Origin of the sequence: Donghicola mangrovi (assembly GCF_013377535.1) — a bacterium.
Taxonomy (GTDB): domain Bacteria; phylum Pseudomonadota; class Alphaproteobacteria; order Rhodobacterales; family Rhodobacteraceae; genus Donghicola; species Donghicola mangrovi.
In genome coordinates this window covers 625,440-725,489 of sequence record NZ_JABCJE010000002.1, presented here as the reverse complement: position 1 = coordinate 725,489, position 100,050 = coordinate 625,440, and the positions used below count along the sequence as shown (strand labels likewise).

90 protein-coding genes and 1 riboswitch (1 of these 91 cut by a window edge) are annotated in these 100,050 nt (G+C 62.1%); of the genes, 52 read left to right on the top strand and 38 right to left on the bottom strand.

Translation table 11 applies throughout. The annotated features are described in order from the left end of the window. The first annotated feature begins 56 nt into the window (after positions 1-56). From iolB to HJ536_RS07970, 4 genes are all read left to right on the top strand, one after another. Positions 57-851, top strand: a complete 795-nt coding sequence (gene iolB, locus HJ536_RS07985) for a 5-deoxy-glucuronate isomerase (RefSeq protein ID WP_177157307.1) — start codon at positions 57-59, stop codon at positions 849-851. After that, the gene (locus tag HJ536_RS07980; RefSeq protein WP_228028663.1) at positions 848-1,639 is read left to right on the top strand and encodes a TIM barrel protein; all 792 of its coding nucleotides are present in this window, start codon (positions 848-850) and stop codon (positions 1,637-1,639) included. The genes iolB and HJ536_RS07980 overlap by 4 nt, the downstream gene beginning before the upstream one ends. A 458-nt stretch (positions 1,640-2,097) precedes the next feature. Further along, complete coding sequence (locus tag HJ536_RS07975; RefSeq protein ID WP_177157306.1) at positions 2,098-2,664, top strand: hypothetical protein; 567 nt, start codon at positions 2,098-2,100, stop codon at positions 2,662-2,664. A gap of 120 nt (positions 2,665-2,784) precedes the next feature. After that, a complete protein-coding gene (locus HJ536_RS07970) occupies positions 2,785-3,144 on the top strand; it encodes an SH3 domain-containing protein (RefSeq protein ID WP_177157305.1) in 360 nt (119 codons plus the stop codon). A gap of 30 nt (positions 3,145-3,174) precedes the next feature. On the opposite strand, the gene HJ536_RS07965 is transcribed toward HJ536_RS07970, so the two are convergent. Beyond that, the gene (locus tag HJ536_RS07965) at positions 3,175-4,938 is read right to left on the bottom strand and encodes a PHA/PHB synthase family protein (protein WP_177157304.1); all 1,764 of its coding nucleotides are present in this window, start codon (positions 4,936-4,938) and stop codon (positions 3,175-3,177) included. 294 nt (positions 4,939-5,232) lie between these two features. On the opposite strand from HJ536_RS07965, the gene HJ536_RS07960 reads away from it, so the two are divergent. The 3 genes from HJ536_RS07960 to HJ536_RS07950 all read left to right on the top strand — a co-directional run bounded on the left by HJ536_RS07960 (position 5,233) and on the right by HJ536_RS07950 (position 8,230). Next, positions 5,233-5,598 carry a hypothetical protein gene (locus HJ536_RS07960; RefSeq protein ID WP_177157303.1) on the top strand — a complete coding sequence of 122 codons (366 nt, stop codon included), beginning with the start codon at positions 5,233-5,235 and terminating at the stop codon, positions 5,596-5,598. Positions 5,599-5,791: 193 nt separating this feature from the next. Then, on the top strand, positions 5,792-6,592 hold the full coding sequence (locus tag HJ536_RS07955) for an enoyl-CoA hydratase (RefSeq protein WP_177157302.1): 801 nt from the start codon (positions 5,792-5,794) through the stop codon (positions 6,590-6,592). Between the two features lie 3 nt (positions 6,593-6,595). Next, complete coding sequence (locus HJ536_RS07950; protein WP_176855347.1) at positions 6,596-8,230, top strand: acyl-CoA synthetase; 1,635 nt, start codon at positions 6,596-6,598, stop codon at positions 8,228-8,230. 87 nt (positions 8,231-8,317) lie between these two features. Here the strand turns inward: HJ536_RS07950 and HJ536_RS07945 are convergent, their stop codons facing one another. Both HJ536_RS07945 and HJ536_RS07940 read right to left on the bottom strand, forming a co-directional pair. Then, positions 8,318-12,991, bottom strand: coding sequence for a glycoside hydrolase family 9 protein (locus HJ536_RS07945; RefSeq protein ID WP_177157301.1), 4,674 nt, complete (start codon positions 12,989-12,991; stop codon positions 8,318-8,320). A 295-nt stretch (positions 12,992-13,286) separates the two neighbouring features. Next, positions 13,287-13,787 carry a MarR family winged helix-turn-helix transcriptional regulator gene (locus tag HJ536_RS07940; RefSeq protein WP_177157300.1) on the bottom strand — a complete coding sequence of 167 codons (501 nt, stop codon included), beginning with the start codon at positions 13,785-13,787 and terminating at the stop codon, positions 13,287-13,289. Between the two features lie 215 nt (positions 13,788-14,002). On the opposite strand from HJ536_RS07940, the gene ectA reads away from it, so the two are divergent. From ectA to HJ536_RS07925, 3 genes are read left to right on the top strand one after another with little or no spacing between them, the layout of a single operon-like run. Beyond that, entirely contained in the window at positions 14,003-14,554 is a 552-nt protein-coding gene (ectA, locus tag HJ536_RS07935; protein WP_177157299.1) for a diaminobutyrate acetyltransferase, read from the top strand. Positions 14,555-14,596: 42 nt separating this feature from the next. Beyond that, positions 14,597-15,883 (top strand): diaminobutyrate--2-oxoglutarate transaminase, encoded by a 1,287-nt coding sequence (ectB, locus tag HJ536_RS07930; RefSeq protein WP_177157298.1) that lies wholly within the window; start codon positions 14,597-14,599, stop codon positions 15,881-15,883. A gap of 5 nt (positions 15,884-15,888) precedes the next feature. Next, positions 15,889-16,281, top strand: coding sequence for an ectoine synthase (locus tag HJ536_RS07925; protein WP_177157297.1), 393 nt, complete (start codon positions 15,889-15,891; stop codon positions 16,279-16,281). A gap of 39 nt (positions 16,282-16,320) precedes the next feature. Here the strand turns inward: HJ536_RS07925 and HJ536_RS07920 are convergent, their stop codons facing one another. Next, positions 16,321-16,680: a hypothetical protein gene (locus tag HJ536_RS07920; protein WP_177157296.1), complete on the bottom strand. Its 360-nt coding sequence runs from the start codon at positions 16,678-16,680 to the stop codon at positions 16,321-16,323. A gap of 86 nt (positions 16,681-16,766) precedes the next feature. Continuing rightward, positions 16,767-17,537 carry a class I SAM-dependent methyltransferase gene (locus HJ536_RS07915; protein WP_177157295.1) on the bottom strand — a complete coding sequence of 257 codons (771 nt, stop codon included), beginning with the start codon at positions 17,535-17,537 and terminating at the stop codon, positions 16,767-16,769. Positions 17,538-17,664: 127 nt separating this feature from the next. Here HJ536_RS07915 and HJ536_RS07910 point away from each other — a divergent pair, with 127 nt between their 5' ends. The 3 genes from HJ536_RS07910 to HJ536_RS07900 are packed head-to-tail and all read left to right on the top strand — an operon-like array spanning position 17,665 to position 20,651. Continuing rightward, the gene (locus HJ536_RS07910) at positions 17,665-18,789 is read left to right on the top strand and encodes an ABC transporter substrate-binding protein (RefSeq protein ID WP_177157294.1); all 1,125 of its coding nucleotides are present in this window, start codon (positions 17,665-17,667) and stop codon (positions 18,787-18,789) included. 51 nt (positions 18,790-18,840) lie between these two features. Further along, positions 18,841-19,905, top strand: a complete 1,065-nt coding sequence (locus HJ536_RS07905) for a FecCD family ABC transporter permease (protein ID WP_177157293.1) — start codon at positions 18,841-18,843, stop codon at positions 19,903-19,905. After that, entirely contained in the window at positions 19,899-20,651 is a 753-nt protein-coding gene (locus HJ536_RS07900) for an ABC transporter ATP-binding protein (RefSeq protein WP_177157292.1), read from the top strand. Before HJ536_RS07905 ends, HJ536_RS07900 begins: the two co-directional genes overlap by 7 nt. Here HJ536_RS07900 and HJ536_RS07895 read toward each other — a convergent pair. Together HJ536_RS07895 and HJ536_RS07890 are read right to left on the bottom strand one after the other, a co-directional pair. Further along, a complete protein-coding gene (locus HJ536_RS07895; RefSeq protein ID WP_177157291.1) occupies positions 20,648-21,394 on the bottom strand; it encodes a FadR/GntR family transcriptional regulator in 747 nt (248 codons plus the stop codon). The two genes, HJ536_RS07900 and HJ536_RS07895, sit on opposite strands and share 4 nt — an antisense overlap. A 152-nt stretch (positions 21,395-21,546) precedes the next feature. After that, positions 21,547-22,560: a TRAP transporter substrate-binding protein gene (locus HJ536_RS07890; RefSeq protein WP_177157290.1), complete on the bottom strand. Its 1,014-nt coding sequence runs from the start codon at positions 22,558-22,560 to the stop codon at positions 21,547-21,549. Positions 22,561-22,790: 230 nt separating this feature from the next. Here HJ536_RS07890 and HJ536_RS07885 point away from each other — a divergent pair, with 230 nt between their 5' ends. Then, positions 22,791-23,237: a PACE efflux transporter gene (locus HJ536_RS07885; RefSeq protein ID WP_177157289.1), complete on the top strand. Its 447-nt coding sequence runs from the start codon at positions 22,791-22,793 to the stop codon at positions 23,235-23,237. Here HJ536_RS07885 and HJ536_RS07880 read toward each other — a convergent pair. The 4 genes from HJ536_RS07880 to HJ536_RS07865 form a co-directional block, all read right to left on the bottom strand. Then, entirely contained in the window at positions 23,223-23,951 is a 729-nt protein-coding gene (locus HJ536_RS07880; RefSeq protein ID WP_177157288.1) for a maleate cis-trans isomerase family protein, read from the bottom strand. The genes HJ536_RS07885 and HJ536_RS07880 overlap by 15 nt on opposite strands. Further along, positions 23,948-25,114: a M24 family metallopeptidase gene (locus HJ536_RS07875; protein WP_177157287.1), complete on the bottom strand. Its 1,167-nt coding sequence runs from the start codon at positions 25,112-25,114 to the stop codon at positions 23,948-23,950. Before HJ536_RS07875 ends, HJ536_RS07880 begins: the two co-directional genes overlap by 4 nt. After that, the gene (locus tag HJ536_RS07870) at positions 25,107-26,150 is read right to left on the bottom strand and encodes a pyridoxal-phosphate dependent enzyme (RefSeq protein WP_177157286.1); all 1,044 of its coding nucleotides are present in this window, start codon (positions 26,148-26,150) and stop codon (positions 25,107-25,109) included. Before HJ536_RS07870 ends, HJ536_RS07875 begins: the two co-directional genes overlap by 8 nt. A 163-nt stretch (positions 26,151-26,313) precedes the next feature. After that, positions 26,314-27,594 (bottom strand): DEAD/DEAH box helicase, encoded by a 1,281-nt coding sequence (locus HJ536_RS07865; RefSeq protein WP_177157285.1) that lies wholly within the window; start codon positions 27,592-27,594, stop codon positions 26,314-26,316. 920 nt (positions 27,595-28,514) lie between these two features. Between HJ536_RS07865 and HJ536_RS07860 the strand changes: the two genes are divergently transcribed. Beyond that, on the top strand, positions 28,515-30,368 hold the full coding sequence (locus tag HJ536_RS07860; RefSeq protein WP_177157284.1) for an EAL domain-containing protein: 1,854 nt from the start codon (positions 28,515-28,517) through the stop codon (positions 30,366-30,368). On the opposite strand, the gene HJ536_RS07855 is transcribed toward HJ536_RS07860, so the two are convergent. After that, positions 30,369-33,731 carry a chemotaxis protein CheB gene (locus HJ536_RS07855; protein ID WP_177157283.1) on the bottom strand — a complete coding sequence of 1,121 codons (3,363 nt, stop codon included), beginning with the start codon at positions 33,729-33,731 and terminating at the stop codon, positions 30,369-30,371. Between the two features lie 513 nt (positions 33,732-34,244). Here HJ536_RS07855 and nirB point away from each other — a divergent pair. The 3 genes from nirB (at position 34,245) to HJ536_RS07840 (ending at position 38,878) form a co-directional block, all read left to right on the top strand. Next, positions 34,245-36,707 (top strand): nitrite reductase large subunit NirB, encoded by a 2,463-nt coding sequence (gene nirB, locus HJ536_RS07850; RefSeq protein WP_177157282.1) that lies wholly within the window; start codon positions 34,245-34,247, stop codon positions 36,705-36,707. Then, a complete protein-coding gene (nirD, locus tag HJ536_RS07845; protein WP_176855326.1) occupies positions 36,704-37,048 on the top strand; it encodes a nitrite reductase small subunit NirD in 345 nt (114 codons plus the stop codon). Before nirB ends, nirD begins: the two co-directional genes overlap by 4 nt. 111 nt (positions 37,049-37,159) lie before the next feature. Next, positions 37,160-38,878: a bifunctional protein-serine/threonine kinase/phosphatase gene (locus HJ536_RS07840; protein ID WP_177157281.1), complete on the top strand. Its 1,719-nt coding sequence runs from the start codon at positions 37,160-37,162 to the stop codon at positions 38,876-38,878. 3 nt (positions 38,879-38,881) lie between these two features. Here HJ536_RS07840 and HJ536_RS07835 read toward each other — a convergent pair whose 3' ends face one another. Beyond that, complete coding sequence (locus tag HJ536_RS07835; protein WP_177157280.1) at positions 38,882-39,478, bottom strand: PAS domain-containing protein; 597 nt, start codon at positions 39,476-39,478, stop codon at positions 38,882-38,884. Between the two features lie 308 nt (positions 39,479-39,786). On the opposite strand from HJ536_RS07835, the gene HJ536_RS07830 reads away from it, so the two are divergent. From HJ536_RS07830 to modC, 4 genes are all read left to right on the top strand, one after another. Next, complete coding sequence (locus tag HJ536_RS07830) at positions 39,787-40,158, top strand: winged helix-turn-helix domain-containing protein (protein WP_177157279.1); 372 nt, start codon at positions 39,787-39,789, stop codon at positions 40,156-40,158. Between the two features lie 63 nt (positions 40,159-40,221). Beyond that, on the top strand, positions 40,222-41,007 hold the full coding sequence (gene modA / locus HJ536_RS07825) for a molybdate ABC transporter substrate-binding protein (RefSeq protein ID WP_177157278.1): 786 nt from the start codon (positions 40,222-40,224) through the stop codon (positions 41,005-41,007). A 3-nt stretch (positions 41,008-41,010) separates the two neighbouring features. Beyond that, complete coding sequence (gene modB, locus HJ536_RS07820; RefSeq protein WP_177157277.1) at positions 41,011-41,679, top strand: molybdate ABC transporter permease subunit; 669 nt, start codon at positions 41,011-41,013, stop codon at positions 41,677-41,679. Next, on the top strand, positions 41,676-42,761 hold the full coding sequence (modC, locus tag HJ536_RS07815) for a molybdenum ABC transporter ATP-binding protein (RefSeq protein ID WP_177157276.1): 1,086 nt from the start codon (positions 41,676-41,678) through the stop codon (positions 42,759-42,761). The genes modB and modC overlap by 4 nt, the downstream gene beginning before the upstream one ends. Here the strand turns inward: modC and HJ536_RS07810 are convergent. From HJ536_RS07810 to HJ536_RS07800, 3 genes are read right to left on the bottom strand one after another with little or no spacing between them, the layout of a single operon-like run. After that, a complete protein-coding gene (locus tag HJ536_RS07810) occupies positions 42,758-43,966 on the bottom strand; it encodes an efflux RND transporter periplasmic adaptor subunit (protein ID WP_177157275.1) in 1,209 nt (402 codons plus the stop codon). The genes modC and HJ536_RS07810 overlap by 4 nt on opposite strands. A gap of 6 nt (positions 43,967-43,972) precedes the next feature. Beyond that, positions 43,973-46,336 (bottom strand): ABC transporter permease, encoded by a 2,364-nt coding sequence (locus tag HJ536_RS07805; protein WP_338082416.1) that lies wholly within the window; start codon positions 46,334-46,336, stop codon positions 43,973-43,975. After that, positions 46,333-47,058, bottom strand: coding sequence for an ABC transporter ATP-binding protein (locus tag HJ536_RS07800; protein ID WP_177157274.1), 726 nt, complete (start codon positions 47,056-47,058; stop codon positions 46,333-46,335). Before HJ536_RS07800 ends, HJ536_RS07805 begins: the two co-directional genes overlap by 4 nt. A 464-nt stretch (positions 47,059-47,522) precedes the next feature. Between HJ536_RS07800 and HJ536_RS07795 the strand changes: the two genes are divergently transcribed. Next, the gene (locus tag HJ536_RS07795) at positions 47,523-48,374 is read left to right on the top strand and encodes a formate/nitrite transporter family protein (RefSeq protein ID WP_177157273.1); all 852 of its coding nucleotides are present in this window, start codon (positions 47,523-47,525) and stop codon (positions 48,372-48,374) included. A gap of 60 nt (positions 48,375-48,434) precedes the next feature. On the opposite strand, the gene HJ536_RS07790 is transcribed toward HJ536_RS07795, so the two are convergent. Then, on the bottom strand, positions 48,435-50,213 hold the full coding sequence (locus tag HJ536_RS07790) for an SLC13 family permease (RefSeq protein WP_177157272.1): 1,779 nt from the start codon (positions 50,211-50,213) through the stop codon (positions 48,435-48,437). A 375-nt stretch (positions 50,214-50,588) separates the two neighbouring features. Between HJ536_RS07790 and HJ536_RS07785 the strand changes: the two genes are divergently transcribed. Further along, on the top strand, positions 50,589-51,851 hold the full coding sequence (locus tag HJ536_RS07785) for a SulP family inorganic anion transporter (protein ID WP_177157271.1): 1,263 nt from the start codon (positions 50,589-50,591) through the stop codon (positions 51,849-51,851). Here HJ536_RS07785 and HJ536_RS07780 read toward each other — a convergent pair. After that, positions 51,848-52,609, bottom strand: a complete 762-nt coding sequence (locus HJ536_RS07780) for a potassium channel family protein (protein WP_176855314.1) — start codon at positions 52,607-52,609, stop codon at positions 51,848-51,850. The genes HJ536_RS07785 and HJ536_RS07780 overlap by 4 nt on opposite strands. Before the next feature lie 204 nt (positions 52,610-52,813). Beyond that, positions 52,814-53,932: an alanine dehydrogenase gene (ald, locus tag HJ536_RS07775; protein WP_177157270.1), complete on the bottom strand. Its 1,119-nt coding sequence runs from the start codon at positions 53,930-53,932 to the stop codon at positions 52,814-52,816. A 216-nt stretch (positions 53,933-54,148) separates the two neighbouring features. Here ald and HJ536_RS07770 point away from each other — a divergent pair, with 216 nt between their 5' ends. From HJ536_RS07770 to HJ536_RS07695, 16 genes are all read left to right on the top strand, one after another. Next, the gene (locus tag HJ536_RS07770) at positions 54,149-54,997 is read left to right on the top strand and encodes a helix-turn-helix domain-containing protein (protein WP_177157269.1); all 849 of its coding nucleotides are present in this window, start codon (positions 54,149-54,151) and stop codon (positions 54,995-54,997) included. A 363-nt stretch (positions 54,998-55,360) separates the two neighbouring features. Continuing rightward, positions 55,361-56,128 (top strand): SDR family NAD(P)-dependent oxidoreductase, encoded by a 768-nt coding sequence (locus HJ536_RS07765; RefSeq protein WP_177157268.1) that lies wholly within the window; start codon positions 55,361-55,363, stop codon positions 56,126-56,128. Between the two features lie 15 nt (positions 56,129-56,143). Further along, complete coding sequence (locus tag HJ536_RS07760) at positions 56,144-56,917, top strand: crotonase/enoyl-CoA hydratase family protein (RefSeq protein WP_176855311.1); 774 nt, start codon at positions 56,144-56,146, stop codon at positions 56,915-56,917. Between the two features lie 85 nt (positions 56,918-57,002). Further along, positions 57,003-58,040, top strand: coding sequence for a TRAP transporter substrate-binding protein (locus tag HJ536_RS07755; RefSeq protein WP_177157267.1), 1,038 nt, complete (start codon positions 57,003-57,005; stop codon positions 58,038-58,040). 1 nt (position 58,041) lies between these two features. Then, positions 58,042-58,587 (top strand): TRAP transporter small permease, encoded by a 546-nt coding sequence (locus tag HJ536_RS07750; RefSeq protein WP_176855309.1) that lies wholly within the window; start codon positions 58,042-58,044, stop codon positions 58,585-58,587. Then, positions 58,587-59,909 carry a TRAP transporter large permease gene (locus HJ536_RS07745; RefSeq protein WP_177157266.1) on the top strand — a complete coding sequence of 441 codons (1,323 nt, stop codon included), beginning with the start codon at positions 58,587-58,589 and terminating at the stop codon, positions 59,907-59,909. Before HJ536_RS07750 ends, HJ536_RS07745 begins: the two co-directional genes overlap by 1 nt. 16 nt (positions 59,910-59,925) lie before the next feature. After that, positions 59,926-60,402: a MarR family winged helix-turn-helix transcriptional regulator gene (locus tag HJ536_RS07740; protein ID WP_177157265.1), complete on the top strand. Its 477-nt coding sequence runs from the start codon at positions 59,926-59,928 to the stop codon at positions 60,400-60,402. A gap of 26 nt (positions 60,403-60,428) precedes the next feature. After that, the gene (locus HJ536_RS07735; protein WP_177157264.1) at positions 60,429-62,243 is read left to right on the top strand and encodes a feruloyl-CoA synthase; all 1,815 of its coding nucleotides are present in this window, start codon (positions 60,429-60,431) and stop codon (positions 62,241-62,243) included. A gap of 9 nt (positions 62,244-62,252) precedes the next feature. Continuing rightward, positions 62,253-63,125 (top strand): amidohydrolase family protein, encoded by an 873-nt coding sequence (locus tag HJ536_RS07730; RefSeq protein ID WP_176855305.1) that lies wholly within the window; start codon positions 62,253-62,255, stop codon positions 63,123-63,125. 88 nt (positions 63,126-63,213) lie between these two features. Beyond that, positions 63,214-64,863 carry a tannase/feruloyl esterase family alpha/beta hydrolase gene (locus HJ536_RS07725; protein ID WP_177157263.1) on the top strand — a complete coding sequence of 550 codons (1,650 nt, stop codon included), beginning with the start codon at positions 63,214-63,216 and terminating at the stop codon, positions 64,861-64,863. A 15-nt stretch (positions 64,864-64,878) separates the two neighbouring features. Continuing rightward, positions 64,879-66,426, top strand: coding sequence for an acyl-CoA dehydrogenase family protein (locus HJ536_RS07720; protein ID WP_177157262.1), 1,548 nt, complete (start codon positions 64,879-64,881; stop codon positions 66,424-66,426). A gap of 75 nt (positions 66,427-66,501) precedes the next feature. Continuing rightward, positions 66,502-66,720: riboswitch (cobalamin riboswitch) on the top strand. Between the two features lie 129 nt (positions 66,721-66,849). Next, positions 66,850-67,635, top strand: coding sequence for a DUF4198 domain-containing protein (locus tag HJ536_RS07715; protein ID WP_177157261.1), 786 nt, complete (start codon positions 66,850-66,852; stop codon positions 67,633-67,635). A gap of 12 nt (positions 67,636-67,647) precedes the next feature. Then, a complete protein-coding gene (cbiM, locus tag HJ536_RS07710) occupies positions 67,648-68,265 on the top strand; it encodes a cobalt transporter CbiM (RefSeq protein WP_177157260.1) in 618 nt (205 codons plus the stop codon). Then, positions 68,262-68,861 (top strand): cobalt ABC transporter permease, encoded by a 600-nt coding sequence (locus HJ536_RS07705; protein ID WP_177157259.1) that lies wholly within the window; start codon positions 68,262-68,264, stop codon positions 68,859-68,861. The genes cbiM and HJ536_RS07705 overlap by 4 nt, the downstream gene beginning before the upstream one ends. Next, a complete protein-coding gene (gene cbiQ / locus HJ536_RS07700) occupies positions 68,858-69,640 on the top strand; it encodes a cobalt ECF transporter T component CbiQ (protein ID WP_177157258.1) in 783 nt (260 codons plus the stop codon). The genes HJ536_RS07705 and cbiQ overlap by 4 nt, the downstream gene beginning before the upstream one ends. Continuing rightward, positions 69,627-70,277, top strand: coding sequence for an energy-coupling factor ABC transporter ATP-binding protein (locus HJ536_RS07695; protein WP_177157257.1), 651 nt, complete (start codon positions 69,627-69,629; stop codon positions 70,275-70,277). Before cbiQ ends, HJ536_RS07695 begins: the two co-directional genes overlap by 14 nt. A 9-nt stretch (positions 70,278-70,286) precedes the next feature. On the opposite strand, the gene HJ536_RS07690 is transcribed toward HJ536_RS07695, so the two are convergent. The 3 genes from HJ536_RS07690 to HJ536_RS07680 all read right to left on the bottom strand — a co-directional run bounded on the left by HJ536_RS07690 (position 70,287) and on the right by HJ536_RS07680 (position 72,861). Continuing rightward, the gene (locus tag HJ536_RS07690; protein ID WP_176855297.1) at positions 70,287-70,646 is read right to left on the bottom strand and encodes a response regulator; all 360 of its coding nucleotides are present in this window, start codon (positions 70,644-70,646) and stop codon (positions 70,287-70,289) included. After that, positions 70,639-71,748 (bottom strand): HWE histidine kinase domain-containing protein, encoded by a 1,110-nt coding sequence (locus tag HJ536_RS07685; protein WP_177157256.1) that lies wholly within the window; start codon positions 71,746-71,748, stop codon positions 70,639-70,641. Before HJ536_RS07685 ends, HJ536_RS07690 begins: the two co-directional genes overlap by 8 nt. 90 nt (positions 71,749-71,838) lie before the next feature. Next, a complete protein-coding gene (locus HJ536_RS07680; RefSeq protein WP_177157255.1) occupies positions 71,839-72,861 on the bottom strand; it encodes a LacI family DNA-binding transcriptional regulator in 1,023 nt (340 codons plus the stop codon). A gap of 159 nt (positions 72,862-73,020) precedes the next feature. Between HJ536_RS07680 and ltnD the strand changes: the two genes are divergently transcribed. The 7 genes from ltnD (at position 73,021) to HJ536_RS07645 (ending at position 79,626) form a co-directional block, all read left to right on the top strand. Further along, positions 73,021-73,923 carry an L-threonate dehydrogenase gene (gene ltnD, locus HJ536_RS07675; protein WP_177157254.1) on the top strand — a complete coding sequence of 301 codons (903 nt, stop codon included), beginning with the start codon at positions 73,021-73,023 and terminating at the stop codon, positions 73,921-73,923. A 2-nt stretch (positions 73,924-73,925) separates the two neighbouring features. After that, positions 73,926-75,191, top strand: coding sequence for a 3-oxo-tetronate kinase (otnK, locus tag HJ536_RS07670; protein ID WP_177157253.1), 1,266 nt, complete (start codon positions 73,926-73,928; stop codon positions 75,189-75,191). Continuing rightward, entirely contained in the window at positions 75,188-75,835 is a 648-nt protein-coding gene (gene otnC / locus HJ536_RS07665; RefSeq protein ID WP_177157252.1) for a 3-oxo-tetronate 4-phosphate decarboxylase, read from the top strand. Before otnK ends, otnC begins: the two co-directional genes overlap by 4 nt. Continuing rightward, positions 75,835-76,596, top strand: a complete 762-nt coding sequence (locus tag HJ536_RS07660; RefSeq protein WP_177157251.1) for a hydroxypyruvate isomerase family protein — start codon at positions 75,835-75,837, stop codon at positions 76,594-76,596. Before otnC ends, HJ536_RS07660 begins: the two co-directional genes overlap by 1 nt. A 121-nt stretch (positions 76,597-76,717) precedes the next feature. Next, positions 76,718-77,887, top strand: a complete 1,170-nt coding sequence (locus tag HJ536_RS07655) for a pyridoxal phosphate-dependent aminotransferase (RefSeq protein ID WP_228028662.1) — start codon at positions 76,718-76,720, stop codon at positions 77,885-77,887. Between the two features lie 21 nt (positions 77,888-77,908). Further along, positions 77,909-78,853 (top strand): 2-hydroxyacid dehydrogenase, encoded by a 945-nt coding sequence (locus HJ536_RS07650; protein WP_177157250.1) that lies wholly within the window; start codon positions 77,909-77,911, stop codon positions 78,851-78,853. Next, complete coding sequence (locus HJ536_RS07645) at positions 78,853-79,626, top strand: HpcH/HpaI aldolase family protein (protein ID WP_177157249.1); 774 nt, start codon at positions 78,853-78,855, stop codon at positions 79,624-79,626. The genes HJ536_RS07650 and HJ536_RS07645 overlap by 1 nt, the downstream gene beginning before the upstream one ends. Before the next feature lie 53 nt (positions 79,627-79,679). On the opposite strand, the gene denD is transcribed toward HJ536_RS07645, so the two are convergent. Genes denD through HJ536_RS07620 form a run of 5 tightly spaced genes read right to left on the bottom strand, consistent with a single transcriptional unit; the run spans position 79,680 to position 85,161 of the window. Continuing rightward, a complete protein-coding gene (gene denD, locus HJ536_RS07640) occupies positions 79,680-80,645 on the bottom strand; it encodes a D-erythronate dehydrogenase (RefSeq protein WP_177157248.1) in 966 nt (321 codons plus the stop codon). 22 nt (positions 80,646-80,667) lie between these two features. Next, the gene (locus HJ536_RS07635) at positions 80,668-81,819 is read right to left on the bottom strand and encodes a fumarylacetoacetate hydrolase family protein (RefSeq protein WP_177157247.1); all 1,152 of its coding nucleotides are present in this window, start codon (positions 81,817-81,819) and stop codon (positions 80,668-80,670) included. A gap of 9 nt (positions 81,820-81,828) precedes the next feature. Continuing rightward, complete coding sequence (locus HJ536_RS07630; RefSeq protein WP_177157246.1) at positions 81,829-83,202, bottom strand: FAD-binding oxidoreductase; 1,374 nt, start codon at positions 83,200-83,202, stop codon at positions 81,829-81,831. Further along, a complete protein-coding gene (locus tag HJ536_RS07625) occupies positions 83,202-84,116 on the bottom strand; it encodes a dihydrodipicolinate synthase family protein (RefSeq protein ID WP_177157245.1) in 915 nt (304 codons plus the stop codon). Before HJ536_RS07625 ends, HJ536_RS07630 begins: the two co-directional genes overlap by 1 nt. Positions 84,117-84,126: 10 nt before the next feature. Beyond that, positions 84,127-85,161 carry an alcohol dehydrogenase catalytic domain-containing protein gene (locus HJ536_RS07620; RefSeq protein ID WP_177157244.1) on the bottom strand — a complete coding sequence of 345 codons (1,035 nt, stop codon included), beginning with the start codon at positions 85,159-85,161 and terminating at the stop codon, positions 84,127-84,129. A gap of 118 nt (positions 85,162-85,279) precedes the next feature. On the opposite strand from HJ536_RS07620, the gene HJ536_RS07615 reads away from it, so the two are divergent. The 3 genes from HJ536_RS07615 (at position 85,280) to HJ536_RS07605 (ending at position 87,587) form a co-directional block, all read left to right on the top strand. Continuing rightward, complete coding sequence (locus tag HJ536_RS07615) at positions 85,280-86,038, top strand: SDR family oxidoreductase (RefSeq protein WP_177157243.1); 759 nt, start codon at positions 85,280-85,282, stop codon at positions 86,036-86,038. Then, positions 86,038-86,991, top strand: a complete 954-nt coding sequence (locus HJ536_RS07610; protein WP_338082420.1) for an NAD(P)-dependent oxidoreductase — start codon at positions 86,038-86,040, stop codon at positions 86,989-86,991. The genes HJ536_RS07615 and HJ536_RS07610 overlap by 1 nt, the downstream gene beginning before the upstream one ends. A 77-nt stretch (positions 86,992-87,068) precedes the next feature. Continuing rightward, positions 87,069-87,587 carry a hypothetical protein gene (locus HJ536_RS07605; RefSeq protein WP_177157241.1) on the top strand — a complete coding sequence of 173 codons (519 nt, stop codon included), beginning with the start codon at positions 87,069-87,071 and terminating at the stop codon, positions 87,585-87,587. A 37-nt stretch (positions 87,588-87,624) separates the two neighbouring features. Here the strand turns inward: HJ536_RS07605 and HJ536_RS07600 are convergent, their stop codons facing one another. The 4 genes from HJ536_RS07600 to HJ536_RS07585 are packed head-to-tail and all read right to left on the bottom strand — an operon-like array spanning position 87,625 to position 89,850. After that, entirely contained in the window at positions 87,625-88,320 is a 696-nt protein-coding gene (locus tag HJ536_RS07600) for an RraA family protein (RefSeq protein ID WP_177157240.1), read from the bottom strand. A gap of 17 nt (positions 88,321-88,337) precedes the next feature. Continuing rightward, positions 88,338-88,658, bottom strand: coding sequence for an AzlD domain-containing protein (locus HJ536_RS07595; RefSeq protein ID WP_177157239.1), 321 nt, complete (start codon positions 88,656-88,658; stop codon positions 88,338-88,340). Continuing rightward, positions 88,655-89,377 (bottom strand): AzlC family ABC transporter permease, encoded by a 723-nt coding sequence (locus HJ536_RS07590; RefSeq protein WP_177157238.1) that lies wholly within the window; start codon positions 89,375-89,377, stop codon positions 88,655-88,657. Before HJ536_RS07590 ends, HJ536_RS07595 begins: the two co-directional genes overlap by 4 nt. Beyond that, a complete protein-coding gene (locus HJ536_RS07585) occupies positions 89,374-89,850 on the bottom strand; it encodes a hypothetical protein (RefSeq protein WP_177157237.1) in 477 nt (158 codons plus the stop codon). The genes HJ536_RS07590 and HJ536_RS07585 overlap by 4 nt, the downstream gene beginning before the upstream one ends. A 147-nt stretch (positions 89,851-89,997) precedes the next feature. Here HJ536_RS07585 and HJ536_RS07580 point away from each other — a divergent pair, with 147 nt between their 5' ends. Next, complete coding sequence (locus tag HJ536_RS07580) at positions 89,998-91,779, top strand: IlvD/Edd family dehydratase (protein ID WP_177157236.1); 1,782 nt, start codon at positions 89,998-90,000, stop codon at positions 91,777-91,779. A gap of 21 nt (positions 91,780-91,800) precedes the next feature. After that, entirely contained in the window at positions 91,801-92,538 is a 738-nt protein-coding gene (locus HJ536_RS07575; RefSeq protein ID WP_176855275.1) for an SDR family oxidoreductase, read from the top strand. 80 nt (positions 92,539-92,618) lie between these two features. Here HJ536_RS07575 and HJ536_RS07570 read toward each other — a convergent pair whose 3' ends face one another. The 7 genes from HJ536_RS07570 to HJ536_RS07540 all read right to left on the bottom strand — a co-directional run. After that, complete coding sequence (locus tag HJ536_RS07570; protein ID WP_338082415.1) at positions 92,619-93,521, bottom strand: DMT family transporter; 903 nt, start codon at positions 93,519-93,521, stop codon at positions 92,619-92,621. 11 nt (positions 93,522-93,532) lie between these two features. Next, on the bottom strand, positions 93,533-94,258 hold the full coding sequence (locus tag HJ536_RS07565) for an SDR family oxidoreductase (RefSeq protein WP_177157235.1): 726 nt from the start codon (positions 94,256-94,258) through the stop codon (positions 93,533-93,535). A gap of 28 nt (positions 94,259-94,286) precedes the next feature. After that, complete coding sequence (locus HJ536_RS07560; RefSeq protein WP_177157234.1) at positions 94,287-95,342, bottom strand: Gfo/Idh/MocA family protein; 1,056 nt, start codon at positions 95,340-95,342, stop codon at positions 94,287-94,289. Beyond that, on the bottom strand, positions 95,342-96,832 hold the full coding sequence (locus HJ536_RS07555; RefSeq protein ID WP_176855272.1) for a UxaA family hydrolase: 1,491 nt from the start codon (positions 96,830-96,832) through the stop codon (positions 95,342-95,344). Before HJ536_RS07555 ends, HJ536_RS07560 begins: the two co-directional genes overlap by 1 nt. A gap of 225 nt (positions 96,833-97,057) precedes the next feature. After that, positions 97,058-98,653 carry a TRAP transporter large permease gene (locus tag HJ536_RS07550; RefSeq protein WP_177157233.1) on the bottom strand — a complete coding sequence of 532 codons (1,596 nt, stop codon included), beginning with the start codon at positions 98,651-98,653 and terminating at the stop codon, positions 97,058-97,060. Between the two features lie 3 nt (positions 98,654-98,656). Continuing rightward, the gene (locus HJ536_RS07545; RefSeq protein WP_176855270.1) at positions 98,657-99,463 is read right to left on the bottom strand and encodes a TRAP transporter small permease subunit; all 807 of its coding nucleotides are present in this window, start codon (positions 99,461-99,463) and stop codon (positions 98,657-98,659) included. Positions 99,464-99,575: 112 nt separating this feature from the next. After that, a protein-coding gene (locus HJ536_RS07540) for a TRAP transporter substrate-binding protein (protein ID WP_177157232.1) crosses the window boundary here: on the bottom strand, positions 99,576-100,050 show its 3' end. Its footprint extends 545 nt past the window's final position; the window shows 475 of its 1,020 coding nt (coding positions 546-1,020); its start codon lies off the right edge, out of view; it ends in the stop codon at positions 99,576-99,578.

Sequence of the window (100,050 nt, the reverse complement as noted above, 5' to 3'; positions counted from 1 at the left end):
ACGGCCTCCCCCGGAGTATTTGGGCAAAAAGACGCCCGGGCAGGAAGGATTGAGGAATGGCCGATCTATTGAAGAAACCCTTTGGGACCCATGGCAAGGTGCATCAGATCACTCCGGAATCCGCGGGCTGGCGGTATGTGGGGTTCTCGCTCTATCGGTTGCGGGCCGGTGAGGCTGTGTCCGAGGTCACCGGTGATCGCGAAGTCATTCTGGTGATGGTCGAGGGGAAAGCCTCGTTTAACGCGGCCGGTCAGGACTGGGGGGTATTGGGCGAGCGCATGAGCGTGTTCGAGAAGACGCCGCCCCATTGCCTTTATGTGCCGAACGGGCAGGAATGGGCCGCCGAGGCAACTACGGACTGTGTGATTGCCGTGTGCTCGGCCCCCGGTTTGGGAGGCCATGAGGCGCGGCGGATCGGGCCGGACGGGATCACCCTGACCCAGCGCGGTGAAGGGGTAAACACCCGCTTTATCAATAACATCGCGATGGAGAACGAGGACTATTGTGACAGCCTCTTGGTGACCGAGGTGTTCACGCCTGCGGGGCACTGGTCGTCCTTCCCCAGCCATCGTCATGACGAAGACGATTTTCCCCGGATCACCTATCTAGAGGAAACCTACTATCATCGTCTGAACCCCGCAGATGGCTTTGGCATTCAGCGCGTTTACACCGATGATGGTCTGCTGGACGAAACCATGGCCGTCAAAGATGGCGATGTGGTGTGCGTGCCCCGTGGGCATCACCCTTGCGGTGCGCCCTATGGGTTCGAGATGTATTACCTGAACGTCATGGCGGGCCCCCTGCGCAAGTGGCGCTTCGTTCCCGCGCCCGAAGTGGAGCACTTGTTTTGATCCGCAGAGCGATGAACCAGAAAACCTGTGCTGAACTGTCCTTCGAAGGGTTTCTTGATCTGGCGCAGGGCTTGGGCTGTGTCGGTGTCGAGCCGCGGAATGATCTGGGGCGCCCGTTCTTTGACGGGGCTTCTGGGGCCGAGGCTGCGGCCATGGCACAGGGTCGTGGGCTGCGGCTCTTGGGTCTGTCAGAAGTTTACGGGTTCAACGTTTGGGACGATGAGCGGGCCGAGCAGATTGTGGCTTTGGCCGATGCGGCAGAGGCCAGCGGGGCAGAGACCGTTAGTCTGATCCCCTGCGTCGATGACCGGACGGTGATGCCTCTGGTGGATATATTGCGAGAGCTGGTGCCGCTGTTCAAGGGGCGCAAGGTAACGCCGCTGATCGAGCCGATCGGGTTTGTGACATCCTCGGTTCCGCGCAAGGCGGAGTTGGTTCGGGCGATCGAGGCGGTTGATCCGCAGATGTTCGGGATCGTTCACGACACCTTCCAGCACTGCATCGCTGGCGAGCAGGAGTTGTTCCCTGACTTTACCCGCATGGTGCATATTTCGGGTATTTCCGATCCGAGCGTGCCGCTCGATGATGCGCAAGACAAGCAGCGGGTCTGGGTGGATGCCGATGACCGCTGCGGGAACCTGGCGCAAATCGCGGCGTTCCTTGAGGCGGGGTATGAGGGGGCGTTTTCCTTTGAGTGCACCGCCGAGCGGCGCTTTGGGCCGGAGGGTCCCGCCAAAGCCCGCGCTTCTTTCGAATATATCGAACAGATGGTCGAGGCAGGCGCCTGAGACCGGCCGTTGGGGCCGACAGAGCAGCAGAGTTGAAAGGGAGCGCATGCTCCCTTTTTTCGTCTCGAGATTCTCACAAGTTGGCGAGGGCGCTTCGCTTATGGTTATGGAAAACCTCACCCGCGGTGGTGACTAACAAATAGAAGGCTGTCATCGAAGTTTTGAGAAAATAAACCCAAGGTTGTATTTCTGCGAGGTTTTGGCTCAAAAATTTTGCGATACAAAATATTATTGAAAATGTCATGTTGGATTACCGTTTAGGATAGATTTCGGAATTTTCCATTCTTACAATAACAAATCGAACTTTGCGATTTTAAATTGTAAGTTGATTTATCGCCCGCGCTGTCAAGGCTGTGAATGCCTCCGTTTTGCGTTGATGCAACTCATATCTATATGAGAGCGCCAGATGATTGGCGATCCTGTTAAGATATTGAATTTTGCAAATAATGGAGCATCAAATGCGAAATCTGATTGTGGCTGCAGTTGTAATTGTAGCCGGAGCATCGGCCGCTTTCGCTGGCGTGGTCAACAAGGGCGATACTGTCACTTTCCCGCGCGCTCAGTTGAATGATTCAGCCAGTGTTCAGACCATCGAATGGCAACAGAACTGGAGCTCGCGTTCGGAAAAATACATCCAGCTGACCGCGACCGATGGCACCTCGGTTTTTGTTCAGCCCGATATGGCGGGCAAGGTGCAGCAGAAATGCGATGCGAATTTCTGCGCTTTTACGGTTGGCACAGATTTCCAGTATGGCCAGTCGGCGGACAAGACCAACCGCTTCCTCGTACTGCACGACAAAAGCCGTAAACCCTTTCAGCACCGCTTCATGGAAAACAAGACGCTGGAGATTGCCGCACGTGGAGCACAGATGGCAGTCGATTTAGGCGAGGGTCCTGCGACCGCTTTTGCCACCGCGTCCGGCGTGCCGGTTGTGCTGGTGCCCAAGGGCCTGCGGGACCAGGTCCTGCGCAACGTTGGCTCCTCCATGAAAGCCGTAATCGGCGACGATCTGCGCAACTTCTAATCAAAACGGGGTGGCCGTGCGTTCGTGCGGCCCCCTTTCCCGATGGGCGGTTGGCCCAATGCCGGGTGATATGACTAGACTATTTTGACCAAAGACTTTGCTAAACAACAGGAGCCAGAGATGAAGAAATACGCTCTGTTTACTCTGTTGCCAGTGATCTGGGGCGGGATCGCCCTGTTTTCGAACGGCGCGCAAACGCCGGACCACAGCCCGTTTTACGAGCGCCATCAACCGGCCGAGCTTGCTCTGCCGACCTCTTTCACCGCGATGATTGATGACCGCTTGGGGTATATCGGCGTGCGCAGCGGGCCGGGAGACGAAATGCCGGTGATCGGGCGTCTCTATGGCGCTGATATCTTTGATGTAGAGCCCGAAGAGGGGGATTGGTGGCGGGTGCGTCATCAGGACGGCGCATTGGCCGGATGGATCCCGCGCGAACGGATCGAACTGGTGGATATGGGCGGTCAGGGGTTCTTGTGACCCTGTCCCGACCGCCCGCATCCCGTGGGCTTATTCCTGATAAATATAGGTGCCGGGGGCCGGTGCCAGCGGCGGATAGTCCGCTGCGCCCATAGAAGGCGGCTGGCCCTGACCCGAGGATTTCGCCGCCAGCCAATCGGCCCAGTTGGTCCACCACGACCCTTCTGCCGGCGCGTGCTCGGCCAGCCAAGTGTCGGGGTCAACGTAACGCGCCTCGGGGGCGCGGTGGCCGGTGCGATAGTGGCGGTGCGGGTGGCCCGGTTCGCTGACGATCCCGCCGTTATGCCCCGAACTGGTCAGCGTAAAGGTCAGATCGCAATCGGTGAACAGGCGGATTTTGTAGACCGATTTCCACGGCGCGATGTGATCGCTTTCGGTCCCCACCACATAAAGCGGCACCGAGATATCCTTGAGCGCGATCACACGCCCCTCGACCGCGAAACGGCCTGCGGTCAGGCGGTTCTCCAAGAAAAGCCCGCGCAGGTATTCCGAGTGCATCCGCGCCGGCATCCGCGTGGTGTCATTGTTCCATACGGTCAGGTCCGAGGGCAGGTCCTCTTTGCCGAGCCAATAGCGTTTGACTGCGCGGGTATAGATCAGATCCTCGGCGCGAATGGTGGCAAAGGCGCGGGTCATCTGGGGGCGGTCCAGATAGCCTTGGGCCCACATGAGATCCTCGAGGAAGGCGACTTGGCTCTCGTCCAGGAACAGCAGCAATTCCCCCGCCTCGGAGAAGTCGGTTTGCGCTGCCAACAGGGTGACAGAGGCGAGGCGGTCATCCTCGTCCCGCGCCATGGTGGCGGCGGCGATGGATAGGATCGTCCCGCCAAGGCAATAGCCCGCCGCGTGGATTTTCTGGTCCGGCACGATGGTGCTGATCGCCTCGATCGCGGCCATGACCCCGTCCTTGCGGTAGCTTTCCAGCGTCAGTTCGGCCTGCGCCTGACCGGGGTTACACCACGAAATCGCAAAGACGGTAAAGCCTTGGTCAACCAAGTAGCGGATCATCGAGTTTTGGGGCGTCAGGTCCAGAATGTAATACTTCATGATCCACGCGGGCACGATCAGCACGGGCTCGGCGTGGACCTGCGGCGTGGTGGGCGTGTACTGGATCAGTTCGAATAGCTCATTGCGGTAGACCACCTGACCGGGGGTGCAGGCCAAGTCCTGCCCGATGCGGAACCCTTCGGGGCTTTCGGGGCGGTGCTGGGTCAGGGTCTGGACGAAATCCTCGGCCAGATGGCGCGCGCCTTCGAGGATGTTCTGCCCGTGGCAATCAAGGGTGCGCTCGATGATCTCGGGGTTGGTGATGGGCATGTTGGAGGGCGAGACGATGTCCAGCATCTGCCGCATCATGAACCGCACCCGATCCGAGTCCGCTTGGCTGAGCCCGCGCAATTCGTCGGTGGCGTGGTTCCACCAGTCCTGCGTGGCCAGAAACGACTGCTTCCAGAAACGGAATGGCATCCGGTCCCAGCCCGCATGGGTAAAGCGGTGGTCATAGGGCATGGGCTTGAACGGCGGAGTGTCGCTGGTGCCGGTCGCATCGGCCAGAACCTTGAGCGTGTTGGTCACGGCCCGTTCGGCCAGTTCCATCTGGCGGCCGGGGGCGCGGCTCATGTGCAGGGCCCAGTCCCCGATCGCCTGAGAGATCGAGAACGGCGACACCCCGCCGGTGTTCTGCGCCAACAACGCCCGCGCCATCCGGTCCAGATCCGCATAGGGGTGATGGTCCAGCTGCTGGTCCAGCGGTTCTGCGGGGGCAGGGGTGGGGGCGGTGCGGTCTTGTTTCATGAACCCGATCCTTCGTTACCGTGCGCGGCGCCCATCGGGCCGCGCGTTTCACAGGGGACCCTAGCGCGCGCGTCGCCGCGTGCTTTGATTTCGGTCAAAGGCGTACCCGCGCTACACCAATTCGTGATGGCGCGGAGGGTTAGCCGCAATGCGGGCAGGGCAGGAAATCGTGACCCGGGCAGCCCCTCATTTCTGCCCGCCAAGGTTGAGGAATTGCCGCAATTGCAGCATAAAGGCGCGGTAACGAGTCAATTTTGTCTCGGTAAGTCTCATTGGTTCTATAAGGTTGAAAAATTGAAGTATTTTCTTCTTTCTGCGGGTCTGATCCTGAGCGCGGGCGCCGCATCGGCCAGCTGCTATAACTATGCTGAAAGCGGCGGCATGTTGCCTGCTGTGAATGTCTGCTTTGCAGAGATGGACGGCGGCGAAGGCTGCGAAATGGATGCCGTTGTCGTCGAATGCGAGAACGTGAACTCCAAGATCGTGGAATTCGTGTCGGGCCTCAGCCTGACCCGCGATCTGACCAAAGAAGGCAAGGACAGCGTCACCTTCTCGCAGGATGGCGAAGAGTGGCAGTTGGGCGAGGGCCATCTGGCATGGTGCGAGTCCCTGAGCGATGACGGTCTGTCGGCCTGTAACGGGTTCGCAGATCTGGATTGATCCGCGTTGACACCGGTTTGAACATGGCAAAGGCGCGGTCCCTCAGGGCGGCGCCTTTTGTCTGGCGCTAACACTTAACCCCCAAGGACTTGGCCCTGAAACCGACGTAACGGCACATGCGGGGCGCTGGCGAAATCTCTTGCCGGAGCGCCTGAAATTGCCTTCCTTAGCGTCACAGCGAAGGAGGAAAGCTGTGCCATCTGAGAATAGACTGATCCTGGATCGGGATGACCAAGGCGTTCTGCGCGTGACCTTGAATGATGTGTCGCGCCGCAATGCCCTGTCCGAGGCGATGCTGGCCGATCTGGATGCCCTGCTGCGAAGCGCGGGGCAGGACGCCGAGGTTCGCGTGATCGTGCTGGCCGCGAACGGCCCCGCGTTCTGCGCGGGCCATGACCTCAAGGAACTGACCGCCGCCCGCACTGCGCCCGACCGTGGCCGCGCCTATTTCGCGAAAATCATGGGGATGTGCGCAGGGGTGATGCAGGCCATCGTTGCCTGCCCCAAACCCGTCATCGCCGAGGTTTCGGGCATCGCAACCGCCGCGGGCTGCCAGCTGGTCGCGTCCTGCGATCTGGCCGTTGCCGCCGAGACGGCGAAATTCAGCACACCTGGGGTGCATATCGGGCTCTTTTGCTCGACCCCGATGGTGGCGCTGTCGCGCAACGTGGCCCCCAAACACGCGATGGAGATGCTGCTGGCCGGGGACATGATCCCCGCTGCCCGCGCCGCCGAGATGGGGCTGGTGAACCGTGCCGTCCCGCCCGAGGCCCTGACGGAAACCACCATGGAACTGGCGCGCAAGATCGCGTCGAAATCCAGCATGACCCTCGCCACGGGCAAGCGCGCGTTCTATGCGCAGCGCGAAATGCCCTTGGCCGAGGCCTATGAATACGCCGCCGCCGTCATGGTCGAGAACATGATGGCGCAGGACGCAGAAGAGGGGATCAGCGCCTTTATCCAGAAGCGCTCCCCGGAATGGCAGGACAAGTAGACCATGACACAAAACCCTTTTTCCATCGGCCTTGACCGCAACCCCGCAAACCACCAGCCGCTGACCCCGCTCAGCTTTCTGGAGCGTGCGGCGACTGTCTTTCCCGATCACACCGCGATCGTCCACGGGGCTCTGCGCCGGACCTATGCGGAATTCTATGACCGCTCGCGCCAACTGGCTTCGGCGCTGGCAGGGGCAGGGATGGGGCGCGGTGACACCGTTTCGGTGATGATGGCCAACACCCCCGCCATGCTGGAAAGCCACTATGGCGTCCCCATGAGCGGCGCGGTGCTGCACACCATCAACACCCGTCTCGATGCGGCGATCATCGCGTTCCAGCTGGACCACGCGCTGACCAAGATGCTGATCGTGGACGCAGAATTCATGCCTCTGATCCAAGAGGCTCTGTCGCTGGCCAAATGTTCGCCCGTGCTGATCCAGTACGACGATCCCGAGTATGACGGCCCCCGCGTGGCAGTGGACGCAATGGACTACGAGGCATTCGTCGCCGGTGGCGATGCGGCGTTCGACTGGCTCCGCCCCGAGGACGAGTGGGACGCGATCTCGATCAGCTATACCTCTGGCACCACGGGCAATCCTAAGGGCGTGGTCTATCACCACCGCGGGGCCTACCTGCTGGCGCAGGGCAATGCGCTGACCACCTCGATGAACAAGCACGCGGTGTACTTGTGGACCCTGCCGATGTTCCACTGCAACGGCTGGTGTTTCCCTTGGACCCTTTCGGCGATCATCGGCACCCATGTGTGCTTGCGTCAGGTCCGTGCGGACGCGATCTGGAACGCGCTCGCTGACGAAGGAGTCACGCACCTGTGCGGCGCGCCCATCGTGATGTCGCTGATGATCTCGGCCCCCGCGACGGTCAAGCGCGAGCTGGGGGCGACCGTCCAATTCTTCACCGCCGCCGCCCCGCCGCCCGAAAAGCTGCTGGCTGACATGAAGGCCGCCGGTTTCGAGGTGACGCACCTTTATGGTCTGACCGAAACCTATGGTCCCTCGGTGGTAAACGACTGGCACGCCAGCTGGTCCGATCTGCCCGCGACCGAGCAAGCCCGCCTGAAGGCCCGTCAGGGTGTCCGCTATTTGCCGCTGGAAAATCTGGACGTGATGGACCCCGAAACCATGCAGCCCGTCCCCCGCGACGGCGAAACGCTGGGAGAGGTCATGTTCCGCGGCAACGTCGTGATGAAGGGATACTTCCGCAACCCCGAGGCCACCGCCGAAGCCTTCGAAGGGGGCTGGTTCCACTCGGGCGATCTGGGGGTCATCCATCCTGACGGCTATGTGCAGCTGAAAGACCGCTCCAAGGACATCATCATTTCGGGCGGCGAGAATATCTCGTCGATCGAGGTCGAGGAGGTTCTGTACAACCACCCCGCCGTGGCAGTCTGCGCCGTGGTCGCCAAGCCCCACGAGAAATGGGGCGAGACCCCCTGTGCGTTCGTGGAACTGGCCGAGGGGCAAGAGGCCGACGCCGCCACGCTGAAGCAATGGTGCCGCGAGCATCTGGCCCACTACAAGGTGCCCGGCCGCTTTGTGTTCCAGCAGATCCCGCGCACCTCGACCGGCAAGATCCAGAAATTCGTCCTGCGGGACGAGGCCAAGAACCTGCCGGAATAATACGAAAACAGGGCAGGGACGTTTCGTCCACTGCCCTGCCCATCGCCCATTGGCCCGCGCCCCGATCCCGAGGCGCGGGCCTTTTCGTTAGATCAAGCCACTGTCGCTGAGGCCCTCGGTGATCAGGCCCGCCAAGGCCCCCGAGAAGCCCGCGTTATAATCGGTCGCGACCTCGTTCTGGACATAGTCAGTGCGGCTGTCGTTGTAGTTGCCGTACTGGTCCGGACCACCCACCAGCGCACCGGTCAGGGTATAGACGTTGTCCGCGCTGTCCCCGATGTTCGTGGTGCCCGAGGCGCCGCGATGGTGCGGGTTCAGCGGGTAGTCATCACCGAAACCGACGACATAGCTTTGACCGTCCGGGTTATCCCCCAGCATGTAGTCGATCTGGTCCGAAGCAAAGTCGAACAGCTCTGCCGCATAGTCGTCATCGCCAAGCTCTTGGGCCAGATCGGCACGCTCGACCGCGAGGAAGGCCATGTTCGCCGCATAGCGGTTCGAGCCCCAGCTATCCAACCAAGCCAGACCGGCATTGGTGTCGGTGCCTGGAGTGCGGGTCAGGGAATTCATCATGTAATCAAGATGTTCGTCCACATCGTTGATGTAGGTTGCATCCCCCGTCGCGCTGGCCAGCAGCATGGCCACACCGTTGGATTTGTCATCCCAACCCAGCGCCCAATAGGTCGAACCGCCCGGATAGTAGCTCTCTGCTAGGTCCAGATAGCTTTCGTCGCCGGTCGCCTCATAGAGCCATGCCGCGCCCCAGGACAGCTCGTCCTGATAACCGCTATAGCTGTTATAGAAGCTTCGCGCATCGGTGACGGCGTTGGTGTAGGTGCCCTGATAGGTCTCGGCAAAGTCATAGAGCTGGATGGCGGTTTCCAAGAGCTGATCCGCGTAGGCGGTTTCGCCCGCCTCGCGGAACACGATCGAGGCAGAGGCCAGCGCCGCCGCGGTTTCCGCCGTGACTTCGGTGCCCGGATTGTCCGCCGTGACGTAATAGGTCGGGCGTTCCATGGTCATGTCTTCGGCCGCGCCCCAGTAGCTGTGGTCGATGTCGCCGTCGCCGACTTGGGCATAGAAGATATCGTCGCTCAGGTCCTCGGTGCCGTTGTCGTCATAGCAGCGCAGGAAGTAGTCCGTGACCCATTCCAGATGGTTCAGGATGTCCTCTTGGGCGCCGGCGGCCTCGTAACCCTCGGAATAGTCAGAGGCGCCCCATGCCAGCATCGTCGCGGTATAGGCCATGGGGAAGCCGAACTTCACATGGTCGCCCGCGTCGTACCAGCCGCCCGTCAGGTCCACGCCCACATCCGCGCCATCGGTCAGGGCGCTGTCGCCGCGCCACTCGATCGGGTAGTCGTCGGGCAATTCGCCCGAATACTGCGCGTAATAGAAGTCCATCGACATATCGAGGACGTCTTCGTAATCCGACACATCGAAGGGCGATCCGGTGTTGTCGCTGGTGTCCGCGTCCACATCGGTGGTGCCGGTGTCGGTCCCAGTATCGGTCGAGGTGTCCGTGCCCGTGTCCGTGCCGGTATCCGTGGTCGTATCGGTGCCGGTGTCGGTGGTGCCCGTTGTTTCGGTTTCGCCGTCCACTTCGATGGTCAGGGTCAGGCCGTTCGTGGGAACGGTGCCATCGGCCGTGAAGCCAAAGGTTTTGCTCTCGCCCGCCTTCAGGTTCAGCGTCCAGTCGGCGGCGTCGAACAGCACGTCCCCGTCGCCTTCGTTGGTGTAGGTCGCGCCCCAAGCGTTGCGGACGGTGAAGCCTGCATCAGACACCAGCAGCGAGAAGGCCGTCACAGTCTCGTCGGTGTCGTTGGTGACGGTGATGTCCCCGTTAAAGCCGTTGCCCCAGCTGTTGGTGATGGTGAAGCTCACGTCGGGCAGGTTCACGGCGACGGTGTCGTCGCCTGTGGTGATCGTGTCCTCACCATCCGAGACGGTGTCATCGCCCGTGGTGATGGTGTCGTCTCCGGTGGTCAGGGTGTCATCGCCAGTGGTCAGCGTATCGTCGCCGCCCGCCACAGTGTCATCACCGGTGCTGACGGTATCTTCGCCGGTGCCCACAGTGTCGTCCCCGGCGGTGATTGTGTCATCGCCCGTGGTCACGGTATCGTTGCCGGTGTCGGTCGCGGTGTCCTCTCCCAGTACATAGCGGATACCGTCGATTACGGCGGCATAGGTGATGGTGCTTTCGGCGGGGACGGTGCCTTTGCCATTGAACCCGATCGAGACCGTCTGGCCGGGGTTCAGGTTGGTGCCATAGCCATTGCCGGTGATCACTAGATCGCCGTTGGTATCGGTGTAATAAGCCGCGCCCCAAGTGCTGGAGACGGTGAAGGTCGGGTTGCTGATGCGGATCTCGACGTTCTGGACGATCTGGTCAGTGGTGTTGGTGATGTCGAGATAGGTGGTGAAACCCGAGCTCCAGACGTTGCCCTGACGCCAGACGATGGTGGGCAGGTCGATCGAGGTATCGGTGTCCGTGCCGCCATCGACGGTGTCATCACCCGTGGTGACCGTGTCGTCGCCGGTGGTCACTGTGTCATCACCCGTCGAGACTGTGTCGTCCCCAGAGGTGATCGTATCGTCGCCCGTCGTAACGGTGTCGTCGCCGGTAGAGACAGTGTCGTCTCCTGTGCTGACGGTGTCATCGCCTGTTGAAACGGTATCATCTCCGGTCGTCACGGTATCGTCGCCGGTTGTCACGGTGTCATCACCGGTCGAGACGGTATCGTCGCCGGTTGTCACAGTGTCATCACCGGTCGAAACGGTATCGTCCCCAGTGGTAACCGTATCATCTCCGGTCGTGACAGTATCATCCCCCGTAGAAACCGTGTCAGAGCCGGTGTCGCCCGTCACGGTATCCTCGGCGTCGGTGGTCTCTTCGCCGATCATATAGGTGGTGCCGTCAATCACCGCGCCATAGGCCACGGTGTCCTCGGCGGGGACAGTGCCTTTGCCGTTAAAGCCGATAGACACGGACCCGCCCGCAGCCACATCAAGGCTATAGCCAGAGCCCGAAATCACCAGACTGCCATCCGCCTGAACGCTATAGGTCGCGCCCCAGATGTTCGACACGGTGAAGGTGGGATCGGTGATCACGATGCGGAAGTCCTCCATCACCGTGCCAGAGGTGTTTTCGATGTCGATATAGGTGGTGAAGCCGCCGTTCCATACGGTGCCCTGACGCCAAGTGAAGGTCGGCAGGGTGTCCGGTGCGGTGGTGTCGGTGCCGGTAGACACGGTGTCATCGCCGGTCGAGGTGCTGTCCAGATAGGGCAGGGTCGGCTCGGCTGCGGTGTCGGGGTTGGCCTCGACCGTGGCCATGTCGAACAGGTCGTCGTCATCCAGCGTCGCGTCGGTGAAAACGAACTCCTCGACGTTGCGGACCAAAGTGCGCCCGCCCGCGTGGGTCAGGTACAGGTCGGTGCCGTTCGCGCTGATCGCATAGTCCGCCAAAGACCCCTCGAGGATCAGCGTATCGGTCGAGCTGTCGCCGTTGATCGTGTCCTGGCCGTCCGAGCCATAGATCACGTCATTGCCGGTGCCGCCGTTGATATAGTCGTCGCCCGCGCCGCCATGGGCGGTGTCATTGCCGCCGACCATCCACATCTGCGCGCCGGTGTCACGGGCATAGGCCTCGTCCCCTTTGCTGGAGGCGACCAGTGTGCCAAAGGTGATCGAGTTCGTGGTCGGGTCCGTGGGCGCGCCATAGCTTTCCCCTTCGTTAAAGAAGGTCGCCCAACCCAAATAGCCTTGCTCGGTCTCGTCGCGGACCATCTCGTCGACGACGACGGTGTTGTACTGGTCTCGGCCCCCGTGGAAGTTGATGTCCCGGTTCGTATAGGTGACCTGCACGTAGTTGTTGCTGGCCGTGGTGTAGCTGGCAAACAGCACCGCGTGGCGGGTGTCGGTGATGGTCAGATCGGTGAATTCACTTTCATAGACGTCACGGATCCACACTGCATAGCCGTTGCCGCTGTCGCCCTTGTTCAGGGTGCCGTCCATGGTGAAGTCGTCCAGCGTCACGTCGATGCTGCCCGCAAAGGTGATGCCGTGGCTGATGCCGTCCTCGATCGTGATGTTGGTCAGCGTTGCGCCCGCGGTACCGCCGACCATGATCATGGTCTGGCCCTGACCGGTGCTGTTGGTGAACGACCCCGGATCGGCATCGCCGTAGGGCCCGACCATGGTAAAGCCCGACAGGGTGTTGCCCTCGATCAGGTTGCGGGTCTGGACAGTGGTGATGTCGGGGTCGAAATCAAAGGTCAGGGGCGTGTCGAACCCGATGGTGTCGCCGTCAACCGAAGTGACCTCGACCATGATGGTGCGCAGGGGGTTGCTTTTCTTCCACTGGGTGTCGCCGATTTCGGCAAAGTAAGCCGAGGTGTTCTCGGCCTGAATATAGATGTAGTCGCCGACCTGAATGCTGTGCCCCGAGGCCACCGTGATCGAGGTATCCCCGGCCGAGGCCGCAACCGCCAGATCGTCCGTATCCTCGATGTCGGTTTTGTACAGCTCGAGCCCCAGAACGATGGCCGGATCGGACCCGATGGCGCTGGTGACGTTGATGATCGTTTCGCCTTCGCCCTGACCGATCAAAGAGATGTTGCTGCGGTCGATGGTGACCGTGCGGTCAAAGGTGTAGCTGCCCGCCTGCAGAACAAAGGTGGTGTCCTCGGCGGCGTTGTCGATCATGGTCTGCAATTGCGCAGCAGTGGTCCCCAGGGCCACGTCGATATAGGTCGTCATCGTTAATCCTCTGTTCAGCCGGGCACGAGACGGCAAAAGACACAGCTTCGCCGCACGGGTGCCCGATGGGCCCCGGACGAGTGGTTCGCGGGAATGTTTATGATTCTGGTACTATCTGGGGTTGTTTTAGCACCTGCGGCAATCGCTCACAAAACCTTGAATGATCGGTCGCGGATATTTTTGCGGTGCTGGGTAACAGTTATGCGAAACCGTTTTGCGAAACCCGTAAGTTTGGGTTTCGCTTTGGGCTTTGTTTCTAAAAGCTGTGTTTTCAGAACGTGTTAGGGCGGGGGCTTCAGGTGCCTGTCGGCCCTTTGATCTCGCCGGTGGTCAGGACGGGCGAGGCATCCATGTCATCCGCGTTCAGCATTTCTGCGACCCGTTCCAAAGAGGCCAGAAGTTGTGCTTGCTCCCAATCCTTCAGCTTTTCAAAGGCTGAAACATATCGTTGTTGGAGTGCATCCGGCGCCGTGCTGACAGCGTTCCGGCCCGATTGGGTCAGCAGCACGTTCATCTGCCGTCGGTCGGTTTCCGAGCGTTCCCGTTTCGCCAGTCCCCGCGCCTCGAGCCTGTCCAGCAACGAGGTCACCGTGGCCTGAGATACCCCCATCTGGGTCGCTAGCGCCTTGGGCGTGGCACTGCCATCGCGCGCAGCGGTGATCTGCAGAACGCGGAGTTGGGCAGGCGTCAGACCGGCGGACTGGGCCAGATCACGGGAATAGAGCTCCGTCGCGCGCAAAATGCGGCGCAGGGCGATCAGGCTTTGGTCGGTGCGGTCTCTGGGGGCGTCGGTCATGGGCGGAGTATGCCACGGGGGTGAAGATGCTTCAATGTATGAAGGGCTTTGGTGATATATTCGGTTGGCTAAGCAAATGATCTCGAAATTTATCGTAGTAAATGCCTTTAGACTGGTAAATTATGGCGCCAGGGAAATAAAATTACTTAGACGGTTGAAAAATAATTTCTCTGGGTTAGTTTGATGATCGAACGAAATTGCCCAAGAGCGAGCCTATGCCAGACACAGCGACCCTAGCCGACACAAGCCCCACCCGAACGCGTCAGCCCCTGCTGCGTATGCCGGACGCAACCGATGGGGCCCGTATCTGGGAGCTTGTGCGCAACTGTCGCCCTCTGGATGAAAATTCCCGCTATGCGAACCTGATCCAGGCGGATCACTTCCGCGAAACCTGCGTTCTGGCCGAGATGGACGGACAGGTCGTTGGCTGGATTTCCGGCCACATGATCCCCAACTCGGAGGCGTTCTTCGTGTGGCAAGTCGCTGTCAGCCCCGCCGCCCGTGGCATGGGGCTTGGCAAGGCAATGTTGCGCGACCTGCTGGCGAGGGATGCCACCGCCGACGCGCAGGTTCTGAAAACCACCATCACCCATTCCAATCAGGCTTCTTGGGCGCTGTTCCGCAGCCTGGCCCGAGAGGTCGGCGGCACGTTAACCCACGCGCCGCATTTCACCCGAGACGACCACTTTTGCGGGGCCGCAGACACCGAACACATGGTGTCGATCACGCTGCCTGCCGCGTCGTCCGCTCTGGCGCGCGCCGCCTGACCAAACCCCCACATTTCCGAATTTTCCGAAAGGACGTCCCCCATGCCCAAAGACATGGCCCAAGACCGCTCGATCTATGACCGCCGCGAGAGCGGGGCACGGTCCTATTGCCGCGCTTTCCCTGCCTCGTTCACCGAGGCCCGAGGCTCCGAACTTTTCACCGCCGATGGCGACCGGTTTATCGACTTTCTGGCTGGGTGTTCCTCGTTGAACTATGGCCACAACGACCCCGATATGAAGGCCGCCCTGATTGAACATATCGCTGGTGACGGGATCGCCCACGGGCTCGACCTGCACACCAGCGCCAAAGAGGGGTTTCTGAACGCCCTGACCGATCATATCCTGCGCCCGCGCGGCATGGATCATCGTGTCATGTTCACCGGCCCCACAGGCGCAAACGCGGTCGAGGCCGCGATGAAGCTAGCCCGCAAAGTGACCGGCCGCACCAACATCATCGCCTTTACCAACGGGTTTCACGGCGTGACCATGGGCGCCTTGGCAGCGACCGGAAACGGCTATCACCGTGGCGGCGCGGGGATGGACAAGGCGGGCGTCACCCGAATGCCGTTCTATGGCTATGCCGATGGTGTGGACAGTGCGGCCCTGCTGGATCAGATGCTGTCTGACCCCTCTGGCGGGATCGACGCCCCCGCTGCGATCCTGTTCGAGACCGTCCAAGGCGAGGGCGGCCTGAACCCGGCCTCTGCCGCGTGGGTGCAAAAGATGCAGACCATCGCCCATAAACACGGGGCCTTGCTGATCATCGACGACATTCAGGCCGGATGTGGCCGCACGGGCACCTTCTTTTCCTTTGAGAAGATGGGCGTGCAGCCCGACATCGTGACCATGGCGAAATCGGTGTCCGGGTTTGGCCTGCCCATGGCCCTCATGCTGGTCCGTCCGCAGCATGACGTGTTCGGCCCCGCCGAGCATAACGGGACCTTCCGCGGCAACACCCACGCCTTTGTCACCGCTCGGGTCGCGATCGAGAAATTCTGGGCCGATAGCGCGTTCGAGGATGACCTGACCCGCAAGGAAAACCTGATCCGTGACGGCCTGCAAAGCGTCGCGAACCTGATCCCCGGTGCCTATGTCAAAGGGCGCGGGCTGATGCAGGGGGTGGACGTTGGCTCGGGCGAGCTGGCCTCGGCGATCTGCGGCCACGCCTACGAGAACGGTCTGGTCATCGAAACCTCGGGCCCGAACGACGAGGTGGTCAAGGTTCTGGCCCCGCTGACAACCTCTGACGACCTCTTTGCCGAAGGGTTCGCGATACTGGAGCGTGCGGCCTATGCGGTGCGCGGCAACGTCAAGCTGGCAGCGGAGTAAACGATATGATTGTACGTGATTTCAATGAGCTAAAGGGCACGGGCCGAGAGGTTTCCGATGCCCAGTGGACCTCGACCCGGATGCTGCTGGCCGATGACGGAATGGGCTTTTCGTTCCACATCACAGTACTGGAGGCGGGGTCCGAGCATACGTTCCACTACAAGCACCATTTCGAAAGCGTCTACTGCATGAAGGGCACGGGCTCGATCACCGATATCGCCACGGGGCAGACCCACCGGATCAAGCCGGGTGTCATGTATGCCCTGAACCTGCACGACCAGCACATCCTGCGCGCCGAAGAAGAGCTGCACATGGCCTGCTGCTTTAACCCGCCGGTCACAGGGACCGAGGTGCACCGCGCGGACGGGTCCTATGCCCCCGCCGAACCCGTCGAATAATCAGAGCGGCCCCCAAATGCGGGGCCGCTTTTCGTTGCCCTATTCCGGCAGCTTACACTCGGCATTCCCGAATTTCTGCTGGCACGCTGCGATGGCGCAGGCACGGATCTGGATGTTGCGGCGGCCTTCGTTCCGGTCCACCGTGCGCAGGGCGGGGACGGTATAGGTTTCGGTCCGCATCACATCCTGACAGACCATTTTCTTGGATTTCTTGACGGGCTCGCAGATGCTTTGGCCCGTCGGGACTTCGCGGGTGCGGGTCTCGTTGTAGATTTCCTTGACGTAGACGGGCGGGATTTTGACCGCCCACTCGGCCTCGCACAGGCTGCGTTCCGCGCGGTATTCCGGTGTGCCACACGCTGCCAACAGCAGAGCCAAAGCTGTCAGTTTCCGAACCATGCGAACCCCCTTTGCCGAGACGGGCCCCGTGTCAGCCCAGTTTGGTGATCCACCCAAGGACGAAACCTGTCAACGGAAATCACGCGTTAAGCAGGTTTGCGGGCACTGACGGCATAGCGGTGCTCGGACCGACGGAGCAGGGATTTACGCAGCCCCAACTGCCGTGCCTGAGCGCGGTGGATCGCCCGCAGGTCCGTGTTGATGGTGATGTCGGTAAATCCTGCCAGTTCTAGCAGGGTCGCCACGTCCTTGGCCCGCGCTCCGCCGGAAAAGTGGACCTGCGACAGGATTTCGGTGTGGCGCGCGGCCATCGCGCCGCTCTTGGGCGGGGACAGGCGCGCCAACAGGCGGGCCAGCCAGCCCTTGGTTACGAAATCCCCGTCCACGATTAGCACTTGTCCCCCCGGTTTCAGCACCCTGAACCATTCGGCAAAGGCCGCGGCCGGATCAACCAGCGTCCACACCAGATGCCGCGTGATGATCACATCGCGGCTGTCGCTCCGCAGGGGAATACGCTCGGCGTCGGCCTGCAGAAATTCGATCGCTGCCCCAGCCGCTATCGCCTTGGCACGGGCCAGCGCGAGCATCGGTTCCGACCAGTCCAAACCCGTCACGCGATAGCCCGCCCGATGGCACAGCATCGCGATTTCCCCCGTGCCCGAGGCCAAGTCCAACAGGGTCCGATCCCTTGCCGCCCCCAGATGCCGCTCCAGCAGATCAGCCCAAGCGCGGGCCTCTGCACCATCGGAAATCTTGTGCCCGGGGTCCAGGTCGAACCCCGCGGCGCGATCGGACCAGTAGTCGCGGATGTCGTCGCGAATCCCTCTATTGGATTGAAAATGCGCAGTTTCACTCATGTCAGGCCCTTCGGGGTTGGTGGCGCTCAGCTACCCTGATAATTCCGACAAAACAACTCGGAAATTAATCTTGACTAAAACAATAAAGAATCCGATACGGGCCCCGTCAAGTAAACACGAGGACGAGATGAACCATTTTTCGATGCTGCTGGGGGCGGGCGCTGTGGCCCTGTCCGCTGTCACTCCGGCTTTGGCAGAGGTTGTAACGGTCACCGATATCACCGGCCGTCAGGTGCAGGTGGACACCCCCGTTCAGCGCGTGATCTTGGGCGAGGGGCGGCAGTCCTTCTTTACCGCTGTGCTTGAACCGCAGAACCCTTTTGCCCGCGTGGTGGGCTGGCGCGATGACTTCATTCAGGCCGATCCCGACAGCTATGCCGCCTATGCCGAGAAGTTCCCGCAGGTGGCCGATCTGCCCGCATTTGGCGGCTTCAAAGAAGGCACCTTTGACATCGAGCAGGCCGTCGCGCTGAACCCCGATGTGATGATCCTGAACCTCGAGGCCAAGGCTGCCACCGACGAGGCCGGCTACGAGGAAAAACTGGCCGCCGTGGGCATTCCGATCGTCTACGTGGACTTCCGCGAGGACCCCTTTGCCCACACCGCTCAGTCGATGGAGATCATCGGTCAGCTTTATGGTGAAGAGGACCGCGCCGCCGAGTTCAACACCTTCTTCAATGGGGAGTTGGCCAAGGTCACCGACGTGATCAACGCCCAAACCGATCTGCAGCGCCCGCTGGTGTTCGTGGAACGCGCAGGCGGCTATTCCGAGGATTGCTGCATGTCCTTTGGCGGCGCGAACTTTGGCCAGATGGTCGAGATCGCAGGCGGCAAGAACATGGCGACCGAGTTCATCCCCGGTACCTTTGGCACCGTGAACGCCGAGCAAATCATCGCCTCGAACCCCGATATCGTGGTCGTCACCGGCGGCAACTGGGAGGCTTACGTTCCCGGTGGCAACTGGGTCGGCGTGGCCCCCGGCGCGGATATGGACGCAGCTCGCAAGAAGCTTGCGAACCTGATGACCCGCCCCGCCTTTACCGGCATCAAGGCCAACGAGACCGGCAATGTTCACGCGATCTGGCACCAGTTCTACAACAACCCCTACAGCTTTGTGGCGGTGCAGCAGCTGGCGAAATGGATCCACCCAGAGCTTTTCGCCGATCTGGACCCCGAAGCCACGCTCAAGGAACTGCACGCGCGTTTCCTGCCCATCGACTACCGCCCGGGCTACTGGGTTTCGCTGAACTAAGCGGTCGGGGGCGGTGCGCCGCCCCGACCCATTTTGCGCCAAGAGGATGCCATGTCCGATCTGACACAGCCGATGCCGCGCGAGAGCGCCTTTTCCTATCACCGCCTCGTGTTGCGGCGCCTGTTTGTTCTTTCGGGGCTGACGGTGCTGCTGTGCCTGTCCGTGGCGATCGACGTGTCGCTGGGGCCAGCGCGCTATGCTCTGCCGGATGTGGTCCGCACGGTCCTTTTCCCGTCCGAGGCCGCGCTGCAAATGCGCGTGGTGGTCTGGGATATCCGGATGCCGATTGCATTGCTGGCGGTGACCGTGGGTGGGTGCCTGTCGCTGGCGGGGGCGCAGATGCAGACAATCTTGGCGAACCCTTTGGCCAGCCCGTTTACCTTGGGCCTGTCGGCGGCGGCCAGTTTCGGCGCGGCCTTGGCCATGGTGCTGGGGGTCGCGCTGGTGCCCGCGGCGCTGGCTCTGATGGTGCCGATCAATGCCTTTGCTATGGCGATGGTGGCCGCGCTCTTGATCTTTGCCCTGTCGGGGATGCGCGGCGTGACCACCGAGACCATTGTTCTGTTAGGCATCGCGCTGGTGTTTACCTTTAACGCGGCGCTGGCATTGCTTCAGTATTTCGCATCCGAACAGGCGCTGGCCGCTGTGGTGTTCTGGACCATGGGCAGCCTGACCAAAGCCACATGGGGCAAAGTCGCCGTCACCGCCCTGATCCTGGCGGTCTGCACGCCCTTGTTCGCCCGCCGCGCGTGGGCCCTGACCGCGATCCGGTTGGGAGAGGTCCGCGCCGCCGCCATGGGTGTGCCCGTCCGGCGATTGCGGCTTGAAACGCTGCTGTTGGTGTCCCTGTTGGCGGCGGTTCCGGTGTCCTTTGTCGGGACCATCGGGTTCATCGGCATCGTCGGCCCCCACATCGCGCGGCTCCTGCTCGGAGAGGACCAGCGGTTCTTCTTGCCCGGCTCGATCCTGTCCGGCGCGCTGATCCTGTCCGCGACCTCGGTTCTGTCCAAGGCGATCCTGCCCGGCGCCGTCCTGCCCATCGGGATCATCACCGCCCTTGTCGGAGTGCCCTTCTTTGCCACGCTGATTTTCACCCACGGGAGACGCCAATGGTGACGCTGGAACTGGACCGGGTCGAGGCCCGCTATGGTCGCAAAATCATCTACTACAGCGCGACGGTCCCGCCGATTTCCGGGGGCACGCTGACGGCCCTGGTCGGCCCGAATGCGGCTGGGAAATCCACCTTGTTCCGCCGGATCGCGGGGCAACTCGGGGGCGGTGGGCGCGTGATCTTTGGCGGCGCGGATCTGTCGGACCTGCGGTATATGCCGCAGGACACGGGCATGAACGCAGCGCTGACCGTATACGAGTCCATCATTCTGGCCCTCAAACAAGGGCAAGGCGGCTGGTCCCTGCGGACCGAGGAACTAGAGGCCGTGCAATCCGTCCTGACCCGTCTGCAAATCGCCGATCTCGCGGGGCGGCAACTGGCCGAACTGTCCGGAGGGCAACGGCAACTGGTGTCCATGGCCCAAACGCTGGTGTCCCGCCCCAAAGTGCTGCTGATGGACGAACCGACCTCTGCGCTGGACCTGTTCCGCCAGCACGAGGTGATCGACGCTCTGCGCGACTACGTGGCCGAAACGGGGGCGGTGGCCATTCTGGCGCTGCACGACTTGAACCAAGTCATGCGGACCTGCACCACAACCATCGCCGTGGCGGGCGGCCAAGTGGTCGCCTCTGGCCCGACGCTCGAGGTTCTGACCCCCAGCCTGATCCGCCAGCTATACGGGGTCGATGCGCGGGTCGAGGCATGCTCACGGGGCTGTCCGATGATGATCGTGGACGGCGCAGCGGCCTAGGCGCCGCTCGCTTCGCGCAAGATGCGGGGTAGGGGCTGCTCGGCCTCGCCTTCTTGGTCGCGCCAACGGTCGTGCATGTGCTTGCCCGAATTCAGACAGTGCTGCTGCATCGCGTGGCGGGCAAGGGCGGCGTCACCGGTTCGCAATGCCTCGACAATGGGGCGGTGCTCGTCGCTGGCAAAGCGCGCGATCTGCGCGGCCGTCTGGCGGTTATTCACGCGGGTCCATTCGGGGAACCGCATCCGCGCCCGCCAGAAATCATTGACGATTTGAACGAATACCGAATTTCCAGTGCTGCGGGCGATGGTCATGTGGAACTCGCAATCCTGCGCCTCGATCTGAGCGGGGGACAGCTTGGCGTTACACATCCCGTCGATGCAGGCCTCCAGATGGGCGATGTCGGTATCGGAAATCACGGGGGCTGCGGCTGCGGCGATCTCGGGCTCGATCACATAGCGCGCCTCGACCAGTTCAAAGAAACCGGGCAGGCCTGTGTCGATCGGCGCGGCAGGAATGATGTTGGCCACATAGGCCCCCGCGCCAAAGCGCGTCACCACATATCCCAGCAATTCAAGGGCGATCATCGCCTCGCGCACGGTTGTCCGGCTGACCCCCAATTGCGCCACCAGATCCTTGTCCGCGGGCATCTTCGAGCCCGGAGGCAAATCGCCCGCACGGATATGTTCGGCAATCTGGTCCGCCACGAGGCGGTAGCGCGGCGTCTGGATAATCGAGGTCAGCATCGGCACCCTGTTCCGGAAACCGGAAGGTCGTCTTCCGTATTTTGTCTGGCAGTTTCCCCCAAACATGGCGGGGCCGCAAGGTCATGGCATTTGCCAAAATGTCTAGGGGTCCGGAGGCGCCTCAGCAAACGCCCCCGGACAGAGGCGGCGGCTTAGTTTTCGCTAAGACCGATCCGCTTCAGGAACGCCTTGTGGCTTTCGACCAGACCGGCGGCTTCGGGGGAACGGGTGGCCCATTCGTCCCAGCGGCCAATCGCGGCCTTGCGGAAGGTCGCGCGATCTTCGGGGGACCAGTCATAGATGGTCACGCCCTTTTCGGGCAGGGCGGCCAATGCCTCGCCGTTGTTCACCAGGGTCATCGCCATCAGCTTCAGCGCCAGACTGTCCATGGCGCTGTTGATGATCGCTTTTTGCTGGTCATCAAGGCTGTTCCACACATCGGTGCTACAGGCCAGATGGTCCGCCGACATCGAATGGAAGCCGGGGAAAGTGGTATGTTTTGCAATATCATAGATACCGAGGCCAACGTTGTTCGCCAGCGTCGAGGCATCGGCCCCGTCGATGATCCCCGTCTCGAGCGAGGTGAAAATTTCGGTAAAGTCCATGACGATCGGGGTCGCGCCGAGGGCCGAGAAAATCTCGGACTCCATGCCGGGAGGCGAGCGGAATTTGAAGCCCTTGAGGTCTTCGATACCGGCCAGCGGGCGGGTCGAATTCAGCGACTCCTGTCCCCCCAGATAGGTCCCGACAAAGTGCATCCCGTTCTGTTCATAGAGCTGGTTGATGATGTCTTTGCCGCCACCGAACTTGACCCAAGCGTGCCATTCCAGCGGGGTGTTGTAGCCGCCCATGGTGTCCGAAACGAACTGGAATGCGGCATTTTTGCCGGTCTGGTAGCTGCCGTTGGTCATGTCGCAGTCCAGAATGCCGTCAGCCGCCGCCGAGAACGTCTCGGCCGAGGCAACGACCGCGGAGCTATAGTACATTTCGATCTGCAACGCGCCGCCGGACATGGCGTTCACTTGCTCGACAAAGTCCTGCACCATTTTACCCGAGACGGACTCTGGCGCTTGGTGGGTTTGAATCCGCAGGGTTCTGGTTTCGGCACTGGCAATATTGGCAGCCAGCGCCAAGGCCGACACGGTCGCCACAAATTTGAAAGACATCCATTCTCCTCCCGATTGAATCGCTTTCCTCGGGGGTAGCCTAACACGCATTTCACATATTGCCAGACAATCCGGCAATAGTTGCGCATTTTGCCAGACAATCCGCTGGGGATGGCGGACGCCAGACCTCTTGAACCAACAGGTCAATTCTGGGATATGCGAGCCAGTGAGGACGACCTCCCCGTAATGGCAGAATGCCGGGACGACCCGGCATCGACCCAGAGGTCGCTATGCGCAGCACATCGGACCGCATCCGTCACGCGCTATCCTTTGAAATTCTGGCGCTATTGCTGGTGATCCCGCTAGGGGCCGCGGTGTTCGACATGCCGATGGATCACATCGGGGTCGTCAGCGTGGTCAGTGCCGTCATCGCGATGGTCTGGAATTTCGTATACAACCACATGTTCGACCGTGCGTTACAGCGACTGACCGGAACGACGCTGAAACGCCCTTGGGTGCGGGTTCTGCATGCCTGCCTGTTCGAGGCCGGTTTGCTGACGGTTCTAATGCCTTTTATCGCGTGGTATCTGGATGTGGGCCTGTGGCAGGCGACGCTGATGGATATGTCGTTTTCCGCGTTTTACGTGGTCTACGCGTTCTTCTTTAACTGGGGTTATGACCGGCTGTTTCCATTGGCGGAATGGGCCTCTGAGGACGGCAGCTCAGGCGGTCAGTGATCCGCAGGACATTGGCACGCCCGCCAGTTGCGCCATGTGCCACGCCAGAACCTGATTGGAACTCAGGACCGGCAGGCCCAAATCTGCCTCTAGCTCGGGGATGATGCCCAAGGTCCGCAGGTTCGTGCAGGACAGGAAGATCCCGTCCAATTGGTTGCGCGCGGCCAGTGTGCGGGCGGCCTCGGCGATCGATGTAGGGGCGATGCGGGCGACGCGGGCCTCGATCTCTTCTCCAAAGGAGATGGTTTCGGGCACGGTCAGGCCGCCCTGTTCAAACGCGTTCCGGATGGGTTCGGCCACGGTCGGGATATAGGGGGACACGATGCCGATCCGCGTCAGGTTCAGCGTGCGGCAGGCGTGAAGGGCGGCGGCCAGCGGGTTGGTGACGGCCCCCGTTGGAAGGACCGATGTGATCAGGCTTTGAACGCGGTCCGTCCCGATCAGAGTGGTGCCAGAAGTGCAGGCGTACCCCACGACGCGCAACGCGGCCTCGCGCGGCAAGAGCGCGGCGGCGGCGGCCAGGGCGGTGGCCATGGTGGCGATTGTGTCAGGCGTCAGTTCCGCCCCCGAAGGCACGCGGGTGATGTGCAGGCGGCAGGCCTTTGGCGCGAAAAGCTGGCGAAAATCCTGTTCGATCGTCTCGTCGACTTGCAGCACCACAAGGCCCATCGCGGGGCGCGGGTCCTCTTGCAGGGTGTAGGGAAAGGCGGTCATCGGGTGATATCTGGCAGGTCGCATGGTGCGCGGCGGGACAGCAGGATTGGCCCCGTTTCGGTCAGCAGCAGGTTTTCCTCGTGCACGATCATGCGGCCGTTTTCGGTGGCGCAGCCGGGTTCCAGCGTCAGGACCATGCCGGCGCGCAGCTCGGTCTGGTCCAGCGGCGTAAAGGAGGGCCATTCGGTCAGCGTGATCCCCAAGCCATGGCCCAAGCGCCCGCCTGTGGGGGTGCCGCCGTGGCGGGTGATCCCTTCGGTCAGCAGGCGGTGCACGTCGCAGGCGCGGTGGCCGGGGCGCAGGGTGTTCAGCGCATCCTCGGTCGCGTGCCAGAGGGCGTGATGGGCGCGCTTGGCGATGTCCGAGGCCGACCCAATCGCGAAATTCCGGTCGAAATCACAGAAATAGCCGTCTTTGACCGAACCGGTGTCCAGCATCAGGATATCCCCGCAGGCTAACGGCGTGGGCGCGGCGGGCGAGATGACATCGCCATACCCGTTCGGCCCTGCGCCGCCCGCCACATAGCTGACCCAGTCCGCGCCGTTCGCCAGCAGGGCGATCTGGAAGTCGCGGAACACCTGATCCAAGGGCGTACCTTGGCCGGCGAAATCGGGGACATGGGCATAGGCGGCGTCGGCGATCTGGCAGGAGGCGCGGATTTTCTGAACCTCGGCGTCGGACTTGATTTCCCGGACCCGCTGGACGACGTCGGTCGCGTCCACAAACTGGCGGGAGGAGAGGGCGCGGCGCAGGGCCTCGTAGTCCCCGAGCGGCATGCGCAGGTGGGTTTCAAGGCCCATGGGCAGGCCGATCTGGCCGTTTTCCGGCGTTATCGCGGCGAGCGTATCGGTCAGCAGGGTGATCCCGTCGTCCTGCGGCACCGGGGCGGGCCAAGTGCGGATATCGGCGATCCAAGTCCGCTGCATCAGGTCCGCGCCGATGGCGGGGATGACCGCAACGGGATCGCCCGAAGCAGGCACCACGATAAACCACGGGCGCGCGGGGCTCTCCCAGAAGCGGGTCAGAAAGCCGGTGACGTAGAACACATCCGCCGCTGAGGTCAGCAGCAGCGCGTCCAGTCCGGCCAGCGCCATGCGCTCTTGCAGGCGGGCGGTGCGCTGGCGGTATTCCGATGCGGGAAAGACCAGCGAGCGGTCAGGCACTTTCGGGGCCTTCGCTCAGGATCGCCAGCACGCGGGCATCGGCGGGCAGGGTCAGGCCTGCGAACAGGGCGGCGATCCCTCCGGCACCAGAGGGGGTGGTGCCAAGGCCGAGATCGGTCAGGGTGTCGGCGGCGGTGCGGGCGTCCTCTTCGCTGATGGTGACGAACAGATCCGCGTCCCGCGCCAAGCCGTTCAGCGCGATCATCGAGGGGGTCTTGCAGTCGAGCCGGCCCATGCAAGAGTCCGGCCCCGTGGTATCGACGACTTGGCCCGCGCGGATGCTTTCGATCAGGGCGGGGGCGGCGGCGGGTTCGGACACGATGATCTGAGGGGACTGGCCCCACGCCATACGCAGATGGGCAGCGACCGCAGCGGCCAGACCGCCCACACCGGCCTGAAGCAGGATATGAGTGGGCACGGCGTCAACCTGCGCGACAATCTCGGCGGCCATCTGGGTGTAGCCTTCCATGACGCGCAGAGCGGGCTCGGTGTAACCGGGCCAAGAGCTGTCGGACAGAAGGGTCCAGTTGTTGTCGGTGGCGGCCTTGGCGGCGGCGTCCATGCTGGCGGCATAATCTGCCCCTGCGCGCACCACATCGGCGCCCATGCCTGTCAGGCGCAGGGCAAAGGCCTCTGGCACCGTGTCGGACAGATAGATCACCGCCCGCGCGCCAAAGACCCGCGCCCCCGCTGCCACGGACAGGCCGTGATTGCCTGCGCTGGCGGTGACAAAGGTGCGGCCTGCCAACGCGGTGTGCAGATCGTCCTGACCTGTGGCGGCGGCCTCTCGGGCGATGGCGTGGGCGGCGCCAAGGGCCTTGAAACTGCCCAGACCCATGCGGGCGCGTTCATCCTTAAGCGTTACCAAGGACACGCCGAAACGGTTCGCAAGCTGGCGGATTTGCAAGAGGGGCGTTGGTTGATGCGCAGGGCATAGGGCAAGAAGGCCACCGACCCCTTCGGCACTGTCGATCGGCATGGGGGCGTCCAGCGCCAAACCTGTGCCGCGCCAAGGGTTCTTCAGTTGATCCTGCATACCAATCCGTCCTGCCTGTTTGCCGCCACTCTAGGGGAGGATACCCCATGACTTCAGAATATCTTCCGGTTTTTCGGGGCAGGAAAAAGTGGGGGCCTCACAATGCGCTGAAGCCCGGACAGTAAAAAGGCCCCGAACCATGCGGTCGGGGCCTGAAGCTGACTTATGCGGCAGCGCGGGGCGATCCGCCCTTGGCGCCGTTGCGGGGGCGGCGGCGGCGCTGCTGGGGTTTGGCCCCCGCGGGCTTCTGGCCACCGTTGGGGTTGCCGCGACCTTGGGGTTTGCCGCCACGGCCCTTGGGCTTGGCGCCACCTGCGGGTGCGTCCCAAGGGGTGCCACTGGCCACTTCGATCGACATCTTCAGAACCTTTTCGATGTCCTTCAGTTCGCCCATCTCGTCGGCGGTACAGAAGGCCACAGCGGCCCCTTCGCGGCCCGCGCGGGCGGTCCGGCCAATGCGGTGCACATAGTTTTCAGGCACGTTCGGCAGGTCGTAGTTATAGACATGCGCGACGCCCGGAATGTCGATGCCGCGGGCAGCAACGTCGGTGGCAACCAGAACGCGGACGTCACCGGCACGGAAGGCCTCGAGCGCGCGGTCGCGCTGGCCCTGGCTCTTGTTCCCGTGGATCGAGGCGGCGGCAAAGCCGACCTTTTCCAGCGTGCGCATCAGCTTTTCCGCGCCGTGTTTGGTGCGGCTGAAGACCAGCGCCAGCTCGTCGCGGTGCTTGTCCAGCAGTTCGATCAGCAGGGGCTGTTTGTCCTCTTTGCGGACGAAGTGAACGCACTGGGTCACCTTGTCTGCCGCGCGGCCCGGAGGGCTGACTTCGACGCGCACGGGATCGGTCAGGAAATCCTTGGCCAGATCCGAGATCGACTTGGGCATGGTGGCCGAGAACATCATGGTCTGACGGTCGCGCGATACCAAGGGCGCGATGCGGCGCAGGGCGTGCACAAAACCGATGTCCAGCATCTGGTCAGCCTCGTCCAGTACCAGAAAGCGGGTCTTGGACAAGTCAACGGCGCTGCGGTCGATCAGGTCGATCAGACGGCCGGGGGTGGCCACCATGATGTCGGTGCCACGCGCCAGACGGTTGATCTGGGGGTTGATGGACTTGCCGCCCACGATCAGGTTCAGGCGCAGGGTGTCGGTCAGACCTTCGAGCGTTGCCATGATCTGGGTTGCCAGTTCGCGGGTCGGGGCCAGCACCAGACCGCGCACGGTCTTGGGGGCGGGCTTCACACGGCCCTGTTCCAGAGCGGCCACCAGAGGCGCCCCGAAGGCCACGGTTTTACCGGTGCCGGTCTGTGCGATCCCCAGAACATCGTGGCCATCAAGGGCAACGGGGATGGCTTTGGCCTGAATGGGGGTAGGGGCCTTGAAGCCGAGGGCATCAAGTTTATTCAGGATATGGGCGTCGAGGCCCAGAGTGTTGAACGTCATAAATTGTCCTTGCCGGGGAAGGCCGGCTGAACCGGACGCATCGGTCCGGCAAACGGGGTTGCCCCTGCGATCGCTCGCGCTACCGGATTGCAGCGCCAGACACGGGGGCAGCGTCCCCCTCACGTGACATGGGAAACTGTGTCAGGACCGTTGGGGCGGACGTCATTGCGCCGCCTGCTCACGCGGCAGGGACCTGATAGGGGTCAAATCGTCATGAAAGGGCGCTGTGTCAACATATTTCCCCGATGGTATCCGGAATTTTCGGGAAATCCTGCTTCTGCGGGGGAAATAAAAAAGGAGGGACAGTCGGGAAAACTGTCCCTCTAGGTATCTGGGGTCAAGACCTGCGGCGTCCTAACGTGAGCGGCGTTATTAACCCGTGCAAACAAGCGTTACAGATAAGGCGGCGCCGGAATTCACACACAAAGAGAATCTCTCTTATTCAACAGAACGGCGGCCCCGAAATGGTATGGGGATAACGGATCGTGTTGTCCGCCACAGGTCTTGCGGGAAAAAGGCAACCCATTAAAAACGCAAAAAGAGCCCACAAAGCCGGGGCTCACACCTCCCCGCTTTTTGGGCTCTCGTGACCTTAAGGTTAGGTGATTCGCCATAAGAATGCAACTGTGATTGTTTGCTTTTGTGGATTGTCGCTTAAGTGAGGTCAAAGGGCCGACCCCTCGCACGTTTGGTTGCGGGGTGTGGCAGGGAATACCTCTAACGATATTAAATACACTCTATGGTATTGCCATGACGGTTGATGGGTATAACCTTACCCTGTCATTTCCGATTTTGCAGAAACGTCGCCCTGGGGGCCTTGGACCTGCGTCTGGTTGTGTTTCCACCCGACACAAACACAGGGTTGCGGTCCAAAAGGCGCAAGATGTCCCGACCGCGGACCCTGAAAATGGGGAAATTGATTGGACTACGTCTTGATCGCAGGATTGATGATCTGCATCGCCGTCATGAGCGGAATGCTGGTCAGAGAGCGGAACCAGAGCGCTCGGAAGGCCGAAAAACTGGCCGAAGCAGAAATGCGCGCGCTGACCTATCAGTCCTTGCTGGATGAACTGCCCGATATGGTGATGATCCTGAATGCGCAGGGGCAGGTAATCCACCTGTCCAACGAGCTGGGCTTTATCGCGGATGCTTTGGACCCCGATGTCGTGATCGAGGGCGACCGCGAGGCCACCGTTCGGGCGCAGTTCTTTCCCGAATTGTGCGACGGCGACCGGATCGACACCTCTGCGATGGTGCCGTTCTGGGACAATGACACCATCGAAGTGCCCTTTGCCGATATTGCTCAGCCCAAGCAGTTCCGCCGGATCGGCAAATGGATTTTGCCCACGGACAGCAGCGAACATTGCTTTGCTATCTCGATCATCGACGTAACCCAGCAGGAAAGCGAGCTGGCTTCGTTGCGCAGGGCGGTGAATGTGGATTACCTGACAGGCCTCTTTTCGCGCCGCGCCTTGGTGGATCACTTCGAGGACAGCGAACATGCTCCCGGGGACTGCCTGCTGCTGATCGATCTGGACCATTTCAAGGGGATCAACGATTCCTACGGGCATTCGGTGGGCGACGACATTCTGAAGATGGTCGGGCAGGTGCTGGCCGAAAACATGGGGCGTGGCGGCGTGGCGGCCCGTCTCGGGGGCGAGGAATTCGCGCTGTTGCGCGGGTTCCGGTCCGACGAGGACGCGCTGGCCTTTGCCGAGGTGATCCGGACCGCCATCGAGGATACGGCTGTCAAAAGCGAAAGCCATCATGTGAAGGTCACGGCCTCGATCGGGATACGCCCGCTGGACGAGAACGAGACACTGGACGACGCGCTGTTTCAGGCCGACCGCGCCTTGCAAGAGGCCAAGCAGCGTGGCCGGAATACCTGCGTCATCGCCGATGCGATTTTCCTTGAGGGGTTGCGAACCAATGGCGACCTGATCACCAGCTTCGAAATCGAAGAGGGGCTGCGCGCCGACGAGTTCTATTATGCACTTCAGCCGATCTGGAACGTGGACCGTCAGGCGGCGGAAGGGTTCGAGGCCCTTTTGCGGTGGAACCGGCGCGACGGTCTGCAGATCAGCCCCGCCAAGTTCGCGCTGGCCTACACCCAGATTTGCCGCCAGCCAGAGTTTTTCGACCAAGCCAAAGCACTGCGCCGCGAGGTCATCTATGACCTGACCGCCGAACCGGGTGCCTATGTCTCGTTCAACGTGGATGTGGAAACCCTGTCCATGCGGGACGCGGCCGATGTGATTGCGGACTGGTTCGACAATGATTTCGTGATCAACGACCGCCAGATCGTGCTGGAAATCTCGGAAGCGTCGATGTCTCAGCGGGCCAACTGGAACAAGGTGATCGAGGAAATCGAGATCCTGCGGAAATTCGGCTATCGCATTGCGCTGGACGATTTCGGCCGCGAGGCCAGCAATCTGCTGCGCTTTGCCGAATTCCCCACCGATATCATCAAGGTGGACAAGGAACTGACCGCAGGCGCGGGGCTACAGACCAACCGGGCCAAGACCCGCACGTTGAACGCCATCGCCTCGCTCGCGCGTAGTCTGGGGATCGATATCGTGATCGAAGGGGTCGAGACCTATCGTCAGGCGCGGACCCTGCGGAACATGCAGATGGTCAAGCAGCAGGGATATCTTCACTGCAAACCCATGCGCGTCGAAGAGATCAACGCCCTGCAGCATCTGGGTCTGGATGTCAGTCACCCCTTACCGCCAGAGATAAGGGATGACCTGATGATCAGGAAATTGCGGGCCTGATCAGGATTTGGAGAAATCGAAGAAGAAGCTCGACAGATGGCCATCGCTGTCGTGCAATGCTTTGATGCGGCTTTTCGCCGGAACGACACTGCCGCCATAGGACCGGATGTGAACGTTGAGCGCGAACTTGTGCTCGGTGCCGGCCTGCGCCTTTTCAAAGGCCTCTTTGACCTTGAGCGCATCGTCGGGGCCGAACAGGTTCACAATCGGCTGCCCCAAAAGATGTTCAAGCGAATAGCCGAACTCGTCTTTGAAGGTCTTGCTGATGAGCGTGATTTTCAGCTCTTCGTCGCAAACCACCAGCGCCTTGTCCGAGCGTTCGGGCAGGGGCCCCACCTGAAGCGATGGATTACCCTCTACCGCGATCCCGCGGATTTCATCGGCCTCGGCGGCGTCGATCACAAAGAACAGGCCCAGATAGGTTTTGGGGGACCCATCCTTTTTGCGGCGTAGAACGCGGTTCACCCCGTGAAGCCAGACATAATGGCCCGCCGCGTGGCGGAACCGGCAAACCAGCGCAAAGCTTTCCCCCGGTTGGGAAGAGATCAGCGTCTCGCGATGTTCTTGAATGGTCGCTGAATCGTCCGGATGGAACAGGGTCGCAAATTCCGCAGTGGGCATCGCGTTCAGCTGCTCTAACGTGTAGCCTAGCAGCTTGGTGTATTCGTCGTTGATGTATAGATTGCGTTGCAGGTCATAGTCATAGATGAACACGCCCGCGCTGATGTCGCCGTAAATGGCCTGCAGGCCGGCCTGAACCTTGCGCAGGCTGGAGCGGGTCATCTCGCTCGAGGTGACGTCCTGAATGGTGCCATAGACTTTGAGCGGGATACCGGTCTTGGAATATTCGACCTCGCCCACTTGGCGCAGATACCGGATTTCGCCGTCGAACAATTTGCTGGTGTTGAACAGGATATCAACCGTGCCGGTCTTGAGCCCCTCTCGCAGGCTGTGCTCGTATTCGGCAGAGGCGTTGTGGCCCATCAGACCTTTGACACTGTCCAGGGTCAGCAGGATTTCGTCATTTACCCCAAGCAGTTCGCGCACTTGCGCTGTGGCCTCGTAAGCGCCGCTGATCACGTCCCATTCATACAGACCCAACCGGGCCGACTGCTGCACGCGGGTCAGCAGCTTTTGCTGGGTGCCAAAGCGTGCCTGCACATCGCGCAGCTCTTGGCCTTGGACCTCGCGATCGTCATAGGCCTTTTTCAGTTCCGAATATGCGGTCTGAAGCTCTTCGTTGGTGGATTGCAGTTCTTCGTTCGTGGTTTCCAGTTCCTCGTTGGTGGACTGGAGTTCCTCGTTCGCGGATTGCATTTCCTCGTTCATGGACTGGAGTTCCTCGTTCGAGGTTTCCAGTTCTTCGATCACGGTCTGGACCTGTTCGCGCGATCTGCGCAGTTCAACCTCGAGCAGGGCGACACGCTCATCGTTGGAATGGTCGGTGAGCGTCGCGCCATAGAGTTCACCGACGGTCTCTTCCTCTTGGAAGGAGATCAGCTTTAGCCCGTCAGCCCCCTCGGCCTGTTCCATCGGGATGACCACAACGCGCACATGCTTGAAGGTCCCGTCGGGCAGTTTGACCTGCTGGAACGGCGTCTTGACCGTCACTTTCTTGCTGACCGAGGTTTGCAGGGCGGCCCGCAATTCTGTCGAAAGCGCCGGATGCACGTTCTGGAAGATATTGTCGGTTACATCGCCGTCGGGGCGATTGATATAGGCATTTTTGCCGCCGACAAACACGATGTCGTTGCTCTCGTTCAGGACCAGAGACATCGGGAACAGATTGCGTTTGATTTCGTCGGCGACGAGAGCACTCAGTGAAGGTTTGGTGTTCTGGGACAAAGGCACGGGCGCACGTTTTGGTGAAATGGTGAGGGGTCTTGTCAGGGTCGCGGTCGGCGCATTCTGGGGAAGAGAATTCGCGCGATAGAGTTTGTTGCGTTTGTCTATTTCCCTGAAATGGCTCGCAAAGGACCCGACGCTTTCACTTTTACCCAGAAACAGCATGCCGTTGTGGTTCAGGGAATAGTGGAAGATCGGCATGATCCGGCGTTGAAGATCGGAGTTGAAATAGATCAACAGGTTGCGACAACTGATCAGGTCCAGCCGCAGGAAGGGCGGGTCATAGGTCAGGTCGTGGCGGGAAAAGATCACGACTTCGCGGATCACTTTGGCCACCAGATAGCGGTCGCCGCTGACGTTGAAATACTTGCGATATTTGGGGTTGGACAGCGAGACCATAGCGGCAGATTCCGGGTACTGGCCCCGGCGCGCAGTTTCCAGCGCATCATCGTCGATATCCGTGCCAAAAATCTGGATTTGCCAGCGTTTGAACTCGGGGCCCAGAATTTCCGACAGCAGCATCGCCAGCGCATAGGGTTCCTCGCCGGTCGAGCAACCGGGCACCCAGATCCGTAGAGTGCGTTCGGTCTTGGTCCGGATGTACTGACGCAGTTCGGCCTCCAGTGCTTCGAAGGCGCCGGTGTCCCGAAAGAATGACGTCACCCCGATCAGGATGTCACTGTACAGCATCGACACTTCGTCGTCGGACTTTTTGAACAGCTCCAGATAGGCCGCGATTGTCGGCACCTTCAGCGCGGTCATCCGGCGCTCGATCCGCCGGTTGATGGTGTTGCGCTTGTACATGGTGAAGTCGACATTCCTGACCTCGAGCAACCGCCGCAGGATCTTGTCGACGATCGCGTCTTCGTCGGAACTGTCCTCTTTCAGAAGCAGCGTCGGGTTGCCGTCCATCAGGCTTTCAAGCTCGGCGACGATACCGTCGGGCGATTCAACAAAGTCTACCTTGGCGGTTAGAATGGCCGAATTGGGCATACCGTCATATTTCGCGGTTTGCGGGTCTTGGGCAAAGGTCAGGCCGCCCTCTGCCTTGATGGCGCGAATGCCCTCGGACCCATCGGTGCCCGTGCCGGACAGGATCACCCCGATGGCATGCACGCCCGCATCGATGGCAACGGACATCAGCAGTTCGTTGATGCTGGGTTTGGGGCCATGGGTCTGGGTCTTGGGGTCGATCAACCGGATCGTTTGGTCCTTGATCGTGATGTTCTTGTTCGGCGGGCAGCAATAAATGGTATCCGCCTCTAGGGGCATGCCGTCCTTGGCCTCATAGACCTTGAGCGTGGTTTCCCGCGCCAGAAGGTCGGCCATCATGCTTTTGTAGTTCGGGGACAGGTGCTGCGCGATGACATAGGTCATCTTTCCGCCCACCCGAAGTCGCCCCACCATAGATTGCAAAGCCTCGAGGCCGCCAGCAGACGCACCTATACCGACGATGTAGAGCGGTGTCTCCTCCTCTGGGGCGTCGTCGATCGGAGTCTCTAGAGGCTGATCGGGCATAAAAATATCTTTCTAAAAGCGATTTGCTTGGCGCCACTTTAGTCTTGTTCTGCGCTTTCGCCTACCGTCACATTCGAAAAACAGTGGCCGTTGGGGCAAAAAAACGCACGTCTGGGGCGAGGGGGCTGTCCGGCGGCGGTCATCGGGACGTGCTGCGGTCGATAGAGATTATGCCACAAAACCTATCTCGCAATTGCATGATTGCTTATTTTTTAATCGCTGCGGGGGGGCGCCACCGGTTCATGTCGGTTTTGCGACGCATGTGGTCTTGCAGTCGCAGCATATCCTGAGTAACAGACTACCCATTAGGCGGTGGAACGCCTGACCCCTTGGTCGCAACGGCGCGACATTTTCCGATCAGAGACATCGTTCTCGGCTGGCGGCAATGGTGCTGTTTCATTGGTTCCGATCCGATCGGGCCGACGGAAAACCTCATCCAAACACTCGTATTCCCATTGCTTTGCCTCGCTGGCCCACAACGCGCGCCGCAGGCTTTACGAACCGGAGAGTCCTATGACCAAGGCACGTCTAGTTATCGTCGGAAACGGTATGGCTCCTGGCCGGATGCTCGAACATCTGTTCGACCTGGTCGGTGATGCGTTCGATGTCACCATCTTTAACGCAGAGCCCCGTGTGAACTATGACCGCATCATGCTGTCCCCCGTTCTGTCGGGCGAGAAGTCCTATGAGGACATCATCATCCACGGGGACGGCTGGTACGAAGAGTACGGCATCACCCTGCACCGCGGCCAGAAGGTCGTCTCGATCGACCGCGAAGCGCAGACCGTGACCTCTGAAGGGGGCATCACCGCCGCCTATGACAAGCTGGTCATCGCCACCGGGTCGAACCCCTTTATCATCCCCGTGCCCGGCCACCAGCTGGACGGCGTTCTGGCCTACCGCGATCTGGATGACGTGGATGGCATGCTGAAGGCCGTGGAAAAAGGCGGCCGCGCGGTTGTGATCGGCGGCGGTCTGCTGGGCCTCGAGGCGGCAGCGGGCCTGAAGATGCGCGGCATGGACGTGACCGTTCTGCACCTTATGCCCACCCTGATGGAGCGTCAGCTGGACCCCGCAGCGGGCTATCTGCTGCAAAAGGAACTGGAATCCCGCGGCATCGAAATCAAATGCGGCGCGAACACCAAAGCGATCCACGGTGATGGCAAGGTCGAGCAGGTCGAGCTTGAAGACGGCACCCTGATCGACGCGTCCCTGGTCGTGATGGCCGTCGGTATCCGCCCCAACACCCAGCTGGCCAAAGACGCCGGCCTCGAGGTGGGTCGCGGCATCGTCACCGACGCGTTCATGCGCACTTCGGACGAAAACATCTTCTCGGTCGGTGAGTGCACCGAGGTTGGCGGTCGCGTTTACGGTCTGGTTGCGCCTCTGTACCAGATGGCCAAGGTTGCGGCGCACCACCTTTGCGGTCTGCCCGATGTGCACTTCACCCACGCGGAAACCCCGACCAAACTCAAGGTTACCGGCGTGAACCTCTACTCGGTCGGTGAATTCGGCGACGGACCGGGTGTCGAGGATGTGGTTATGCGCGACGCGACCCGTGGCACTTATCGCCGCGTGATCCTCAAGGATAACAAGGTCATCGGCGCGGTACTGTACGGTGATGTGGCCGACGGCGGCTGGTACAACGAGATGCTGAAATCCGGTCAGGACGTCAGCGAGATCCGCGAAACCCTGATCTTTGGTCAGGCCCATCAGGGCGGCGGCGCGGTTGATCCGCTGGCCGCAGTGGCGAACCTGTCGGATGATGCGGAAATCTGTGGCTGTAACGGCATCTGCAAAGGTCAGATCGTCAAGGCGATCAACGAAAAGGGCCTGACCTCGCTGGCCGAGGTTCGCGCCCACACCAAAGCGTCGGCCTCTTGCGGCACCTGTACCGGTCTGGTCGAGAGCGTGATGGCGATCACCCTTGGTGACGGCTACGCCAAAAAGGCCGAAGGCATGTGCGGTTGTACCGACATGGGCCACGGCGAAGTGCGCCGCCTGATCAAAGCCAAAGAGCTGAAAACCATTCCCGCCGTCCTGCAGGAGCTGGAGTGGAAAACTTCGGGTGGCTGTGCGAAATGCCGTCCGGCGCTAAACTACTATCTGCTGGCCGACTGGCCGGGCGAGTACAAGGATGACTACCAGTCGCGTTTCATCAACGAGCGCGTCCACGCGAACATCCAGAAAGACGGCACCTATTCGGTTGTTCCCCGTATGTGGGGCGGCATGACCACCTCGTCCGAGCTGCGCGCCATCGCGGATGTGGTCGACAAGTTCAACATCCCCGACGTGAAGGTCACCGGCGGTCAGCGTATCGACCTTCTTGGCGTCAAGAAAGAAGACCTGCCTGCGGTTTGGTCCGACCTGAACGACGCGGGTCTGATCTCGGGCCACGCCTATGCCAAGGGACTGCGGACCGTGAAAACCTGTGTGGGCAGCACTTGGTGCCGCTTTGGTACGCAGGACTCGACCGGCCTTGGCATCAAGTTGGAAAAATTCATGTGGGGGTCCTGGACGCCCGCCAAGGTCAAGCTGGCCGTCACCGGTTGCCCCCGCAACTGCGCGGAAGCTACCTGTAAAGACATCGGCGTGATCTGCGTCGATAGCGGCTACGAGATCGTCTATGGCGGCGCCGCAGGTCTGCACATTCAGGGCACGACCAAACTGGGCACCGTCAAGACCGAAGAAGAAGTCATGGAGATCGCGGGCGCAATGACCCAGATGTACCGCGAACAGGGCTTCTATCTGGAGCGGATCTACAAATGGGCCGACCGCGTGGGCTATGACACCGTCAAGGCCGTGATCTTTGACGATCTGGAAAGCCGCCGCGCCTACTACGAACGCTTTGTTTACAGCCAGAAGTTCAGCCAGACCGACCCGTGGTCGGAGCGTGTGTCCGGCGTAGACAAACACGAATTCAACCCCATGGCCGTTTTCAACGCGCCCGCCACCGTATCGGAGCCCGCAGAATGAACGCCCCCGTTAACGAAAACCAACTGGACTGGCGCCTGATCGGGACCATCGACGATGTCCCCGTACAGGGCTCGCGCTGCGTGAAAAACGGCGACACCACCATCGCGATCTTCCGCACCGTGGATGACCGGATCTTCGCCCTCGAGGACAAGTGCCCCCACAAGAACGGCCCTCTGTCCCAAGGCATCGTGCATGACGGCTGCGTCACGTGCCCGCTGCACAACTGGGTCATCTCCTTGGAAACGGGGATGGCGCAGGGGGCGGACAGCGGCCAGACTGCGGCCTATCCGGTGCGCATCGAGGGTCGTGACGTTTACCTGAAGCTCTCGCCCAAGGTCTGAGGGCCCAGCCGCAAGGCAAAGGAATCGATGGAAAAATCCACGAGGGACAGTTGAAGTAACAAAGCGGCCCCGCCACGCGGTGGGGCCGCTTTTTGCATGGAAAGGTATGGGATGATCCACCACAAGCCAGTCTCGCGCCCGTTGGAAATCTCGCTTGGGCAGTATTCCGACGCGGGCCGCAAGCCGGAAAATCAGGATTTCCATGGCGCGCTCATTCCCGATGGCAATGTCCGTGCCCTCAAGGGGATCACGCTGGCCGTTGCGGACGGGATCAGTTCCAGCGCGGTCAGCGGGGCGGCCTCGGAAACGGCGGTCAAGGCGCTGATGACTGACTATTACTCGACCCCCGATGCGTGGACTGTCCAGACCGCCGCAACGCGGGTGATTTGGGCCACGAACGCTTGGCTGCACGGGCAGAACCAGTCCGTATCGGACATCAACGCGGGGCAGGTGTGCACGCTATCCGCTCTGATCCTGAAGGGCAACGAAGGCCACATCCTGCACGCCGGTGACAGCCGCGTCTCGCGCCTGAGCGGCCGCAGTCTGGAGCCCCTGACCACCGATCACCGCACCGTCCTATCCTCGACCGAGAGTTATCTGGCGCGGGGCATGGGAATCTCGCAGCGGATCGAACTGGATTACGAGAAGGTCACCCTGAGGGTTGGCGATGTGTTCTTGCTGACCACAGACGGGGTGCATGAATTCATCGACTCCGTGGTGGTGTCGCAGGCGCTGGACAGCAGCGATGATCTGGATGTGGTGGCCAAACAGATTGCTCAAACCGCGCTAGAGCGGGGCAGCGACGACAACCTGACCATCCAGATCGTCCGCATCGATGCCTTGCCCGAAGGCGAGGCGCTGCCCGACATCGCGACCCTGCCACTGCCAAGCCTACCCAACGCGGGGGACCAACTGGACGGCTATACCATTCTGCGCTCGCTCCATGCGTCGGCCCGCAGCCATGTCTATCTGGCGCAGGACGCGCGCGGCCAGAAAGTGGCCCTGAAGATCCCGGCAGGCGAAACCGCGCAGGACGAAACCTACCTCAAGCGTTTTGTGCTCGAGGAATGGATCGCCCGCCGCATCCGCTCTGCCCATGTGCTGCAAGTGCCCGAGCAGGGGAAACGATCGCGCCTTTATGTGCTGTCGGAATTTGTGGACGGGATCACCCTGCGTCAGTGGATGGCGGATCATCCCAAGCCCGATCTGGACGAGGTGCGCGACATCATCGACCAGCTGTCTAAGGGTCTGCGTGCCCTTCACCGGCGCGAGATGATCCATCAGGACATCCGCCCCGAAAACGTGATGATCGACCGGAATGGCACGGTGAAGATCATCGATTTGGGCTCTGTCTCGGTCGCTGGCGTCGAAGAGGCCGCGCCGGGGCTACTAGGCCACATGCCCGGCACCTATCAGTACACCGCGCCGGAATATCTGGCGAACGATGTGGTCAGCTGGCGGTCCGATCAGTACGCGCTGGGGGTGATCGCCTACGAGATGCTGACTGGCCGTTTGCCCTATGGCGCCCAAGTGGCGCGGATCCGGTCCAGTCAGGACCAGATGCGCCTGCGCTATGACCCCGCGCGGGACGAAGAAAGCGGTGTGCCCCGCTGGATGGACGCCGCACTGGCGCGGGCCGTGCACCCCGATCCCTTGCGCCGCTATGATGCGCTGACGGAATTTGTGGCTGACCTGTGCCGTCCCGGTGCCTCCTATCGCGAGGGGCAGCACGTTCCCCTGATGCAGCGCAACCCGTTGCGGTTCTGGCAGGGGCTCAGCGCCGTTCTGGCGATCCTGTGTCTGGTGCAGTTCGCGCTGCTGATGGGCTAGGGGTCACTGGCCTTTCAGCCGGTTCTGTTGGCGCAGGTCGTGGGATTGGCGCAGTTGCAGGATCACCTTGTCCAGCGACACCATCGCCATTTCCAGCAGGCGCACGGCCTCTTCGGGGCGGCCCTCGATCACGTCCGTAATGCTTTCGGGCAAGGCGTTCCGGGCCATCCTGAGGCGGGCCAGAATGTCGTTCGGCGCGGCGGCCGGGACCGGCTCTGGCATGTGGTTCAGGTTCTTGTGCAGACCCAGCAGGCGAACGGTGCGGCCTTCGGTATTTTGGATGAGAATGCTGCGGCTGCGGACCCAGACGGTGTGACCCTTGGCATGACGGCAGCGCAAAACGTGGTCCAACTGCGGTTCCGAGGCGGCGTTTGGGGCGGGGGGCCACATGGCCTTGTCCAGATCGTCCGCGTGCACCACCCGCGACCAGTTGGCCGAATGATGGGGATGGTGGTCGCGCTCATATCCCAAACAGCTCCAGAACCCGGGGCTGAACCACTCATGATCCGGCTGATCCAGATCCCTGAGCGAAACTCCATCAATCATCGACGACAGGATAAAGGACCGAACCGCCGGATTGTCCGAGACAAGCGTATCCAATTCACGTTCCAGATAATGAGGCACAGTTTGAAGGTCGGACATTCCAGGACAGTGAATAAGAAGGCGGATGAAAGAGGTGCTATCCGTCGGTATAGCGTTTTTTCGGGCAGATTTGGAGGCGAACTTCATTGCAAAAACTGTGCGCCCGCTTGATATGTTTGTTGGGTTTACGGGATGTTTTTCGCGGCATTTGCAGATTTATAATGCCTTGCAATGATTTGGTTTTTTGCTGCATCGCAGAGAGGCCTTTGCCCTAATGTAAGAAATTTTTCGGCTGCACCGCGCGGGCTTTGGGATAAGGTGGCGCAATGACAGCAGAAATCACGTCCCCCAAGCTCAGGATACGCATCGTTTTTGGCGAGGACGAGATGATCGGCCCCGGCAAAGCCGAACTGTTAGAGGGAATCGCGCGCACCGGAACTATTGCGGCGGCGGGGCGCGATATGGGCATGAGCTACAAGCGCGCATGGATGTTGGTGGACACCCTGAACGGCATGTTCAGTGGGCCGGTCGTGGTCAGCACCCGTGGCGGACCAAAGGGCGGCGGAGCCCATCTGACGGACTTGGGGCAACAGGTTCTGGACCTTTATCGTGCTTTCGAGGAGGCCTCGGCCCGCGCTGGAGAGGCAGAGCTTGCCGCGCTGCGGGCGCTGCTCAGGGATATTCCCGATGGAAAATAACGGTTGACCTCTGCGGGGTGCGGACCCGATATTTCCGGTAAAACATATCAGGCGGAGCCGCCCATGAACCCGACGCGACGACATTTGCTGCTTGGGGGCCTTGGCCTCGGGGTGGCGGCGGCTTGGCCTGCTTGGGCACAGGACGCGCCGGTGATCGCGGTGGCCTCGGACCTGTCCTTTGCCATACGGGAATTGGTGGACAGGTTTGCAGCCGACACGGGCCAGCAGGTGCAGGTCACATTGGGCTCAACGGGCAATTTCGCGCGGCAAATCCGGGCGGGCGCGCCGTTCCAGATGTTCATGGCGGCGGACGAAAGCTTTGTCCTTGATCTGGCGGCCGAGGGGCTGACCGACGGCCAAGGCGCCCTCTATGCCGAGGGGCGGCTGTCCATCGTGGTCCCCAAAGGCTCTGTGCTCAAGGCGGACGGAACCCTGCATGATCTGGGGCGGGCGTTGGGCGACGGGCGGCTCAACCGCTTTGCCATCGCTAACCCCGAGCACGCCCCCTATGGCAAACGCGCCCAAGAGGCGCTGGAACACACCGGCCTGTGGGAGGCGATCAAGCCCAGCCTGGTGCTGGGGGAAAACGTCGCCCAAGCCGCTCAATTCGCGGTGTCCGGCAATGCGGATGGCGGGTTGATCGCCCACTCACTGGCCTTGGCGCCCGATCTGGGGGCAGGGGTGCAGTCGGCCTTGATCCCGGCAGAGTGGCACAACCCCTTGCTGCAACGGATGGTTCTGCTGCGCGATGCAGGGCCGGTGGCGCGGGCATTCTACGCCTATGTCCAGACGGCCCCCGCGCGGGATATTCTGGCGCGCTATGGCTTCAGCCTGCCGGGACAGGGCTAAGCGGTGGATTGGCAGGCGCTCTTTCTTTCGCTGCGGCTGGCGGCTTGGACCGTGGTGATCCTGCTGCCGCTGTCGATCGTGATGGGGCGGGTGCTGGCCTATCGCCGCTTCATGGGCAAAGGGCTGGTCGAGGCTGTCGTCATGCTGCCCCTGATCCTGCCGCCAACGGTTTTCGGGTTTTACCTGCTGGTGCTGTTCGGCCGCGGGGCCCCCGTGGGCGCGCTGTGGCAGGACTTCTTTGGACACCCTTTGGTGTTCAGCTTCGAAGGGCTGGTGGTAGCCTCGGTCATCTTTAACCTTCCGTTTGCCCTGCAACCGGCCCAGCGCGGGTTCGAGGCGATCGCCACCGATGTCCGAGAGGCCGCCGCCTGCTGCGGTCTGGGTCCGTGGCGCAGCCTCTGGCAGATCGAGTTGCCCTTGGCGTGGCCGGGCGTGCTGACGGCGATGGTGCTGACCTTTGCCCATACGTTGGGGGAATTCGGGATTGTGCTGATGGTGGGCGGGTCGATCCCCGGCGAAACGCGGACCATTGCGATTGCGATTTACGACCGCGTGCAGGCCTTTGATTACGCTGGTGCGGGCGCCATGTCGGCGGTTCTGGTGGGGATTTCGCTGTTCACCATCGCGGTCACCTATGCCCTGTCCGCGCGGGTGGGACGGCGTCTGTCATGATCCGGTTTTCGGCAAAATGCGCGGGGCTGATCCCACTGGATTTGGCATTCGAGGTCGGGAATGGCGAGGTGCTGGCTTTGGTCGGGCATTCCGGTTCAGGCAAGACCACCATCCTGCGCAGCATCGCGGGCCTCTGGACGCCCTCTCAGGCGCGGGTCGAGGCTGGGGGGCAGGTCTGGCTGGACACCAACACGGGCGTGAACCTACCGCCCCATCAACGGCAGGTCGGCGTGGTTTTCCAGAACTATGCCCTGTTTCCGCACCTGTCGGCGGCGCGCAACGTGATGGCCGCGATGCCCGCCGGTTCTCCAGACAAACGGACCGAGGCTGAGCGCCTGCTGGATATGGTGAACCTGCATGGGCTTGGCTCCCGCAAACCGGCGGAACTGTCGGGCGGGCAGCAGCAGCGCGTGGCCTTGGCCCGCGCCTTGGCCCGCAGGCCGCAGGTTTTGCTACTGGACGAGCCGTTCTCGGCGGTGGATCGGGCCACGCGGGACCGGCTCCATAGCGAACTGATGGCCTTGCGCGCGGATCTACGGATGCCTGTCATCCTCGTGACCCACGACATGGCCGAGGCTCAGGCGCTGGCCGACCGGCTGGTGGTGATCGAGAAAGGCAGTGTCATCCGCCAAGGCCCCACGGCCGAGGTCATGTCTGACCCTGCCGCCTTGCGCGCGATGGGCCTGCGGGAACTGGCGGCGACCTTGCCCGCGCGCGTGGTGGCCCATGACGCGGACGGTCTGACCCATCTGGAAACGGCGACCGGCCCGATCTGGCTGCCCCGCCTGAACGCAGAGACGGGCGCGGTGGTGCGGGTCCGCATCATGGCGCACGAGGTTATTCTGGCCCGTTCCCGCCCCGAAGGGCTGTCGGCCCAGAACATCCTGCCCGCCTCCATTATTCGCATCGTCGCGGGCGAGGGGCCGGGTGTGATCGTGCATCTGTCCATCGGCGGGGACGAAGTGTTCGCCCGCATCACCCGCCGCGCGGCGGCGTCATTGGGCCTCGAGGTTGGTCAGCAAGCCTTTATGGTGCTCAAATCCATGTCCGTGGCGCGCGACCACATCGGCGCGGTCCGCTAGTTCCGCGCGGCGATCAGGGTGCCGTCCGTCAGTCCCGCCGCAGGATAAAGCAGCACTGCGTCCCCTTCGGCCAGCCCTTCGGTGATCTCGGTCAGCAGGCCATCACTGCGCCCGATGCTGACCGGCGTTAGCACCGCGCGCCCGTCCGCCATAGTAAACACCGCCCGCTGTCCGTCCTGCAGGAACAGGGCGCTCGATGGCACCCGAACCACGTCTGAAGCCTGATCAATGATGATCCCCGCCTTCAGTCGGAACCCGTGGCCCAAGCCTGTCCGCGCGCTGGCGGGACTGACCAGATCGACCACAACGCTGACCCGCTGTTCCTCGACCCCCAAGGCGGAATAAGTCGTGACCGCATAGGGATCGATCCGCGCCACTTGGCCGGTCAGCGCCTCGGGGCCGCCCCAACCGGACAGCACCACCGGATCGCCCACATGCACCTGCACCGCGTCCGAGGACACCAGCTCCACCTCGACCTCCAGATCATTCACGATGTCGCCGATCTCCAGCACGGGGGTGCCTGCGGTCAGGGTGGTTTCGCTTTCTTGCAGGATGCGCAGGATCACCCCGTCCGCAGGCGAGATCAGGGGAATGTCGTTGCTGTCATCCGCAGGCACCCCGAACCCGATCAGCAAGGCATTTGCATCGGCCAAATCGGCCTGACGGACGGCGATGGTCGCCTCGGCGGTGTCACGGGCGGCGTTGGCGCTGCGGGCGTCCGCTTGGGCCTTGTCCAACGCTGCGCGGCTGGCGATGCCGGCTTCGGACAGGCGCTGGGTGCGTTCCAGTTCGGTCACCGCATAGTCTTGGGCCGCGATGGCAGAGGTCAGGTTCGCCTCGGCCACGCGTAGGGCGGCTTTGGCCGCATCCACGGCGGCAAGGGCTTGTTCACGGGTGCGGATGTTTAACGCTTCGGGGGCGGTGGGGCGCATACCGGCGACCTGCGTTTCGCCGCCCGTGACCTGATCGCCGGGGTGGACGTTCACCCGCAAAAGCTGCCCCGTCACGGGGGTAGAGACCACATAAACCTCGCGCACGCGGGTGGTGCCCTCATCCTCGATCATCACCTGAATGTCCCCGCGGGTGGCGTGACCGATATCCACCTGCACGGGTTGGGGACGAAACGCCGCCACCAGACCGGCCCCGACCACCAGAACCGCCCCGACCACCAGAAACCGGCGCGAAAGTTTTCGATGCAAGGCCATGAGCGGTCACTCCCTTGTTTTGAGGGCCAGAATGATGTCGGCCCGATCCATATCGCGTTTCACCAGCCAGCCCGAGGCCACGGCGGCCCCCAGCACCACACACGTCGCAATCCCCATGGAATGGGGGGCGGCCACCACGGGCACCTGATAAATCTCGGTCGAAAATCCGGCGGCAATCCCGTGGGCCATCCAGCGCCCCAAGGCCAGCCCCAGCGGCAGGGCGATCAGCACCACAACCCCCAGTTCCCCCAGCAGGACAAAGGCCGTCTCGGACCGGTAGAACCCGATCACCCGCAGGCTTGCCAGTTCGCGGGCCCGTTCGGCCTGCGCCACGCGGGCGGTGTTGTAGATGATCCCGAAGGTAATCACGAACGCCATAAAGCCCATTACATAGCGCACCGAACCCGCCCCTTGATCCATCATGCGGGCAAAGGCCTGTTGGGCGTCCTTGGACAGGCTGACACCGGCGATCATCGGGAAATTGGACAGGCGCTGGCGCACGGCGGCCTCTTGGCTTGGGTCGATTTGCAGATAGGCGCCCGCAATGCGGTTTCGCTGGCCCAACAACTGGTTCAGCGCCTCGATCCGCATATAGGCGGGGGTGCCCATCAGGCTGTCCGCAATGGCCACGACGGGGGCGGAGACTGTGGGGCGGGCGGCCTCTCGGATTTCTAGGGTGATGGTGTCGCCGGTTTGCAGCCCCAGAACCTGCGCGAGCGAAGACGACAGCACGATCCCGCGTTCGGGCAGGGTCAGGGGGTGCCCATCCCCATCGAGCGCGCGATACAGGTCGCTGCCCGCCGCCAGCCCCGTGATGGCTCCGCGATGGGTGGCGCGGCCGTTGCGGAAGACGACAGCGACTTGGCGCACGGGTTCGGCCTGTTGCACTCCGTCGATCCGCCCCAATTCCAGCAGGATAGAATCCGAGGCCGGATAGATCAGGCTAACCGTCGCATCGGACCGGTCAATCTGGCCAAAGCTGCGGTCGAGGGCGGTGTTGAACCCCTCGAATATGGTCAGCATCCCAAGGCTCAGGGACATGCCCGCTGCAATACCGATGACCGCGCCTGCCATGCGGGCCGGTTGGCGGGTGATCCGGCGCAGGACCATGCGGCTGGGTTGGTCCAGCCACTGGGCCAAGGCACGGCCCACACCGCCTGCTCGACTGTAATCGGGCGGGGTCGGGGGGCGCATCGCCTCGGACGGGGTCAGGGCGATGATCCGCCGCATGACCCACAGCACCCCGACCGAGGATACAGTGACACTGCCCGCCAGCCCGATCAGAAAGGACGCCGCATCCAGACGGAACAGCAGGAACGGGAACTTGTAGTAGGTGGTATATAGGGGGATCATCGCGCGGCCCGACACCACCCCCAACGCACAGCCCGCCAGCGCCCCGCCTAGGGAAATCGCCAGAGCCATCTCCAGATAGTGCAGGCCGACCTCGTGATTGCGATAGCCAAAGGCCTTGAGCAGCCCGATCTCTTCGCGCTCTGCCTGCACCAGACGGCTGATCACGATGTACAGAAGGAACGCCGCCACGGCCAGAAACACCGGCGGCACCACCGCCGAGGACATGGTAAGACCGTTGATTTCCTCGGTGATAAAGCGGTTGGACATGTGATCGCCGCGGGCATAGGCGCCGGTCCCGCCATAGGGGTCCAGCACGCGGTCTACGGCATCCAGAACGGCCTCGGTCTTGGCATCGCGGGACAGGGTCAGCAGCGCCTGATTGAACCCACCGCGCAGGTCATAGGCGGCCTCGAGCGCGGCGCGGGGCATCCACAGCACCGCGTAACGGCCATCATCGGGCACGAATTCACCGGGGGGCGTAACGTACAAAAACTCGGGGGAGGTTGCCGTGCCGACGATGCGCAGGGTCATCCGCGTGCCGTTCAGGGTTGCCACCAGCGGGTCGCCCACGGTCAGACCGCGCGCGATGGCAAAGGCCTCTAGCACCACAACCTCGGTGTTGCGGTTCGGATCGGGTTTGCGGCCACTGGTGATCAGCAGGTCATTCACCGCAGGGGCGCGGCCATCGGGCAAAGAGATCGTCATCGCCGCAATGGGAAGCCCCCCGTCCGCGGGATCAATGCGGGCAGAGCCGGTGATGCGGGGCTCGATCCGCGAAACCCCGTCGATCCCCGCCAGATCAGAGGTCACCGCATTCGGCACTCGCGTGGCCGAGGCAAAGACATCCGCCAGCCGGTAGCGTTCGTAATAGGCGTCTCGGGTTTCGGACAGGGACAGGTGCAGGCCGGTCATCATGATCTGCATCGCCACGCCCACGGCAATCACCGCGCCGATGGCCAGCGCCTGACCCTTCATCCGCCACAGATCGCGGCGGAGTTTGGCTCCAAGCGCCCTCACCACTCGATCCCTTCGGGCGGGGTGCGGGTGGGGTTGCGGGTGATTTCCCGGATCTGACCGTCCGCAAAGCGGATCACCGTGTCGGCCATCGCAGCTGTGGCGGCGGCGTGGGTGACGATCAGCACGGTCGTCCCAAGGCGGCGGTTCACATCATCCAGCACGGCCAGAACACTGCGGCCTGTGGCGCTGTCCAACGCGCCCGTGGGTTCGTCGCAGAACAGAACTTCGGGCTGTTTGGCGATGGCGCGGGCGATAGCGACGCGCTGCTGTTCGCCCCCCGAGAGCTGCGAGGGGAAGTGATCCATCCGATCCGACAGGCCCACCAGCGCCAAGGCCTCTTCCGGCGTCATGGGGTGGGCGGCGATCTCGGTCACCAGTTCGACATTCTCGCGCGCGGTCAGGCTGGCCATCAGGTTATAGAACTGGAACACGAACCCCACATGCGCTCGCCTGTAGGTCGTGAGCGCGCGGTCATTCATCTGGCTCAGGCTTTGGCCGTTGAACAGCGCCTCCCCCGAGGTGGGCCGGTCCAGCCCTCCCAAGATGTTCAACAGGGTCGATTTCCCGCTGCCCGATGGCCCAAGCAGGACGACAATCTCGCCCCGCGCGATTCGCAGATCCACTCCACGCAAGGCGTGCACGGCGGTGTGGCCTGTCCCGTAGGTGCGGGTCAGCCCCCGAACGTCAAAGGCGGGCAGGTCGGTATCGCGCGTCTGTTCCATGGCCTCAGCCTAGGGGGGCCGCCGCAGAACGCTCTGATCTCTGTCAAACCGGCAAAATCCCCTTAGGTTTTCTTCGGAAGGCAGTCTTTGCCCAGAACGGATGCACATTTTCTGTGCAGATGCAGCGAAATCCCAAAAAAATGTCACTTAAGGTCACACAAACGAGAGCGCGGTTCTTGAAACACGTCAGAGGTGGCTCTAGCCATGGTGGCATAGGGTTTTGACCCTTCCACAGCCGCAACGGCGCGGCGCACCGATAGACGATAACGTTCTGGCAATGATGCCGGACGCCTCCTCCAAGGGCACGCGTTCAGTCTTTCCTCCCGATCTTAATGAATGCGGATGTCGTCCGTCTGGTCGAGCGCTCGCGCTGTGGACTGAAATTCTGCCCTTCGGGGCGGCACTTAACACTTTCCCAAGTCACAACTGGCCCCTGCGCCGGTACCTTCTGAAAGGGCTTCAAGTTGTCTTATATCCAACCCAAAGAATTCGCGGCCAAGATGGTCGATGCGGGCGAATCCAAGATCTTTATGTCCACCAAGGACACCCTGATCCGCGCATTTATGGCAGGTGCTATTCTGGCTCTGGCGGCGGCTTTCGCAATCAGCATCACCGTGAACACCGGCCAGCCACTGGTTGGCGCACTGCTGTTCCCCGTTGGCTTCTGTATGCTGTACCTGATGGGTTTCGACCTGCTGACCGGCGTGTTCACTCTGGCCCCGCTGGCCGTAATCGCCAAGCGTCCGGGCTGCACCTGGGGCGGCGTTCTGCGTAACTGGGGTCTGGTGTTCACCGGTAACTTCGCTGGCGCCATGACCACTGCGATCATGATGGCGATCATCTTCACCATGGGCTTTAGCCAGGAACCCAACGCGATCGGCGCGAAAATCGGCAAAATCGGTGAAGCCCGTACTCTGGGCTACGCGGCTGCCGGTAGCGCAGGTCTGCTGACCGTCTTCGTCCGCGCTGTGATGTGCAACTGGATGGTGTCGACCGGTGTTGTTGCTGCGATGATGTCGAACAGCGTCTCGGGCAAGATCATGGCGATGTGGATGCCGATCCTGGTGTTCTTCTACCTGGGCTTCGAGCACTCGATCGTGAACATGTTCCTGTTCCCCTCGGGCATCATTCTGGGCGGTCAGTTCACCTGGGCAGACTACTTCATCTACAACGAGATCCCCGTTGTTCTGGGTAACCTGGTTGGCGGTCTGACCTTTGTTGGCGGCATGCTCTACATGACCCACTTCAAAGAGTCGCCCAAGCGCAACGCAAGTGTTGCACGCAACGACGACAGCGCGCACATGCCCGCCGAATAAGATTTCCTTCACCTTGGAAGACCTTGGCCCCGCTTCGGCGGGGCCTTTTTTATGGGTGGGTCAGGGGTGGAACGGCCAGATCAGCGGGGTTAGCAGCACGGTCAAGATCCCCGCCAGCACGTTCATCGGCAGGCCGATCCGCAAGAAGTCCGCAAACCGGTAGCCCCCCGCCGAATAGACCATCATGTTGGTCTGGTACCCGATCGGCGTGGCAAAGCTGGCCGAGGCCCCGAACATCACCGCCACCACAAAGGGACGCGGGTCCAGCCCCAGTTGCGCCGCGACCCCCGCCGCGATGGGGGTCATGACCACAGCCACCGCGTTGTTGGTCACGATCTCGGTCAGGATCGAGGTCGCCGCATAGATCACCGCCAGCGTCACCAAGGGGTTCAGGTCCGACAAGATCGGGGTCAGCAGGCTGACGATCCGCTCCATCGCGCCGCTGCGGTCAAGGGCATTCCCCAGCACCAGCATCGACACCACAAGTAGCAGCAACCGCCCGTCGATAGAGCCGACCCCTTCGTCGGGGTCCACGCAGCGTGTGGCCAGCACGATGGCGACCCCGATCACCGACAGGGGCAGGATGGGTGCCAGTTCCAGCGCGGCCCCCAGCACCACGGCGATCATCACCAGAATGGCAATCGGGGCCTTATTCCGGCGATAGGCGCGGGTGGCCAAGGGGGCCAGCAGGGTCAGGTTCTCTTCGCGGGCTAGGCGTTCGATATCATCGCGGGGGCCGTCCAGCAGAACCGTGTCACCGGGCAGCAGGCGCAGGCCTGTCTCCCGCAGATCGACCGAACTGCCGCGCCGATGCATCGCAATCGGGTAGACCCCGTGCCGCCGACGCCAGCCCAGTTCGCTAACCATCCCTTTGGCACTGCCGACCAAGGCCTCGATCACCGTGTTCTGGCGGCTCTGGACCCACTCGGCGCCCGACAGCTCCAGACTGACAGACCGGTTTTCACGCAGAGCCATGACCTCTTCCTCCGAGGTGCGCAGGACCACGCGATCGCCGGCCTCCAGGGTTTCTTCGGCAAAGCGGTGGCGCAGGGACACGTCCTCTCGGATCAGGTCGATCACACGGCCCGACCCACGGCGAAAGGCGGCGACATCCGCGATCCGTTTGCCGATCAAGGGGCTTTCAAGGGGCACAAACAGCTCGACCGTCCACGATTTGCGGTCCCGCAGGGCGGACTGGTCGCTCAGGGCGGCGCGGTCGGGCAGCAGGCGCGGGGCGGCAATCGCCAGAAACAGCCCGCACACCACGGCCAAAGCGATCCCCAAGGGTGCGATCTCGAACAGGCTAAAGGGCGCGATGCCCAAGTCCCGCGCGACCCCGTCCACCAAGAGGTTGGTCGAGGTCCCAATCAGCGTACACGTCCCCCCAAGGATCACCACATAAGACAGAGGGATCAAATAGCGCGAGGCATTGGTACCCATCGCGCGGGCCAGCCCAAAAACCACAGGGATCAGCACCATGACCACAGGCGTGTTGTTCATGAACGCTGACGCCGCCGCCGCCACCCCGAAAAAGGTTGAAATGGTCAGGATGGGATGGCGGCCGACCCCTTTGATCAGGTGGGCGGCAAGGGCATCCAGAACGCCCGTGCGGATCAGCGCCGCAGACAGCACGAACATGGCACCGATGGTAATGGGGGCGGGGTTGCCCACCGCCTTGAGCAGGTCGTCGGTGCTGACGATCCCCAGAAACAGCGCGATGGCCGCACCGCACAGGGCCACAACCTCGGCCGAGAAAAGCTCTAGCAGAAAGACGATAAACACACCTGCAATCAGCAGGATCGAGGCAACAGGGGCGAAAGATCCCAGGTCGAAAAACATACACGCACTCCAGCGCGGTTTCGGAAAAGTCGGATTGTCAAAAGCGAAAGAGGGAAAGAAGCGACGCAGGCGGCGTCTATTCTGGATTGCGCTGTCCCGTCCGGTGGGGCCGAAGGCGGGCAGGGCGCCGGTCGGGGCCGGCTGGATACCTCATGTCAGATGGCGTAGCGGCTGGCAGAGCCGCGCCAAACAGACTGGAAAATATCTGTTTCCAAGGGGGCTGTCATGCGGATTCTCATTGCGCGGGTGCAAGCGCGGAAAATTCCCGCTTAGTGCCGTCTGGCGCGGCAATTGCAGCACCCCGTCAAATGACCGCGTTGCAGGACTCGGGCCCAAGTGATTGGCTGGGTTAAACGCATTGCACAGGTGGCCCCGATGACGCCCGAACTGTTTTCTACCTTGCGAATTTATGACCTGAAGCTGTTTTTGGCCGACCTCTTGGCGGGGATCACCGTGGCAATGGTCGCCCTGCCGCTGAGCCTTGCGATTGCGATTGCCTCGGGCGCCGATCCGGCGACGGGGCTGGTGACGGCGGTGGTCGGGGGCTTTCTGATCTCGTTCCTTGGGGGCAGCCGCGTGCAGATCGGCGGGCCGACGGGGGCGTTCATCGTGGTGGTCTACGGAGTGATCGCGGCCCATGGCTATGACGGGCTGGTGATCGCGACCCTGATGGCGGGGATGATCCTGCTGGTGGCGGGCTATTTCCGCGCGGGCCGCCTGATTTCATTGGTGCCAGAGCCGGTGATCGACGGTTTCACCATCGGGATCGCGGTGATCATCGCCACAAGCCAGCTCAAGGATCTAATGGGGGCCGACATTGCGCACATGCCCGCCGAGTTCTTTGCCAAGATCGAGGCGCTCTGGTCCGCGCGGGGCACATTTAACGGGGCGGCGCTGGGGATCGGGCTGGCAACGATTGCGCTGATCACGGTGCTGCGCCGCGCCTTTCCCCGCTATCCGGGGTTGATTGTGGCGATGGCGGTGACTTCGGCGCTGTCGCTGGCGTTGGGGCTGCAGGTGGACACGATTATCTCGCGGTTCGGGGATTTGCCGCGGACTTTGCCGATGCCGCACCTGCCCGAGGTCAGCTTTGCGCGGATCAGGGAGTTGATCCCTTCGGCCCTTGTGATTGCGTTTCTGGCGGGGGTGGAATCCCTGCTGTCGGCGATGGTGGCAGACCGGATGACTGGCGGCCATCACAAGCCCAATGCCGAACTCATCGCCCAAGGGGCCGCGAATATCGGCTCGGCCCTGTTCGGGGGGCTGCCTGCGACAGGGGCCATTGCGCGCACCGCCACCAACATTCGCGCAGGCGGGCGGACCCCCGTGGCGGGGATGGTCCATGCGGCGGTGATTGTGCTGGTGATGCTGGTGGCCGCGCCGATTGCGGGCCAGATGGCGATGCCCGCGCTGGCCGGTCTGCTGATCCTGACCGCATGGAACATGAGCGAGCCCCACAAATGGAAGCACCACTGGGCCCAATCCCCGTCCGACCGATTTTTGCTGATCCTGACGCTGGTCCTGACGGTGATCGCCGATCTGACGGTTGCCATCGGGGTGGGCGTTGCGCTGGGGCTTGCCCTGCGCGCCCGTAAAAAGGGGCTGCCCGACGCCGACTGGTCCGAACGCAGCCGTTAGAGAGAGCCCTCGGTGTGGATGTGGATGACGGTGCCGCAATGCTTGCAATGGACCGCGTCCGCGTCATGCAGGATCAGCCCGCAGACCTGACATTCCTGACGCACCTTGGAGGGGCGGAACAACACCTGTAGCAGGCGCAAGAACAGCGTCACGCCAAAGATCATCACCCCCACAGACAAGAGCCGCCCCCAAGGGCCGCTGAGCGTGATGTCCCCGAAACCGGTGGTCGTCAGGGTCGTCACGGTGAAATACAGCGCGTCTACATAGTTCCGGATTTCGGGGTTAATCCCGTATTGGGTCGCATAGATCAGGCCGGTCATGATGAACAGAAACACCCCGAGGTTCAGGGCGGACATGATCACGTCCTCGTTCTTGCGGAAGTAGCTGAAGTCCTGCCGCAGCCGCGCCAGCGTCTGATAGGTGTGCAGCAATCGCAGGGTGCGCAGAACCCTCAGGAAGCCGACACCTTCGCCCGCGATGGGCGCCAGAAACGACAGAACCGCAGCGATATCGGCCCATGTGGCCAGCCGCGTCAGGGATTTCAGCTTTTGCTTTTCCAGCCCCATCCGCACCAGAAAATCCATCAGGATCAAGGCACCGAACACGCCATCCACCCACTCGACCCACGGGGCGCGGGCAAAGAACGACGTCACCACCACAAAGCCGATGGTCACGATGTCGAACGCCAGTAGCCCATAGCGGAACCTGTGCGCCGTGGGGCTGTCGCCTTCGTAAAGGTTGCGGATGCTCTGGATCATGGATGTGCCCCCATTTGCTGCGCCTCTAGCTGACACAACCGACGGCGCTTTGGCCAGACCGCGCGGGACAAAAGACAAGGGCCGTGCCGCATATGCAGCACAGCCCCTGTGGGAACGCCCGATTCGGTCCGGACAAGAGGGGAGGACCGATTGCCGGATCAGGCGGCCAGTAGACCGGCCCCCGCAAGGGAGCCGCGCTTTGGATCAGAGCTGCGCCAGAATTTCGGCGGCAGGGGTGTAGGGCAGGTTCTGCGCGACCGAGACAGGCTCGCAGGTGATGACGCCCTTGGCCACGTTCAGGCCGTTCAGCAGGTGCTCGTCGCGGCGCAGGGCCTCGGCTACACCCAGGTCCGCCAGCTTCAGCAGGTGGGGCAGGGTGGCGTTGTTCAGCGCATAGGTCGAGGTGCGGGCAACCGCGCCGGGCATGTTGGCGACGCAGTAGTGGACGATGCCCTCTTCGATGTAGATCGGGTCGGCGTGGGTGGTCGCACGAGAGGTCTCGAAGCAGCCGCCCTGGTCGATCGCGACGTCCACCAGCACCGCGCCGGGCTGCATGGTTTTCAGCATCTCGCGGGTGACCAGTTTGGGGGCCGCAGCACCGGGGATCAGCACCGCACCGATGACCAGATCCGCGTCTTTCACAGCCGCTTCCAGCAGGCTCTGGCTGGAATACACGGTTTTCACCGCGCCACCGAACTGCTGGTCGATGCTTTCCAGAACGTCGTTCGAGCGGTCCAGAATGGTAACATCCGCGCCAAGGCCAACCGCCATTTGCGCTGCGTTACGGCCCACAACGCCGCCGCCGATGATCACGATTTTGCCCGGAGCCACGCCCGGAACGCCACCCAGCAGAACGCCGCGTCCGCCATGGGCCTTTTCCAGCGCCGAGGCACCGGCCTGCACCGACATACGGCCGGCAACTTGGCTCATGGGCTTCAGTAGGGGCAGACCGCCACGGGGCGAGGTCACGGTTTCATAGGCAATGCAGGTCGCGCCGGATGCGATCAGATCATTGGTCTGGGGCGCATCGGGGGCAAGGTGCAGATAGGTATATAGGGTCTGGTCCGCACGCAAACGTTTGCGCTCAACCTCTTGGGGTTCTTTGACTTTTACCACGATGTCGGCGGTCTCGAACACCTCGTCGACCGAGGCAATCGCCGCACCGGCTGCGCGGTAGGCGTCATCGGTGGCGCCGATGCCTTCGCCGGCGCCGGTCTCGATGGTGACGGTGTGACCATGGGCAACCAGCTCTGCCGCGCTTTCGGGGGTCAGGCCGACGCGATATTCGTGGTTCTTGATCTCTTTCGGGCAACCGATACGCATTGTATCCTCCAAATGGCGTGTTGCCACAGATGATGCGCCCGATTGTCGCGCAGGTGTTTCGAATTTTCGCAAGGATCGCGTGTGTTTTCGAAGAAGTTTCGAAATATACGTCAGTATTTCGAAGAAACCACGCTCATGCTGCATATGCACGGTCCAATCGTCCCGCTGGGTGAATCGGAGGTGGACCCGCGGCCAGTGCTCTGGCACCTTTCGGGCATGAGCACCCCACACCCCATCCCGTCCTTTAACCTGTTCGGCGAGACCACTGTGTTCCCCGATGTGGTCCATTGCGAGCAGTTCTTCGACCGCGCCGCGCAGCATGGCTGGACGATCACCCCCCACCGGCATGACCAGATGGCGCAGCTATTTGTGATGGGCGCAGGCTCGGCCGAGGTGTCGGTGGACGGCGCGTCTCAGCGGTTGACCAGCGGGCATTTCCTGTTCCTGCCGCCCCATGTGGTGCACGGGTTCGTTTTTGCCAAAGGCTCGCACGGGGTGGTGATTTCCTTTCCGACCAGCGTGTTTCTGGGGCTGGCGGGCGAAGGGGGGCAGATCACCAAGGCGCTGTCCCGTCCGTTTCTTGGCGCCACGACCGAGGCGTTGGGCGCGCTGACCACGGTTCTGGCGCGTCTCTTTGCGGAACGGGGCGGGTTCAGGGCACAAAGTTTGGTGTCCACGGCGCAGGCCATGCTGTCCTTGGTGGCAGAGCACAGCCCCGTTGACCTGAGCGAAGGGGCTGATGACCGGCTCAAACGGCTGGATGCGCTGATCGCCCAACATATGGCCGAAGGCTGGAGCGCACGTGATTACGCAGATGCTTTGTCGGTCACGACGGGCCATCTGAGTCGGCTGTGCAGGGCGGCCACGGGGCAGGGCGCGTCCTCTTATATCGAGACCGCGATCATGGCCGAAGCACGCCGTTTGCTGGCCTTCACCCGCCTGCAAGTGGCCGAAGTGGGCTACCGTCTGGGCTTTTCCGACCCCTCTTATTTCTCGAAACGGTTCAAGGCCAAAGAGGGGATGACCCCTGTCGCCTACAAAGCGCGGTTCGCGCCAGAGGCGTAAGTCCGGCCTGTGGGGATATGGCAGGTGGAGGAAACCGTGCATCGGGGGCTTTCTCCGTGGTGCGCCGAGAAGCCATTTCAAAACAGATGGTTGTCCGATTTTCTCGCCTATCCGCCTCATTGGTGGTGCGCGATGAATGCACGAAATCTACCAGTGCTTGCTCTGTTCCTCTATTTTCAGTGCATCTTTTCTGGGGCAGCTTTCGCCGCAGGGGGACCTCTTTGCCAACCAGAGTCTTTGGGCCGTTTCAGCCGCTGGCAGGCCACGATCAGGTGCGGATACCGAAATTGCGTTAAGGAAATAAATGTTCATTGACAGAACAGTTTTTCAATCGCACAGTTCGACCAAGAGGGGGAGGACGATATGGATCTTCAGGACAAGGTTGTGCTGGTCACAGGCGGTGGCAGCGGTTTGGGCGAAGCAACCGCGCGCCGTTTGGCAGCAGCGGGAGGCAAGGTCGCAGTTGTGGACCTGTCCCAAGAACGCGCCGATGCCGTCGCGTCCGACATTGGCGGCGTGGGTATTGCTGCGGATGTCTCGAACGTTGAACAAGTCGAGGCAGCCTTTGCCAAAGCGGCAGAGGCATTGGGTGCGGCGCCCGCGGTTGTGGTTAGCTGCGCAGGGATCGGCACCGCGACCCGCATTCTGCCGCGCGATGGCGCCCTGACCGTGGACAGCTTTGCCAAGACCCTTCAGGTCAACCTGCTTGGTACCTACACCGTGCTGAACGTCGCCGCCCGCGAAATGGCCAAATCCGAGCCGCTGGACAGCGATGGTTCGCGCGGCGTGATCATCAACACCGCCTCCGTTGCGTTCGAGGACGGCCAGATCGGTCAGGCGGCCTATTCGGCGTCCAAAGGCGGCGTGGCCTCGATGACCCTTCCGGCGGCCCGTGAACTGGCGCGCTTTGGCATCCGTGTGATGGCGATTGCGCCGGGCCTTTTCGAGACCGCAATGAGCGCCGGTCTGCCCGACGACGTCCGCGCCGAAATTTGCAAGAGCATCCCGTTCCCCAGCCGGATGGGGATGCCCGACGAATACGCGCGCCTTGCGCAGCAGATCGTCGAAAACCCCATGCTGAACGGCACGGTCATCCGCTTGGATGCCGCCGCCCGTATGCCCGCGAAATAAGAAGAAAGAATTCCGATGTCCCAGAGCACCGATTATCTGCTGGTTGAAATCGACGGTCCTGTCGCGACCCTGACCATGAACCGCCCCGGCAAGCGCAACGCTATGTGCGACGAGCTGCTGGACGCGATCGACGCGTTCTTCTCGAACCCGCCCGAAGAGGTGCGTGTGGTGATCCTGACCGGGACCGAAGGGCACTATTGCTCGGGCCTCGATCTGTCCGAGCACGTGGCCCGCAACGCCGAAGGCACCATGCGCCACAGCCGCAACTGGCACCGCGTGATGGACCTGATCCAGTTCAGCGGTCTGCCCGTGATCTCGGCGATGTACGGCGCGGTGATCGGTGGCGGTCTGGAAATGGCGACCAGCACCCATGTGCGCATCGCCGAACCCAGCACCATCTTCCAGCTGCCCGAAGGGATGCGCGGCATCTTTGTGGGCGGCGGCGCGACTGTGCGCGTGGGCCGTATCCTTGGGGCCGACCGCATGTGCGAGATGATGCTGACGGGCCGCAAGTACAACGCCGAAGAAGGCCTGATGCTGGGTCTGACCCACTATTCCGTGGCCGAAGGCGAAGCGATGCCGCTGGCCCGTAAGCTGGCCGCGAAGATCGCGAAAAACGCAAGCCTGTCTAACTATATGATGATCAACGCCATCAGCCGCATCGGCGATATGTCCAAAGCGGATGGCCTGTTCACCGAAAGCCTTTGCGCGGCTGTGTCCCAGACCAGCGCAGACGCCGAAGAGGGCCTGAAGGCCTTCCTCGAGAAACGCCCGCCGGTTTTCCGCTAGGCGTATGCCATTCGTCCGCCCCAAAGAGGAGGGGGCGGACACACAGATTTCATTCGACCCACAGGACGATAGGGAGGCCCTGAGAATGACGACCTTTACCCGCCGCAGCATGATGGCAGCCATGGGTGCCGCACTGGCGACCCCCGCACTGATGAAACGCGCGAACGCAGCCGAAGTTACCCTGCGTCTGCACCACTTCCTGCCCGGCGTCGCGCCCATGCAGACCAAATTCTTTGAACCTTGGGCGGCAGAGCTGAAAGAAGCGTCGAACGGCGCGATCGACGTGCAGATGTTCCCCTCGATGCAGCTGGGTGGCAAGCCGCCGCAGCTGGCAGACCAGACCCGTCAGGGCATCTGCGACATCGCATGGACCCTGCCTGTTTACACCCCCGATCGTTTCCCCGTAGCGGAAACCATGGCGCTGCCCTTCATGGTGACCAACGCCGAGAAGACCTCGGTTGCGATGCAGACCCTGATGGACGAGTTCGGCGAAGGTGAATACAGCGGCATGAAAACGCTGGCCTTCCACACCCACGATGGCGGCAAACTGCACACCCGCAACGCCCCCGTCACCAGCACCGCTGACCTGAAAGGTCTGAAGCTGCGCGCGCCCAACCAGGCCACCGGCGAGATGCTGACCAAACTGGGGGCCGAGGTTGTCTTCTTCCCCGTCACCGAGATGGTTGTTGGTCTGTCGAACGGCGTGATCGACGGCTGCTGTCTGCCCTACGAGGTTGTGCCTGCGTTCAAACTGCAGGAACTGACCAGCTTTACCTCGGCTCCGGCGGCGGGCGCACGTGGCCTCTACTGCAACACCTTTGCTCTGATCATGAACCAGCGCGCCTATGACGGCATGTCGGATGACGTGAAAAAAGTGATCGACGATCACTCGGGCATGGCTCTGTCCCAGCGCATCGGCAAGCAGTTCGACGAATTCGAGGCCTTTGGCAAATCGGTCGTTGAAAAGCAGGGCAACACCATCGCGGAAATCCCCGCCGAGACCATCGCCGAATGGCAGGAACTGGCAATGCCGATCCACGACGCTTGGGTGCAAAAGCTGAACGATCGTGGTCTGGACGGCGCCGCCATTCTGGCCCGCGCCAACGAGCTGCTGGACGCCTGATATGGCCGAGCGGCTGGAAAGCGAACACAATGACTGGCAGGGGGTGAACGGCCCCCTGTTCAAGATCCTGCGACCGATCTGCGTTGTCTCTGCCGGTTTCGGCGGGCTGGTGATCTTTGGCGCGGCGATCCTTGTGACGGTCTCGGTTGTTCTTCGGAACCTTGGTCTTGGCGGTGTCCGCGGAGACTTCGAACTGGTGGAACTGGTCTGCGCCGCCTGTGCGTCGCTTTTCCTGCCGCTCTGCCAATTGAACAAAGGCCATGTGATGGTGGACCTGTTCACGGCTTGGATGCCCTTTCGGGCGCAGCGCCGTCTGGACGGGATCTGGACGCTGATCTTTGCCGTGGTGTGGGCGCTCTTGTGCTGGCGTCTGTCGATCGGCCTAGAGGAAATCCGCGGCTATGGTGACAAATCCATGCTGCTGCGTGCACCGATCTGGTGGGCCTATGTGCCTGCGGTCTTTGGTACTGCGCTGTCCGCGGTTGTCGCGCTGGCCATGAGCCTGCCGATGATCTTCACCTCGCTGCGCGGAATGGAGAGCGCGTAATGGACCCGACACTTATTGCAACGATCATGGTCGTCGTCCTGCTGTTGGCGATCTTTATCCGGATGCCGATTGCGCTGGCGATGGGCGTTGTGGGGGCGGTGGGCTATTCGTTTCTGGCCAGTCCCTATGCCTTGATGGCGTATTTCAACACCGCTTGGGTGGACAAGTTCATGTCCTATGAACTGGCCATCGTGCCGCTGTTCATCCTGATGGGCCATCTGGCCACCCGCACCGGGATTTCGGGCGCGATCTTCCAAGCGTCAAACGCCTGGATCGGTCACAAGCGCGGCGGTCTGGCGATGGCGGCTGTGGCGGGCTGTGCGATGTTCGGCTCGATCTCTGGCTCGTCGCTGGCGACAGCCTCGACCATGGCCAAGGTCGCTCTGCCGGAAATGCGCAAGCACGGCTATTCGGGGGCGCTGTCCTCGGGGTCGCTGGCGGCTGGGGGCACCTTGGGTATTCTGATCCCGCCGTCGGTGGTTCTGATCATCTACGCGCTTCTGACCGAGCAGAACATCGTCAAACTGTTCCTAGCGGCGACCATTCCGGGCATTCTGGCGGTCTGCGGGTTCTTTATCGCGATCATGGTGTATGTGCGCCTGTATCCCGAAGAAGGCCCGACCCACGAGAAAGCCGATTTGGCAACCCGCCTGCGGTCTCTCAAGGACATCTGGCACGTGATTGCGATCTTCGTGGTGGTTCTGGGGGGCATCTATGGCGGCTTCTTCACTCCGGCCGAGGGCGCCTCGGTGGGTGTGGTGATGACGCTGGCGGTGGGTCTGTTCAAAGCGGGGCTCAAGTTCAGCGAGTTGATGGACTGTCTGATCGACACCGCAGGCTCGACCGCGATGATCTTTGCGATCGTGTTCGGCGCGGACATCTTCAACGTGGCACTCGCCCTAAGCCAGATGCCTGCCGAAGTGGCCGATTTCTTCCGCAATGCGGATATCGCGCCGATGACTGTGATGCTGGGGATGATTGTGTTCTATCTGATCATGGGCTGCGTCATGGACAGCTTGTCGATGATCCTCTTGACCGTGCCGGTGTTCTTTCCGACCGTGATGGCGCTGGATTTCGGACTGATGCCGGAACAGCAGGCCATGTGGTTCGGGATCATCACGCTGGTGGTCGTCGAGATGGGCCTGATCACACCGCCCGTGGGTATGAACCTGTTCGTCATCTCTGCGATGGCCAAGGACATCCCCACCAGTCAGATCTTCCGTGGAACGACGCCCTTTATCTGCGCCGAGTTCTGCCGGATCGCTCTACTGGTCAGCTTCCCCGTGCTCAGCTACTGGCTGGTCGGTGTGGTGGCCGGTTAAGACAAGGAGAACGATGATGGCGAGAGTTGCGCGCAAACAGGCAGTGGCAGAGGCGATCCCTTCGGACCGTAGTCTGCGGCAGTTCATCGGGTACAGCATGAAGCAGAACTATCTGCTGATCCGCGAGGACATGATCCGTACCATCGAACCCCTTGGCCTGCGGGTTGCGACGTTCTCGGCGCTCGCCGTCATCAACGAAAATCCCGACATCACCCAGACCCAGCTGGCGCAGGCGCTGCGCATCGAACGCTCGGGGACGGTGGTGATCGTGGACGAGCTGGAAAATGCGGATCTCATCGGGCGCAACCGCGTCGAAGGGGACCGCCGCTCTTATGCCCTGCGGGCGACATTGGCAGGGCAGAAATTATGGAAAAAGGCCGAGGCAGCAGTCCAGGCGCATGAACGCGCGCTGCTGTCCGCCCTGAGCGAAGAAGAGCAGACCGCTCTTTACGATATGTTGCGGCGCATTGGCACCGCTGGATCATCCGACTAAGGGCGGGAGGGCCCGGAGGGGGAATTATGAAAAACGAGATTACGGGACTGACCATGGTCCCGCACTCTGTCCGGCTCGAGCGTCGCGACAGCATTATCGAAATGCGCTCTAACGTGGCCTGCGATCCCATCGTCGATCACACCGGCGTCTGGATCGAAAAGTGGGCCGCCGAGACCCCCGATCAGGTCTACATCGCCGAGCGGGCAGGGGACGGCTGGCGCGAAATCACTTACGCCGCGCTGCTGGATCAGGTCAAAGCGATTGCCTCTTCGCTGGCCGCGCGCGGTCTGGGCCAAGAGACCCCCATCGTGATCATGTCGGGCAACGGTGTGGACCACGCGCTGCTGTCCTTGGGGGCGCAGTGGGCCGGCGTTCCGACCGTGCCGCTGGCCGAGCAGTATTCGCTCATCCCCGAGGCGCACGCTCGTCTGGTCTATGTCCTGAACAAGGTCAAACCTGCGATGGCCTTCGTCGATGACGCGGGCCGCTACGCTGAGGCGCTGAAGCGTCCCGAACTGGCGGACGTGGAAATCGTGGCCTCTGCCACCGAAGGCGCACCTGTCGCCGTGACCCCCTTTGCCGATCTTCTGGCGGGTGATGACAGCGTTGATCTGGACGCGGTGCATGCAGCCGTTGGCCCCGATACGCTGGCGAAAATCTTGTTCACCTCTGGCTCGTCTTCGGACCCCAAGGGCGTGCTGACCACCCAGCGCATGATGTGTGCGAACCAGGCGCAGATGGCCTCGGTCATGCCCTTCCTCAAGGAAAAGGCCCCCAGCATCACCGACTGGCTGCCTTGGAACCACGTGTTCGGCGGCTCGCACAACGCGTATATGATGCTGGCGAACGGCGGCAGCCTGTATGTGGACAACGGCAAGCCCACCAAGTCGGGCTTCAAGCACACCGTCCAGAACATCATCGACAAGCCCGGCACGCTGTCTTTCAACGTGCCCGTCGGGTTCGCGATGCTGGTCCACGAGATGGAAACCAATCTGGAGCTGCGCCAAGCGTATTTCCGCGATCTGGACCTGATCTTCTATGCCGGTGCCTCGCTGCCCCAAGACGTCTGGACCCGTCTCGAAGAGATGGCGATGGAAGTCCGTGGCCGCCTGCCGCTGATGATTTCCAGCTGGGGCATGACCGAAACCGCCCCCGCGACGATCATGGTTCACGAACCCATCGGTCGCTCTGGCGTGATCGGTGTGCCTCTGCCTGAAACGGTCGTCAAACTGATGCCCGACGACGAGATGCGCTGCGAGCTGCGCGTCAAAGGCCCGAATGTGATGACCGGCTACTGGGGCGACGAGAAGAAGTCCGCCGAAGCCTTTGACGAAGAAGGCTTCCTGATCACCGGCGACGCCGTGCGTTTCGTGAACAACGATGATGCCGAGCGGGGCCTGACCTTTGATGGCCGCGTGTCCGAGGATTTCAAACTGCTGACCGGCACTTGGGTTCAGGCGGGCAAACTGCGTCTTGAGGCGTTGGAAGGTCTGCGCGGTCTGGTGCAGGACGTTGTGATCTGCGGTCATGACCGCGACCAGATCGGCCTGTTCATCTTCCCGCGTCCCGACCATGTTCATGGCGACAACACCTCCGAAGGGGCGGTCATCGACCCGATCCTACAGGCGGAACTCGAAGAGCGCCTGCGCGACATGGCCCACAATGCCACTGGCTCGGCAAAGCGGATCAGCCGTGCCATTATCCTGTCCGAACCGCCCTCGGTCAAAGACCACGAGATTACGGACAAGGGCAGCCTGAACGTCCGCAAGATCATTACCCGCCGCGCCGACCTGCTCGAGCGGCTCTACGATAACGAAGACCCGGCGCTGATCCGGGTGTGAGGTGACACAATGGTAGATTTCTCCAAAGTCCGCGCGATCGATTTCCACACCCACGCCGAGGAAAGCTGCGGCTGTCACGCCGATGACGGTTACGATGATCTGCAAAGCGCCATGGCCAAATACTTTGGCGCCCCGTGGAGCCACCCGCCGACCATTCCCGAAACCGCAGCCCACTACCGCGAGAAGAATATCGCAGCGGTGATCTTTCCCGTGGATGCCGAACGCGAGACCGGCTACCGCCGCTACAGCAACTACGAGGTCGCCGAGGCTTGCGCCAAAGAAGACGACATCCTGATTCCGTTTGCCAGCATCGACCCCCACAAGGGCAAGCTGGGGGCCCGCGAGGCCCGCGATCTGGTGGCGAACTACGGCGTGCAGGGCTTCAAATTCCACCCGACCATGCAGGGGTTCTATCCCAACGACCGGATGGCCTATGACCTCTATGAGGCGATCGCGGAAACCGGCAAGCCCGCCCTGTTCCACACCGGCCAGACCGGCGTTGGCAGCGGCATGAAGGGCGGCAACGGGATGCGGCTGAAGTATTCCAACCCGATGTATATCGACGATCTGGCCGTGGATTTCCCCGATATGCCGATCATTCTGGCGCACCCGTCCTTTCCTTGGCAGGAAGAGGCGCTGTCGGTCGCGACCCACAAGCCAAACGTTTACATCGACCTGTCTGGCTGGTCGCCGAAGTACTTCCCCGAGATCCTGATCCGCTATTCGAACACGCTTCTGAAGAAGAAGATGCTGTTCGGGTCGGATTGGCCGATGATCGCACCGGAGAAGTGGCTGGATGCCTTCGACAAGCAGAACTTCAAGGACGAGGTTCGTCCGCTGATCCTGAAAGAAAACGCGATGCGCCTGCTCGGCGTGTCCTGACGAAACTCCCCTATAGGGGATGTGTGCCTGACCGCAGCGGGGAAGAGGAGCCCTGCTGCGAACAGGAGTTTATTGGAGGAAACGCGATATGAAGAAAGTACTTCTGGGTCTGACCACTTCGCTGGTCTCGACCGGGGCAATTGCCGCCCCGATGGCCTGCGATGGCCTAACCGCCGAGGCCTTGGGCCTGAGCGGCGTGCGCCTGACCGAGGTGGCCGCTGTCCCCGCGGGCGAGGAAAGCCCCGTGAACGCTTGCCGCGTGCGCGGCGTGATGGCGGAGCGCACGGGCATGGACGGCAAGCCCTATGCGCTGTCGTTCGAGCTGAACCTGCCCGAGGACTGGAACGGTGACTACGTGCACCAGTTCAATGGCGGCAACGATGGTGAAGTCAAAGCCGCAACCGGTGGTCTGAAGTCCGGCACTGGCAGCGACACGCCCTTGGCGCGCGGCTATGCGGTGGTGTCCTCGGACGCGGGCCATGATGGCAAAGCGAACCCCGATAAGGGACTGGCTGGCGGCGCAAACTTCGGCTTCGATTTCGAGGCGCGCCAGATGTACGGCTACAAGGCCGTGGCAACACTGGACCCGGTGGCGCGTCAGGCGGTGCAGGCCTTCTATGGCGCGGATATCGACCACGCTTATGGCGTGGGGTGCTCGAACGGTGGGCGTCACGCGATGGTCGCGGCCTCTCGGATGCCCGAGGCGTTTGACGGGTTGCTGATCGGTGCGCCGGGGTTCAACCTGCCCAAGGCCGCGCTGCAACACGCCCATGATGTGCAGAACTTCATGTCGATCAATGGCGCGCTGAAAACTGCGTTTACGCCCGATGACCTGAAGCTGGTTGGCAACGGCGTCCGCGCGGCGTGTGACGCACTGGACGGTCTGGAGGACGGTCTGGTTCAGAACTCCGCCGCCTGTCAGGACGCGTTCGACGTGACCACCCTGCAATGCGCCGAAGGCCAGAACAGCGCGTGTCTGACCGAGGCCCAAGTCACCGTTCTGCAAAACATTCACGCCGGCCCCAAGGGCGCGAATGGCGAACAGCTCTACTCTGATTGGCCGTGGGATACGGGGATCGAGGGCGGCAACTGGCGCTTCTGGAAACTGGAAAGCCCGATCCCGCCGTGGGGCAACCGTCCGATCATCGGCGTGATGGGCTCTGGCTCGCTGGCGCAGGTGTTCACCACGCCCCCCACCGATGTCGAAGGCTCGCCCGAGGCGCTGGAACAGTTCCTGATGGGCTTTGACCTGAAGGCGCGGGCAGGGGACATCTATGCCACCACCGCCGAGTTCCCCGAAAGCGCGATGGAGGTCATGACCCCTCCGGGTTCGGACAACCCCGAACTGGCGCAGTTCCGCGATGCGGGTGGCAAGATGCTGGTGTTCCACGGGGTCAGCGATGCGGTCTTCTCGGTCAATGACACCGCGAACTGGTACGGCAAACTGGACGCGAACAACGGTGGCAAGGCGGCAGACTTCGCCCGTTTCTACCCCGTTCCGGCCATGAGCCACTGCTCTGGCGGCCCGGGCGCTGAGGATTTCGATCTGTTCACCGCGCTGGTGGACTGGGTTGAAAACGGCACCGCCCCCGAAGCCATCCCCGCACGCGCCCGCGACGGCAACGAAGAAGTCCCCGAGACCCTGAAGGGCGAAGAGACTGTCCTGTGCCCCGCGCCGCAAACCGCCCACTATACCGGAACCGACCCCAAGTCGGCCTCCAGCTTTACCTGTCAGTAATCAGGAGCAAGATTGATGATCCCCTTTGCCGCCCCCGTTGACGATATCCTGTTCAGCCTGCGCCACGTTGCCGATGTGGCCCGTCTGCCCGACTGGGATGACGAACTGGCCGAGGGGATCATCACCCATTTCGCAAGCTTCGCCGAGGGTGTGATCGCCCCCTTGGATGAACCGGGCGACGCCCAAGGCTGCCGTCTGGAAAATGGCCGTGTGCGGATGCCCGACGGCTTTGGCGATGCGTTCACCCAACTGGCCGAAGGTGGCTGGCAGGGGCTGACGGTGCCAGAGGAATTCGGCGGGATGCAGGCCGATCACGTCACCGCCGCCTGTGTGTCCGAGATTTTCAGCGGCGCGAACCACGCGCTGCAAATGGTGTGCAATCTGGTCCCCGGCGCTGTGTCCACCCTCATGCGCTTTGGCACCGAGGATCAGAAAGCCGCCTATATCCCCCCTCTGGCCGAGGGGCGCTGGCTGGCCACCATGTGTCTGACCGAACCGGGCGCAGGCAGTGACCTGAGCCGCGTTCGTACCAAAGCCGTGCAGGAAGACGGCCAATGGAAAATCACCGGCGAGAAGATCTTTATCTCGGGCGGTGATCAGGACATGAGCGAAGGCATCTTCCATCTGGTGCTGGCCCGTACCGGCGCGATGGAGGACGGGGTCAAGGGCCTGTCCCTGTTCCTGTGCCTGTCCGACAATGAAGGCGCGCGCAACGACATCACCGTCACGCGCATCGAGGAAAAGTTGGGTCTTCATGCCTCGCCGACCTGCCAGATGGCGTTCGATGGCGCGCGGGCGGAACTATTGGGAGCCGAGGGGCAGGGTCTGATGGCGATGTTCACCATGATGAACCACGCGCGGATCGACGTGTCCCTTCAGGGGGTTGCCCATGCCAGCCGCGCTTATCAGGTCGCCTCGGCCTATGCCGCGGAGCGCACCCAAGGGCGCAAACCCGATGGCAGCCCCGCCGTTCTGTCCGACCACGCCGATGTGCGCCGGATGCTGGACGAACAGCGCGCCTTGGCCGTTGGGGCGCGGGCGATGACCCACATCACCATGGTCGAGATGGACCTCGGGCAGCGCCCCGCCTTGGTCGATTTCCTGACCCCCGTGTGCAAGGTCTTCTGCACCGAGGCGGGCATTCGCAGTGCCGATCTGGGGATGCAGGTGCTGGGGGGGTATGGTTACCTGACCGAATACCGTGTGTCCCAGACATGGCGCGATGCCCGCATCACCTCGATCTACGAGGGGGCGAACGGAATTCATGATCTGACCATCGCGACCCGCGGGCTTAAAATGCCCGGCGCGGCGGACGGGTTCGACGCACTGATTGGCGAGCTGACCGATGACGCCGGCGTGCTGGCCCTGCGCGACCAGTGGCGGACCCTGCGCAGCGACGTTCAGACCAGCGCCACCCCCGCAGATCTGGCCTATGATTTCGGCCGCTTGACCGGCGAACTGATGTTCCGCGCCATCTGGGCCAAGATCGCCCGCGTCGGCGACGAAGAGATGCAGCGACTGAACGCCCGCGTGCAGCGCCGCCCTCTGCCTGTCGCGATCTGAGGCGAAGTCGCACGACCATACCTTTTGCTAGTCCCCCTTGCGCGAACAGCGATTGACGGGGGCTGGCGGATGGGGCAAACCCGAAATGTGATCGGTTCCGCGACGGCCCCAAGGTGCCAGACGGAAGCAAAAGGGAACACGGTGCGGCGTACCCATCAGGGACCAAATCCGTGACTGCCCCCGCAACTGTGAGCGGCGAGCGCAGCTGAGACAGCCACTGGACCACAGGTTCGGGAAGGCCAGCCAGCGCAACGACCCGCGAGTCAGGAGACCTGCCGGACACAGGCGCAGAGATGCGCTTTGCAACCGGACGCCGGGGTGCGCGTCTGGCGTGGTTGGGCCATAAATCCACCCGTGCCGATTGTTCCCTTTCGTCTCATTCCGAATGCGGGATTTCCCGCCTGTCTGTATGAGGACGTGACCTTGAAACACCTACTGCTGGCCACCGCCGCAGCTTTGCTTCTGCCCAAGGTGGCAGGGGCGCATTTCCTGCTAAGTTACACCAAAGACACCATTATCGAACGTCCCGGCGATGTGCCGGTCAAACTGGCCTTCTGGCACCCGATGAGCGACGGCACCGTGATGGAACTGGCCGAGCCCTTGGAATTCTACGTGGTGCACCGCGGGGAAAAGACCGATCTGAAACCCTCTCTGACCCCTACCGTGTTCCGCAGCAGCGAGAATAGCGCGGGTGCTTACATGGGCTCTGTGCCGGTCAAACGGTCGGGCGACTATGTGCTGGTGACCGTCCCTCAGCCCTATTACGAGGAGTCCGAGGACAAGTTCATCCAGCAGATCACGAAGGCCTACCTGAACCGCAGCGGCCTGCCGACCGACTGGGATCAGCCGCAAAACCTGCGCACCGAGATCCTGCCCTTGACCAAACCCTATAACATCATCGCGGGCTCGACCTTTCGCGGACGGGTGATGGCGGCGGGCGAACCTGTCGCAGGAGCCGAGATCGAGGTCGAATTCATGGCAGCAGAGCCCGATCTGGCGGGCGAAGGTGCGCTGGCCCCCACGGCCAAACCCTTGCCCGGCGGGGCGATTGTGGTGATCTCGGACGACGAGGGGTATTTCGACTTCGGTGTGCCGAAGGCGGGCTATTGGGGCTTTGCCGCGTTGGACATCGGGCCGGACAAAGAATTCGAGGGCAAACCTCTGTCACAGGATGCGGTCATCTGGGTCCGCGCCTGGGACCTGAACTAAGGAGAGCGGCCCATGCATATTGTTGATGGTGCCCTGACAGGACCGGTGGTGATCGGCGGCGCGGTTTTGGCCGCGGGCGGGATCGCTATGGGTCTGCGCCAACTGCCGCTGGAAAAAATTCCCGCGGCGGGCGTTCTGTCGGCCAGCTTCTTTGTCGCGTCTTTGATCCATGTGCCGCTGGGGCCGTCCTCGGTCCACCTGATCCTGAACGGATTGGCGGGGCTGGTTCTGGGGTGGGCGGCCTTTCCGGCGCTGTTCGTCGGACTGGTGCTACAAGCGGTGTTCTTCGGCTTTGGCGGGCTGACGGTGCTGGGGGTGAACGCAGTGAATATCGCGGGTCCTGCGGTGCTGGCGGGTCTGTTGTTCAGCCGTCTGATCACCCGTGGCACCCCTGTGCAGGGCGCAGTGTGGGGCGGCGTGGGCGGAGCCTTTGCCAGCGGTCTGACCACCGTGGCGGTTGCGGCCTGCCTGATGCTGTCCGGTGATGCCTTTATTCCAGCGGCCAAGCTGGTGTTCGTGGCCCATATCCCCGTGATCATCATCGAGGGCCTACTGACCGCCGCCGCCGTTTATCTGGCGCGCAAGGTCAAGCCGGAACTCTTCCATTCCCTGCGGGAGGTGCAGTCATGAACCGCCTTTCCCTGACCCTGACGGCCGCTCTGGCCCTGACCCCGATCGCGGCCTCGGCCCACAAGATCATCGCCGCTGTGTTCCCCTCGGGCACCCAGATCGAAGGCGAGATCGGCTTTTCCAACGGGGACATGGCCAAGAACGTGGTGGTCAATGTGCTGCGTCCCGATGGCTCCAAGATCGGTGAAACCACCACGGATGCCGATGGCTTCTTCACCTACACCCCGACCGAGGAAACCGCGCTAGAATTCCGCTCGGACCTCGGGGCAGGGCATGTGGCCACCGCCGAGATGAGCCTTGAGGATGTCGCCCGCGTGATGGGCCACACGGTCACCGCGACCGAGGCGCCTGTTTCGCAGGCAGCCACCGATGCACCCGTTGTGGCTGGCGGCTTGACCCCCGTTCAGGTTGCCGAAGTCGCCGACATGTTGCGGGACGAGCTGCGTCCCCTCCGCCGCGAGATCGCCGCTTACCGTGAAAAGAACGACCTGCAGACCATTCTGGGGGGCATTGGCTATATCATCGGCCTGTTCGGGCTGGTGTTCTATATCGCCGCGCGCCGCCGGTTGCAGGACGCTGGAAAGGGGGCGCAATGACCCTACTGACCGGCGATCACCTGACCGAACGCAGCGCCACCCTACGCGGGCTGGTGGACGAGATTGACCCTCGTGCCCGCATCCTGCTTGCGGTGCTTTATGCGGTGGTCGTTGTGTCGCTTAGCAGCCTGCACGCGCTGACGGGGGCGATGGTGGCCAGCCTGACCCTGCTGGCCCTGTCGCCGATGCCCGCAGGCCGGACCCTGCGCCGCATGGTGGCGGTGGACGGTTTCATCGTGGCAATGCTGGTGATGCTGCCGTTCTCGGTCCCCGGGGATGCGATGTTTACCCTCTGGGGTCTGACTGCCAGCTGGCAGGGCCTGTGGCAAGCGGTGGAAATCGCCCTGACCGCAAACGCTGTAGTGCTGGCGCTGATGGTGCTGGTCGGCTCGCTAGAGCCTGTGACCTTGGGCCACGCGCTCCACGCCCTGAAATGCCCCGAATCGCTGGTGCATCTGATGATGTTCACCATCCGCTATATCGAGGTTCTGCGCGATGAATACGCGCGCCTGCGGACCTCGATGAAGGTGCGGGGCTTCCGCCCGCGCAGCACGTGGCACACCTATCGCAGCTACGGCTATCTGGTGGGCATGATGCTGGTACGCGCACTAGAGCGGTCCGAGCGCATTCTGGTGGCCATGAAATGCCGTGGCTTTCAGGGACGTATCATCCTGCTTGAGGAGTTCCGCCTCAGCCCCCGCGATGTGGTTTTTGCACTGGTTGTGATCGGTGTTTGTGCCGCGCTGGTCGGGTTGGAGGCCGTGTATGGCGCTGCTTGAACTGCGGGACATCCACTTTGCCTATCCGGGCCATGCGCCGGTGCTGTCGGGGGCTGATCTGACTCTGAGTGCCGGTCAGCGCGTGTCGGTCATCGGGCCGAACGGGGCGGGAAAGTCGACGTTGATGCGGATGATGGTGGGCCTGCTCCGGCCCCAAAAGGGCGAGGTCATCGCCTTTGGCCAGCCCCGCCGCAAAGAGGCCGATTTCTACGACGTGCGCTGCCGGATGGGTCTGCTATTTCAGGACCCCGACGATCAGCTCTTTTGCCCTACCGTGGCCGAGGATGTAGCGTTCGGCCCCTTGAACCTTGGTAAATCCAAGGCCGAGGCTCTGGACATCGTGGACACGGTTCTGGCGCGGATCGGGATTGGCCATCTGCGTGATCGGGTGACCCACAAACTGTCGGGCGGGGAAAAGCGGATGGTGACCCTGGCCACCGTTCTGGCGATGGAGCCAGAGGTGCTGCTGCTGGACGAACCCACCAACGCGCTGGACAAAGAAAACGAAATCCGACTGCTAGAGGTCTTGCAGAGCCTGCCTCAGGCGATGGTTCTGATCAGTCACGATCCGGCGTTCCGGCAGTCCCTGGCCCCCGAAACGCTGGTGCTGGAAAACGGAAAACTGGTTCGGGAATAGGTGGCGCGCTCAGGCGCACCACTTTTCCAGACAGTTGATCAGGGCCGCGTGCGAGGCGGGCTTGCGGATCAACGGCTCGCCCGTGCGGCGAAATTCCACCCCATCGGGCGCATCGGCGGTGATAAAGGCAAACGGGATATTCCGTTCGCGCAGGATACGGGCCACGCCTTCGGTGGTCGCGCCGTAGCCCAAATTCACATCCAGAAAGGCTGCATCAATCTGGGCTTCGCGCGCGGCATGTTCGGCCTGTTTCAGGCGCGAGCAGGGGCCAACCACTTCGTAGCCGCGTTCTTCGATGACTTCGGACAGGTCAAGGGCAACGATCACTTCGTCCTCGACAATCAGCACTCTGGGCATTGCTTCACTCATCTTCGGGTAGCTCCTCGATCGGCATCGAGCAGGTCCAGATGACTCCGGTTTCCGCATAATCCATTTCCACACTGCCTCCAGTCTCGAGGGCGATGGCGCGGTTCGTGATGAACGAGCCAAACCCTTTTCTCTCAGACCTAACGACCAGCGGGCCCCCGAGTTCCTGCCACCTTACAGAAAATGAAGGTGTGTCTTCTGTGTCATCAATTTCCCATTTCAAATCGACGCGGCCCCCCGGCACACTTAGGGACCCATATTTCACAGCATTGGTTGCCAGTTCGTAAAAGGCCATGGAAAAAGCCAGAGCCTGACCGCTGCACACCTGAAACGCCTGGCCATCATAGTGCACACGGCCCGGGGCCACGCGATCAACGATATCGGCCACGACATCGCGGAAATCGCCGGACTGCCATTTGGTGTCCATCAGGCGCCCGTGGGCGGCGGCATAGGCGTCCAGTCGGTTGTCCAGCGTGCGCCGCACGCCATCCTCGACGGTGGAGTAACGCAGGGATTGGTTCACGATCGACTTCACCACACTAAAGGCGTTCTTCACACGGTGGTTCAATTCGCGGATCAGGATGCGCTGGGTGTCCTGCAGCTTGCGCTCGGCGTCGATGTCGATCAGGGCCACGGCGGCGCCGATGCGGTGCCCTTCGGTGTCTTTGACGGGGCGCCCGATAATGCGCATCCAGAATTTCGTACCGTCGCCGCGCTGGTAATGCACGTCCATCTCGGAATAATCCTCGCCTTCCAGAACGCGGGCAAGGGGGTATTTCTCGGGATCGATGGGGTGTCCGTGCTGATCAAACGCCGTCCACGCGTGGTAGTCTGCCACCTTTTCCGAGAAGTGGATGGGATGGCGCAGCATCTCTTCGACCAGATGATTGCCAAAGGTGATCTGACCGCTGGCATCGGCCACCAGAATACCGACGGGCGCCGTTTCCACCATCGCCTCGAATTCCTGTAGCTTCAGACGTTTGGTCCGAAGGCGCAGGCTCTGCTCCGCCGTCTCGGCCTCAAGCTCGGCGATACGGCGCTTCAGCGCTTCGATTTCCTGATGCGGATCTGCCAGAAGGTCGGCAGGCGCGGGGACTTGCTCCATTAAGGGGCTCACTCTCATGACACATACACCTGAAGGTATCTTTGCATAGTTATACGCGGATGACAGATGGAAAGGATGAACTAAGGCAGATCAACTCGTTGTGACAGAAATCCGTGCGTCCAGAACGTGGTGCACTTCGAGGGTCTGCAACGCGGGGAGGGGCGATTTGGTTCCACGGCCCTGACGATTGAGGATCGCGGCGGCGGCCGCAGCACCGATTTCGCGGCGCGCGGTGCGGGTTGTGGCCATCGGGGCGGGCAGGCTGGCGGAAATATCGACCCCGTTGAAACCGGCGATGGTCAGGCGGTCGGGGATGGGGATGCCTGCCTCCATGCAGTGGAACAGACCGCCCATCGCAACGTCATCGTTGGAATAGTAGATGGCGTCCAGATCGGGATGGGCGGTCAGGATTTCGGCAGTCATCGCCTTGCCTGCGGCCACGCTGGACAGCCCGCCCACGATCCGCTCGGGCACATCGGTGATGCCTTGGGTGGCCAAAGTCTCCAGATATCCTGCGCGCCGTTTGGCCCCACGGGTGTCACGGTCCAGCCCGCAGCCCACATAGGCGAAACGCTTGCGCCCTGCCTCAAGCAGCATCCGTGCCATGCCCGCGCCCGCCTCGCGTTGGGAAAAGCCGACGCACATGTCCACCGGATCGCCGTCCGTATCCATGATCTGCACGATGGGCAGAGGGGCCGCCCGCAGCATCTGCGTGGTCAGCTCGTCCTGATCCAAGCCGGTCACGATCATCCCCGCCGGTTGCCATGACAGCATCTGCCGCACGATCCGGTATTCGCGGTCGGGATCATACCCCGTGACCCCGAAAAAGGGTTGCAGCCCGCTTCCGGTAATCGCGTCCTCGATCCCGGACATCACCTCGGAGAACACGATGTTGGACAGGGACGGGACCACCACTCCGATCAGGTCCGAGCGGTTGTTCGCCAGACTGGCCGCCACGTGGTTCGCCATATAGCCAAGCTCGGCCGCGATCCGCTGGATGCGTTCCACCGTCTTCGGCGACACATCCCGCGCACCGCGCATCGCCCGAGAGGCGGTCATTTTGCTGACCCCTGCAGCGGCGGCGACATCGGCCAAAGTGACTTTGCTTTGCATCCTGTTCCCTCTCAGGGTGACGATTTGAAGTGTTCTACACGGGATGCAGGCTTGACGCACCCCTTCTTGGGGTCTACCCATACCACAATTCGGTACCGGTAACGGAGTCTGGGAGGGCGCCACGGTATCCGCACGCCATTGGGTTCAGAGGAGGGGCAGATGGGCGCAGATTACAAGGTGGCCGTGATTGGCTTGGGGTCGATGGGCTACGGGGTGGCCAGTTCGCTGCTGCGAGCCGGGCTGACCGTCTATGGTTTTGACATCAACCCCGCACAGGCGCAGAAATTCCGCGAGGCTGGCGGGGCCGAGGGGGCGCTGGCCGACGTGGCAGGCGATCTGGATGCGGTTGTCACCGTGGTCCTGAACGCAGCCCAGACCGAAGCGGTTCTGTTTGGCGATGGCGGCGCGGTTCCCATGCTGCGCAAAGGCGCTGCTGTCATGAGCTGTGCCACCGTCGCCCCCGATTTCGCCCGCCGGATGGAGGCCCAGTGCGCCGAAAACGGCGTGCTCTATCTGGACGCTCCGATTTCTGGCGGTCCGATCCGTGCGGCGGATGGGGCTCTGTCGGTGCTGGCATCGGGCACGGCAGAAACCTTTACCGCGTTGAAACCCGCCCTCGATGGCATGGCCAGCGACGTTTTTGAAATGGGCGACAGCGCCGGTGCTGGCAGCGCGATGAAGGCGGTGAACCAGCTACTCGTTGGCGTCCACATCGCCACCATGGCCGAGGCACTGACCTTTGGCATGACCCAAGGCGTTGATCCCAAGCGCTTCTACGAGGTGATCACCAAATCCGCGGGCACTTCTTGGGCGCTGGAAAACCGCACGCCCCACATCATCGACAACGACTATTCCCCCAAAAGTCAGGTCAACATCTGGCCCAAGGACCTTGGTATCGTGCAGGACATCGCCCGCAGCGCGAAATTCAGCGCGCCGATTTCGGGCGCGGCGCTGCAGATGTATCTGGCCGCCCAAGGCATGGGGCTGGGGGCCGAAGACGACGCTGCCATCGCCAAGGTCTATGCCGCAATGGCGGGCCTGACATTACCTGGACAGGAGTAACCATGACCGTACTTGGCTGTATTGCCGACGATTTTACCGGTGCAACCGATCTGGCGGGCCTTTTGGCCCGTTCAGGCGTCCGCGTGTCCCTGCGCATGGGCATCCCCGAAGAAGAGCCCACCGACACGGCCCCTTTCGAAGTCATTGCCCTGAAATGCCGCACCGCGCCCGTGGACGAGGCCGTGGCGCAGTGCCGTTTGGCTCTGGGCTGGCTGAAACGGGCAGGGGCGCAGCGGTTCTTCTGGAAATATTGCTCGACCTTCGACAGTACGGCCGAGGGCAACATTGGCCCCGTTGCCGAGGCGCTGATGGATGACCTTGGCGCATCGCAGACCATGTATTGCCCTGCCTTCCCCGAAAACGGGCGGGCGATTTTCATGGGGAACCTCTTTGTCGGGGAGCTGCCGCTGGCGGAAAGCCCGATGAAGGATCACCCCCTGACCCCCATGCGCGACAGCAACCTGATGCGTCTGCTTGCGCCGCAGGTGACGGGGCAGGTGGGCTTGGCGAACCGTCTGGCTGTGGCCCGCGGGACCGAAGCCCTGCGCGCCCGTTTGGCCGAACTTCAGGACCAAGGTGTGGCCCATGTGGTCATCGACGCTGTGGCGGACGAGGATCTGTACACGATCGCCGAGGCCTGCCGCGACATGCCCCTGATGACCGGCGGCAGCGCAGTGGCGATGCCTTTGCCCGCGCTATACGTCCGCGATGGGGTACTGGCCGCCGATGCCGAACGCGCCGTGCGTCCCGATCTTCCGAACAAGACCATCGTTCTGTCGGGCAGCTGTTCAGCCATGACCCGCGCGCAGGTCTGCGAATACAGCGTGAATGCCCCCAGCTATCGCCTTGATGCCTTTGATCTGGACAAGCGCGGGATCGGCCCTGCGTTGGCATGGCTGGCCAAGCAGAACCTGAGCCAAGCCCCCTTGTTCTACGCTACTGCCGAGCCTGACACCGTCCGCAAGGCGCAAGAGGCCTTTGGCGTCGCCGAAGTGGGCGAGATGATCGAAAACGCGCTGGCTGAACTGGCCCAAGCGGCCTTTAGCGCCGGTGCCCGTCGGTTCGTCGTGGCGGGTGGTGAAACCAGTGGCGCGGTCACACAGGCTCTGGGGGTCACACGTCTGGACATCGGGCAGGAAATCGCGCCCGGCGTGCCGTGGACCTATGCGGAAAGCGACGGGGAAAAGATTGCTTTGACCCTGAAATCCGGCAACTTTGGCAAAGAGGGCTTCTTTGCCGACGCGCTAAAGGTGCTGGAGGATCAATGACCGAAGAAACCAAGCTGCGCGAAGAGATGTGCATGCTGGCGAAATCCCTGTTCGACCGCGGTCTGACAGGGGGCTCGACCGGCAATATCTCGGCCCGCACGCCCGATGGCGGGCTCTTGGTGTCGCCCACTGGGACCAGTTTCGGGCGTCTTGATCCGGCGCGGCTGTCGCGGTTTGACGCAAATGGCACTCTGATCAGTGGCGACAAACCGACCAAGGAGATGCCCCTACATTCGGCCTTCTACGAGACGCGGAACAAGACCGGCGCGGTGGTGCACCTGCACTCCTGCCACTCGGTCGCGTGGTCCCTGATGCCCGAGGTGGACGAGGATAACTTCCTGCCGCCCCTGACGCCCTATGCGATCATGAAACTGGGCAAGGTCAAGCTTCTGCCGTTCTTCATCCCCGGAGATCCAGCGATGGGCGATGCGGTGCGCGGGCTGGCGGGTAAACGCAGCGCGGTCATGCTCGCCAATCACGGCCCTGTTGTGGCCGCCAAGGACGTAGAATCCGCCTGCAACGCCATCGAAGAACTCGAGGACACCGCGCGTCTGGCCATCCTGATGCGCGGCTATGATGCCAAGATGCTGAGCCCCGACATGGTCCAGCAGATCGTCACCAAATATGATGTGGAGTGGGACTGATGAAATTCTCTGCCAACCTCGGGTTCCTCTGGCGGGAACTGGAATTGCCCGACGCCATCCGCGCCGCGAAACAGGCCGGATTTTCGGATGTGGAATGCCACTGGCCCTATGACACCCCCGCCAAAAAGGTGCGCGAGGCGCTCAAGGAAACCGGCATGACCATGCTGGGGCTGAACACCCATCCGGGCGATCTGGATGAGGGCGATTTCGGCCTGTGTGCATTGCCCGACCGTATGGACGAGGGGCGCGCTGCCATCGACCAGGCCGTCGCCTATGCCAACGCCACCGGCACTAAATGCATCCACGTCATGGCTGGCAAGTCCAAGGGGGCAGAGGCCGCCAAAGCCTTTGTACAGAACCTGCGCTATGCCTGCGAACGGGCAGCGCCCTTTGGCATCACCATCCTGATCGAGCCTCTGAACACCTATGACGTGCCGGGGTACTTCCTGACCTCGACCGCCGAGGCGCAGCGGATCATCGACATGGTGGACGAACCCAACATCAAGATCATGTTCGACTGCTATCATATGCAGTTGATGCAGGGCGATCTGAGCAACACCCTGCGCGACCTGCTGCCCAAGATCGGGCACATCCAGATCGCCTCGGTCCCCGACCGAGCGCAACCCGATCATGGCGAGCTGGACTATAGCTATGTTCTGCAACTGATTGCCGATCTTGAATATTCCGCGCCCATCGGGGCTGAATACAAGCCGGGCAAACCCACGGATCAAACCTTGGGCTGGCTGAAAAAGTACCTCTGAGAATTTCCCGAAACTCGGGGCTTTTCAGGTTGGAAATTTTGGTATACCAAATTTCCAAACCCAGTCGGAGCGGGAAGGAGGGGCCCGCTCCGGCACTTTAATCAGCCTATGGGGAGGGACCATGTCAGGCATGATTTTCGCCGACAGTCTGTCGCGTCTGGGAACCGAGTCCGCCTTTGTGGTGCTGGCGCGGGCGCAGGCTCTGGCGCAGCAGGGCAAAGATATCATCAACCTCGGGATCGGGCAGCCGGACTTCAAAACGCCCGAGCATATCTCCGAAGCCGCGATCAAGGCGATCCGCGATGGCCACCACGGCTACACGCCCGCGAACGGTCTGCCGGTGCTGCGCGAGGCTGTTGCCGCCGACCTGAACCGCCGTCACGGGGTTGAAGTGAATCCTGACAACGTGGTCGTCGTGCCGGGTGGCAAGCCGACGATGTTCTTTGCGGTGATGATGTTCGGCCAACCGGGCGCCGAGATCATGTACCCCAATCCGGGCTTTCCGATCTATGAATCCGTAATCAAGTACAGCGGCGCGACGCCCGTGCCGATTGCCTTGGAGGAAAAGAACGGTTTTGCCTTCAGCGCCGAACAGGTTCTGTCCCAGATCACCGAACGCACCCGCCTGATCATCATCAACAGCCCTGCGAACCCCACGGGCGGTGTCACGCCGAAAGAGGAAATCGACAAGCTGGTGGCGGGCCTGATGGATCACCCCCACGTGGCCCTGATGTCGGACGAGATTTACAGCAACATGCTCTATGGCGGGCGGGAACACGTCAGCCTGCTGCAATACCCCGAAATCCGCGACCGCCTGATCATGCTGGATGGCTGGTCCAAGACCTATGCCATGACCGGCTGGCGCCTTGGCTACGCGGTTTGGCCTGATGCGGCGGTGGACCACGTGACGCGCCTCTGCATCAACGACCACTCCTGCGTGAACGCGCCGACCCAGTTCGCGGGGCTCGCCGCTTTGGCCGGACCGCAGGACTGCGTGACCGCCATGGTGGCCCAGTTCGACGCCCGCCGCCAAGTGATCGTGGACGCCCTGAACGACCTGCCCGGTGTACGCTGCGCCGATGCCGCGGGGGCCTTCTATGCCTTCCCGAATATCGAGGGGACCGGCCTGACCTCGAAACAGGCGCAGGATAAATTTCTGGACGAGGCGGGGGTTGCGACCGTTGCCGGGACGTCCTTTGGCGCGTGGGGCGAAGGGTATCTGCGCTTCTCCTACGCGAACTCGACCGAGAATATTCTTGAAGCGATCAGTCGCATCAGGAAATTGCTCTAAACCACGGAAAGGAAATGTGAAATGTCCGATGTAAAACTGCTTGTCTGTGGTGCCTTCAACGAGGAAGAGCGCGCGCGGTTCGACGCAAATTACCCCAACACCTATGCCGCGACCCCCGCTGATATCGCGGCGCTGGATGCGGCTGTGCGCGATGGCATCACCGCTGTGGTGTTCAAGGGTCACGCCCCCTTTGGCGGCGCGGCGATGGACCCGCTGTCGAACCTTGGCCTGATCGCGAACTTCGGCGTGGGCTATGACGCGATTGACGTGGTTGCGGCCAGCGAGCGCGGGATCAAAGTCACCAACACCCCCGATGTTCTGAACGATGACGTGGCGGATCTGGCGGTGGCTCTGATGCTGACCCAGACCCGCAACATGATCGAGGGTGATAACCTGACCCGCTCCGGCCGTTGGGCTGGCGGCGGCAGCCTGCCTTTGAACCGCAAGATGACTGGCGGCACCGTCGGTATCTGCGGCATGGGCCGGATCGGCCGAGAAATCGCCGACCGTCTGGCGGCGTTCAAGATGGACATCCACTACCACTCGCGCAGTGAAAAACAGACCCCCGGCTGGACCTATCACGCCGACGCCAAGAGCCTGGCCGAAGCTGTGGACTGGTTCGTTGTGGCTCTGGTCGGCGGCAAGGAAACCGAAGGCTACGTCAGCCGCGAGGTTATCAACGCACTTGGCCCGAACGGTGTGATCATCAACATCAGCCGCGGCACCACCATCGATGAAGAGGCGATGCTGGACGCGCTGGAAAGCGGCGCGATTGCGGGCGCGGGCCTTGATGTGTTCATCAACGAGCCGCACATTAACGAACGCTTCTACGAGCTGACCAACGTGGTCCTGCAGCCGCACCAAGGCTCCGGCACCCACGAAACCCGCCGCGCTATGGCAGAGGTTCAGCTGTCCAACGTCACCGCGTTCTTTAACGGCGATGCGCTCGTCACGCCGGTGAACTGATGGAGCAGATCGCCAACCCGTTCAAACGCGCGATCATGGCCGGTCAGCAGCAGATCGGCCTCTGGTCCACCATCCGCGACAATGCCGCGACCGAGATGCTGGCCAATGTCGGCTATGACTGGATGCTCTTGGATTGCGAGCACACGCCGAATGACGTGGTTAGCATCCTGAACATGCTGCAGGCGATGTCGGCCTATGGTACCGCACCCATGGTTCGCCCGACCGAGCTGAACGGGGCCGAGATCAAGCGCCTGTTGGACATTGGTGCGCAGAACCTGCTGATCCCCTATGTCCAGACCGCCGAAGAGGCCGCCTATGCGGCCGAGGCTGTGGACTATGCTCCCCGCGGGTTTCGCGGGATGGGCGGCTCGACCCGGGCGAACAGGTTCGGCACCGTGCCGGGCTATTTCACCAACGCGCGGGACGAGATTTGCCTGCTCGTCCAGATCGAAACCCAGAAGGGGCTCGATAACCTTGAGGCGATTGTGAACACGCCCGGCGTGGACGGGGTGTTCATCGGGCCTGCGGACCTGTCGGCCTCGCTCGGTCATGCGGGGAACGCACGGCACGAGGATGTCAAAGCGGCCATCGTGGACGCCATCAAACGCATCCGTGCTTGCGGCAAACCTGCTGGCTTCCTGTCGACCGACCCCGAACTGAATGCGATGGCGGTTCAGGCGGGCAGCGTCTTTACGGCGGTGGATGTGGATATGGTGGCCCTGCAGCGCGTCGCGCGGGAGCAACTGAAAAAGGCGGTCGAGGCGTTCAAGTAACGCCCCCCGCATCCAAAGAAGAAGGCCCGCCGGTTCTGGCGGGCCTTTTTGTTTCAGGCGTTGGGTTTGTCGTCTTCGAGGTAGTAGCGGATGTTCTCCTCGAAACTCTCATCCGCAGTCAGGCCCAGTTTTAGCGCCTTGGACGGCTGGATGTCATACCGCCAGCCTTTGACGATCGCGAGGATGTCGGGCTGCTCCTCCCAACGGATCAGCTTCTCGGGCTCAGGCCCGCAGACATTGCGTAGCGCCTCGACAATCTCTCCGATGGTCCAAGTCCGGCCCGGCATCATCATGCAGCGGTTCTGGCCCAAATCCTCTTCGGGGATTTCAGCGCCCTTGATGAGGTTTTCGATGCATTTGCGCGGGCTCAGGTAGAAGTGCGCGAAGCTGGGATCGACAGGGCACACTGCCTCTTGGCCGTTCAGGGGTTCGCGAATGATCGACGACATAAAGCTGCTGGCCGCGCGGTTCGGTTTGCCCGGACGGACCGAGATGGTTGGTAGGCGGAAGCCGCGCCCGTCCACGATGCCCTTGCGGCTGTAGTCGTTCAGCAGCAGCTCGCCGATGGCCTTTTGCGCGCCATAGCTGGTCTGGGGGTTCAGGAAGCTGTCGTCGATGATGGGGTCCGCGACCTCGCCGCCATAAACGGCGATGGACGAAGTGAAGACCACGACCGGCTTGGTGCCCAGTTCGCGGCAGCGCTCCAGCACGTTCATCGTGCCCATCATGTTGATCTTGTAGCCCAGATCCATGTCTTCTTCGGCTTGGCCCGAGACGATGGCAGCCAGTAGGTAGATCACGTCTGTCTCTTCATCGATCACAGAACCAACGCTAGCCGGATCGGCGATGTCGCAGGTGACGGTTTCGACAGCAAAGGGCGCCTCGATCTGCGCGGGGTCCACCACATCGGCCAGCACGAGGCTGTCGATGCTCTGGCCGCGCAGTTCCCCGCGGGCGGCCAGCGATTTGGCCAGTTTCTGACCGACGAGGCCACCGCCTCCGATAATAAGTACTTTCATCAAAATCTCCTCCCAGAGAAAATTACAGCAGCCCGCGGCCCGCCAGATTGCGCATCAGCGCGGCGGTGCCAAAGGTCCATTCGGGGCATTCGGTGGACAGGCGAACGGTGTTCCGCAACTCTCCCAGATGGGGTTCCGAGATGCTGACCACGTCGCCAACCTTGTGGGTAAAGCCCTGACCGGGGTTGTCGCGGTCCTGAATGGGGGCAAAGAGCGTTCCGAGAAACAGGAAGAACCCGTCGGGATATTGGTGATGCCGCCCGCAGGTTTGCGCCGCCAGATCGGCGGGGTGGCGGCTGATTTTGGTCATCGAGGAATGACCATCCAGAACAAATCCATCCTCGCCTGTGACCTTCAGGGTCAGCTCGGCAGTTTCGACCTGTTCCATCCCGTAACTGTCATCGAACAGACGAACGAACGGGCCAATGGCACAGCTGGCGTTGTTGTCTTTGGCCTTGCCGAGCAAGAGGGCGCTGCGCCCCTCGACGTCGCGCAGGTTCACGTCGTTGCCAAGGGTCGCGCCGACGATCTGCCCGCGGCTGTTCACGGCCAGCACGATCTCGGGCTCGGGGTTGTTCCAGTTGCTGACGGGGTGCAGGCCGACGGATGCACCGAAACCCATGGCACTCATGGGTTGGGCCTTGGAGAACACCTCGGCGTCGGGGCCAATGCCAACCTCCAGATACTGGGACCAGAGGCCCTCGGCGATCAGGACCTTCTTGACCTCCATCGCCTTGTCGCTGCCGGGGATGATGCCGGACAGGCTGTCGCCGATCTTGTCCTTGACCTTGGCGCGGATTTCTTCGGCGCGGTCGGCGTCACCGGCGGCTTGTTCCTCGATCACGCGCTCGACCATGGACTCGGCAAAGGTCACGCCGCAGGCCTTGACCGCTTGCAGATCACAGGGGGCAAGGAAGTGCATGACATCCTCGCCGGTGCCTTCGGTGCTCAGGTGCGCAAGGTCGGTCAGCGACCCAAGGCTTTCGCCCGTGGCTTCGCGCACATAGGCGGCGGGGTCGTCCAGTTCCAAGAGGTCGCGCATGGTCGGCGCGGTTTTGGAGGTGATGTCGATCACCTCGTCCCCGCGCAGGGTGATCAGGCAAGGGCCAACCTCGGGGCGCCAGACGCGGCCCACCAAGGTGGCATTCGGATCGGTATTCTCGAACGGCAGCATGGGGGCTCCTTATTCGGCGGGGGGCAGCATTTTGCCCGGATTGAGGATGTTTTTCGGATCAAACGCGGCCTTGATCGAGCGCATCAGCGCCACGGCGGCCCCGTGTTCGGCGGTCATGTACTTCATCTTGCCAAGGCCGATGCCATGCTCGCCGCTGACCGTGCCGCCAAGACGCAGGGCGGTCTTGGCCAGCGCATCGGTGAACTCTTCAGCGGCTTTCATCTGGTCGGGGTCGGTGGGGTCAATCGCGAGGCCGGAATGGAAATTGCCGTCCCCCACATGCCCCACGATGGTCGAGGTCAGCCCCAGCCGCTTCGCATCATTCTGGGCCTGCACGACCGCTTCGGCCAGTTTGCTGATCGGCACGCACACGTCGGTGGGCATCAGGTGGCCTGTTTTCCCCAATGAGGCCGAGGCATAATGCGACTTGTGACGCATCGCCCAGAGGGCGTTGCGATCCTCGGTCTTGGTGGCGGTTTGATAGGCTTCAACACCGAAATCCTCGGCGATGGCGCCGAACATCTCGGCCTGCTCGGCCACGCCGTTTTCCGATCCGTGGAATTCAAGGAACAGGTGCGGGACTTCGGGCAGACCCGCGTCCGCATAGTTGTTGAACCCGCGCACCATCATCTCGTCCACCAGCTCGATCCGCGCCATGGGGATGCCGGTCTGGATGGTCAGGATCACGCAATTGACTGCATCCTCGATGGTGGGAAAGCGGCAGGTGGCGGCGCTGATCGCCTCGGGGATGCCTTGGAGTTTGACGGTCAGTTCTGTGATGATCCCCAGTGTCCCTTCGGAGCCGACCAGCAAGTGGGTCAGGTCATAGCCGGTGCTGGACTTGCGCGCCTGCGTGCCGGTGCGGACAATGGTGCCGTCGGCCATCACAGCCTCGAGCGCCAGAATATTTTCGCGCATGGTGCCATAGCGGACGGCGGTGGTGCCGCTTGCGCGGGTGGCCGTCATACCGCCGATGCTGGCATTCGCACCGGGGTCCACGGGAAAGAACAGGCCAGTGGCGCGCAGTTCCTCGTTCAGGGCAATACGGGTGATGCCGGGCTGGACGACGCAATTCAGATCCTCGGCATTCACCTGAAGAACCCGGTTCATCCGGTTCATATCAAGGCTGATGCCGCCACGGGTCGCCAGATGCTGCCCTTCGAGAGAACTCGCCGCGCCATAGGCCACCACGGGGCAATCATGGGCGTGGCAGATTTTCAGGATGTCCGAGACCTCTTGCGTGGTCTCGGGATAGGCGACGGCGTCGGGCGGGGTCAGGGGATACCAGGTTTCGTTCTGGCCGTGCAGGTCGCGGTCGGCCTGCGTGGTGACCAGACGGTCCCCCAGCAGGGCCTTCAGTTCGGATAGGGCGGCGTCGATCATTACTTGCCCCAGCGCAGAACAACGGGATCAAGGGGGCGCAGTAGCTCCATCAACATCGCGCGGGTCGCGGGGTGCAGGGGCGCGATGGGGTGGCGGCAGAAATCGGACTTGATCACGCCGCCTTCCATCATCGCGGCCTTGGCCGAGCGGAAGCCGCACTGGCGGTTCTCGTGGTTAATCGCGGGCAGGACGTGGGCATAGCCGTCGATGGCCGCCTGACGGTTCCCTTGCAGGAAGAAGCGCACAATCGGCCCGATCAGATCGGGGATCATCGCGCTGGTCATGGTGCCGGTACAGCCTGCGTCCAAGTCCGCCAGCAGAGTGATCGCTTCTTCGCCGTCAAAGGGACCTTCGATGGCATCGCCGCCTTGCTCGATCAGCACGCGGAGTTTCATCGCGGCCTGTGGGCATTCGATCTTGAACAGCTTCAGCATCTCGATCTCTTGGGCCATCTTGACCAAGAGGGGGACGGGCAGATCGACTCCGGACAGAGGGGCATCTTGCAGCATGATTGGGATGCCGACCTCACCCACCGCGCGGAACTGTTCAAAGGTCTGATCGGCGGTGCCTTTCAGCAGGGCACCGTGGTAGGGGGGCATCATCATCACGATCGACGCGCCTAGGTCTTTGGCAAATTGGGCGCGTTCCACCACGATCGGGGTGGCATAATGGCTGATGGTCACGATCACCGGTACGCGGCCCGCGACGTGTTCCAGACAAAGACGGGTTAGGGTTTCGCGCTCGGCGTCGGAAATCAGGAACTGCTCCGAGAAGTTGGCGAGGATACAGATGCCGTCCACGCCTTGGTCGATCATGCAGTCCAGAACGCGCTTCATGCCCTCCAGATCAAGGGAGCCATCGGGGTTGAAGGGCGTCGGGGCGACGGGCCAGATACCGGTATAGGGTTTGGTCATGGGGATATCCTCAGGCGTCAAAGGCCAGCTGCACCTTGATCGCCTGCGTGCGATCATTGGCGGTCTCGAAGGCAGTCAGGAAGTCATCGAAGGCAAATTCGTGGGTGATCAGCGGCTTCACGTCGATCAGGCCAGCGCCCATCAGTTTGACGGCCACAGCGAATTCCTCGTGAAAGCGGAAGGACCCGCGCAGTTCCAATTCCTTGGCGGTGATCTGCATCATCGGCAGGGACATGTCGCCGGACAGGCCAAGCTGCACGATCACACCGCGGGGGCGCAGGGCAGGGATCGCACCGGCCAAGGCAGGGGCCGCGCCAGAGCATTCGAACAGCACATCCACGGTGCCCTTGCCCACGGCAAAGGGGGCTAGCGCATCGGGGTTGGTCATGGTGTTCTGGGTGACATCCGCGCCAACCTTGGCGGCCATCGCCAGCGAGTTGTCGGAAATGTCGGTGGCTATAATCTCGGCCGCGCCGGCACGGCGGGCAGCAAGGATCGCCAGCAACCCAATGGGGCCGCAGCCCGTGACCAGAACCCGCGCGCCCATCATCTGACCCGCGCGGCGCACCGCATGCAGGGCGACGGACAAGGGCTCGGCCATGGCGGCCTCTCCGGCGGTCAGGTCATTGGCGACGTGGCACTGGCTGGCCATGACGGTGATGTCCTGACGGAATGCGCCCTGAATATGGGGAAAGGGCATGGCCGATCCGTAGAACCGCATGTTCAGGCATTCGTTCGGCAGGCCGCGGTGGCATTCCACACAGCCGCCGCAGGGGCGGGACGGGGACACCGCCACCAGATCACCGACCTTGACGTTGGTCACCTCGGCGCCAACCTCGGCCACGCGGCCTGCAACCTCGTGGCCCAGAACCATCGGTTCCTTCAGGCGCACGGTGCCAAAGCCGCCGTGGTTGAAGTAGTGCAGGTCCGACCCGCAGATCCCGCCGCGCTCCATGCGGATGCGGACATCCGTGGGGCCGACCGGATCGACAGCACAATCGGACAGGCGCAGGTCCTTTGCGCCATGGGCAAAAATCGCTTTCACGGTTGGTCTCCTCCCCGAACCGTAGGCGGTTGCATCGCCGCCAAAATGGTATACCATTTCAAAAAATGCGGGAACGGTGGGTTTGTCAACCACCCATTTCCCGACCGAGGGAGGAATTATGGAACTGTTCAATCTGAGCGGGCGGACGGCCCTGATCACCGGCTCGTCCATGGGGATCGGCTATGCCTTGGCGCATGGTCTGGCGCAGGCGGGGGCGCGGATCGTGCTGAACGCGCGCAACCCCGAACGTCTGGAAGAGGCCGCCAAGGCGCTGCGCGAAACCGGAGCCTCTGTGGACACGCTGGTGTTCGATGCCACCGATGCCAAAGGGGTGGCCGCCGCCGTTGACGCCTATGAGATGGGCCGCGGGATCGACATTCTGGTGAACAACGCGGGGATGCAGCACCGCACGCCGCTAGAAGAGTTTCCCGTCGATGCCTTCGACCGCCTGATGCGGACCAACGTGAATTCCGCGTTCTATGTGGGGCAGGCCGTGGCCCGCCACATGATCAAGCGCGGCACGGGCAAGATCATCAACATCGCGTCGGTCCAGTCGATGCTGGCCCGTCCGGGAATCGCCCCCTATACCGCGTCCAAGGGCGCAGTCACCAACCTGACCAAGGGCATGGCGACCGACTGGGCCAAGCACGGCCTAAACTGCAACGCCATCGCGCCGGGCTATTTCGACACGCCGCTCAACGCCGCCCTTGTTGCTGATCCCGAGTTCAGCGCCTGGCTGGAAAAGCGTACCCCCGCAGGCCGTTGGGGCAAGGTCGAAGAACTGGTCGGCGCCTGTATTTTCCTGTCGTCTGATGCGTCCAGCTTTGTGAACGGTCACACGCTGTTCGTGGACGGAGGCATCACCGCAAGCCTGTAATTCAAACGTCTTTCTGGGGAGGAAGAGACATGAGTGACAAACCGGTAATCGGGTTCATCGGCGTGGGGTTCATGGGTCACGGGATGGCCAAGAACATCGTGCAAAAGGGCTACACGCTCTACATCAAGGGCAACCGCAACCGCCAGCCCGTCGAAAGCCTGAAGGGGATGGGCGCGGTAGAGGTGACCTCGGCCAAAGAGATGGCAGAGAACTGCGATATCATCCACATCTGCCTGTCCAATTCGCCACAGGTCGAGGCGATGTTCCGCGCGGAGGACGGCATTCTGGCGGGCGCACGCCCCGGCCTGATCGTGATCGAAACGTCTACGGCGGACCCGACCTCGACCATGAAACTGGCGCGGGAATTGGCGGAAAAGGGCGGCACGCTGGTGGATGCGCCCTTAGGCCGGACCCCCAAAGAGGCAGAGGCCGGTACGCTGGACGCCATGGTCGGCGCGGATGACGAGACCTTTGCCAAGGTCGAGCCCGTGATCCGCTGTTGGGCGGCCAACATCACGCGCACGGGCCCCACGGGGTCGGGGCACAAGATGAAGCTGCTGATGAACTTTATGGCGATGGGCTATGCCGCCCTTTATGCCGAGGCAACCGTGCTGGGGGCCAAGGTCGGAATCGCGCCCCAGACCGTGAGGCAGGTCATCGGGACCAGCCGTTTGGGCAACGGGTTCTTTGATACCTTCATGAAGTACACCGTGGATCGCGACAAGAATGCCCATCTTTTCACCATCACCAACGCTGCCAAAGATGTGCGCTATGCCAACAACATGGCGTCCGAAGCAGGCGTCGTGGGGATCATGGCTGGCGCGATAAAGCAGTACTATACCCACGCCGAGGCAATCGGTCGTGGCGGCGATTACGTGCCCATGCTGGGGGATATCATCGCTGAACTGAACGGCATGGATATGGCAGAAGAGGTACAGAAAGGCAGAGGATGAACTTCCTGCCCTTGACGTTCCCTTCCGGTTCTGGCGGCATGGTCGTAACGGGCCATCGCCGCAAAGGGGGACCTGACGTGTCGCAAGTAGCATCATCCATCGGGGGGCTTTACGCCTTTGATCTCGGCAACAGCCGGTTCGCCTTTGGTCTGTGCACCCACGAGGACCTGTCGGGCGGCCCCAATGCCATCCGCCAGTTCGTGCGGTTGTTCGACAAAATCACGCCGAAACCCTTGGCCACCATCGACAGCATTCTGGCGCTGCCGGTTCTGAATTCAGTCCTGATGCCGCTGGACGATATGCCCGAGGCACGCCTGATTGCGCGCGTTCCGGTGCCCGCCCATTTTGCAGCCGCACCGCGGTTCCGGATGGGGGGCGGCGGTTTGGGACCGTACTGGCTGGTTGAGGGAATCGGGATCGAGGCGGAATTCGTCGAAGGCCCCGTGACCGAAGCCGAGGTGGCCGCGACCCCTGATATCGTCGATTACGGGATTGCCGAGATCCGGCAGCTCTATGAATTCCGGCTGACGCCCCAGCGACTGTTCGAGCTGAACGCAAGGCTTGATGCGCTGGACCAGATGATGGACGCACTTTGATCGAACGGGGGCAGGGGTAAACCTGCCCCCGTATGCTTTAGTCGAAATAGGCGATTTTGCCTTCGGCTTCCATGGCGTCCAGATCGAACAGCTTGGCCAGACCGCCTTTGACCTTGGCTTCCAGATCGGCTTCGGCGGCTTTGACGCCCTGAAGCGCGGTGATGGTCGCGTCGATCTTGTCAAAGGGCACCACGACCACGCCATTGCGATCCGCCACGATGATGTCGCCGCTGCCCACGCGCTGACCGCCCACCGCGGCCGCATCGCCCACGGTGCCCGGCCCCTTGGAGTAGGGCGAGTTCGGGTTCAGGCCGGTGCACCATGCGGGCAGGCCGACCTCTTCGATGCCTTCGATGTCGCGCATGGGGGCGTCGGTGACGAAACCGGCGGCGCCTGCGTTCTTCATCATCCCCAGCAGCAGATCACCGCTGGCCGAGGTGCCTTGGTACCCGTGCAGGGCGGCCACCACGATGTCACCGGCCTGAATGAACTCGAGCGCGGCGATGGTGGCCAGAATTTCCGCAGGCCCGTTGTCGGCGACCAAAGCGGTGCCCACGATCGGGCCGCTGGTCAGGGCAGCCCCGACGGGCGCGATGCGGGTGTCCAGCGACCCCGCGCCGTTCATCGCATCACAGACAAAGCCCGTGGGCACGCCGCGAAAGGCGTCGATCTGTGCGGCCGTGGGGCGGGGAAAGCTGCGGCGGATACGCAGGATGGGCGGTTCTTCGATCATGTCAAAAGGCCTTTCTGTCAGAAGACGAAGCGCAGGACATAGAAGGTCGCCATGCCTGCAATGATGGAAAAGATGACGTTGACCCGCAACCCTACCAGCAGGGCGGCAAGGGCAGCGGTCAGGCGGATGGGGTCGATCTGGCCGTCCGTCGCCGGGGGCCAGACCACCAGAGGCGTAAAGATCGCCGGAAAAACCGCGACCCCTACATAGCGCAGGTGCAACAGGGCCCAGTCGGGCATCTGTCGCCCGCCGAATATCCCCAAAAAGGAGAAGCGGATCAGGAATGTCCCGATCCCCAGCGCGATGGTCAGAACCCAGAAATCCAGATCGGAAATCATGCTGCCCCCTTGGCCGCGCGGCGGCGCAGGTAAAGCTCGGTCTGGGCTCCGCTGATCATGGCAAGGATTGCGGCCACCATGATCCCCAGGTTCCACGGCACCCAGTGGAACACCAGAATGCTGACCCCCGACACCAGCGCCGCCACATAGTGCGGCACCGACCGCAAGAGCGGCCCTGTCAGGGCGATGAAACAGATGGGCAGCGCGAAATCGAGGGACAGTTCGGCGGGGATCGCTTTGCCCACATAGGCCCCCACAAAGGTAAAGGCGTACCAGAACGGGCAGATCAGCATCATGCATCCGAAATAGTAGGCGACCTTGGCGGCGGGGGACATGTCGGGGCGCTCTTCGTAGGTTTTTACGCACACCGCAAAGGCCTGATCCACCATGAGATAGGCCATCAGCGCCCGCACCCCCAGCCGTGCGTGGCCCACATGGGGCACCAGTGCGGCCGAATACATCGCCATCCGCAGGTTCACGGCCAGCGCGGTTAGCAGGGCGATGAACACCGGCGCGTTGTCCTGAAGCAGCGCCAGCGCCGTGAACTGCGCGGCCCCGGCAATCACCAGAACCGTCATGGTCATAGTCTGGAACAAGTCCAGCCCCGCATCACGCGCCACAACCCCGAAAAGGGTCGAGTAGGGGATGACGATCAGGGTAAAGGGCGCGCAGTCCAGATAGCCGCGCCAGAAAGCCTTTCGCGCGGTCAGGTCGGTCATTTCAGCGACCGCGCCCGCCAGACCAGACGGACATAGGCCAGACCGGATGCAGTGGACTGGCAGCCTGCCTTTTGGCGCTGGACCAGATCGGCGGTGCTCTGGGTCAGGCGGGACAGTTCCTCCATCCGGTCGCATTGGACCAAGGCCGACAGCACGTCATACTTGGTCTCGATCGCGGCGACGGCGCCGATATTCTCGTCGGTTTTGGCCTGAACCTCGGCCAGTTTGGTGGCAATCGCATTGCCCCAGACGCCCTGCGCTTCGGTAAAGCACAGGGTGGCCACGGTGTGCATATCCTCGGCGATGGTGCCGCAGTCGGTGTGGGCCTGATCCACGCAGAGGTTCGGGTTGGTCCCGTCCTCGGCGGCCTTGGCGATGCAGGCATCCACGGCTTCGATAGAAATTTCCGCGCCAGCAGGCAGGGCCCATAGCGCCAGACACAGGGCTGCGATCGCGCCAATGTCACGTTTCATTAGTGTCCTCCCCAGACGGCTCTCCCCAGCCGTCGAATCTGGTATACCAAAATCATCTTGCGTCTGGTATACCATTTGAGTTTTGTAGAAGGACCGGCAGCGAGCAACAAGATTCGCCACGCCACCGATTTTTTCTGGGAGGAAACCATGTCCAACACCCGCGCGAACAAGCGGTTCCGCTCGCAAGAGTGGTTCGACAATCCCAACAATCCGGGAATGACCGCGCTGTATCTAGAGCGCTATCTGAACCAGGAATACACCCGCGAGGAATTGCAGGGCGAAAAGCCGATCATCGGCATCGCGAACACCGGTTCGGACATCGCGCCCTGCAACAAGATCCACGTGTTCCTGATGGACCGGATCAAGGCGGGCATTCGCGCAGCGGGCGGCGTTCCCATGGAATTCCCCGTGCACCCCATTCAGGAAACCGGCAAGCGCCCCACGGCGGCCTTGGACCGCAACCTGTCCTATCTGGGGCTGGTCGAGGTTCTGCATGGCTACCCGCTGGATGGCGTCGTGATCACCACGGGTTGCGATAAAACCACCCCTGCGATGCTGATGGGCGCGGCCACGGCCGATCTGCCCGCGATTGCCCTGAACGGCGGCCCCATGCTGGACGGCTGGTGGAAGGGCAAGCGCGCAGGCTCTGGCACCATCGTCTGGGAAAGCCGCCGTCTGCTCTCCGAAGGCGAGATCGACTACGAAGAATTCATCAGCCGTGTGTGTTCGTCCGCGCCCTCTCTGGGGCACTGCAACACAATGGGCACCGCGTCGACCATGAACGCGATGGCCGAGGCTTTGGGCATGTCTCTGACCGGCAACTCGGCGATCCCTGCGCCCTTCCGCGAGCGGATGGAGATGGCCTATCAGACCGGCAAGCGGATCGTGGAAATGGTCTACGAGGATCTGAAACCCTCTGACATCCTGACCCGTGAAGCCTTTGAAAACGCGATCAAAGTGAACGCTGCGATTGGCGGATCCACCAACGCTCCGCCGCACCTGCAGGCCATCGCGCGCCATGCAGGCGTCGAGCTGGACGTCAAGGATTGGGAGACCGTTGGTTTCGAAATCCCGCTGATGGTGAACATGCAACCTGCGGGCAAGTACCTTGGCGAAAGTTTCTTCCGTGCGGGCGGTGTTCCTGCGGTCATGGCCGAACTGCAAAAGGCCGGTCACATCCACGAAGGCTGCATGACCGCCACCGGCAAGACCATGGGCGAGAACCTGACCGGCTTTGGCACCGAAGACGACGACGTGATCACCACCTACGATGCACCCCTGCGCAAGAACGCGGGCTTCAAGGTGCTGTCGGGGAACCTCTTTGACAGCGCGCTAATGAAGACCTCGGTGATTTCGCCGGACTTCCAGAAACGCTTCCTGTCCCGTCCGGGCGAAGAGGGCGTGCACGAGGCCCGTGCCATCGTTTTCGAAGGTCCCGAGGATTATCACGACCGGATCAACGACCCGTCTCTGAATATCGACGAAAAGTGTATCCTGTTCATTCGCGGCGTGGGCTGCGTGGGCTATCCCGGCAGTGCCGAGGTGGTGAACATGCAGCCGCCGGATGCTCTGCTGAAGCAAGGGATCAACCACCTGCCGACCGTGGGTGATGGCCGTCAGTCCGGCACCTCGGAAAGCCCGTCGATCCTGAACGCCTCGCCCGAGTCGGTTGTCGGTGGCGGTCTGGCCTATTTGCGGACGGGCGACATGGTGCGTCTGGACCTCAATGCCTCGACCATGAACGCCTTGGTTCCGGACGAAGAATGGGCCCAGCGCAAAGCCGACTGGACCCCGCCCGAGATCAAGCACCAGACCCCTTGGCAGGAAATCTACCGCACCCATGTCGGGCAACTCGACAAGGGCGGCTGTCTGGAATTGGCGACCGCGTATCACAAGGTCTGCCAAGACCTGCCGCGCGACAATCACTGACCCAAAGGGAGGGGAGGCCCAATGGCAAAGACAATCATCATCACCGGTGCGGCGCGCGGGATCGGCAAGGCTTGCGCGCAGCATATGCTGGATAACGGGTGGAAGGTCGGCATCGTCGGCCGCACCGCCGAAACTGTCGCCGAGATGGCCGATAGCCACGAGAACGCGCTGGCGCTGCCCTGCGACGTGACCAACGAGGCCGAAGTCGACGCGGCCTTTGACAAGGCGATGGCCGAATGGGGCCGCATCGACGCTCTGTTCAACAACGCCGGTGTGGCGCTGCTGGGGAACACGATTGATCAGGTGGACGTGTCCGCATGGCGCAACCTGATCGATATCAACGTGACGGGCAGCTTCATCTGTGCCCGCGCGGCCTTTGCCCGGATGAAGGCGCAGGACCCCATGGGCGGGCGCATCATCAACAACGGCTCGATCAGTGCCCATGTACCGCGCTGGGGCTCTGCACCCTATACCGCGTCCAAGCACGCGATCACCGGCCTGACGCGCAGCATCTCGCTGGACGGTCGGCCCTTTAACATCGCGTGTGGGCAGATCGACATCGGGAACGCCCTGACCGACATGGCCGCCGCGATGACCAAGGGCGTGCCCCAAGCAGACGGGTCCATTGCGGTCGAGCCTGTGATGGACGTGGCGCACGTGGCCAGCTCTTTGCTGTACATGGCGAACCTGCCGCTCGAGGCGAACGTGCAGTTCATGACCGTCATGGCGACAAATATGCCGTTTATCGGGCGCGGTTAACCCGATCTTAACCAAATTGGTTGCTTCCTGTTGGGTGTAAACCCGGACTTACCGCCGGCCCTTATGGGTCGGCGGTCTTTTTATGTCCGGTCGGTTGTGCGGCGGTTAATGGAGCGTTCTCGCTGCCAGATATAGAGACCCGAGGCGATGATGATCGCGCCCCCAACCAGCGTCCAGATCGTGGGCCAAGTGTCGAACACCAGAACGCCGGCCAGCGAGGCCAGAAACACCTGAATATAGACCACGGGGGCCAAGAGGGACGCATCGGCCCAGCGGTGGGCCAGCGTGGCGATGGCGTGGCCGCTGAACCCGAACGCTCCGATCAGGCAAAAGACGATCCACGATTGGGTGGTGTCGGGCCAGACCCATTCCTGCAAGGAAAACGGCAGTAAACACAGGACCGCGGTCCCGCTGCCCCAGATCTGTTGGGTGGAGTTCGCCTCGACCCCCGCCAGAAGCCGCGTCATGATGAAATACAGCGACGCACACATCAGCCCCGCGAGGCTGAAGAAGATCGACGGGTGGAACTCGGTCCCCCACGGCTGCACGACCACCAGCACCCCGCTAAAGCCGAAACAAATCGCGATCAGGCGGCGCAGGCCGACCTTTTCGCCCAAGATCGGGATGGCCAGAATGCTGGTCACGATTGGACCGGCAAAGAAGATGGTCGTGGTGATGGTGATGGGCAGATGCCGCAGCGCCATGAAATTCATGACGGTAGAGCCCAGCAGAAATCCCGACCTAAGCGCCTGTTTTAAAGGCGCATTCGAGACCATTGCGGATCGCCCTTCGGTCGGCAGATAGACGGCCAAAGCCAGCAGGAAATGCCCCAGATAGCGGGTGAAGACGACCTGCAAGGTCGGCAGGCCAAACAGCAAAAGCCACTTGGCCGAGGTGTCGATGCAGGTAAACAGCGTAACGGCCAGACACATGAGCATCAGCCCTGCGCCTGTCCGTTCCTCTCTGGGGCTGGAGGTGCCCACGGGCGTGCTCCTTAGCCGACCGCCCAACCGCCGTCGATGACGTGGGCCTGTCCAGTGGTAAAGGCGCTCTCGTCCGAGCCCAGATAGACCGCCAGATGGGCGATCTCGTCTGCGGTACCGATGCGGCCCATGGGTTGACGCGCCTCAAAGGCTTTGCGGGCCTCGTCGTAGTTGCCCATGGCGCGCAGGCGGTCGTGCAGGGACGGGCTGTCCACAGTTCCGGGGCAGATGCAGTTGACGCGGATGCCTTGTTTTACGAAATCCAGCGCGACCGATTTGGTCAGGCCAATCACGGCGGCCTTGGATGCGCCATAGATGCAGCGGTTCGGCGCCGCCACGATCGAGCTGGCGACCGACGCGATGTTCACGATGGACCCGCCGCCACGTTCGATCATGCCGGGCAGGGCGGCCTGCATCGAATGGAACTGGGACCGCACGTTCAGGGTAAAGGCAAAGTCAAACTCTTCGTCCTTGGCCTCGAGGATGGTGCCCCCGTGGACGTAGCCCGCGCAGTTCACCAGGATGTCCGGCGCGGCGTCCTGAATGGCCTGCGTCATGGCGGCTTTGTCAGTCACGTCCAGCGTCATGGTTTGCGCCACATCCAGCCCCTCCAGCAGGTCGGCCTTCAGGTCGGTCGCGATGACGTGCGCCCCCTCGCGGGCATAGTGTTCGGCAATTGCGCGCCCGATCCCCTGACCGGCTGCGGTGACAAAGGCGCGTTTTCCCTTTAGCCTCATCTTCAATAACTCCAATAGGTTAGCAGGGTTAGACCCCGCGGAAATCATGGGGAACCTCGCCGCGCCGCACGGGGCGGCCATCGCGCCCCGACAGGACTGCGGCAAGGGTCAGCTCTAGCGCGGCGTGGCCATCGGCCAGCGTGCACAGAATGTCGTCCTCTGCGCCGCCGACCACGTTCGCGAAGCGTTCGATCTGGGCTTGCAGCGGGTCAATCGGGGCGGCGGGCTGGATGAAGTGGCGGCGCATCGGTTTGGACCACTCGATCTCTCCGTCGTCGCCGCGCGACCATTGGGTCAGCGACGGGAAAGCCAGCGCGCCCATTGTGCCGATGATGCGCAGGTAATCCTCGCCCGAGCGGGCGATGGCGGGGTTTTCGCCGGTCGCGGCCTCGAACGCCCAAGGGGAGGCGCCCGCGTCCGACATCAGCACCGACCCCAGCGCGCCATTGGCAAAGCGCAGGGAAAGGGCGGCGGTATCCTCGATCACCATGCCGCGGCGGGCGTTCGAGGTTAACGCAGAGACCTCGGTCATGTCCCCTACCAGAAAGCGCAGCAGGTCAAGTTCGTGGCTGACGTTCGTCATTAGCACCCCCGCGCCGGGTAGGGTGCGCCATTCGGTGTCGTAATAGGTGTCGTGTTTGCGCAGCGACCACAGGGCCTGCACGCCGACCAGATCCCCAAGCTGCCCGATTATCTGTCGGGCGGCAATGCTAAAGGGGTGACAGCGCCGATGATGACCGCAAAACAAGGGCTTATCCCGCGCCTCGGCGATCAGAGACAACCCCTCGCCAACGGTGGCGGTCAGGGGCTTTTCAATGATCCCCGCCCAACCCTGATCCAGAATTTGCAGCGCGCTGGTGTGGTGCAGCTGCGTGGGCGTTGCGGAAATCGCGGCGCGGGTTTCGTCGGGGGCGTCCTCGATGCTGGCAACAGCGTTAACGCCCATCTGGATCAGTTCGGCGCGGCGGGGGGCGTGGGGCTCTACCACGCAGATCAGTTTGGTTAATTCGGACTTGGTGGCGACTTCGGCATGACGCATGCCGATCGAGCCTCCACCAATGACGCAAACCGGTAAACGAGCCATTACATTACCGCGCCAACCTGCCATGGGACGAACTCGTAGTCGCCAAGGCCCATGAGTTCCGATTTCGTCTTTTCGCCCGAGGCCATGCGCAGCCACATTTCATAGATCTCGCGGCCGACTTCCTCGACGGTTTTGCCGTCGGAGATGATTGTTCCAGCGTTGACGTCCATGTCCTCGTGGAGGCGGTTGTACATCTCGGTGTTGGTGGCGACCTTCATCGACGGGCTGGGTTTAGCGCCGAACGCCGATCCGCGGCCTGTGGTGAAACACACCAGATTACAACCACTTGCGATTTGGCCGGTGACGGACGCAGGGTCATAACCGGGGCTGTCCATAAAGGTGAAACCCTTGGCGGTGACGGGCTCTGCGTACTTGTAGACGCCGGTCAGGGGGGTGGTGCCGCCCTTGGCTGCGGCGCCCAAAGACTTTTCGAGGATGGTGGTTAACCCGCCTTTTTTGTTGCCAGGGCTCGGGTTGTTGTCCATCGAGCCGCCGTTGCGGGCGGTGTAATCTTCCCACCAGTGGATCAGGTCGATCAGTTTGTCGCCGACCTTGCGGTCCACACAGCGGGCGGTCAGCAGGTGCTCGGCGCCGTAAATCTCGGGGGTTTCGGCCAGAACGCCGGTGCCGCCCTGAGCCACCAGAAGGTCACAGGCGTAACCGACGGCGGGGTTGGCGGTGATGCCCGACCATGCGTCCGAGCCGCCACATTGCAGGGCGACCATCAGTTCCGAGGCGGGGCACTCGGTACGCTGCGCTTCGTTTACGACGGGCAGCATGGCAGTGATCTTTTCGATGCCAAGCTCAACCGTTTTGCGCAGGCCGCCGACGTCCTGAATGTTCATGGTCGCGAAGAGGGGGCCGGGGGTCAGGCCGTAGGCCTCGATCAGCCAGTCGATCTGCATCATCTCGCAGCCGAGACCCGCCATCAGCACGCCGCCCACGTTCGGATTTCTTGCGTATCCCCAGAGGGTTCGCTGGAGCAGTTCGAACCCCGTGCCGTCGCCGCCCATGGCGCAGCCGGTGCCGTGCACAAAGGCGACAACGCCGTCGATATTGGGGTAATCCGCCAGCCGCTCGGGGGTGAAATGCTGCGCGATCATGCGGGCCGCCGTGGCCGAGCAGTTCACCGAGGTCAGCACCGCAATATAGTTGCGGGTGCCAACGCGGCCCGTGGCGCGGCGGTAGCCCATGAAGGTGTCTTGGGTGGTCGCCTCGGGGGCGGGGCGCAGGTTGGTCGAGAACTCGTATTCCATATCCACGTTGCGGAATTCGAGGTTATGAACGTGCACATGTTCGCCCGCTTTGATGTCGCAGGCGGCATAGCCGATCAGCTGCGCATACTTCAGTACGGGGGCGCCTTTGGCGATGTCGGTGGTCGCCATTTTGTGGCCGCGGGGAATGATCTGGGTCGCGCCTTCTTCGCCGATCTCTAGGGGCGATTTGGCGGTCACAACGTTGTCTGCATCAGATAGGCGGACGGTTTTCATGGTTAATTCCTTGATCCTCGGAGCGCCAAATCGGCGCGAAAATCTGGGTCTGGCGAACGTATGGGGCACGTATGGCTGGCGTACTGACGCGGGGCCGGTGGTGCCTTGGGGGCCCGTGGCAGCCAATCGGCCGGGACGGGCGGGAATTCAGGTGTGGCTTGTTAACCAACGTAGGGACCGGGGCGGCAGCATGTCCGCCCCGGCCGGGCATCAAGGTTTCCTACCTCAGAGGAACAGAGTCACGATCGGGGGCCATATTAGGAGGACCGACAGCGCAAGCAGCTGGATCGCGATAAAGGGAAGGAAGCCCTTGAAGATATCCGTCAGCGAGATGTGGGCAGGTGCCACAGACTTCAGGTAGAAGGCCGCGGGGCCAAAGGGCGGCGACAGGAAGCTGACCTGCATGTTCATACAGAACACCACACCGAACCAGACCGCGACGTACTGCGAGGGCAGGCTGCCGACGAAACCGAGTTCCTCGACGGGCAGGCGCAGAACGATGGGCAGGAACACCGGCATGATCAGAAGAACGATGCCAACCCAGTCCATGAACATCCCCATGATCAGGAAGATGAACATCATCACAAAGATCACGCCCATGGTCGGCAGGTCAGAGCCCACGATCAGGTTCGCCACATAGGTCGGGCCACCGGCCAGAGTGTAGGCCGCCGCCAGCGCCGCTGCACCGATGGTCACCCAGATGATGGTGCCGGTCGATTTCAGGGTGCGCATCAGGCTGTCCCAGACGATGTCAAAGGTCATCTCGCCGCGCAGAAGGCTGATGGTGAACACGGCCACAACGCCCATGCCTGCTGCTTCGGTGATGCCGGTGATACCGCCATAGATCGAGCCCAGAACCACGCCGATCACGATGATCGGAGCCACCAGACCTTTGGACATTTCCCAACCGGCGGCGGTACGTTCACGGCCGACGATGAAGAAGACCACCACAAAGGACAGCACGAAGGCGCCGATCAGGTAGGGCAGGTCAGACACCATGCCAAGGAAGATGGGCTCTACGTTCTCGACCACTTTGTTGTCGCCGGTGACGGTGAAGAACAGGTTGCGCAGGATCAGCACGCCGACCAGCCAGATCGAGAGGCGAGCCAAGAAGCCCAGGAACATCAGGCCTTTTTCCTTGCCCTTGGGATCGTTGGGATCTTCGGGCGGCAGGGGGGCCATTTCCGGGTTCTTCAGGGTGCGGAACACGATGTAGATCATGAAGAACGACGCCAGCATGAAACCGGGCAGGAAGGACGCGGTGAAGAGCGCCTTGATCGAGGTTTCTGTGACCAGACCGTAGAAGATCAGAACGATCGACGGCGGGATCATGGTGCCAAGGCTGCCGGACGCACAGATGGTGCCGATGGCGAGGTTCTGGTTATAGCCCAGACGCAGCATCTGGGGCAGGGCGATCAGACCCAAGAGAACGACTTCTCCGCCGATGATGCCGGACATGGCCGCCATGATCACCGCCATCAGCGAGGTCACCAGAGCGATACCGCCACGGGTGCGCGACAGAAGCTGGTTCAGGGCCGAGTACATGTCCTTGGCGATGCCGGATCGTTCCAATAGCGCGGCCATAAAGATGAACAGCGGCACCGAGATCAGAACGTAGTTCGTCATCTGGCGATAGACCGCCTGACCAAGAACCGAGAACGGCCCTTTGCCAAAGGTTTTGAAGAGGATGTCCACGTCGAACTTCATGACCAGCGTCATGACCGCAAGGAAGGCGGACGCGAACCCCAGCGGCATACCGATCGCCAGCAGGGCAAACATGCCCAGAAGCAGGATCAGGCTGAGTGTACCGATATCAACCATAACTTATTTATCCTCCAGCGAACGACGCAGGGTTTCGATTTCGTGCTCGTCGATATCGTCGTGGCCGTGGTGTTCGGGGGCCTTGTTCCAGTCGGCGATCAAGTTCGAGACGGCCTGAATGGTCACAAGGACAATGATGATCAGAATGGCGGGTTTGACGGTGCCCGGAATGGCCGGATCCCACGCTGTGCCAAAGGTTTCCATGCGCATCATACGGGTCCATGCGTCGGCAAAGCCGCCCCAGACCAGCGCAAAGGTGAAGCCCACGATCAGCGCGACCGAAATCACGTCCGCGACCTTCTGCATCCAGCGGGGGAACATGTCATAGATCACGTAGATGCGGATGTGGCTGCGCTGCTGCATCGCATAAAGGCCCGCCAGCAGGAAGATGAACGACGCGATCCACAGCGACAGCTCGTTCGCCCACAGGGTGGGGCGGTTGAACGCGTAGCGCGAGATGACCTCGTAGAACATCACGATCACGCAGAAGGTAATCGAGACCATGGCAAGGCGCGAAGCGACCAGCGAAATGTAATCGAAAAAGCCGCTGGGACGGGTTTCGATCGCGCCCACTGTATCCGACAGGAACAGCGAGGCAAACAGAAGGGCCCCCGACAGCGAGAACAGCATCGCCTGTGCAAGAGGACGCCCTGCGGGGCGGATCATCTCGTACATGCCGATGGGTTCGGCAGAAACAAACTGGCCGACGATCAGAACCGCAAAGATGATCAGGGTCAGGATCGTAAAGCCGATCATGCCCATGCGCACCGGCGCTCTGAGACGCCCGAGCCAAACGCTCTGGTTCTCCATAGTTGAAATCTCCTTGCCTGAATCCCGCTCTGGCAGAGCATGGGTTTAAAAAAGGCGGGCCATATGGAACTGGCCCGCCCGACTGTCAGGCTATGGTGTCACGTTAAGTGAGTTACTGAGCGGAAATCAGGCCAAGCTCGCCCAGGTACTTGCGGTGGCTTTCGACCAGCGCAGCTGCCTCGGGGGTCTTGGCTGCCCAACCGTCCCATGCCTTCTGTGCTGCGGCACGGAAGTTGGCGCGGTCTTCTTCCGACCAGTCGTACAGGGTCACGCCTTTGGCCTTCAGCTCTGCTGCGGCTTCTGCGTTCTTCTTCTCGTTCGAGATGGCGGTGTGCAGCGACAGTTTCTGCATCGCGGTGTCCATGATGCGCTGCTGACCGGGGGTCATGCTGTCCCAAACGTCCTTGTTACAGGCCAGGTGGTCCGACGGCATCGAGTGGAAGCCGGGGTAGTTGGCGTGCTTGACGATGTCATACAGACCCAGACCAACGTTGTTGGCCAGACCCGATGCGTCCGCACCGTCGATGATGCCGGTTTCCAGCGCGGTGAAGATCTCGGTGAAGTCCATCACGATCGGGGTTGCGCCC

Coding starts and splice junctions, on each gene's coding strand:
- ald (WP_177157270.1), bottom strand. CDS start 53,932: ATGCGTATCGGTTGCCCGAAAGAGATCAAGAACCACGAATATCGCGTC.
- HJ536_RS07880 (WP_177157288.1), bottom strand. CDS start 23,951: ATGACCGCCTTTCCCTACACCCTGCAAGAGGACCCGCGCCCCGCGATG.
- cbiM (WP_177157260.1), top strand. CDS start 67,648: ATGCATATTGTTGATGGTGCCCTGACAGGACCGGTGGTGATCGGCGGC.
- HJ536_RS07790 (WP_177157272.1), bottom strand. CDS start 50,213: ATGTTTTTCGACCTGGGATCTTTCGCCCCTGTTGCCTCGATCCTGCTG.
- HJ536_RS07950 (WP_176855347.1), top strand. CDS start 6,596: ATGACACAAAACCCTTTTTCCATCGGCCTTGACCGCAACCCCGCAAAC.
- HJ536_RS07760 (WP_176855311.1), top strand. CDS start 56,144: ATGTCCCAGAGCACCGATTATCTGCTGGTTGAAATCGACGGTCCTGTC.
- HJ536_RS07595 (WP_177157239.1), bottom strand. CDS start 88,658: ATGATTTCCGATCTGGATTTCTGGGTTCTGACCATCGCGCTGGGGATC.
- otnK (WP_177157253.1), top strand. CDS start 73,926: ATGACCGTACTTGGCTGTATTGCCGACGATTTTACCGGTGCAACCGAT.
- HJ536_RS07975 (WP_177157306.1), top strand. CDS start 2,098: ATGCGAAATCTGATTGTGGCTGCAGTTGTAATTGTAGCCGGAGCATCG.
- HJ536_RS07740 (WP_177157265.1), top strand. CDS start 59,926: ATGGCGAGAGTTGCGCGCAAACAGGCAGTGGCAGAGGCGATCCCTTCG.
- HJ536_RS07550 (WP_177157233.1), bottom strand. CDS start 98,653: ATGGTTGATATCGGTACACTCAGCCTGATCCTGCTTCTGGGCATGTTT.
- HJ536_RS07650 (WP_177157250.1), top strand. CDS start 77,909: ATGTCCGATGTAAAACTGCTTGTCTGTGGTGCCTTCAACGAGGAAGAG.
- HJ536_RS07885 (WP_177157289.1), top strand. CDS start 22,791: ATGCGCAGCACATCGGACCGCATCCGTCACGCGCTATCCTTTGAAATT.
- HJ536_RS07720 (WP_177157262.1), top strand. CDS start 64,879: ATGATCCCCTTTGCCGCCCCCGTTGACGATATCCTGTTCAGCCTGCGC.
- HJ536_RS07780 (WP_176855314.1), bottom strand. CDS start 52,609: ATGATCCAGAGCATCCGCAACCTTTACGAAGGCGACAGCCCCACGGCG.
- HJ536_RS07730 (WP_176855305.1), top strand. CDS start 62,253: ATGGTAGATTTCTCCAAAGTCCGCGCGATCGATTTCCACACCCACGCC.
- cbiQ (WP_177157258.1), top strand. CDS start 68,858: ATGACCCTACTGACCGGCGATCACCTGACCGAACGCAGCGCCACCCTA.
- HJ536_RS07755 (WP_177157267.1), top strand. CDS start 57,003: ATGACGACCTTTACCCGCCGCAGCATGATGGCAGCCATGGGTGCCGCA.
- HJ536_RS07680 (WP_177157255.1), bottom strand. CDS start 72,861: ATGCAAAGCAAAGTCACTTTGGCCGATGTCGCCGCCGCTGCAGGGGTC.
- HJ536_RS07965 (WP_177157304.1), bottom strand. CDS start 4,938: ATGAAACAAGACCGCACCGCCCCCACCCCTGCCCCCGCAGAACCGCTG.
- HJ536_RS07545 (WP_176855270.1), bottom strand. CDS start 99,463: ATGGAGAACCAGAGCGTTTGGCTCGGGCGTCTCAGAGCGCCGGTGCGC.
- HJ536_RS07920 (WP_177157296.1), bottom strand. CDS start 16,680: ATGGTTCGGAAACTGACAGCTTTGGCTCTGCTGTTGGCAGCGTGTGGC.
- HJ536_RS07940 (WP_177157300.1), bottom strand. CDS start 13,787: ATGACCGACGCCCCCAGAGACCGCACCGACCAAAGCCTGATCGCCCTG.
- HJ536_RS07685 (WP_177157256.1), bottom strand. CDS start 71,748: ATGGAGCAAGTCCCCGCGCCTGCCGACCTTCTGGCAGATCCGCATCAG.
- HJ536_RS07785 (WP_177157271.1), top strand. CDS start 50,589: ATGACGCCCGAACTGTTTTCTACCTTGCGAATTTATGACCTGAAGCTG.
- HJ536_RS07645 (WP_177157249.1), top strand. CDS start 78,853: ATGGAGCAGATCGCCAACCCGTTCAAACGCGCGATCATGGCCGGTCAG.
- HJ536_RS07660 (WP_177157251.1), top strand. CDS start 75,835: ATGAAATTCTCTGCCAACCTCGGGTTCCTCTGGCGGGAACTGGAATTG.
- HJ536_RS07635 (WP_177157247.1), bottom strand. CDS start 81,819: ATGCTGCCGTTCGAGAATACCGATCCGAATGCCACCTTGGTGGGCCGC.
- HJ536_RS07555 (WP_176855272.1), bottom strand. CDS start 96,832: ATGAAAACCGTCCGCCTATCTGATGCAGACAACGTTGTGACCGCCAAA.
- HJ536_RS07600 (WP_177157240.1), bottom strand. CDS start 88,320: ATGATCGAAGAACCGCCCATCCTGCGTATCCGCCGCAGCTTTCCCCGC.
- HJ536_RS07565 (WP_177157235.1), bottom strand. CDS start 94,258: ATGAGGCTAAAGGGAAAACGCGCCTTTGTCACCGCAGCCGGTCAGGGG.
- HJ536_RS07630 (WP_177157246.1), bottom strand. CDS start 83,202: ATGATCGACGCCGCCCTATCCGAACTGAAGGCCCTGCTGGGGGACCGT.
- HJ536_RS07900 (WP_177157292.1), top strand. CDS start 19,899: ATGGTGACGCTGGAACTGGACCGGGTCGAGGCCCGCTATGGTCGCAAA.
- nirD (WP_176855326.1), top strand. CDS start 36,704: ATGAACGCCCCCGTTAACGAAAACCAACTGGACTGGCGCCTGATCGGG.
- HJ536_RS07870 (WP_177157286.1), bottom strand. CDS start 26,150: ATGCAGGATCAACTGAAGAACCCTTGGCGCGGCACAGGTTTGGCGCTG.
- iolB (WP_177157307.1), top strand. CDS start 57: ATGGCCGATCTATTGAAGAAACCCTTTGGGACCCATGGCAAGGTGCAT.
- HJ536_RS07735 (WP_177157264.1), top strand. CDS start 60,429: ATGAAAAACGAGATTACGGGACTGACCATGGTCCCGCACTCTGTCCGG.
- HJ536_RS07855 (WP_177157283.1), bottom strand. CDS start 33,731: ATGCCCGATCAGCCTCTAGAGACTCCGATCGACGACGCCCCAGAGGAG.
- HJ536_RS07830 (WP_177157279.1), top strand. CDS start 39,787: ATGACAGCAGAAATCACGTCCCCCAAGCTCAGGATACGCATCGTTTTT.
- HJ536_RS07800 (WP_177157274.1), bottom strand. CDS start 47,058: ATGGAACAGACGCGCGATACCGACCTGCCCGCCTTTGACGTTCGGGGG.
- HJ536_RS07590 (WP_177157238.1), bottom strand. CDS start 89,377: ATGACCGACCTGACCGCGCGAAAGGCTTTCTGGCGCGGCTATCTGGAC.
- HJ536_RS07810 (WP_177157275.1), bottom strand. CDS start 43,966: ATGGCCTTGCATCGAAAACTTTCGCGCCGGTTTCTGGTGGTCGGGGCG.
- HJ536_RS07945 (WP_177157301.1), bottom strand. CDS start 12,991: ATGACGACCTATATCGACGTGGCCCTGGGGACCACTGCTGCGCAATTG.
- HJ536_RS07745 (WP_177157266.1), top strand. CDS start 58,587: ATGGACCCGACACTTATTGCAACGATCATGGTCGTCGTCCTGCTGTTG.
- HJ536_RS07690 (WP_176855297.1), bottom strand. CDS start 70,646: ATGAGTGAAGCAATGCCCAGAGTGCTGATTGTCGAGGACGAAGTGATC.
- ltnD (WP_177157254.1), top strand. CDS start 73,021: ATGGGCGCAGATTACAAGGTGGCCGTGATTGGCTTGGGGTCGATGGGC.
- HJ536_RS07615 (WP_177157243.1), top strand. CDS start 85,280: ATGGAACTGTTCAATCTGAGCGGGCGGACGGCCCTGATCACCGGCTCG.
- HJ536_RS07580 (WP_177157236.1), top strand. CDS start 89,998: ATGTCCAACACCCGCGCGAACAAGCGGTTCCGCTCGCAAGAGTGGTTC.
- HJ536_RS07695 (WP_177157257.1), top strand. CDS start 69,627: ATGGCGCTGCTTGAACTGCGGGACATCCACTTTGCCTATCCGGGCCAT.
- HJ536_RS07655 (WP_228028662.1), top strand. CDS start 76,718: ATGTCAGGCATGATTTTCGCCGACAGTCTGTCGCGTCTGGGAACCGAG.
- ectA (WP_177157299.1), top strand. CDS start 14,003: ATGCCAGACACAGCGACCCTAGCCGACACAAGCCCCACCCGAACGCGT.
- HJ536_RS07905 (WP_177157293.1), top strand. CDS start 18,841: ATGTCCGATCTGACACAGCCGATGCCGCGCGAGAGCGCCTTTTCCTAT.
- modA (WP_177157278.1), top strand. CDS start 40,222: ATGAACCCGACGCGACGACATTTGCTGCTTGGGGGCCTTGGCCTCGGG.
- ectB (WP_177157298.1), top strand. CDS start 14,597: ATGCCCAAAGACATGGCCCAAGACCGCTCGATCTATGACCGCCGCGAG.
- nirB (WP_177157282.1), top strand. CDS start 34,245: ATGACCAAGGCACGTCTAGTTATCGTCGGAAACGGTATGGCTCCTGGC.
- HJ536_RS07585 (WP_177157237.1), bottom strand. CDS start 89,850: ATGAAACGTGACATTGGCGCGATCGCAGCCCTGTGTCTGGCGCTATGG.
- HJ536_RS07895 (WP_177157291.1), bottom strand. CDS start 21,394: ATGCTGACCTCGATTATCCAGACGCCGCGCTACCGCCTCGTGGCGGAC.
- HJ536_RS07865 (WP_177157285.1), bottom strand. CDS start 27,594: ATGACGTTCAACACTCTGGGCCTCGACGCCCATATCCTGAATAAACTT.
- HJ536_RS07560 (WP_177157234.1), bottom strand. CDS start 95,342: ATGGCTCGTTTACCGGTTTGCGTCATTGGTGGAGGCTCGATCGGCATG.
- HJ536_RS07890 (WP_177157290.1), bottom strand. CDS start 22,560: ATGTCTTTCAAATTTGTGGCGACCGTGTCGGCCTTGGCGCTGGCTGCC.
- HJ536_RS07705 (WP_177157259.1), top strand. CDS start 68,262: ATGAACCGCCTTTCCCTGACCCTGACGGCCGCTCTGGCCCTGACCCCG.
- HJ536_RS07625 (WP_177157245.1), bottom strand. CDS start 84,116: ATGACCAAACCCTATACCGGTATCTGGCCCGTCGCCCCGACGCCCTTC.
- otnC (WP_177157252.1), top strand. CDS start 75,188: ATGACCGAAGAAACCAAGCTGCGCGAAGAGATGTGCATGCTGGCGAAA.
- HJ536_RS07575 (WP_176855275.1), top strand. CDS start 91,801: ATGGCAAAGACAATCATCATCACCGGTGCGGCGCGCGGGATCGGCAAG.
- denD (WP_177157248.1), bottom strand. CDS start 80,645: ATGAAAGTACTTATTATCGGAGGCGGTGGCCTCGTCGGTCAGAAACTG.
- HJ536_RS07925 (WP_177157297.1), top strand. CDS start 15,889: ATGATTGTACGTGATTTCAATGAGCTAAAGGGCACGGGCCGAGAGGTT.
- HJ536_RS07750 (WP_176855309.1), top strand. CDS start 58,042: ATGGCCGAGCGGCTGGAAAGCGAACACAATGACTGGCAGGGGGTGAAC.
- modC (WP_177157276.1), top strand. CDS start 41,676: ATGATCCGGTTTTCGGCAAAATGCGCGGGGCTGATCCCACTGGATTTG.
- HJ536_RS07910 (WP_177157294.1), top strand. CDS start 17,665: ATGAACCATTTTTCGATGCTGCTGGGGGCGGGCGCTGTGGCCCTGTCC.
- HJ536_RS07765 (WP_177157268.1), top strand. CDS start 55,361: ATGGATCTTCAGGACAAGGTTGTGCTGGTCACAGGCGGTGGCAGCGGT.
- HJ536_RS07725 (WP_177157263.1), top strand. CDS start 63,214: ATGAAGAAAGTACTTCTGGGTCTGACCACTTCGCTGGTCTCGACCGGG.
- HJ536_RS07770 (WP_177157269.1), top strand. CDS start 54,149: ATGAGCACCCCACACCCCATCCCGTCCTTTAACCTGTTCGGCGAGACC.
- HJ536_RS07970 (WP_177157305.1), top strand. CDS start 2,785: ATGAAGAAATACGCTCTGTTTACTCTGTTGCCAGTGATCTGGGGCGGG.
- HJ536_RS07915 (WP_177157295.1), bottom strand. CDS start 17,537: ATGAGTGAAACTGCGCATTTTCAATCCAATAGAGGGATTCGCGACGAC.
- HJ536_RS07840 (WP_177157281.1), top strand. CDS start 37,160: ATGATCCACCACAAGCCAGTCTCGCGCCCGTTGGAAATCTCGCTTGGG.